Annotated in this window: 97 protein-coding genes and 2 tRNA genes (2 of these 99 cut by a window edge); 46 read left to right on the top strand and 53 right to left on the bottom strand. The window is 72.4% G+C overall.

Annotated elements, in window-relative coordinates:
- On the bottom strand, positions 1–38 hold the 5' portion of the coding sequence (locus ACLJPL_RS09400) for an STM4015 family protein (RefSeq protein WP_411080282.1). It extends 919 nt beyond the left edge of the window; the window shows 38 of its 957 coding nt (coding positions 1–38); the start codon lies at positions 36–38; its stop codon lies off the left edge, out of view.
- A 196-nt stretch (positions 39–234) separates the two neighbouring features.
- Here ACLJPL_RS09400 and ACLJPL_RS09395 point away from each other — a divergent pair, with 196 nt between their 5' ends.
- A complete protein-coding gene (locus ACLJPL_RS09395) occupies positions 235–561 on the top strand; it encodes a hypothetical protein (RefSeq protein ID WP_411080281.1) in 327 nt (108 codons plus the stop codon).
- 72 nt (positions 562–633) lie between these two features.
- Entirely contained in the window at positions 634–1,635 is a 1,002-nt protein-coding gene (locus ACLJPL_RS09390) for a DUF6745 domain-containing protein (RefSeq protein WP_411080280.1), read from the top strand.
- A gap of 85 nt (positions 1,636–1,720) precedes the next feature.
- Here the strand turns inward: ACLJPL_RS09390 and ACLJPL_RS09385 are convergent, their stop codons facing one another.
- A complete protein-coding gene (locus ACLJPL_RS09385) occupies positions 1,721–2,332 on the bottom strand; it encodes a TetR/AcrR family transcriptional regulator (protein WP_411080279.1) in 612 nt (203 codons plus the stop codon).
- Between the two features lie 373 nt (positions 2,333–2,705).
- On the opposite strand from ACLJPL_RS09385, the gene ACLJPL_RS09380 reads away from it, so the two are divergent.
- The 3 genes from ACLJPL_RS09380 (at position 2,706) to ACLJPL_RS09370 (ending at position 5,205) form a co-directional block, all read left to right on the top strand.
- Positions 2,706–3,146 carry a PPOX class F420-dependent oxidoreductase gene (locus ACLJPL_RS09380; protein ID WP_411080278.1) on the top strand — a complete coding sequence of 147 codons (441 nt, stop codon included), beginning with the start codon at positions 2,706–2,708 and terminating at the stop codon, positions 3,144–3,146.
- 239 nt (positions 3,147–3,385) lie between these two features.
- Positions 3,386–4,585 (top strand): MBL fold metallo-hydrolase, encoded by a 1,200-nt coding sequence (locus tag ACLJPL_RS09375; protein ID WP_411080277.1) that lies wholly within the window; start codon positions 3,386–3,388, stop codon positions 4,583–4,585.
- A gap of 170 nt (positions 4,586–4,755) precedes the next feature.
- A complete protein-coding gene (locus ACLJPL_RS09370; protein ID WP_411080276.1) occupies positions 4,756–5,205 on the top strand; it encodes a hypothetical protein in 450 nt (149 codons plus the stop codon).
- Positions 5,206–5,349: 144 nt separating this feature from the next.
- Here the strand turns inward: ACLJPL_RS09370 and ACLJPL_RS09365 are convergent, their stop codons facing one another.
- The 3 genes from ACLJPL_RS09365 to ACLJPL_RS09355 form a co-directional block, all read right to left on the bottom strand.
- Entirely contained in the window at positions 5,350–5,859 is a 510-nt protein-coding gene (locus ACLJPL_RS09365) for an MSMEG_6728 family protein (RefSeq protein WP_411080275.1), read from the bottom strand.
- Positions 5,860–6,222: 363 nt separating this feature from the next.
- Complete coding sequence (locus ACLJPL_RS09360) at positions 6,223–7,248, bottom strand: helix-turn-helix domain-containing protein (RefSeq protein WP_411080274.1); 1,026 nt, start codon at positions 7,246–7,248, stop codon at positions 6,223–6,225.
- A 220-nt stretch (positions 7,249–7,468) separates the two neighbouring features.
- Entirely contained in the window at positions 7,469–8,914 is a 1,446-nt protein-coding gene (locus ACLJPL_RS09355) for a glyceraldehyde-3-phosphate dehydrogenase (protein ID WP_411080273.1), read from the bottom strand.
- 483 nt (positions 8,915–9,397) lie between these two features.
- Between ACLJPL_RS09355 and ACLJPL_RS09350 the strand changes: the two genes are divergently transcribed.
- The 9 genes from ACLJPL_RS09350 (at position 9,398) to ACLJPL_RS09310 (ending at position 17,898) form a co-directional block, all read left to right on the top strand.
- Positions 9,398–11,452, top strand: a complete 2,055-nt coding sequence (locus ACLJPL_RS09350) for an ATP-binding protein (protein ID WP_411080272.1) — start codon at positions 9,398–9,400, stop codon at positions 11,450–11,452.
- A gap of 5 nt (positions 11,453–11,457) precedes the next feature.
- Entirely contained in the window at positions 11,458–11,892 is a 435-nt protein-coding gene (locus ACLJPL_RS09345) for a roadblock/LC7 domain-containing protein (RefSeq protein WP_411080271.1), read from the top strand.
- Between the two features lie 2 nt (positions 11,893–11,894).
- On the top strand, positions 11,895–12,266 hold the full coding sequence (locus tag ACLJPL_RS09340; protein WP_084752205.1) for a DUF742 domain-containing protein: 372 nt from the start codon (positions 11,895–11,897) through the stop codon (positions 12,264–12,266).
- The gene (locus tag ACLJPL_RS09335; RefSeq protein ID WP_411080270.1) at positions 12,244–12,867 is read left to right on the top strand and encodes a GTP-binding protein; all 624 of its coding nucleotides are present in this window, start codon (positions 12,244–12,246) and stop codon (positions 12,865–12,867) included. The genes ACLJPL_RS09340 and ACLJPL_RS09335 overlap by 23 nt, the downstream gene beginning before the upstream one ends.
- Positions 12,864–13,448 carry a GAF domain-containing protein gene (locus ACLJPL_RS09330; RefSeq protein ID WP_411080269.1) on the top strand — a complete coding sequence of 195 codons (585 nt, stop codon included), beginning with the start codon at positions 12,864–12,866 and terminating at the stop codon, positions 13,446–13,448. Before ACLJPL_RS09335 ends, ACLJPL_RS09330 begins: the two co-directional genes overlap by 4 nt.
- Positions 13,449–13,630: 182 nt before the next feature.
- Positions 13,631–14,584: an NAD-dependent epimerase/dehydratase family protein gene (locus ACLJPL_RS09325; protein ID WP_411080268.1), complete on the top strand. Its 954-nt coding sequence runs from the start codon at positions 13,631–13,633 to the stop codon at positions 14,582–14,584.
- A 100-nt stretch (positions 14,585–14,684) separates the two neighbouring features.
- Complete coding sequence (locus ACLJPL_RS09320; protein WP_411080267.1) at positions 14,685–15,074, top strand: MmcQ/YjbR family DNA-binding protein; 390 nt, start codon at positions 14,685–14,687, stop codon at positions 15,072–15,074.
- A gap of 164 nt (positions 15,075–15,238) precedes the next feature.
- Positions 15,239–15,312: transfer RNA gene (locus ACLJPL_RS09315), tRNA-Pro, on the top strand.
- A 525-nt stretch (positions 15,313–15,837) separates the two neighbouring features.
- A complete protein-coding gene (locus ACLJPL_RS09310; RefSeq protein ID WP_411080266.1) occupies positions 15,838–17,898 on the top strand; it encodes a phosphocholine-specific phospholipase C in 2,061 nt (686 codons plus the stop codon).
- Positions 17,899–17,997: 99 nt separating this feature from the next.
- Here the strand turns inward: ACLJPL_RS09310 and ACLJPL_RS09305 are convergent, their stop codons facing one another.
- The 3 genes from ACLJPL_RS09305 to ACLJPL_RS09295 form a co-directional block, all read right to left on the bottom strand.
- A complete protein-coding gene (locus ACLJPL_RS09305; RefSeq protein WP_411080531.1) occupies positions 17,998–18,936 on the bottom strand; it encodes a DUF2510 domain-containing protein in 939 nt (312 codons plus the stop codon).
- A 97-nt stretch (positions 18,937–19,033) separates the two neighbouring features.
- Positions 19,034–19,720, bottom strand: coding sequence for a response regulator (locus ACLJPL_RS09300; protein ID WP_411080265.1), 687 nt, complete (start codon positions 19,718–19,720; stop codon positions 19,034–19,036).
- A gap of 3 nt (positions 19,721–19,723) precedes the next feature.
- A complete protein-coding gene (locus ACLJPL_RS09295) occupies positions 19,724–20,677 on the bottom strand; it encodes a HAMP domain-containing sensor histidine kinase (RefSeq protein ID WP_411080264.1) in 954 nt (317 codons plus the stop codon).
- A gap of 370 nt (positions 20,678–21,047) precedes the next feature.
- Between ACLJPL_RS09295 and ACLJPL_RS09290 the strand changes: the two genes are divergently transcribed.
- Positions 21,048–21,335 (top strand): DUF3040 domain-containing protein, encoded by a 288-nt coding sequence (locus tag ACLJPL_RS09290; protein WP_411080263.1) that lies wholly within the window; start codon positions 21,048–21,050, stop codon positions 21,333–21,335.
- A 98-nt stretch (positions 21,336–21,433) separates the two neighbouring features.
- Here ACLJPL_RS09290 and ACLJPL_RS09285 read toward each other — a convergent pair whose 3' ends face one another.
- The 3 genes from ACLJPL_RS09285 to ACLJPL_RS09275 all read right to left on the bottom strand — a co-directional run bounded on the left by ACLJPL_RS09285 (position 21,434) and on the right by ACLJPL_RS09275 (position 24,756).
- Entirely contained in the window at positions 21,434–23,362 is a 1,929-nt protein-coding gene (locus tag ACLJPL_RS09285) for a DUF2264 domain-containing protein (RefSeq protein WP_411080262.1), read from the bottom strand.
- A 167-nt stretch (positions 23,363–23,529) separates the two neighbouring features.
- On the bottom strand, positions 23,530–24,102 hold the full coding sequence (locus ACLJPL_RS09280) for a hypothetical protein (RefSeq protein WP_411080261.1): 573 nt from the start codon (positions 24,100–24,102) through the stop codon (positions 23,530–23,532).
- Between the two features lie 174 nt (positions 24,103–24,276).
- Positions 24,277–24,756 (bottom strand): DUF309 domain-containing protein, encoded by a 480-nt coding sequence (locus tag ACLJPL_RS09275; protein ID WP_411080260.1) that lies wholly within the window; start codon positions 24,754–24,756, stop codon positions 24,277–24,279.
- 112 nt (positions 24,757–24,868) lie between these two features.
- Between ACLJPL_RS09275 and ACLJPL_RS09270 the strand changes: the two genes are divergently transcribed.
- Together ACLJPL_RS09270 and ACLJPL_RS09265 are read left to right on the top strand one after the other, a co-directional pair.
- The gene (locus ACLJPL_RS09270) at positions 24,869–27,523 is read left to right on the top strand and encodes an ATP-binding protein (RefSeq protein WP_411080259.1); all 2,655 of its coding nucleotides are present in this window, start codon (positions 24,869–24,871) and stop codon (positions 27,521–27,523) included.
- Between the two features lie 50 nt (positions 27,524–27,573).
- Positions 27,574–27,647, top strand: a tRNA-Pro gene (locus ACLJPL_RS09265).
- 80 nt (positions 27,648–27,727) lie between these two features.
- Here the strand turns inward: ACLJPL_RS09265 and ACLJPL_RS09260 are convergent.
- Positions 27,728–28,645: a LysR family transcriptional regulator gene (locus ACLJPL_RS09260; RefSeq protein ID WP_411080258.1), complete on the bottom strand. Its 918-nt coding sequence runs from the start codon at positions 28,643–28,645 to the stop codon at positions 27,728–27,730.
- Between the two features lie 70 nt (positions 28,646–28,715).
- Here ACLJPL_RS09260 and ACLJPL_RS09255 point away from each other — a divergent pair, with 70 nt between their 5' ends.
- Both ACLJPL_RS09255 and ACLJPL_RS09250 read left to right on the top strand, forming a co-directional pair.
- Positions 28,716–29,723 carry an NAD-dependent epimerase/dehydratase family protein gene (locus ACLJPL_RS09255; protein ID WP_411080257.1) on the top strand — a complete coding sequence of 336 codons (1,008 nt, stop codon included), beginning with the start codon at positions 28,716–28,718 and terminating at the stop codon, positions 29,721–29,723.
- A gap of 15 nt (positions 29,724–29,738) precedes the next feature.
- Entirely contained in the window at positions 29,739–30,623 is an 885-nt protein-coding gene (locus tag ACLJPL_RS09250; protein WP_411080256.1) for an aldo/keto reductase, read from the top strand.
- Between the two features lie 39 nt (positions 30,624–30,662).
- Here the strand turns inward: ACLJPL_RS09250 and ACLJPL_RS09245 are convergent, their stop codons facing one another.
- From ACLJPL_RS09245 to ACLJPL_RS09220, 6 genes are all read right to left on the bottom strand, one after another.
- Positions 30,663–31,367: a glycosyltransferase gene (locus ACLJPL_RS09245; RefSeq protein WP_411080255.1), complete on the bottom strand. Its 705-nt coding sequence runs from the start codon at positions 31,365–31,367 to the stop codon at positions 30,663–30,665.
- Positions 31,364–31,951, bottom strand: a complete 588-nt coding sequence (locus ACLJPL_RS09240; protein WP_411080530.1) for a class I SAM-dependent methyltransferase — start codon at positions 31,949–31,951, stop codon at positions 31,364–31,366. Before ACLJPL_RS09240 ends, ACLJPL_RS09245 begins: the two co-directional genes overlap by 4 nt.
- A 35-nt stretch (positions 31,952–31,986) precedes the next feature.
- On the bottom strand, positions 31,987–32,760 hold the full coding sequence (locus ACLJPL_RS09235; RefSeq protein WP_411080254.1) for a PIG-L deacetylase family protein: 774 nt from the start codon (positions 32,758–32,760) through the stop codon (positions 31,987–31,989).
- Entirely contained in the window at positions 32,757–33,908 is a 1,152-nt protein-coding gene (locus ACLJPL_RS09230; protein WP_411080253.1) for an acyl-CoA dehydrogenase, read from the bottom strand. Before ACLJPL_RS09230 ends, ACLJPL_RS09235 begins: the two co-directional genes overlap by 4 nt.
- Positions 33,909–34,107: 199 nt before the next feature.
- A complete protein-coding gene (locus ACLJPL_RS09225) occupies positions 34,108–34,428 on the bottom strand; it encodes an STAS domain-containing protein (RefSeq protein ID WP_411080252.1) in 321 nt (106 codons plus the stop codon).
- Positions 34,429–34,683: 255 nt separating this feature from the next.
- Positions 34,684–36,018, bottom strand: coding sequence for a PP2C family protein-serine/threonine phosphatase (locus ACLJPL_RS09220; RefSeq protein WP_411080251.1), 1,335 nt, complete (start codon positions 36,016–36,018; stop codon positions 34,684–34,686).
- A gap of 313 nt (positions 36,019–36,331) precedes the next feature.
- On the opposite strand from ACLJPL_RS09220, the gene ACLJPL_RS09215 reads away from it, so the two are divergent.
- Complete coding sequence (locus tag ACLJPL_RS09215) at positions 36,332–37,201, top strand: RNA polymerase sigma factor SigF (protein ID WP_411080250.1); 870 nt, start codon at positions 36,332–36,334, stop codon at positions 37,199–37,201.
- A 245-nt stretch (positions 37,202–37,446) separates the two neighbouring features.
- Here ACLJPL_RS09215 and ACLJPL_RS09210 read toward each other — a convergent pair whose 3' ends face one another.
- From ACLJPL_RS09210 to ACLJPL_RS09175, 8 genes are all read right to left on the bottom strand, one after another.
- Complete coding sequence (locus ACLJPL_RS09210) at positions 37,447–37,941, bottom strand: ATP-binding protein (RefSeq protein ID WP_411080249.1); 495 nt, start codon at positions 37,939–37,941, stop codon at positions 37,447–37,449.
- Positions 37,942–38,129: 188 nt separating this feature from the next.
- Positions 38,130–38,534 (bottom strand): SHOCT domain-containing protein, encoded by a 405-nt coding sequence (locus ACLJPL_RS09205; RefSeq protein WP_411080248.1) that lies wholly within the window; start codon positions 38,532–38,534, stop codon positions 38,130–38,132.
- 134 nt (positions 38,535–38,668) lie between these two features.
- Positions 38,669–39,163: an FBP domain-containing protein gene (locus tag ACLJPL_RS09200; protein WP_411080247.1), complete on the bottom strand. Its 495-nt coding sequence runs from the start codon at positions 39,161–39,163 to the stop codon at positions 38,669–38,671.
- A 120-nt stretch (positions 39,164–39,283) separates the two neighbouring features.
- Positions 39,284–39,796 (bottom strand): nucleotide triphosphate diphosphatase NUDT15, encoded by a 513-nt coding sequence (locus tag ACLJPL_RS09195; protein WP_411080246.1) that lies wholly within the window; start codon positions 39,794–39,796, stop codon positions 39,284–39,286.
- A 110-nt stretch (positions 39,797–39,906) separates the two neighbouring features.
- Positions 39,907–40,806, bottom strand: coding sequence for a hypothetical protein (locus ACLJPL_RS09190; protein WP_411080245.1), 900 nt, complete (start codon positions 40,804–40,806; stop codon positions 39,907–39,909).
- A complete protein-coding gene (locus tag ACLJPL_RS09185; protein ID WP_411080529.1) occupies positions 40,803–41,816 on the bottom strand; it encodes an SPFH domain-containing protein in 1,014 nt (337 codons plus the stop codon). The genes ACLJPL_RS09190 and ACLJPL_RS09185 overlap by 4 nt, the downstream gene beginning before the upstream one ends.
- A gap of 59 nt (positions 41,817–41,875) precedes the next feature.
- Positions 41,876–42,676, bottom strand: coding sequence for an SDR family oxidoreductase (locus tag ACLJPL_RS09180; protein ID WP_411080244.1), 801 nt, complete (start codon positions 42,674–42,676; stop codon positions 41,876–41,878).
- A 308-nt stretch (positions 42,677–42,984) separates the two neighbouring features.
- The gene (locus ACLJPL_RS09175; RefSeq protein WP_411080243.1) at positions 42,985–43,674 is read right to left on the bottom strand and encodes a TetR/AcrR family transcriptional regulator; all 690 of its coding nucleotides are present in this window, start codon (positions 43,672–43,674) and stop codon (positions 42,985–42,987) included.
- Positions 43,675–43,928: 254 nt separating this feature from the next.
- On the opposite strand from ACLJPL_RS09175, the gene ACLJPL_RS09170 reads away from it, so the two are divergent.
- Together ACLJPL_RS09170 and ACLJPL_RS09165 are read left to right on the top strand one after the other, a co-directional pair.
- Complete coding sequence (locus ACLJPL_RS09170; protein WP_411080242.1) at positions 43,929–44,774, top strand: phosphatase PAP2 family protein; 846 nt, start codon at positions 43,929–43,931, stop codon at positions 44,772–44,774.
- Positions 44,771–45,742 (top strand): hypothetical protein, encoded by a 972-nt coding sequence (locus ACLJPL_RS09165; protein WP_411080241.1) that lies wholly within the window; start codon positions 44,771–44,773, stop codon positions 45,740–45,742. Before ACLJPL_RS09170 ends, ACLJPL_RS09165 begins: the two co-directional genes overlap by 4 nt.
- A 114-nt stretch (positions 45,743–45,856) precedes the next feature.
- Here the strand turns inward: ACLJPL_RS09165 and ACLJPL_RS09160 are convergent, their stop codons facing one another.
- Both ACLJPL_RS09160 and ACLJPL_RS09155 read right to left on the bottom strand, forming a co-directional pair.
- On the bottom strand, positions 45,857–46,387 hold the full coding sequence (locus ACLJPL_RS09160; RefSeq protein ID WP_411080240.1) for a PadR family transcriptional regulator: 531 nt from the start codon (positions 46,385–46,387) through the stop codon (positions 45,857–45,859).
- 122 nt (positions 46,388–46,509) lie between these two features.
- Positions 46,510–48,525, bottom strand: a complete 2,016-nt coding sequence (locus ACLJPL_RS09155; RefSeq protein WP_411080239.1) for an FAD-dependent oxidoreductase — start codon at positions 48,523–48,525, stop codon at positions 46,510–46,512.
- Between the two features lie 214 nt (positions 48,526–48,739).
- Between ACLJPL_RS09155 and ACLJPL_RS09150 the strand changes: the two genes are divergently transcribed.
- Both ACLJPL_RS09150 and ACLJPL_RS09145 read left to right on the top strand, forming a co-directional pair.
- Positions 48,740–49,270: a DoxX family protein gene (locus ACLJPL_RS09150; RefSeq protein ID WP_411080238.1), complete on the top strand. Its 531-nt coding sequence runs from the start codon at positions 48,740–48,742 to the stop codon at positions 49,268–49,270.
- Positions 49,267–49,719, top strand: coding sequence for a hypothetical protein (locus ACLJPL_RS09145; RefSeq protein ID WP_411080237.1), 453 nt, complete (start codon positions 49,267–49,269; stop codon positions 49,717–49,719). Before ACLJPL_RS09150 ends, ACLJPL_RS09145 begins: the two co-directional genes overlap by 4 nt.
- Here ACLJPL_RS09145 and ACLJPL_RS09140 read toward each other — a convergent pair.
- The 3 genes from ACLJPL_RS09140 to ACLJPL_RS09130 form a co-directional block, all read right to left on the bottom strand.
- Positions 49,683–51,806, bottom strand: a complete 2,124-nt coding sequence (locus tag ACLJPL_RS09140; RefSeq protein WP_411080236.1) for an MMPL family transporter — start codon at positions 51,804–51,806, stop codon at positions 49,683–49,685. The two genes, ACLJPL_RS09145 and ACLJPL_RS09140, sit on opposite strands and share 37 nt — an antisense overlap.
- 212 nt (positions 51,807–52,018) lie before the next feature.
- On the bottom strand, positions 52,019–52,531 hold the full coding sequence (locus ACLJPL_RS09135) for a MarR family winged helix-turn-helix transcriptional regulator (protein ID WP_411080235.1): 513 nt from the start codon (positions 52,529–52,531) through the stop codon (positions 52,019–52,021).
- A gap of 141 nt (positions 52,532–52,672) precedes the next feature.
- On the bottom strand, positions 52,673–53,251 hold the full coding sequence (locus tag ACLJPL_RS09130; protein ID WP_411080234.1) for a fasciclin domain-containing protein: 579 nt from the start codon (positions 53,249–53,251) through the stop codon (positions 52,673–52,675).
- A gap of 456 nt (positions 53,252–53,707) precedes the next feature.
- On the opposite strand from ACLJPL_RS09130, the gene ACLJPL_RS09125 reads away from it, so the two are divergent.
- Both ACLJPL_RS09125 and ACLJPL_RS09120 read left to right on the top strand, forming a co-directional pair.
- Positions 53,708–53,965: a hypothetical protein gene (locus tag ACLJPL_RS09125; RefSeq protein WP_411080233.1), complete on the top strand. Its 258-nt coding sequence runs from the start codon at positions 53,708–53,710 to the stop codon at positions 53,963–53,965.
- 274 nt (positions 53,966–54,239) lie between these two features.
- Complete coding sequence (locus ACLJPL_RS09120) at positions 54,240–55,079, top strand: DUF1206 domain-containing protein (RefSeq protein WP_411080232.1); 840 nt, start codon at positions 54,240–54,242, stop codon at positions 55,077–55,079.
- A gap of 116 nt (positions 55,080–55,195) precedes the next feature.
- On the opposite strand, the gene ACLJPL_RS09115 is transcribed toward ACLJPL_RS09120, so the two are convergent.
- The gene (locus ACLJPL_RS09115) at positions 55,196–55,777 is read right to left on the bottom strand and encodes a DUF4383 domain-containing protein (protein ID WP_411080231.1); all 582 of its coding nucleotides are present in this window, start codon (positions 55,775–55,777) and stop codon (positions 55,196–55,198) included.
- A 154-nt stretch (positions 55,778–55,931) separates the two neighbouring features.
- On the bottom strand, positions 55,932–56,582 hold the full coding sequence (locus ACLJPL_RS09110; protein ID WP_411080230.1) for an RNA polymerase sigma factor: 651 nt from the start codon (positions 56,580–56,582) through the stop codon (positions 55,932–55,934).
- Between the two features lie 189 nt (positions 56,583–56,771).
- On the opposite strand from ACLJPL_RS09110, the gene ACLJPL_RS09105 reads away from it, so the two are divergent.
- Positions 56,772–57,878, top strand: a complete 1,107-nt coding sequence (locus tag ACLJPL_RS09105; protein ID WP_411080229.1) for a MerR family transcriptional regulator — start codon at positions 56,772–56,774, stop codon at positions 57,876–57,878.
- Between the two features lie 119 nt (positions 57,879–57,997).
- On the opposite strand, the gene ACLJPL_RS09100 is transcribed toward ACLJPL_RS09105, so the two are convergent.
- On the bottom strand, positions 57,998–59,206 hold the full coding sequence (locus ACLJPL_RS09100) for a cysteine desulfurase-like protein (RefSeq protein ID WP_411080228.1): 1,209 nt from the start codon (positions 59,204–59,206) through the stop codon (positions 57,998–58,000).
- A 685-nt stretch (positions 59,207–59,891) separates the two neighbouring features.
- Here ACLJPL_RS09100 and ACLJPL_RS09095 point away from each other — a divergent pair.
- From ACLJPL_RS09095 to ACLJPL_RS09070, 6 genes are all read left to right on the top strand, one after another.
- Entirely contained in the window at positions 59,892–60,947 is a 1,056-nt protein-coding gene (locus ACLJPL_RS09095; protein WP_411080227.1) for a sterol desaturase family protein, read from the top strand.
- 124 nt (positions 60,948–61,071) lie between these two features.
- The gene (locus ACLJPL_RS09090; protein WP_411080226.1) at positions 61,072–70,740 is read left to right on the top strand and encodes an amino acid adenylation domain-containing protein; all 9,669 of its coding nucleotides are present in this window, start codon (positions 61,072–61,074) and stop codon (positions 70,738–70,740) included.
- Entirely contained in the window at positions 70,730–72,430 is a 1,701-nt protein-coding gene (locus tag ACLJPL_RS09085; RefSeq protein WP_411080225.1) for a phytoene desaturase family protein, read from the top strand. Before ACLJPL_RS09090 ends, ACLJPL_RS09085 begins: the two co-directional genes overlap by 11 nt.
- Positions 72,427–74,199, top strand: coding sequence for a phytoene desaturase family protein (locus ACLJPL_RS09080; protein WP_411080224.1), 1,773 nt, complete (start codon positions 72,427–72,429; stop codon positions 74,197–74,199). Before ACLJPL_RS09085 ends, ACLJPL_RS09080 begins: the two co-directional genes overlap by 4 nt.
- A complete protein-coding gene (locus tag ACLJPL_RS09075; RefSeq protein ID WP_411080223.1) occupies positions 74,196–75,251 on the top strand; it encodes an MDR family NADP-dependent oxidoreductase in 1,056 nt (351 codons plus the stop codon). Before ACLJPL_RS09080 ends, ACLJPL_RS09075 begins: the two co-directional genes overlap by 4 nt.
- 52 nt (positions 75,252–75,303) lie before the next feature.
- Positions 75,304–76,485 carry a cytochrome P450 gene (locus tag ACLJPL_RS09070; RefSeq protein WP_411080222.1) on the top strand — a complete coding sequence of 394 codons (1,182 nt, stop codon included), beginning with the start codon at positions 75,304–75,306 and terminating at the stop codon, positions 76,483–76,485.
- A gap of 99 nt (positions 76,486–76,584) precedes the next feature.
- On the opposite strand, the gene ACLJPL_RS09065 is transcribed toward ACLJPL_RS09070, so the two are convergent.
- Positions 76,585–77,307, bottom strand: coding sequence for a hypothetical protein (locus tag ACLJPL_RS09065; RefSeq protein ID WP_411080221.1), 723 nt, complete (start codon positions 77,305–77,307; stop codon positions 76,585–76,587).
- Between the two features lie 374 nt (positions 77,308–77,681).
- Here ACLJPL_RS09065 and ACLJPL_RS09060 point away from each other — a divergent pair, with 374 nt between their 5' ends.
- A complete protein-coding gene (locus tag ACLJPL_RS09060; RefSeq protein WP_411080220.1) occupies positions 77,682–78,308 on the top strand; it encodes a TetR/AcrR family transcriptional regulator in 627 nt (208 codons plus the stop codon).
- Positions 78,309–78,376: 68 nt separating this feature from the next.
- Here ACLJPL_RS09060 and ACLJPL_RS09055 read toward each other — a convergent pair whose 3' ends face one another.
- Entirely contained in the window at positions 78,377–80,122 is a 1,746-nt protein-coding gene (locus tag ACLJPL_RS09055; protein WP_411080219.1) for an ABC transporter ATP-binding protein, read from the bottom strand.
- Positions 80,119–81,879, bottom strand: coding sequence for an ABC transporter ATP-binding protein (locus ACLJPL_RS09050; RefSeq protein WP_411080218.1), 1,761 nt, complete (start codon positions 81,877–81,879; stop codon positions 80,119–80,121). Before ACLJPL_RS09050 ends, ACLJPL_RS09055 begins: the two co-directional genes overlap by 4 nt.
- Positions 81,880–81,974: 95 nt before the next feature.
- Here ACLJPL_RS09050 and ACLJPL_RS09045 point away from each other — a divergent pair, with 95 nt between their 5' ends.
- Genes ACLJPL_RS09045 through ACLJPL_RS09035 form a run of 3 tightly spaced genes read left to right on the top strand, consistent with a single transcriptional unit; the run spans position 81,975 to position 84,963 of the window.
- Complete coding sequence (locus ACLJPL_RS09045; protein WP_411080217.1) at positions 81,975–83,030, top strand: ABC transporter substrate-binding protein; 1,056 nt, start codon at positions 81,975–81,977, stop codon at positions 83,028–83,030.
- A gap of 8 nt (positions 83,031–83,038) precedes the next feature.
- Entirely contained in the window at positions 83,039–84,142 is a 1,104-nt protein-coding gene (locus tag ACLJPL_RS09040) for a FecCD family ABC transporter permease (protein ID WP_411080216.1), read from the top strand.
- Entirely contained in the window at positions 84,139–84,963 is an 825-nt protein-coding gene (locus ACLJPL_RS09035) for an ABC transporter ATP-binding protein (RefSeq protein ID WP_411080215.1), read from the top strand. Before ACLJPL_RS09040 ends, ACLJPL_RS09035 begins: the two co-directional genes overlap by 4 nt.
- Positions 84,964–85,132: 169 nt before the next feature.
- Here the strand turns inward: ACLJPL_RS09035 and ACLJPL_RS09030 are convergent, their stop codons facing one another.
- Together ACLJPL_RS09030 and ACLJPL_RS09025 are read right to left on the bottom strand one after the other, a co-directional pair.
- Positions 85,133–86,923: a hypothetical protein gene (locus tag ACLJPL_RS09030; protein WP_411080214.1), complete on the bottom strand. Its 1,791-nt coding sequence runs from the start codon at positions 86,921–86,923 to the stop codon at positions 85,133–85,135.
- 214 nt (positions 86,924–87,137) lie between these two features.
- Complete coding sequence (locus ACLJPL_RS09025) at positions 87,138–87,371, bottom strand: hypothetical protein (RefSeq protein ID WP_411080213.1); 234 nt, start codon at positions 87,369–87,371, stop codon at positions 87,138–87,140.
- Between the two features lie 289 nt (positions 87,372–87,660).
- On the opposite strand from ACLJPL_RS09025, the gene ACLJPL_RS09020 reads away from it, so the two are divergent.
- The gene (locus ACLJPL_RS09020; RefSeq protein WP_411080212.1) at positions 87,661–88,470 is read left to right on the top strand and encodes a helix-turn-helix domain-containing protein; all 810 of its coding nucleotides are present in this window, start codon (positions 87,661–87,663) and stop codon (positions 88,468–88,470) included.
- On the opposite strand, the gene ACLJPL_RS09015 is transcribed toward ACLJPL_RS09020, so the two are convergent.
- Entirely contained in the window at positions 88,460–88,876 is a 417-nt protein-coding gene (locus ACLJPL_RS09015; protein ID WP_411080211.1) for a hypothetical protein, read from the bottom strand. The two genes, ACLJPL_RS09020 and ACLJPL_RS09015, sit on opposite strands and share 11 nt — an antisense overlap.
- Before the next feature lie 522 nt (positions 88,877–89,398).
- Here ACLJPL_RS09015 and panD point away from each other — a divergent pair.
- Positions 89,399–89,824, top strand: a complete 426-nt coding sequence (gene panD / locus ACLJPL_RS09010) for an aspartate 1-decarboxylase (protein ID WP_411080210.1) — start codon at positions 89,399–89,401, stop codon at positions 89,822–89,824.
- A gap of 41 nt (positions 89,825–89,865) precedes the next feature.
- Positions 89,866–90,219, top strand: coding sequence for a GNAT family N-acetyltransferase (locus ACLJPL_RS09005; protein ID WP_411080209.1), 354 nt, complete (start codon positions 89,866–89,868; stop codon positions 90,217–90,219).
- A gap of 412 nt (positions 90,220–90,631) precedes the next feature.
- On the opposite strand, the gene ACLJPL_RS09000 is transcribed toward ACLJPL_RS09005, so the two are convergent.
- The 5 genes from ACLJPL_RS09000 to ACLJPL_RS08980 form a co-directional block, all read right to left on the bottom strand.
- The gene (locus ACLJPL_RS09000) at positions 90,632–92,083 is read right to left on the bottom strand and encodes a diaminopimelate decarboxylase (RefSeq protein WP_411080208.1); all 1,452 of its coding nucleotides are present in this window, start codon (positions 92,081–92,083) and stop codon (positions 90,632–90,634) included.
- Positions 92,084–92,118: 35 nt separating this feature from the next.
- Positions 92,119–92,916, bottom strand: a complete 798-nt coding sequence (locus ACLJPL_RS08995; RefSeq protein ID WP_411080207.1) for a family 1 encapsulin nanocompartment shell protein — start codon at positions 92,914–92,916, stop codon at positions 92,119–92,121.
- Positions 92,916–93,986 (bottom strand): Dyp-type peroxidase, encoded by a 1,071-nt coding sequence (locus ACLJPL_RS08990; protein ID WP_411080206.1) that lies wholly within the window; start codon positions 93,984–93,986, stop codon positions 92,916–92,918. The genes ACLJPL_RS08995 and ACLJPL_RS08990 overlap by 1 nt, the downstream gene beginning before the upstream one ends.
- 146 nt (positions 93,987–94,132) lie before the next feature.
- Positions 94,133–95,575, bottom strand: a complete 1,443-nt coding sequence (gndA, locus tag ACLJPL_RS08985) for an NADP-dependent phosphogluconate dehydrogenase (RefSeq protein WP_411080205.1) — start codon at positions 95,573–95,575, stop codon at positions 94,133–94,135.
- A 125-nt stretch (positions 95,576–95,700) separates the two neighbouring features.
- Entirely contained in the window at positions 95,701–96,237 is a 537-nt protein-coding gene (locus ACLJPL_RS08980; protein ID WP_411080204.1) for a DUF5709 domain-containing protein, read from the bottom strand.
- A gap of 418 nt (positions 96,238–96,655) precedes the next feature.
- Between ACLJPL_RS08980 and ACLJPL_RS08975 the strand changes: the two genes are divergently transcribed.
- Both ACLJPL_RS08975 and ACLJPL_RS08970 read left to right on the top strand, forming a co-directional pair.
- On the top strand, positions 96,656–96,796 hold the full coding sequence (locus ACLJPL_RS08975) for a hypothetical protein (RefSeq protein WP_411080203.1): 141 nt from the start codon (positions 96,656–96,658) through the stop codon (positions 96,794–96,796).
- A 218-nt stretch (positions 96,797–97,014) separates the two neighbouring features.
- Entirely contained in the window at positions 97,015–98,490 is a 1,476-nt protein-coding gene (locus ACLJPL_RS08970) for a UDP-N-acetylmuramoyl-L-alanyl-D-glutamate--2,6-diaminopimelate ligase (protein WP_411080202.1), read from the top strand.
- 319 nt (positions 98,491–98,809) lie between these two features.
- Here ACLJPL_RS08970 and ACLJPL_RS08965 read toward each other — a convergent pair whose 3' ends face one another.
- Positions 98,810–99,259: a DUF6083 domain-containing protein gene (locus tag ACLJPL_RS08965; RefSeq protein WP_411080201.1), complete on the bottom strand. Its 450-nt coding sequence runs from the start codon at positions 99,257–99,259 to the stop codon at positions 98,810–98,812.
- Between the two features lie 193 nt (positions 99,260–99,452).
- The gene (locus ACLJPL_RS08960; protein WP_411080200.1) at positions 99,453–100,484 is read right to left on the bottom strand and encodes an SCO7460 family lipoprotein; all 1,032 of its coding nucleotides are present in this window, start codon (positions 100,482–100,484) and stop codon (positions 99,453–99,455) included.
- A gap of 274 nt (positions 100,485–100,758) precedes the next feature.
- On the opposite strand from ACLJPL_RS08960, the gene ACLJPL_RS08955 reads away from it, so the two are divergent.
- The 3 genes from ACLJPL_RS08955 to ACLJPL_RS08945 all read left to right on the top strand — a co-directional run bounded on the left by ACLJPL_RS08955 (position 100,759) and on the right by ACLJPL_RS08945 (position 105,306).
- Entirely contained in the window at positions 100,759–101,910 is a 1,152-nt protein-coding gene (locus tag ACLJPL_RS08955; protein WP_411080199.1) for a S1 family peptidase, read from the top strand.
- Between the two features lie 384 nt (positions 101,911–102,294).
- On the top strand, positions 102,295–103,413 hold the full coding sequence (locus tag ACLJPL_RS08950) for a DUF1996 domain-containing protein (RefSeq protein WP_411080198.1): 1,119 nt from the start codon (positions 102,295–102,297) through the stop codon (positions 103,411–103,413).
- 126 nt (positions 103,414–103,539) lie between these two features.
- The gene (locus ACLJPL_RS08945) at positions 103,540–105,306 is read left to right on the top strand and encodes a discoidin domain-containing protein (protein WP_411080197.1); all 1,767 of its coding nucleotides are present in this window, start codon (positions 103,540–103,542) and stop codon (positions 105,304–105,306) included.
- Between the two features lie 193 nt (positions 105,307–105,499).
- Here the strand turns inward: ACLJPL_RS08945 and ACLJPL_RS08940 are convergent, their stop codons facing one another.
- The 5 genes from ACLJPL_RS08940 to ACLJPL_RS08920 all read right to left on the bottom strand — a co-directional run bounded on the left by ACLJPL_RS08940 (position 105,500) and on the right by ACLJPL_RS08920 (position 111,125).
- Positions 105,500–106,234, bottom strand: coding sequence for a hypothetical protein (locus ACLJPL_RS08940; protein ID WP_411080196.1), 735 nt, complete (start codon positions 106,232–106,234; stop codon positions 105,500–105,502).
- A 217-nt stretch (positions 106,235–106,451) separates the two neighbouring features.
- The gene (locus tag ACLJPL_RS08935) at positions 106,452–107,810 is read right to left on the bottom strand and encodes a GH1 family beta-glucosidase (RefSeq protein ID WP_411080195.1); all 1,359 of its coding nucleotides are present in this window, start codon (positions 107,808–107,810) and stop codon (positions 106,452–106,454) included.
- A gap of 60 nt (positions 107,811–107,870) precedes the next feature.
- Entirely contained in the window at positions 107,871–108,797 is a 927-nt protein-coding gene (locus ACLJPL_RS08930) for a carbohydrate ABC transporter permease (protein ID WP_411080194.1), read from the bottom strand.
- Positions 108,790–109,803, bottom strand: a complete 1,014-nt coding sequence (locus tag ACLJPL_RS08925; protein WP_411080193.1) for a carbohydrate ABC transporter permease — start codon at positions 109,801–109,803, stop codon at positions 108,790–108,792. The genes ACLJPL_RS08930 and ACLJPL_RS08925 overlap by 8 nt, the downstream gene beginning before the upstream one ends.
- Before the next feature lie 11 nt (positions 109,804–109,814).
- Positions 109,815–111,125: an ABC transporter substrate-binding protein gene (locus ACLJPL_RS08920; protein WP_411080192.1), complete on the bottom strand. Its 1,311-nt coding sequence runs from the start codon at positions 111,123–111,125 to the stop codon at positions 109,815–109,817.
- 141 nt (positions 111,126–111,266) lie between these two features.
- Between ACLJPL_RS08920 and ACLJPL_RS08915 the strand changes: the two genes are divergently transcribed.
- Positions 111,267–112,604, top strand: a complete 1,338-nt coding sequence (locus ACLJPL_RS08915; protein WP_411080191.1) for an ROK family protein — start codon at positions 111,267–111,269, stop codon at positions 112,602–112,604.
- A 48-nt stretch (positions 112,605–112,652) separates the two neighbouring features.
- Here ACLJPL_RS08915 and ACLJPL_RS08910 read toward each other — a convergent pair whose 3' ends face one another.
- Positions 112,653–112,853 carry the end of a LacI family DNA-binding transcriptional regulator gene (locus tag ACLJPL_RS08910; RefSeq protein ID WP_411080190.1) on the bottom strand. The gene runs 951 nt beyond the window's last position, so only the last 201 of its 1,152 coding nucleotides appear in the window; its start codon lies beyond the right edge, outside the window; the stop codon is at positions 112,653–112,655.

Here is a 112,853-nt window from a genome sequence, read left to right as displayed (position 1 = left end):
AGGCCGCCGAACGCTTGCAGATGCTGCGCACCGTACATCGCACTGAGCTCCTGGTCCTGGGGACGGCTGATGTCCGCAAGGTTTATCAAGCCGCACTGACAACGCCGCGACCGGGACGGCCCGAAGCCCGCCGGGACCGTTCCGGGCGGGCGGCCGGGGCCCGTTGTCAGACCCTGCCCGTAGCGTTTTTCCCGTGGACGGCACAGCGAGTGCCGCGACCGAGGGGAGACGTCTGTGTACCGGCAGGGCGATGTACTGATCATGGCGCTGGAGGAGTCGGCGGTGCCCGCCCCCTTCCTGAAGGCCCCGGGCGAACTGCGCGACGGGCGGGGGCGGCTGGTGCTCGCGCTGGGGGAGGTCACCGGACACGCGCACGCCGTGCAGGGGCCGGGCCGGCTGATCCGGGAGGCGGGCCCCTTCGGCCCCGCGCTGCTCCATCTCCCCGAGGGCGGGCGGGTGGTCCACGAGGAGCACGCGACCATCGCGCTGCCGCAGGGCTGGTTCCGCGTGGTGCGCCAGCGGGAGTACGCGCCCGGCGCGATCCGCATCGTCGCGGACTGACCGCACGCCCACCCGCTTCACCAGCACGGACCACAGACTTCCAACCGAGCACGACAGGGGACGGGACAACCGATGCAGCACGTGAATTCCTGGCGGGACGTGGCCGCGGCGACCGGCGCGGCGGACCGGGCCGCCGCCGAGGAGGGCGTGCGGCGTGCCTACCGCACCGCCGATCTGGCCGAGCCGGAGCGGATCGTCTGGGCGTCGTCGCCCCGGGCGGCCGTGGACACCGTGGAGAAGCTGGCCGACGCCGGACGGTCGGTGCGCGAGGAGATCCGCACCCGGCCCTGGGCCGAGGAACGCCGCCGGATGTACGACGAGTTGGGGCCGGCCGGCTGGTCCGCCCTCTGGTCCGCCACCGGAGCGCAGCTGTGGGAGACCACGGCCGCGCTCGCCGAGCGGATACGGGCCGGTGTCGTCGCCGACCTCGCGCCGCGCCCCGAGGACGAGGGCGCCGTGCGGCTGGTGCTGCTCGACGCGGTGCTCGGCCAGCACGACGCCGCCTGGCTCGCCGCCTTCGACGGGCGCGGCGACCGGCTCACCGGCCTGGCCGAGGTCGCCCGGAACGCCGGCTGGTGGTGGCCGTACGAGAGGGCCGTGGTGATCTGCGAGCGGCCCGAGGTCCTGCACCGCGACGAGGCGGGCCGGCTCGACCACGGCGAGGGGCCCGCGCTCGCCTACCGGGACGGGTTCGCCCTGTACGCGTGGCGCGGCATGCCGGTGCCCGCCGCGTTCCTGGAGGAGCTGGCGGCCCTCACACCCCAGCGGATACGCACCGAGGAGAACGCGGAGCTGCGCCGCGTGATGCTGGAGTACTACGGCTACGACCGCTTCCTCACGGAGTCGGGGGCCGAGCCCGTCCACCGCGACGAGACGGGCGTCCTCTGGCGCATCGCACTCGACGGGGACGAGGACGTGGTGATGGTCGAGGTGGTCAACTCCACTCCTGAACCGGACGGCACGCACCGCACCTACTGGCTGCGCGTGCCGCCGACGACAGGGACGGCCAAGGACGGGGTCGCCTGGACCTTCGGCCTGGACGGCGGCGCCTACGCCCCGGTGCGCCAGACCTGAGGCGGGGCGGCGGCCGGGGGAGCGGGCGGCGGAAGAGGCCGGCGGCCACAGGGCCGGGCAGCCGAAAGAGCGGGCGGCCCGAGGGTCAGCCGGTGAGCGCGGTCCGGTCGACGCCCAGTTCGCGGGCGAGCGCCTCATCGGTCCAGCGCAGCATCGTCGTCCGGGAGAGCGGACCCCGGTACGACGTCATCTGCACGGCCAGACCGTCCAGCAGCGCGGTCAGCCGCCAGGCCGCCGACACCGGGTCCTCGCACCGGAACTCACCGGCGGCGGCGCCCTCCTCGATGACCTTGGTCAGCTCCGCCTTCCACCGCTGGTCGAGGTCGCCCGCGACCTCGCGCAGGGCCGGTTCCCGCAGCGAGGCGGCCCAGCCCTCGATCCACAGCCGCCATCCCTTGGCCTGCCCGGTCGGCGCATACCACCGTACGGCGGACCGCAGCCGCCGCAGGGCGCTGGTGCGACGGGCCAGCAGGTCGCGCAGGTGGGCGAGGTCGGCCTCGGCCGCGTACGCGAAGGCGGCCGCCACCAGCCTCTCCTTCGTCGAGAAGTGGTAGAGGACCAGCGCGTTGCTCACTCCCAGAGCGGACGCCACATCGGCGATCCGCACGGAGGAGGCCCCGCGGATCTCGATCTGCTCGACCGTCGCCCGCAGCAGCTCCTCACGCCGCTCCGCCACGTTCAACCGGACTCTTGCCACCCGACCACCCTAGGGCCTCTCGTTTGGATCAGGCCGGGCTCGCGTGCCCCGGCACGCACACCTGCCGCGTTGTCGTCAATCACCATGGCTCCGCCATGCCTCGATCCTCCGCCTTGCAGCGCACGCACCGGACCCCGCTCCCTGATCCGGCCTGATCCAAACGAAAGACCCCAGGGCCTGTCCGACCGTTCCCGTCTGCCGCGCGGCAGCCCCGCGGGCGACGACGGGAACGGTCGGACAGGCCCTGGTCAATGTGCCGGACGGCGACGAAGACCGCCGTCACCGGTACGACGTAACGGCGGCTCCGGGCGGTGACGCCCTGGGGTGACGGCCGGGCCGGAATCCTTCGGGGGGCAAGCGCGTTGGACCCTGCATGACGTCATTCGAACCAGCACAGCAAGCTCTGCTCCGCCTCATCGGCGAGCACGACGGGGGAGTGCTGGTCACTCTGAAGAGGGACGGGCGGCCCCAGCTGTCCAATGTCATCCACACCTACTACCCCGACGAGCAGGTGATCCGGGTAACCGTCAGCGAAGGCTTGGTCAAGACCCGTAACCTGCGGCGGGACCCCCGGGCCAGCTACCACGTCACCAGCGACGACCGCTGGGCCTGGACCGTGGTGGACGGCACCGCCGAGCTGACCCCGCCCGCCGCCGAACGGGACGACGCCACGGTGGAGGCCCTCATCACCCTCTACCGGGACGCCGCCGGCGAGCACCCCGACTGGGAGGACTACCGGCGGGTCATGGTCGAGGACCGCAGGGTGATGGTCACGTTGCATATCGAGCACGTCTACGGGCAGAAGCGGGGCTGACATACCACCGACAGGACTACGGCGGGGCCCCGACCGGGGGCCCCGCCCACCTTCGCCGCATCCGGCCGGGCCCGGCCTCGCCGTGTCCCGCCGCCTGCCGGGTCCCGGTCGCCGGGCCGGCGGTCGGCGGTTCGACGGGCCGGCGGTCGGCCGGACGGCTGCCCCGTTCACCTTCCTCTTCTCGCCCTGTCGGACAGTCCGACGATAATGAGACGACACCGACTCCCCCAGGAGATGTTGTGACCGGCGCCGACTACTTGCTTCCGCTCCGTACGAAGATGCGCTCGATGCGTTCCGCGTCCTTCGGGGCCGACCCGGCCGGAGCGCGGATGGAGCGCATCCTCAGCTCGCCGAACTTCGCCGAGGGCGTGTTCCAGAACGCCCTGGGCGCCCGCATCAGGCCGTCCGGTTCCACGCTGGATTTCGCCAGAACCTACTTCCAGAAGGAGCAACGGGTCCGCAGGGCGCCGGCGGGACCCGTTCCCGTGCACGCCACGACCCTCGCCGACCTGGCCGCACCGCCCGCCACGGGGCTGCGGCTGACCTGGATGGGGCATTCCAGCGTCCTGGCCGAGATCGACGGCCGCCGGGTCCTGTTCGACCCGGTCTGGGGCGAGCGGTGCTCCCCGTTCCCGTTCGCCGGCCCCAAGCGGCTGCACCCGGTGCCGGTGCCGCTGGCCGCGCTCGGCCCCGTCGACGTGGTGGTCATCTCCCACGACCACTACGACCACCTCGACCTGCCGACCATCCGCGCCCTGGCCGGCACGGACACCGTCTTCGCCGTGCCGCTGGGCGTCGGCGCCCATCTGGAGCGGTGGGGCGTTCCCGCCGACCGGATGCACGAGCTCGACTGGAACGAGAGCGTGGAGATCGCCGGGATCAGCTTCACCGCGACTCCGGCGCGCCACTTCTGCGGCCGCGGCCTGCGCAATCAGCAGCACACCCTGTGGGCGTCCTGGGTCGTCGCCGGACCGGACCACCGGATCTACCACAGCGGGGACACCGGCTACTTCCCCGGCTTCCGGGACATCGGCGCCGAGCACGGCCCCTTCGACGCCACGATGATCCAGATCGGCGCCTACTCCGAGTACTGGCCGGACATCCACATGACCCCCGCCGAGGGGATGCGCGCCCACCTGGACCTCCAGGGCAGCCGCCCGCACGGGGTGATGCTGCCGATCCACTGGGGCACCTTCAACCTGGCCCCGCACCCGTGGGCCGAGCCGGGGGAGTGGACGAAGTACGAGGGCGAGGAGGCCGGCCAAGCGGTGGCGTTCCCCCGTCCCGGCGAGCCCTTCGAGCCGGCGGGGGAGCCGCCGGCCGAGCCGTGGTGGCGTGCGGTGTCCCAGCCGATCGCGCACCCGTGGCGCCGTCCGCGGAAGGCCGAGAGCGTGGCCGGGACGAGCAGTGCCGATCTGGACCTTGCCGGTGAGCGGTGATGTCGGTCGGGGACGAGGCCGTGGCCCGGACGCGGACGGGCTTCTCCGAACGCGCCGTCGTCGGGCTCGCCGGCACTGCGAGCCCGACGACGATCCGCCCATCCCTGCCCGCGTCGGTCGGTTGAGGAATGTGGTTGCGGTGGACCGGGCGGATGCGGTGATACTCCGGCATGAGTAGAGACGCCGAGACCATCGTGCTCGCCCGCGGGTCGGACGAGGTGATGGAACCGCTGACCCGGGACGACCCGGAGCGCACGTGGCGAGGCCGCTTCGTCCCGATAGAGGGGCACTGGGGCTACGAGTTCGGGTGGGCCCTGGAGTTCGAGAAGACGCGTGCCCGCAGGGGCCTGCTCAGGCACCTGGAATCGCTGCCGTGGCCGTACCCGCACACGGTGCAGGTTCTGCTTCGCGACCAGGACGACGACTGCTTCGGGCTGTGGATGTTCCAGGAGGGCCGGCTGGTGGAAATCACCCTTCCCCGCACCGAGCGTTTCCACCAGCCGGCACCGCCCAATGAGGACTTCGAACCCGACCCGGGCATGCTGCTGCGCACCGACCGGAACACGACTCTGCCCGAGCAGACCCCGGAAGCACGCCGAGACACCCGCTCACCCTGGTAGACCGAGTTCGACAGCTCATCTTCGGAAGTTCTCGAGCCGGTTGATGGTCCGATCGACCTCGCCGCGGCGGCGGTGGATCGTCTGGTCAAAGCCTGTGGACCGGCCTCCTTGGCTGCCGCGGCATCGGCCTGGACGGCCCGCAGGCTAGCCGGAGCGGTCCGAGGGCGGCCAGACGTAGGGCAGGCCGTCGGGGTCGTCCGGGAACAGCGGGGCGTAGACGTCCGGGGCCTTGCTCCGCAGCGCCGACCGATGGCTGCGATGGAAGGCGGGGTCGCCCAGCCACGGGGGCACCTCATGGTCCGCCGTGAGCTGCTCCTGCGTGCGTACAGCCGGATCGGCCGTGTGCGCGCCCGGTTCCCGCGTGCGTACGCCCGGATCATCTCGGTGGGCTGCGAAGCCGGTCAGCAGGGATGCGGCGCACGTGTCCGCGCGCCCGGTCGCCGTCCACACCCGGCACATCTCGAGCCCGTAGCGCACCAGCGCCTCCTCGTAGCCGGTCCACATGCGTACGGCGGGGTGGTGCCGCCACCCGTAGCCGGGCACCGTGAGACCGCGCAGCACCTGGAGTGCCTCGACCCGTTGCTTGCCCAGTCGCCGGGCGTCGAGGGTTGCGGCTGACGCGGCGAAGTCGGGATACGGCAGGAACGTCTGCATGGTCGTGCCACCCAACGGTGTGACAGCAACGAGAGTGAGGGAGCGCTCCTCGACCGTCGCACAGGGTCGAGCCCGCCGGCGCGGGACGGGGACACACGCCGACGCCCCGCGACCTCAAATCTCGCACAGGACCCCGCCCCCCGCACCAGCGACATGACCGCCGGGGAGCTGGAGAAGCAGTTCGATACCGAGCAGTCGCGGCAGGTCGGGCAGAAGGACGGGGAGGGACGGGGGAGGGGAGTCCACCGGGTCAGCGGGCGGCGGCACGTTCACCGTGCTCCGCCCGCCGCCCCCAGCTCGGGGAGGCGGGCGACGCACCCTCCTGGAGCTCTTCGGCGGCCTCTCTCAGCCGCGCTTCGTCTCTCAGCCGCTCTTCGTCGGGGCGGGCTTGCGGGCCGGTTCGCGTTCGTCGGTGAGTGCGGGAGGCATGGGCGACGGTCCGCCCGCCGAGGTGCAGGTCTCCTTGCCCTTGATCACCCCGCAGGCGCGTGCGGCGGCCGGGTAGGGAGCTTCGACCATGGGCGAGTAGGTGTCGTTCTCATACGTCACCGAGCGCTCGTTGCGGACGCCCCGAGGCCCCTCCACCCGTGCCGTGTCGTCGACGTGGGCATCGGTGATCCGTGCCCAGGCGGCCCGGCACCGGGGGCTGTAGCGCAGTTCGATGTAACTGCGGCCCGACCAGGTCGCGGCGGCCGTCCAGGCCCCGATGTGGCAGCCCATCCGCTCCGAGTCCTTGTCCCGGCACTCGAATTCCAGACACCTCGGATCGCCGTGCGCGCTCTCCCGGTTCTGCCCCTCGGCGTCGTTCCCGCCGAATATCCAGCCGCCGATCAGTATTCCGGCGACCAGCGCCGTGCAGGCGGAGGCCGTCGACACCAGGGTCAGTCGCGCCCGGGACGAGCGGGCCGGCGGGCTCGCCCGCTCCGAGCCGCCGATCACCGTGTCCCTGCCGTTTTGACCAGTGGCCCCCAAGTCCCGTGCGATCGGCCTCTCTTGGGCGTCTCCGGAAGCGCGGCTGCCCGGCGCGGCTTCCTCCTCGCGCCCGGGGCCATCGGCTGACGCGGCGTCACCCGGCGGGCCGGGTGCGGCGGATGAAGCCTGGGGCGGGGGGTTGCGTACCTCGGTCTTCCGGTGGTGGTCCTGCTCCTGCTCACGCAGCACCAGGAGAGGGGCCGCGGGGACTCCGACAGCCGAGGCGAACTCGGTGAGGGCCGTCTGCGGCGGCAGCGCCTTGCCGTTGAGATACCGCTCCCAGGAAGACCGGCTGTAGGAGGTGCGTTTGGCCAGTCCGCTGAGGGTCAGGCCGCGGCGCGAACGCAGCAGCCGCAACTGCGCTGCCAGAGAACCGCGGTCGCCGTGCAATTCATCCATATCATGCCTGTCTGTCATGAAAGTGGGCTTCCTTGCGCTCAGAGGTGGTGCGGGACGGGCGCTCCTATTCTTTCCCGGAGTGCCTCCGGTCCTGCAACAGCCGCCGACGTGGTTCCCGGCACGTCCGGGAAGGCGGTGCGACGCAACGCGGGCCGGCGCCCCCGCAGTACGGGGACGCCGGCCCGCGAGGCCGTACGGAGGTCGGGCCGCTCCCCTCGTGGGGAGCGGTCCGGGTGGATCAGGCCGCAGGGGCCGGGTACGTCGGGTACTCCACGCCGGAGACGTGCTGGACGACCCGGATGACCTGGCAGGAGTAGCCGAACTCGTTGTCGTACCAGAGGTAGAGGATCGCGTTGTCGCCGTCGACCTTCGTGGCCCCCGCGTCGACGATCGAGGCGTGGCGCGAGCCGATGAAGTCGCTGGAGACCGCGTCGGGCGCGCTGATGAAGTCGATCTGGCGCTTGAGCGGCGAGGCCAGCGAGACGTTGCGGAGGTAGTCGAGGACCTCCTCGCGGTTGGTCTCGCGGGCGAGGCGCAGGCTCAGGATCGCGATCGAGACGTCCGGCACCGGGACGCGGATCGAGCTGCCGGTGATCGGCGCGTCCAGGTCGGGCAGCGCCTTGGCCACGGCGGAGGCGGCACCGGTCTCGGTGATGACCATGTTGAGCGCCGCCGAGCGGCCGCGACGGTCGGAGCTGTGGTAATTGTCCAGCAGGTTCTGGTCGTTGGTGTACGAGTGGACGGTCTCCACGTGGCCGCGCAGAACGCCGTACTCGTCCGCCATCGCCTTGAGCGGCGGGACGATCGCGTTGGTGGTGCAGGACGCGCAGGACAGGATCCGCTCGTCGTCCTTGATCGTGTCGTGGTTGACGCCGTGGACGATGTTGGGGACGTCGCCCTTGCCGGGCGCGGTCAGCACGACCTTGGCGATGCCCGGGCGCAGGTGCTTCGAGAGGCCCTCGCGGTCGCGCCACCGGCCGGTGTTGTCGATCAGGATGGCGTCCTTGATCCCGTGCTCGGTGTAGTCGACGGACGTCGGGTCGTCCGAGTAGATGACCTTGATCTCGTTGCCGTTGGCGATGATCTTGCTGTTCGCCTCGTCGACGGTGATCGTGCCCGAGAACTGGCCGTGGATCGAGTCGCGCCGCAGCAGTGAGGCGCGCTTGACGATGTCCTGGCCGGCGGCCTTGCGCACGACGATGGCGCGCAGCCGCAGTCCGTTGCCGGAGCCGGCCTTCTCGATGAGGAGGCGGGCGAGGAGGCGGCCGATGCGGCCGAAGCCGTAGAGGACGACATCGCGCGACTCGCGGCGTTCGATCTTGTTGGCGCCGGTGGCCCCGGCGACGGCCTCGGCGGTGAACTCCTCCACCGACAGTCCGCGGTCGTCGGCCCGGTGCGTCGCGGCCAGCATGCCTATGTCGATCTGCGAGGGGCCGAGATCGAGCGTCGTCAGAGCCCGCAGGAACGGCATCGTCTCGGTGACGGAGAGTTCCTCACCGGCGATCTGCCGGGCGAAGCGGTGGGTCTTGAGGATGCTGACCACCGACTTGTTCACCAGGGAGCGGCTGTGCAGCAGGACGTTCACGTCCTGCTCACGGTGCAGCTTCCCGATGATCGGGATCATCGACTCCGCGATCTCCTCGCGGTGCATCCAGTTGGTGAACGAGTCGTCATTGACAGTCACGTGTTTATCTTTCGAGCTAGGCGGCGCTCATATGGTAGCGGGCCCGGTGTGTTCATCATTCAGGTGGTGCCGTCCGGTGACCGGACGCGGGGCCGTGGACGGGGCCGGATGCGGGCCGGCGCGTGTACGGGGGTGGCGGCGCGGGCGTCGCGGAAGCGTCCCGGAGACGCCGTCCCGGGCCGGGCCGGAGCCGGCCCCCGCCCCTTCAGGACGCGTGCGGCTTGATCGGGCGGGATGCGCGCGGCTTAATCGGGCGCTCGTGCGAGAGGTCATACCAGAGCGGGACGGATGGCGGGCAAGTTCGGCAACTGCCCGTCGCGCACAGGTTCCTGGCGACTACCGTGTGTGCTCGGTGATCAACGGGGGCTCATACGCATCGGGCCTGTCCGGCCGATGACCCCACCCGACCGACCACCGTAGGTGCCACCGCATGAATGCCGACAGGAACGCCGATTCCTGGTGCCCCCTGTACCGAGGACGCTGATGTCTCAACTTCGCGCACCCGCCGCGCGACCGGACCGCCGCGAGGGCGGGCGGCACGGCCGCCCCGGCGCACGCGCCCACTCGGCCCCGGCCAGGCCGCGCGCCGCGCAGCCCGCCGCCGAGGCCCGCATACGCCCACAGATGCTGCGCACCGCGCTGCTCCCCACCATCGCCGCCCTGCTCAGCGGTGCGGCCGCCGTCATCTTCACCGTCCGCGACGGGGCCGTCGACCCGTCCCCGAGCCTGTGGGCCGCGCTCGGCGGATCGGCCGCCCTGGCCGTCGCCGCCGTCGCCGCCGCCTACCTGGGCGCGCACCGGGTGGCCGGCGGTGTGCTCGACCGCGCGCTGACGCTCCGGCGCGCCAGCGCGCAGGGGCAGGCCGAACTCCAGCGGGTGGTGGAGCAACTCCGCTCGGGGGAACCCGTCGCCGCTCGCCGCCCCACGCCGCCGCCCGCCGCGGACGGCGACGCCTTCGACCTGCTCGCCCAGGAGATGGGCCGCGCCCAGGACGCCGCCGTGAGCGCCGTCGTCAAGGCATCGCAGCTCTTCAGCTCCGCGGGCAACGAACAGAAGGTGGAGGTCTTCGTCAACCTCGCGCGACGGCTGCAATCCCTGGTCCACCGCGAGATCCAGATCCTCGACGAACTGGAGCACGAGGTCGAGGACCCCGACCTGCTCAAGGGCCTCTTCCACGTCGACCACCTGGCCACCCGGATCCGCCGCCACGCGGAGAACCTCGCCGTTCTCGGCGGGGCCGTCTCCCGGCGGCAGTGGAGCAACCCGGTCACCATGACGGAGGTGCTGCGCTCGGCCATCGCCGAGGTCGAGCAGTACCCCCGGGTCAAGCTGGTCCCGCCGATGGACGGCACCCTGCGCGGCCACGCCGTCGCCGACGTGATCCATCTGCTCGCCGAACTCGTCGAGAACGCCACGGTGTTCTCCGCCCCGCACACCCAGGTCCTGCTGCGCGTCCAGCGCGTCACCGCCGGCCTCGCCCTGGAGGTGGAGGACCGCGGCCTCGGGATGCCGGACCACGAGCAGAACCGCATGAACGCCCTGCTCTCCGACCCCGACCAGGTCAACGTCGCCCATCTGCTCCAGGACGGCCGGATCGGCCTCTTCGTCGTCTCGGCCCTGGCCCGCCGCCACGGCATCGCGGTCCGCCTCCAGAGCAACATCTACGGCGGCACGCAGGCGGTCCTCGTCCTGCCCGAGACCCTCCTCGGCACCGACCCCGGCACCGCCGCCGCGCCCGACGCCGCCCCCGTACCGCCGCCGGGAGCCGTGCACCGGCCGCCCGCCGAGGACGGGCCACCGGCCCCACCCGCCCCGCCGCACGTCCAGGCGGCCCAGCCGCCGGCCGTCGCCCCGGCCCGGACGCCCGCCGGTCACCCGCACGAGGTCCAGCCGCCGGGTCCGTACGGGCACGACGCGCCGGGGAGCCGCCCGGACGGCGTGCCGGGGCCCCGCGGCGAGGCCCCGCCCCTCCCGCTGCGCGCCGAGCGGGTCGACCGGCCCGCACCGCCCGCGTCCCCGTCCGAGCGCCCCGCACCGCCCGTGCCCGCCCCCGACCGCCCCGCACCCACGGCGTCCGCCCCCGAGCGCCCCGCACCGGCGGCCTTCGTCCCCGAGCGCGTCGACCGCCCGGCGCCGCCCGCCTCCCGCCCCGCACTGCCCAAGCGGGCCAACCAGGAACACCTCGTCCCGCAACTGCGCGAAGCGCCCGCCCCCCGGGTCGAGGACGCGCACGCCCTCCACGACCCGGGCCTCATGGCCGCCTTCCGGCGCGGCGTCGACCTCGCCGAGGCGCAGAACGCCCAGGAGGAGGACCCCGGCACCGGATACGGCGAGCCCGGCCGGGCGCACACCGCGCTCGACGCGCCCCTGGAGACCCTCGCCCCCCTCCCCGTACGAGGAGTCGCCGCACCGCCCGGAAGGGCCGCGCACGACGGCTTCCCGCCGACCGGCTACGAGCAGGGGGCCCGGCAGCCGGAGAGCTTCCTGCCGGGTCACGCCGTGCCCGAACCCCGTAAAGACACGACCTTCAAGGAGTAGTCACGATGACGACCGAAATGCCGTCCGGCCAGATCTCGGACCTGGACTGGCTGCTGAGCGGACTGGTCCAGCGCGTGCCCTACACGCGCAGCGCGGTTCTGCTCTCCGCAGACGGCCTGGTGAAGTCCGTGCACGGCATGGACCACGACAGCGCCGACCACATGGCGGCCCTGGCCGCCGGCCTGTACTCCCTGGGCCGCAGCGCCGGGGCCCGCTTCGGGGACAACGGCGACGTCCGGCAGGTGGTCGTCGAGCTCGACTCCACGCTCCTGTTCGTCTCCACCGCCGGATCCGGCACCTGTCTCGCTGTCCTGGCCGGACGCGAGGCGGACGCCGCGGTGCTCGGCTACGAGATGGCGATGCTGGTCAAGAGCGTCCGTCCCTATCTGATGACCCCGCTGCGGCAGCCGGCCGGGGCGCCGTTCACCCCGGGGCTGTGAGGATGCCGGCCCCGCAGGACGGGCCCCTGCTCGACGACGCGGCCGGCCGGCTGATCCGCCCGTACACCGTCAGCAACGGCCGCACCCGGCCGTCCACCGGATTCGATCTGCTGTCCCTGGTCATGGCCACGGGCATCGAACCCGACATCCACCTCGGCCCCGAGCACACCGTGGCCCTCGGGCTGTGCGACGGGCCCATGTCCGTCGCCGAGATCGCCGCACACCTCAAGCTGCCCGCGGTCGTCACCAAGGTCCTCCTCTCCGACCTGGTCGACTGCGGCGCGGTCACCGCGCACGCCCCCGCTTTCCATGACACGCCCACCGACCGATCCCTGCTGGAGGCAGTGCTCGATGGTTTACGACGACAGCTCTGACCGCACCGGAACCGCCGAGTTCTTCCCCGTGGCCCTCAAGGTCCTGGTCGCGGGCGGATTCGGCGTCGGCAAGACGACCTTCGTCGGTGCGGTCAGCGAAATCGCCCCCCTCAGCACCGAGGAACTGCTGACCCAGGTCAGCGTGGGGACCGACAACCTGGAGGGCGTCGAGTCCAAGACGGCCACCACCGTCGCCATGGACTTCGGCCGCATCACCCTCTCCGAACAGCACGTCCTGTATCTGTTCGGGACGCCGGGCCAGGAGCGGTTCTGGTTCATGTGGGACGAGCTGTCCCAGGGCGCGCTCGGGGCGGTGGTGCTCGCCGACACGCGGCGGCTGGCGGAGTGCTTCGCCGCCGTGGACTTCTTCGAGCGGCGCGGCATCGGATTCATCGTCGCGGTCAACGAGTTCGACGGCGCCTACCGCTACGAGCCCGACGAGGTGCGCTCCGCACTCGACCTCGGACCCGAGGTGCCCGTCGTCCTGTGCGACGCGCGGATCGCAAGCTCCGGCACGGGGGCGCTGGTCACCCTCGTACAGCACCTCATCAACGCCACTTCCGCGCCCGCCCCGCTCCAGACCTTCGGGGCTCACCAGTGACGTCCTTCGCCACCGGCCGGATGCTGCTGACCCCCGCCGACCGGGACGGCCCGGCGCGCGCGGAGCGGCTGCGGAGGCTGGATCTCGGTGAACGGCCCGACGCCTCGTTCGACAGCTTCGACGCCTTCGCCGACAAGGTCGCCGAAGTGACCGCATCGCCCTTCTCGATGGTCAACTTCATCGACGAGAACCGGCAGTTCTTCGCGGGACTGCACACCCCGGCGGGCAACCGCGGCGGCCAGGAGCTCGGGTCCGCCGCGGCGGCCGGCCACCGCGGCGCCCGCTACATGGCCCGCGACCACGGCTACTGCCCGCACGTCGTCGTACGGCGTAAGGCCCTCGTACTGGACGACGTCTGCGACTACCCGAGGTTCGCCGGCAACCCGGTGGTCGACGACATAGGCGTCCGCTCCTACCTCGGCGCACCGCTCATCGACCGTACGGGCATCGCGCTCGGGACCGTCTGCGCCGTCGACACCGTGCCGCGCCCCTGGGGCCGTGCGGGGCTAGACACCATCAAGTCCCTCGCCCAGGAACTCGTGCGCCAGATCGACCACCGGGAGGGTTACCGCCACCCGTGACCGCTTGCGGCTTCGGTGCTCGTCTTCTTCGCCGTCCGTCTTCGGTTAAGGGTTCTAACGCCATCTCTTGCTAGAGGTCATGGTGAGCGTTACAGTCTCTAACTAAAGCGAGTGCTCATAGCGATCCGCCCGTGGCCGCAACCCCGCCCCGGATCGCTCCGCACCTTCCGAAGGGACTCACCATGACCGCCGCCGCCCCCGCCCCGCACACCGTCCTCGGAGCCGGACCCGCCGGTACCGCACTGGCCGCGGAGCTGGTCCGCCGGGGCCACCCGGTCCGGCTCGTCGACCGGTCGGGCAGCGGCCCGGCGATCGAGGGGGTCGAGCGGTACGCCGCCGATGTCGCCACCCCTGAGGGGGCGCGCGCGGCCGTGGCCGGAGCCGCCGTCGTGTACCACTGCGTCAACGTCGGCTACCACCTCCAGGTGGAGGTCATGCCGAAGATCCAGGAGGCGGTCCTCGGCGCGGCCGAGCGGGAAGGCGCGCGGCTCGTCGTCCTGGACACCCTCTACCCGTACGGCGAGACGCACGGCGCGGTGATGACCGAGGACTCCCCGTGGAACGCGACCACCCGCAAGGGCCGCATGCGCGCCGAGCTGGACGCCCGCTATCTCGCCGCCCACCGTGAGGGCCGGCTGCCTGTCGTCCTCGGGCGCTCCGCGGACTTCGTCGGCCCCGGGGTCCTCAACTCCACGCTCGGGGGCGCGGTCTTCCCCGCCGCCCTCACCGGGCGGCCGGCGCCCGCCCTCGGGGACATCGACCTGCCGCACAGCTACACGTACATCGGGGACGTCGCCGCCGGACTCGCCACGCTGGGCGAGCGCCCGGAGGGCGACGGCCGGGTCTGGCACCTGCCCACCGCCCCCGCTCGCACCACGCGCCAGATACTCGCGCTCGTCGAGGAGCGCACCGGCCGCCCGCTGGAGCTGACCGTGATCGCGGAGCCCCGCCCCTTCGGCCCGTTCGACGCGGCCTTCATGGCCGAGTACGCCGAGATGTTCTACCAGCACACCGAGCCGCAGATCGTCGACTCCTCGGCCATCGAGCAGGCGTTCGGGCTCGCCCCCACCCCGCTGGAGGCCGCCATCGACGCCACGCTCGCCTGGTACGGGGAACTCCTCGCCACCCGCCGCTGAACGGATCTCCGGCCCCTGCCGGGGGGTGGATGTCAGTGCCGGGCGATACGGTCGAATTCCCGGCGACGGCCGCCGGGACTCACCGGAACGGAGAGCTGGGATGACCGCCCACGGCAACGCCGCCCTCACCGCCGCCGATGTCCGCTCGGCCGCGCTGTCCCTGCCCGACACCACCGAGAAGCTCGCCTGGGGGCAGCCCACCTTCCGGGTGGCGGGCAAGATATTCGCCTCGCTGGGGGACGACGACACGGCGATGGGGGTGAAGTGCCCCAAGGAGGACCGCGCGGAGCTGATCGCGACTGAGCCGGAGAAGTTCTTCCTGAAGCAGGGGCACGACGACAACTACGCCTGGATGCGGGTCCGGCTGGCGGCTCTGGAAGACGCCGGGGAGCTCGCCGCCATCCTCGCCGACGCCTGGCGGCAGGTCGCCCCGCGCCGGCTGCTGGCCGCCCACCCCGAGCTGGACCTGCCTGACGGGGGAGGCGGCTGAGCGGGGCGGACGCCACTGCGGCTGCGACGCCGAGCGTTCGACGTCGACCAAGGTCGAGGTTGAGGTCGAGGCCGAGCGGGGAAAGGGGTTCGTGACCACCTGCTCAAGTGCGGTATTGTTCTCATGCGCGTTCGGCCAGGGGAAACCCCAGGTCAGGCGGGCATCGGGACGTGGCGCAGCTTGGTAGCGCACTTGACTGGGGGTCAAGGGGTCGCAGGTTCAAATCCTGTCGTCCCGACTGGAGACAGTCGCAGATCAGGGCCGGTTTCGGAGCAATCCGAGACCGGCCCTTGATCATTTCCCGGGTGTCCGGCTCTCTGTCGGCGGTACTCGGTGGGTGTGGCCCCGTGGGCGGCGCGGAAGAGCCGGCCGCAAGGGGCCGGCGAGTCGAACCGCGGAGGTTCGCCACCGTGAGGACCGGGGTCGTGCCGTGGCCGGGAGCGGTCAGGAGGGTGCGGGCGCGCTCCGGCCGGTGGACGCGGACGGAGACGGGGCGCCTGTCGATCGCTGCCGGAAGCGGTGATCCGCCACTCCCCAACGATGCTGATCGGCAAGGGGTGTTGTCCACCATGCCCACGGCCGGTTCGAGCGGGTGCGACGCCTGCCGGGCGTGGTCGTCGGTGGCGGGTGCGGCGAGTGGGTCGGCGGTGCCACGGGCCGTACTCCGGGCATTAACCGGTCCGTCACGGCCCCTTCCGTTCTGTTCGGTTCTCTTGGAACATTCTGTTCGCTTCTGTTCCCCCACTCCAAGAGGCCCCCACGCATGACTGAGATCAATCGGCGCCGTTTCCTCCAGATCGCCGGCGCGACCGCGGGATTCACCGCCCTGTCGGGCAGCATCGACCGTGCTGCCGCGATTCCCGCCCACCGGGCCGCCGGGACGATCCAGGACGTCGAGCACATCGTCGTCCTGATGCAGGAGAATCGTTCCTTCGACCACTACTTCGGGGCGATGAAGGGAGTCCGCGGGTTCGGCGACCCCCGGCCCGTGACCCTGCCGAGCGGAAAGTCCGTCTGGCATCAGGAGGACGCGGCGGGCAAGGTCACGCTGCCGTTCCACCCGACCGCCGACGACCTGGGGATGCAGTTCCTCCAGGGCCTCAACCACGACTGGCCGGGCGGCCAACGGGCGTACAACGGGGGCCGTTACGACCGGTGGATACCGGCCAAGACCCCGACGACCATGGCCTATCTCACCCGCGAGGACATCCCCTTCCACTACGCGCTGGCAGACCGCTTCACCGTCTGCGACGCCTACCACTGCTCCTTCATCGGGGCCACCGACCCCAACCGGTACTACCTCTGGTCCGGTCACACCGGCAACGACGGCACGGGCGGCGGCCCGGTGCTCGGCAACGAGGAGCGGGGGTACGGCTGGACGACCTACCCCGAACGGCTGGAGGAGGCCGGGATCTCCTGGAAGGTCTACCAGGACATCGGGGACGGGCTGGACGCCGCCGGCCACTGGGGCTGGATCAACGACGCCTACCGGGGCAACTACGGCGACAACTCGCTCCTCTACTTCGACCGCTACCGCAACGCCCGGCCCGGCGACCCCCTGTACGACAAGGCGCGCACCGGCACCGACGTGTCGGCCGGAGGCGGGTACTTCGACGCGATCGCCGCCGACGTACAGGGCGGGAAGCTGCCGCAGATCTCCTGGGTCGCCGCCCCCGAAGCCTTCACCGAGCACTCCAACTTCCCCTCCAACTACGGCGCCTGGTACATCGCCGGGCTCCTCGACGCCCTCACCTCCGACCCCGAGGTGTGGAGCAGGACCGCCCTGTTCATCACCTACGACGAGAACGACGGCTTCTTCGACCACGTCGTCCCGCCCTACCCGCCGGCCTCGGCGAACCAGGGACTGTCCACGGCCGACACCACCACGGAGGTCTACCCGGGCGGCCCCTCGTACGGCCCCGGCGCCTACGGCCTCGGACCGCGCGTCCCGATGCTGGTCGTCTCGCCCTGGAGCACCGGCGGCCACGTCTGCTCCGAGGTCTTCGACCACACGTCCGTCCTGCGGTTCATGGAGCAGCGCTTCGGGGTGCACGAGCCCAACATCTCGCCCTGGCGGCGCGCGATCTGCGGCGACCTCACCTCCGCCTTCGACTTCGGCCGGTCCGCGCCCGCCCCCGACGACCTGCCGGACACCTCCGCGTACGAGCCCCCGGACCGCGAGCGCCACCCCGACTACCGGCCCACCCCGCCGGCCACCGGCGTCATGCCCGCGCAGGAACCGGGCAGCCGCCCCACCCGGCCGCTCCCGTACGAGCCGTACGTCGACGCCGCCGTCGACGCGGGCACCGGGAAGATCGCGCTGACCTTCAGCCCGGGGACGGCGGCCGGCGCGCAGTTCCACGTCACCTCAGCGAACCGCACCGACGCCCCGTGGACGTACACCGCCGGCGCGGGCCGGACACTGACCGACAGCTGGAACTCCGCCTACTCCGGCGGCCGCCACGACCTCACCGCGCACGGCCCGAACGGCTTCCTGCGTACGTTCCGGAGCCCGGGCTCCACCGCGGGCCCCGAGGCCACCGCGCGCCACAACGCCACCAGCGGCAACCTGGACCTGACGCTCACCAACCCGGGCCCGGCGGAAGCCGTGCTGAGGATCGCCAACGCCTACGGGGGAGCGGAACAGACCCTCACCGTACGGCCGGGGGCCACGGTGTCGCGCACGGTGGACCTGCGGGCGGGCAGGCGCTGGTACGACGTGTCCGTGACCCTCGACGGCGCGCCCGGCTTCCTGCGCCGGTTCGCGGGCCATGTGGAGACGGGGGCCCCGGGAGTCAGCGACCCGGCGATCGTGACCGGCTGAGCCCAGGGGGAGCAGGAGCAGGAGCAGCGGGAAGGGAGCCGGGAGGAGCCGCACGGGCCCTTGAATACGGCCCGCCCGGCTCCCCGGGGGCCGAACGGCTCAGGCGGCTCCGCCGTTGCCCGTGCCCGCGCCCGGTGCGGCCTTGATGCCCTTCACGATCGCGTCCAGGACGGACAGCTCCGGCGCGTTCTCGTTGATGTCGAAGCCGGAGCGGACCACGACGAGCATGTCCTTGGAGGCGGGGGAGGGGAACACCAGCGACTCCACATAACCGTCGTCGCCCTTCTCCGTCACCACCTTCCAGCGCACCGCGTAGCCCTGCCGGCCCGCCACGGTGACCGCACCGGACTTCACCTCCTCGTGCGAGGTGATCTTCCCGTAGGAGTCGCCGCCGTAGGAGTCCTCGGCGTTGACGGAGATGTCCTTCTTGGCCGCCTCCTCCGGTGTTCCGGCCGTGAGCTTCAGGGCCGCCGCCGGAGCGGTGAACACCCCTGCGCGGACACAGGTCTTGGCCGAGCCGCCGGGGCAGGGGTGCTCACCCGTCGTCAGACCGGCTCCGACCGCCGCCGACTTGCCCGTCCACCCCTTGGGCACCGGCAGGCTGATCCCGGCGGCCAGGTCGGTGGCATAACCCGGCTCCGTGGGCGGGAGCTTTCCGCCGGGACCCTGAGCGTCGCCGTCCTCCTCGCCGCCCCCGCTCCCGCCGGTCCCGTTCTCGCCGTCCTTGTCCCCGCTGTCCGGTGCGCCGGACCCGCCGGGGCCGGAAGGGCCGGAGGGGGTGGCGGACGGTGAGGCGGCCGCGATGCCCGGCCGGTCACCCCCGCCATCGCCCTCGCCCAGGAGGTACACCCCGCCGCCGATGGCCGCGAGCACCACGGCTCCGACGGTCACGCCGACGCCGATACGGATTCCGCGGCGCCGGGTCGCCGCAGGCGACGCGCGGACGTGGCCGGTCCACTGCGCTCCGTCCCACCAGCGTTCCTGAGCGGGGCCTTTACCTGAATGCCCGGGGTCTGGATGCCAGCCGGGCGGGGTCATCTGGGTCACGGGTGCACTGTATGCGGGCAGGCTGAGAATCACATGAACTGCCCGCCGTGTGGCCGTCCGCGCGGCGACAGCGCTCCGTGGGGGGGCGTCAGGGCTCGATCAGGCCCGCGCGGATCGCGTACCGGGTGAGCTCCAGGCGGTCGCGCAGCCCCAGCTTCTGGAGCAGGTTGGCGCGGTGCCGCTCCACGGTCTTGACGCTGATGACCAGCAGCTCGGCGATCTCCTTGGACGAGTGCCCCTCCGCGACCAGTTTGAGGATCTCCTCCTCGCGCTCGGTGATCGCCCGCGCCGGCAGGTCCTCGCCGTCCTTGGCCCGGTCGAGGAAGTTCCGGATGAGCGCGGTGACCGCGCCCGGGTAGAGGAAGGGCTCGTCGCGCATCGCCGCCCGGCAGGCTTCCACCAGGTCCCGGTCGGCGACCGACTTCAGGACGTACCCGGCCGCTCCCGCCTTCAACGCCTCGAAGAAGTACTGCTCGTTGTCGTACATCGTGAGCATCAGGATGCGCAGGTCCGGCAGGGCCCGGGACAGCTCGCGCGCCGCCTGGAGGCCGGTCAGCCGGGGCATCGCGATGTCCAGGATGGCCAGATCCGGCCGTTCGGCGCGGGCCATGTCGATCGCCTCGGCGCCATCGCCGGCCTCGGCCACGACCGTGAGGTCGGGTTCACCGTCGAGGATCAGCCTGACCCCCCGGCGTACGAGGGCGTGGTCGTCGGCCAGCAGGATCCGGGTCGGTGCGGCGGCGGGCCGGGCGGGGGACGGGGAGGAGGGGGGCATGGGTCACCGGCTTCCGTTCCGGACGGGCACATCGAGACGTACTTCGGTGCCGCCCCTCGGCCCCGGGCCGAGGAACAGCTCGGCGCCGATCAGCAGGGCGCGCTCACGCATCCCGCGCAGGCCCGCGCCCTCGGGGGTGTCCCCGAGGCCCCGGCCGTCGTCGCGGATGCGCAGCTCCACCCCGCAGGGGCTGCGGCGCAGCGAGAGTTCGAGCCGGGACGCGCGGGCGTGGCGGACCGTGTTGGTGAGCGCCTCCTGCGCGATCCGGTAGACGACCAGCTCGGCCTCCGCGTCCAGTTCGGGCAGGTCCTTGCCCATCTGCCGGCGGATCGTCAGCCCGTCCGGCGTCGGCGTCTCGGTGATGAGGGCCGTCAGCGCGCTGACCAGGCCCAGCTCCTCCAGCACCCCGGGGCGCAGCCGGCGGGCGATCCGGCGGATCTCGTCCAGCGAGCCGCGGGTGATCTCCTGGACCTGCCGCAGCTCGCCCCGCAGCGGCTCGGGGGCGTGGTCGGCGACCCGCTTGAGCTCCAGGAGGACCGCCGTGAGGGTCTGCCCGACCTCGTCGTGGAGCTCCTGGGCGACCCGGCGGCGCTCGGCCTCCTGCGCGGAGAGCGCGCGGGCGCTGCTGGTGGCGCGCTCGGCCTCCAGCCGGTCGAGCATCGTGTTGAACGTCTCGATCAGGGCGGCGATCTCACCGTGCCCGGCCACCTCGGGGCGCGGGCTCGGGCGCAGGAGGTCGGTCGTGGTCATGGCACGGGTGACCCGCTGGAGCGGGAAGAGGCCCAGCCGGAGCAGGGCCGCGTTGGCGGCGAGCATGAAGGCGATCCCGCCGGTCAGGATCATCGCCTCGGTCAGCAGGACGGGCGTGGAGATGGTGATCGGGCCGAGCAGCAGCAGGGCGCCCGCCGCGACGAGCACAGCGGCGTTGAGCAGGAAGATCCGCCAGAACAGGGACAAGGGAGCACGGCCTCCATCGGACGTGGGAGGGGGGTATGGGGCTGCGGGCGCGGGAGCGCGGGGTGTCAGGGGTGGGGGTGGACGCGGGGGAATGACGGTGAGCGTTGACTGCGGGCGGTGACAGCCTCCACTATCGTCGCTGCGCGCGCGAAACACGCCGTCGCGCGGACGCCCCGCCCACCGGCGCGGGCCCGCACGGCCCGCCCCGCGTCTGCATGGTGCACACCCCCGGATATGGGTGCTGCCCCCGATGGCCCTCCCGTGCGCCCCCGCCGATCCTGGACCCAGGGCCCGGGGGGCCCTGCCCGTGCCGCATCACGGGGCCGGCGCTGGTGAGACCGAGAGGTCTCCGTACCGGGAGGGAGACACCATGCCCACGTACGACGAGAAGCTGCGCGCCCTTGAGGAGCAGCTGCATCGCGACGACCCCGGTTTCGCGGCGGCGATGTCGGACGGCATGCCGCGCAGCCCCCGTGAGTACCGCCGCCGCAACGCCTGGCTGTGCATGGCCTTCGGGCTCACCGCCCTGGGCATGGGCATCGCCATCGGCCACGGCCTCCTGATCGCCACGGGTCTCGTGGTGGCCGGAGCCGCCGCCCACCTCTTCGACCCGCAGCGCGGCCGTCAGCACGGCAAGGACATCCCCACCACGCAGTGACCTCCTGACCCGCGGCGCCCGCACCGCCGCACCCCCGGCCCCTCCGCACGGGCCGACCGAGGCCCCGACTCCCTACCGGTCGGGGCCTTCGCGTGTCTTCAGGAGTGGTCCACCCCCACCGCGTCCCGGCCGAAGACGATCCGCGTCCTCGAACCGTCCTCCGCCCAGCCGACCTCCACCGTCACCGCCGTCGCGTCACCGTCTGGATCCCGCCGTACGTCAACGAGGTCCACGGCCGACTCCAGCGCCCCGGCCCCGGGGTCGGCGGTGAGCGAGGCGAGGGCCACCAGGACCACCGCCCCCGCCGCGTCGCCGGCCAGCCGGGGCAGCACCGCCCAGCGGGTGAACGCCGTGCCCTGCGGAGCCCGTACCTCCTCGCGGGCGTCCCAGCCGTGGAGCCCGTACAGCTGGGAGCGCACCGGGCCACCGGGCTCCGTCGCCCAGCCGGTCAGTTCGGCCCGCGCCCCGTCCGGCGCGCCCAGCACCCGGTGGGCCCGCAGTTCGTGGCGGCCCCGCGCCACGGTCACGCTCTCCACCCTCAGACCCGGGAAGGCGGAGGGCCCCGCCGGGAAGACGGGCACGTGCCAGGACCCGGCCCAGCCCCAGCCGTCGCCGTGTCCGGCCCCCAGCGGATGGATACGGCGACGGGTGCCGCGTACGCCGTCGACCGCCACCGAGAGATGGTTGTCCGCCGGGTTCGCCGCCGAGGTCGGTCCGGTCACCGTGGAGTAGGCGAGCCGCGCGTAGTGCGGGTCCGCCCCGGCCGCCGACTCGCCCTCGTGCGGCTGGACATGGTCGCTGCCGTGGTTGTGCAGCCGCACCACGCCGTCCGCCCGCGTCGACTGCACCAGGAACCCCGGCGCGGGCACGGAGAGCACCCGGTCGGGGCCCTCGCACGGGGCCGCCGCCTCCACCGACGTCCACAGCGGGTGTCCGGCGGGGGCCAGCAGCGCGACGAACGCCTTCGACGCCCAGTACGGGGACGCCGGACCCGAGTAGGACTGGAGCGTCGCCGGGTGCGGGCCGTGCCAGCCGAGGCTCAGCAGCCCGTCGTCGCCGCTCGCGCCCCGCTCCAGGAAGTAGCGCAGCGACCCGTTGACCAGCCGCCGCGAGACCCCGGGGGCGAGCGGGGTGTGCCCGGACACCGCTCCCAGGCCCACGGCCGCGCCGGCCGCGAAGCGGTAGGTGAGCGAGCGCCCGAAGTGCAGCGGGGCCCCGTCGCCGCCGAACATCAGCGAGAAGCTCTCCAGATGCTCGCGCAGCCGCGCCCCATGGAGCGCCAACGCGCTCTCGTCGCCCGCCAGATGGGCGTCCAGCGTCGGATACAGGTGCAGCGCCCAGCCGTTGTAGTGGTCGAAGGCGCGGCCGTCCCCGTCCGCGTACCAGCCGTCGCCCCGGTACCAGCCCGCCAGCAGCTCCAGCGCCCGCTCCCGGGCCCGGGCCGTCTCCGCGTCGCCGCGCCCCACCGACTCCAGGAACCCGGCGACCGTGTACGGGAAGAGGTACCAGTTGTTCGCCGCCGGAAGGCGCCGCAGAGCACCCCGCAGCCATTCCTCCGTCCGGTCCCGCACCGCCGGGTCCAACCGGTCCCAGAGCCAGGGCCGGGTGAGCCGCAGGCCGAGCGCGACGGACGCGGACTCGACCATGGGCTGCCCCCGCACATGGTGGTCCAGGATGACCGGCCACGACTCGGCGTCGTCCCGCCCCGGCGTGCGGGTCCCGGCGCCGAGCCCTCGCGCGTACCTTTCCAGCCAGTCGTGCGGGTCCTCCCCTCCGGCCCCGGCGACCCGGAAGGCCGCCGCCAGGAACGTCCGCGCGAACCCCTCGAGCCCATCGGAGCGCACCCCCGAGTGCGACGGGGGTCCGGGCAGGTCGAGCCGGGCCCCGCCGGGGGTGGCCCACCGCCAGGCGGCGTGCAGCAGCCCGTCCGCGGCGGCCTCCCAGTGCGCCCGGGTGTACCCGGTGTACGGGCTCGACGCCCGGTCCTCCGGGGGGAGTTCGAAAGAGAGGGCGGGGAAGGTCGTCATAGGGGGAGGCCAGGCCCTTCGTGATGGACACGGTCAGCGGCAGCGGAAAGCCTGATCGAGTGATCGCGAACGGTCAAGGGAGTGGCCGGTGATGAGCGAAGGCGATCAAACGATCGGTCGCGGTCGTCCCGCGAGCGCTCGGGTCACGCCCTCCGCCCGCCCGGGTCTCAGGGGAGCAGCAGCCAGTCCGCGCCGACAGCGGCCACCAGACCCAGCCCGAGCAGCCAACTGCCGAGGCGGGTACGGCCGTTCCTGCTGAGCTCGATCACCAGACCGCACAGGATGAGCGCGAGCCCGTACACGCCGACGACCAGCACCGACGACCGGCTCGCGATCCGCAGGGCGAGGACCACGCCCATCGCGACCATGCCCACGGAGGAGAGGACGACCCGCAGTCGACGCGCCTGACGGGGCGTCAATGTCCGCGCGCTCTTCGCGCGGTCCTCATCCTCCGGGCTGTCCGCGACCTTCGGTCCCTCAGCGGCCTCCGGGCCGTCAGCGCCCTCCGCGCCCTCCACGGCTTCCGCACCCCGCGCCGCGCGCTCTTCCCGCGCCCCCTGCTTCTCCTGCCTCTCCTGCTCGTCCGTTCCCGCGTCGGGCCCCGCTCCCGTCCCCGCTTCCGGCTCCGCTCCGGCGGCCTCGGCTATCGGGGCTTCGGAGCCCCCGGTGCGGCCGGACGGCTCACCCTCGTGCCGGTCCTGGTGCTGGTCCCGGGCTTGATCCTGGTCAGAAGTGCTCATGGAGCCGGATCGTAATAGCTGTGCGGCACGCCGGTTTGCCGACCCGGTCCTCCGCCACCGCTCCCGCCCGCCGGCCGACACTGACGGCCCGGGCAATCCACCGCCGGTCCCGCCCGCCCCCCCACCATCGCCCGGGCATTCCAGCACCGGCCCGCCCGCCCGACGCGCTGCCGGCTACCCCAGCAACCGGGGCGCCTCGGCCTCCGCGTCCACCTTGGATCCCGTCTCCACCCGCCCGGCCAACTCCCGGGCCCAGGCGGCGAGTCCGTCGAGCTCGATGCCGTGCGGCCGGCCCTCGCCGTACGGGGCGAGCGCCCCCGCGCCCCGGCGCAGCAGCCGTGCGCCGCCCGCCGTGTTGCCGCGTGCGGCATGGGTCAGCCCCACCGCCAGTTGCGCGAGCCCCCGCCACAGCTCCCGCTCCTCGGGCGGCCCCGACTTCCAGGCGTCCTCGAACACCTCGTGGGCGTGGAACGGCTTCCCGGCGTCCAGCAGCCGCTGCGCCTCCTGGAGCGTCTCGTCCGGGGTGCGGACCACGCCCTCCGGCTGCCGCTCGACGCCGGGCGTCCCGTACGGCAGCGGGCGGCCCAGCCCGTCCCGGGGGCGCGCATTGCGCGCCCGGCCTTCGGCGTCCCGGTCCCTGCGCGTCTCGTTCACCAGGTGATTGTGCCCCGTACCTGCGGGGAATGCGCGGAACCCTGTCGGTGGGCACCCGCGCACGACTAGGCTCGACCGTCGTCACCGCACTGCCGTTTGGGGAAGAGTGGGCATGAAGCCGTCCCGGCCGTTGTACGAGCGTGAACCGGAACTCGCCATCGCCGCGAAGGCGGTGGATGCGCTGTGCGGAGCCCAGGCGGTCGGTGGGCTCCTGGTCTTCAGCGGAGAGGCGGGGATCGGCAAGACCGCGCTGCTCACCGAGATCCGGGCGATGGCGGCCGACCGCTGCACCATCTGGTCCGCCCGGGGCGGCGAGACCGTGACCTCCGTACCGTTCCACGTCGTACGGCAGTTGCTGCAGCCCGCACTCGACCAGTTCCCGCCCGACGAGACCCGGGCCCTGTTCGGCGACTGGTACGAGACCACCGCGCCGGCGCTCGGACTCGCCGAGCCCAGCGGTCCGCAGCCCGACCCGCAGGGTGTCCGCGACGGCCTCGACTTCGTCGTCGCCCGGCTCGCCTCCCGTCTCAGCCACCGGCCGTTACTGCTGCTGGTCGACGACGCCCACTGGGCGGACGGCGAATCCCTCTCCTGGCTGGCCTCGTTCACCGCCCGCCTCGGCGAACTCCCGCTGCTCGTCGTCCAGGCGTACCGGCCGCAGGAAATGGCCGAACGCAACGCGAGTTACGTCGCGGACCGCGAGGCCGAACGCGGTGTCGACGCCGGGAGCGCTATCACCCGGGTCGCCCTGCGGGCGCTGACCCCGGACGCCACCGCCGAACTGGCCCGCGCGGCCCTGGGCGAACACGCCGACGACCCGTTCTGCCGCGAGGTGTGGGCCGTCACCGGCGGCAACCCGTACGAGGCCGTCGAGCTGGTCGCCAAGGTCCAGGACCAGGAGCTGGCCCCGGTCGAGGAGTCGGCCGGGGAGCTGCGCGGACTGGGCGCCTCGGCCCGGGGCAAGGGACTCGTCGACCGGCTGGAGCGGCTCGGCACCAACGCCAACCGGTTCGCCTGGGCCGCCGCCGTCCTCGGCACCGACATCTCCCAGGAACTGGCCGCCACCCTCGCCGGCATGAGTCCGGCGGAGGCCGCCGACTGCACGGCCCGGCTGCGCGACGCCCGTATCGTCAGCGGCTTCGATCCGCTGGAGTTCGTCCACCCGCTGATCGCCACCGCCGTCTACCGCTCCATCCCGCCGGCCACCCGCACCGCGATGCACGGACGCGCCGCCTGGGCCATCACCCGGGCCGGTTACGGTGCCGCCGCGGCCTCCCGGCACCTGCTGGAGGTCCACCCGGACGACGACCAGGAACTGGTCGCCCAGCTCCGCGAGGCCGCGGGCCAGCACCTGGCGGTCGGCGCGCCCGAAGCGGCCAGCCGCTGCCTGGAACGCGCCCTGGAGGAGCCGCCGCGCCCCAAGGACCGCGCGGTCCTGCTGTACGAACTCGGCTGCGCCACCCTGCTCAGCTCCCCGCCCACCACCGTGCAGCATCTGCGGGCGGCCCTGGACATGCCGGGACTGGACGACGGCCTGCGGGTCGACGCCACGTTCCGGCTCGCCGCCGCGCTCGCCCACAACAACCAGCTCAAGGACGCGGCGCTGTCGCTGGCCGCCGAGGCGGCCCGGACGGCGCCGGGACCCGGCCTGATGCGGTTGCAGGCCGCGCACTTCATGTGGGAGGGCATGCAGGCCACCGAGGACGACGGGCCCGCCCGCTCCCGCCGTCTCACCCGCAACGCCGACCACCTCAAGGGCCGCGACAACGCGGAGCGGGCGCTGCTCACCCTGCGGGCCTTCGACGCCATGCTGCGCGGCGAGAACGCCCAGCTCATCGTCGACCTGTGCGAACGCGCCCTGATCGACGGCAGCCCCGCCCGCGGCCTCGGCTGGACCGACTCCGAGTGGGGCTTCGAACTCCCCACGATGGTCGGCATCACCTACACCTTCACCGACCAGCTGGACCGGGCCGAGAGCCTCTTCGGCGAAGCGGTGCGGGCCTTCGAGATCTCCGGCTGGAGCGGGGCCCACCTGGCGTTCGCCCACACCCTGCTCGGCATGGTCCACCGCCGGCGCGGCCGTCTCGCGGAGGCCGAGGGCTTCCTGCGCGAAGGGCTCCGGCTCGCCGACCGCGTCGGCTCCGGTCTGCCCGTCCACTGGGACGCCGCGTGCCTGCTCATCGACACCCTGCTGGCCCGCGGCCGCACCGCAGAGGCCCGCGTGATCGCCGACCGCTACGACTTCGGCCCGCCCTACCCCAGCGCCATGGTGCTGCCGGACGGCCCGTGCGTCCGCGGCCGCCTGCTGCTGGCCGAAGGCCGTAAGGAGGAAGCGATCGCGGAACTCGAAGCGGCGGGCGCCGGCCTGGAGGCCCGCGAACGGTTCAACGGCATCTGGGCGCCCTGGGCCGGCGACCTGGCACGAGCCCTGGCCGACACCGACCCGGGCCGTGCGGCGCACCTCGCGGCCCGCGCCCGGGTGCACGCCGAGCGGTTCGGCACGGACACCGCCATCGGCGAAGCCCTGCGCTGCGTCTCCCTCTTCGCCCCGCCCGAGGAGGCACAGCAAGTGCTCGCCGACGCGGTGCGCCACCTGGAGAAGTCCTCCTCCGCCTACGAGCACGCGCTCGCCCGCGTCGACTACGGCATCGCGACCGGCTCCCACCGGGAACTGGCCCGGGCCCAGAAGCAGGCGATGGCCTGCGGAGCCGAGGGCCTGGCGGCCCGCGCCCAGCAGGCACGGACGTCGATCCGGTCCTCCGAGTGAGGTAATGTTTGTCCTGCGCGGCCGCCCTGGGCAACCAGGCGGAATCGCATCGGGACGTGGCGCAGCTTGGTAGCGCACTTGACTGGGGGTCAAGGGGTCGCAGGTTCAAATCCTGTCGTCCCGACTGGAGACAGTCGCAGATGAGGGCCGGTTTCGGAGACATCCGAAACCGGCCCTCGCTCTTTGCCGGAATCCTCGCCGGGATCAACGCCCCCGATGCGGCCGCTCCTGCCCCGCCTCCTCGCGAAGGGCCCGCACGAGAGCGGTGACATGGGGCCGGTCGCCGCGGCCGGTCGCGGCGACGCCGATGTGCCGGACGGGCCCCGGCGGCTGGATCGGGACGGTGCGCAGGCCGGGGATCTCCGGGGCGAGCGCGACCGAGGGGATCAGGGAGATCCCCACGCCCGCGGCGACGAGCGAGCGGGCGAAGAAGTAGTCGGTGGTGGTGCCGCGCACGTCCGGATCGAAACCGGCGCGCCCGGCGTAACGGCGTAGGTACGCCTCGGTCTTCAGGCAGCCGAGCACCCAGGGCTCGGCCGCCAGCTCGGCGAGGTCGAGCGCGTCGCGGCCGGCGAGCCGGTGCCCGTGCGGCAGGACGACGTACAGGGGGTCTTCCAGGAGCGGGGTCCACTCCAGGCCGGAGCTGTGGCCGGGGCCGAGGGGCAGCGGCCCGTCGAAGTGGTAGGCGAGCGCGAGATCCACGGCGCCCTGGCGGACCAGCGGGAGAGTGTCCTCGGGCTCGCCCTCCCGGACGTGGAGCACGGTGCGGGGATGGACGGCTGTGTGCCGGGCCAGGGCGCCGGGCAGCAGGAGCCTGCCGCCGCTGGTGAAGGTGGCGACGGTGAGCTGGACGCGGCCGGTGCTGAGCCGGTCGACCTGCTGCTTCGCGTGTTCGATTTCGGCGGTGACGGATTCGGCGGCGCCCACCATGATCCGGCCGGCCGGGGTGAGGGTGACGCCACGGGTGCTGCGGTCGACGACCTGCGCGCCGAGGCTGCGCTCCAGCAAGGCCACATGCTGGGAGACGGCCGAGGGGGTGAGGCGGAGGGCCGTGGCCGCCCGGTTGAAGCTGCCGTGCTCCGCCACCGCACGCAGGACGCGGAGCCGCTGCACATCAATCAACAGTTTTCCTTCATACGTATCCAGTAAGTCGGCACTTCTGCTGCTCACCGTAGGCGTCGAGGATGCGGGCATGCAAAGAATCTGCGTCATCGGCGGAAGCCGGTACTTCGGAAAGCTCCTGGTGAAGCGCCTGCACGCGGCGGGCCATCAGGTCACCGTGATCAACCGCGGTTCCACCCGGCCGCCCGCCGGGGTCGACCACCTCGTCGTCGACCGCGACGACGAGGCCGCCCTCACGGCCGCACTCGGTTCCCGCACCTTCGACGCGGTGGTCGATCAGGTCTGCTACACCCCCGTGCAGGCCGCGGTGGCCGCCCGCGCCTTCGCCGGCCGCACCCGGCGCTACGTCATGACGTCCACGATCGAGGTCTACGACCCGGCGACCGCCGCGCTCCCGACCGTGCCGGCGGGCACACCCGTACCGGAGGAGACCGTGGACCCGGCCACCTGGCTGGTGGCCCTGGACCTGCCCTGGCACGACGACGCGTACCTGGAGGCGCACTACGCCGAGGGCAAGCGCCAGGCGGAGGCCGTCCTCACCCGCGCGGGCGGCTTCGCGTTCGCCTCGGTGCGCAGCGCCCATGTGCTCGGCGGCGCGGACGAATTCACCGGCCGGCTCGCGCACTACACCGAGCGGATCGCCCGGGGCGAAGAGGTCACCGTGCACGCGAAGGCGCTGCCCACGGTCTTCATCCACCACGAGGAGCTGGCGGACCTGCTGCTGTGGGCGGCCACCGCCGGCTTCACCGGTCCGGTCAACGCCTGCTCCGACGACCCGCTCGACGTGCACGGCCTCGCCGCGCTCGTCGCCGTACAGGCCCGGCGGGAGCCCGTCCTGCGGACCGTGGAGGCGGGGGAGGCGGGTTCGCCGTTCTCCTTCGACCGCCACTACGCCATGAGCAACGCCCGCGCGAAGGAGTTGGGCTTCGCCTTCTCCCGCACCACCGAGTGGCTGCCCGCCGCGGTCGCCGAAGCCCTGACCCGCGAGCCGTCCTCCACGACTGATCCTTCCCTGGCCACTGAGCCGTCCTCCACCACCGAGCCTTCCCCGGCCACCGAGCCGTCCCGCACCGCCTGAGGAAGAGAGGCCGTCATGCAGCACCGCACCATCGCGGGCGCCACCGTCAGCGCCATCGGCCTGGGGGCCATGCCGCTGTCCATCGAGCACCGCCCGGACGAGGCGCGGGCCGTCGCCACCGTCCACGCCGCCCTCGACGCGGGCGTCACGCTCATCGACACCGCCGACAGCTACCACTGGCACGCCGGTGAGGCCGGCCACAACGAGCTGCTGATCGCCCGCGCCCTCGCCCGCTACGGCGGCGACACCTCCGGCGTCCTGGTGGCCACCAAGGGCGGCCGGGGCCGTCCCGGCGACGGCACCTGGACCGTCACCGCCACCCCCGACCACCTCAAGCGCGCCGCCGAGGCGTCCGCCGGGCGTCTGGGCGGCGACGCGATCGGCCTGTACCAGCTGCACAAGCCGGACCCGGCCGTGCCCTGGGCGGAGTCGGTCGGCGCGCTGCGCGAGCTGCTCGACGCCGGCACGATCCGCGCCGCCGGGATCTCCAACGTCACCGCCGGCCAGATCCGCGAGGCGTACGCGATCCTCGGCGACGGACTCGTCTCCGTACAGAACCGGTACTCGCCCGCGGTGCGCGACAGCGAGCCCGAGCTACGGCTCTGCGCACGGCTCGGCCTGGCCTTTCTGCCCTGGAGCCCCCTGGGCGGCATCTCGCGCAGCTCGCTCGACGGCCCCTCCGGCCCGACCTCGACGGGCACCGCCTTCCACCGTGTCGCGGAAGACCACGGCGTCAGTCCGCAGCGGATCGCCCTGGCCTGGCTGCTCGCCCGGTCCCCGGCGGTGATCCCGCTGCCGGGAGCCGGCCGCCCGGCCTCCATCACCGACTCGGCCCGGGCCGCGGACCTCACGCTCAGTGCGGCGGAGCTGACGCGGCTTGAGGAATTCCTGCCGGGCTGACGCGGCTTGAGGAACCGTACCGGGCTGAGGCCGTTCCGCTCAGGCGTCGGCCGGCCGGGGCATGGCCGAGAGATAGTCGCCGAAGCCGCCTCGGGCGCGGGCCTGGAGCCTGGGCGAGGTGAGGACCGGGCAGCGGGCGGTCCGCAGTACGCGGTGGCCCCGGCGTTCGAGTGCCTGGACCAGGGCGCGGTCCTCGCCGGTGGCGAGTGCGGGGAAGCCGCCGACGTCCCGGTAGGCGGCGGCGCTGACGCCCAGGTTGGCGCCGTGGACGTGGGGGTGGGCCCAGGGCGTCTCTCCCGGCGGCCGGGTGGCCTCGTACAGGATCCGGTGGCGGGTGGCCAGCGGCGAGGGCGGCAGCACGACGGTGCCGACGACGGCCTGCCAGCCTTCCCGGGCCCTGGCCAGATGGTGCGTCAGCCAGTCGGGCGGGACCACGCTGTCGGCGTCGGTCGTGGCGATCCAGGTGAGGGGCGTCGGCGCGGTGAGCAGCGCCAGGGCGTGGCTGACGCCGAGGGCCCGGGCCCGGCCGGGGTTGCGGCAGCCGGTGCTGACGACGAGCGCCCCGGCGTTCCGGGCGATGGCGGCCGTGCGGTCCCGGCAGTCGTCCGCCACCACCACGGTCAGGACCCGCGTCGCGGCGAGGCCGGGGTGGCGGGCCGCCCGGGCGACGGCGGCGAGTGCGGCCGGCAGCGACGACTCCTCGTCGTGGGCGGGGACGACCACGGCGACGGCCTCGGCGCTCACACCAGCCCTTCCCGTGCGGCGACCCCGGCGGGCCCGTGCCCGTCCGCCGCGGCCCGCTGGTGCACCTGGAGGACGAAGTCCTCCTCACGGTGGTCGGCGAGCAGGACGAGACCGGGCCGGGCGGCGACACGGCGTGCGACGCCCGCGCCGGTGGTCAGATGCTCGGCCACCGGATGGTTCCAGTGGACGGTGACCAGCGTGCCTCCCGGTTCCAGCGACGACACCGTACGCCGCAGCACCGCGTCGAGTGCCGTCTCGTCGAGGTAGTAGAGCAGTTCGGACAGCACGACCAGGTCGAAGGAGCCCTCGGGCCACTCCTCCGGCAGCAGCATGCGGCGCACCGAGACGTGCGGGAGGCCGGCGGTGCGCCGCCGTGCGGTCTCGACGGCCGAATCCACCCGGTCGCACGCCAGCACGGAGTCGCAGCGGCCGGCCAGCCGGCGGGTCAGTTCGCCGACCGAGCAGCCGGGCTCGAACGCCCGGCGGTAGCGGGGCAGCGGCAGAGCGGCGACGGTCAGGTCGTACTTGCGGCGCTCGTACCACCGCTCCGCCAGGCTCCACGGGTCCTCCGCGGTGCGGTACATGTCGTCGAAGTACGCGGCGGGCGTGCGGGGACGGCTCACGTGAAGACCACCTCCCAGCCGCGCAGATGGTGCGTCAGCTCTTCCGGAGGCAGTACGGCGGTGTCCTCCGGGGCGGAGCCCAGCGGCTGTATCTGCGTGACGAACCGGCTGAGGGCGGCGCGCTTGAGGGCCTGCGCGGCGGCGGGCAGGACGATCCGGGCGGCCCGGTCCCAGGGGACCCGGCTGTCGCCCGGCTCGGCCCAGTGCCACATCCAGACCGGGTACAGCGCGCAGGGCACGCCCGCCGCCCGCGACGCGGCCGACGCGGCCCGCCCGGCCGCCTCGTGATCGCTGTGCACGTCCTGGGTCCACGGCGCGAGACAGAGCGCGGCGCCGGGCAGCAGGGCGGCCAGTTCGCGGGCGAGCTTCTCCTCGTGGTCGCCCACTCCCGTGTCCGGCAGCCTCAGCCGTACGATCTCGGCCTCCGCCATCCCCAGCTCGGCCAGCGCCTCCTCCAGCTCCCGGGCCCGCAGCTCGGCGAGCTGCCCCGGGGTGAGCACGGCGGAGCCGGGGTGGGACCCCTCGCCATCGGTGACCGACACCACGGTCACGGTGAGACCGGCCGCGACCAGGCGGGCGATGGTCCCTCCCGCGCCCAGCACCTCGTCGTCGGGGTGGGCGGACACGACGACCACGCGCCCGGCTTCCGGGAGCCGGTACTCCGGGAGCCGGTCCCAGCCCCGCCACACGCGCCAGAGCGCCTCATCGGTGCCCGGAGCCTGGATGGCGTCGGCGTGGCCCTCGGGGCCGTCGCTCCGTACGGTGCTCATCGGCCGTCCCCGGAGCCACGGGCGACCATCTCGCCCAGGGCCGCCAGATCGCGTTCCGCATGGTGCTGGCGTACGTAGACGGTGAGGTCGGCGGCGGCCCGGGCGTGCCGCTCGTCGTGGCACAGCGGCCCCGCGCCGGTCGCACGGCCCACGTGGTCCAGCACCTCGGCGCACACCTGAGCCACCAGCGCCCGCGCCCGCAGCGCCCGCAGCGCCGCCGTCCCGGCCTTGTCGAGCGGATCGAGGTCGATCTCCTCGGCGGCACGGCGCAGCACCGCCCCGGCCGTGTACAGCCGCAGGTCCACCGCCCCGGCGTGGGCATCGGTGAACGGGTCGGCGCGCTGCTCCGCCCGGGTGAACAGCACCCGTGCCACCGCCTGCGCCCCGCCGTACCAGCAGGCGGCCACACCGACTCCGCCGTGGTGGAATCCGGGCCGGCGCAGGTATGCCTCCACACCGCCGACCTCGGTGGCGGGGACGTCGGTGAAGCGGACGTCGGGGCTGTCGCTGCCGGCCATGCCGATCGCCTGCCAGGTGCCGGCCACCGGCCGGCACCCCGGGCCGGGCGCACCGGACTCCGTGCCGCTCCCGGCACCGGGCACGCCCGTGCGGACGGCGAAGAGCCGCCGCCCGTCCCGCGCCGTGGCGGTGACCAGGGCGTGGGTGCACGTGTGCGCCCCGGAGCAGTACTTCTTGAGACCGTTGAGCACCCAGCCGTCCGGGCCGTACGTCGCGGTCAGCCCCGAGCCCGGCGGTTCGGCGGCCCACACGCCCCAGTACTGTCCGGGCGTCGCCGGATCGCCGTCCAGTTCGGCCAGGATGGCCACGGCGTCGAGGTGGCCTTCCGCCAGCCGGGCGGCGCACAGGTCTTCCGCCGCCACCGCGGACAGCGCCTCGAAGCGGGCGGCGGTGCGCCCGCCGCCCGGCAACGGCGCTTCGGCGACGCCCGCCGCCACGGCGTCGACGAAGCGGACGAACCGTTCCGCCGCGCGGCGGACGGCACCGGCCCTCGCACCGGCCTCCGCACTGGTCTCCGTACCGGTCTCGGTATCGGTTTCCGTGCCCTTCTCCGTGCTTTCACCGGCCGCCGGTACGTGACCGCCGCCGAAGGGTCCGGCGCTCGTCGGCGGAGAGATCGCGTCATGCATCGGCGGCACTCCTTGCTCCGTTGCTCGTGGGCCATGGATCGGCCGGGGGCGCCACCGCCCCTCGAAGGACCAGGGGCCGAAGGCGCCTTTCCACGATCACCTGTTCCACCGGCCCGCGCTTCTCGGTGCCCCTGGATCACGGCGCTACACCTGATCGCCGCGAGGGGCCGCGCGCCCGCGACGCCAGGCCGTCAGGCCGTCAGGCCGCGCGAGCGTCGTCGACGGTGGGGTAGATGCGAAGGAAGGTGTCGGCGCCGATGACGTGGAGCAGGCGTTCCACCGAGGTGGAGGGGGCGGCTATGCGCAGATCGGCGCGGTGGTGGGTCGCGATGATCAACCGGAGGAACATGGAATCGGCGAAGGTGATGCCGCCGGCGTCGAGGATCACACCGGGGTGCAGGGTGAGGGCCGCGTCGATCTCGGCTTCGAGGGGCGGGAGGGAATCCAGGTCGAACGCACCGTGGGGCGTGATCACGGGCAGGGGTGCTGAGCTGGACGTTCTGTGCTCGGAAGTCGGCATGAGCGTGATTATCACCCGGGGCGGCGGCACGCTGAAGACCGGGTCGGTGGCGCGTGAGCGCGTACCTCGGGAGGTCGGCGGGGAGTACCCCGGGCGGTCAGCCGCACGTATCCCGGACGGTCGGCGGCGTACCCCGACGTTCCGTGGCGTACCTCTGACGTTCCGTGGTGCGTACCCCCTGAACGGCCCGTGGCACGTACCCCTGAGCGGCCCGTGGCACGTACCCCTGACCGTCAGCCGCGCGACCTCTGACGGTCAGGACGGCGGGGGTACGCGCAGGGCGAGCAGGGCGACGTCGTCGCTGGCCCAGCCGTCGTGGTGGTCGGCGAGGGCTCCGCCGACGCCCTTCACCGTCGCTTCGGCGTCCAGTCCGTCCGTACGGGCCAGGGCGGCGGCGAGCTCGGCGTCCCCGAACACCGGCTGCTCCTGCCCTGAGGGCGTCCCGGGGCGGGGGCGCGCTTCGCAGGCGCCGTCGGTGTAGAGGAGCAGCAGATCGCCGGGGGCCAGCCGGAAGCGGACGTCGACGAGCCGGACCTGGTCCACGACCCCGAGAAGGGTCCCGGGCGTGCCGACCTGGTGCACGCGCCCATCGGCCCGGCGGACGAGGGCCGGCGGGTGCCCGGCGAGGCTGACGCGGCCCGCGAGACCGCCGGGGGTGAGGCGGAAGGCGGTGTAGACGGCCGTCAGGAACCGGGGCGCGCGCTGAGCGAGCATGGCGGTGTTCAGCTCGTCCAGGAGCGCGGCCGGTGACAGGATCTGCGAGGCGTTGGCCCGTACGGTGTAACGGGCCATGGCGGTGACCTTGGCCGCTTCGACGCCCTTGCCGCACACGTCTCCGAGCACGGCGGCGTAGGAGGACCCGCGGGTGGCGAAGAGGTCGTAGAAGTCGCCGCCGACCTCGACCCCGCTGCTGCCGCTGGCCGACGCCGGAAGGTAGGACGCGGCCACCTCCAGGCCGGGGATCGGGTGGAGGGACGGGGGGAGCAGGCCCTGCTGAAGGGAGTGGGCGAGATCGGCGGAGAGGCGGTGGGCCTGCCGGGCCGCCTCCAGCGACTGGCGCAGGTGGATTTCGGCGGACACCGAGCGGGCCAGGGTCTCCAGCGTCGTGAGGTCCTCGTGCGACCAGGTGCGAGGGGCGTCGTCGATGACGCAGAAACTCCCCAGCACCTCGCCGCCGGGCGCCAGCAGCGGGAAACCGGCCCAGGCGCCGATGTTCATCGGCCCGACCGAAGGGTGCTCGCGGGTCCGTGGGTCGGTGGCCGCGTCGTTCACGATGAACGGGTCGCCGGCCAGGCCGACCAGGAAGTAGCAGAAACTCTCGTGCACGGGGTTCTGGCGGCCGGCGACCTCGGTGACGTCCACGCCGACGCACGACTTCCAGAACGAACGGTGCTCATCGACCAGGGTCACGAACGCCCGGCCCGAGCCGGTGACCCGCGCCGCCAGCGAGGCGAGGTCCTCGAAGACCTCCTCCGGGCCGGTGTCCAGCAGCCCGGTCGCGGTCACCGCCGCCAGGCGCGCCGGGTCCGACAGGGCAGCCGGAAGCCCGTCCGCGCGCACACCCGCGCCGAAAGCCGGATCAACCGTCACAGGACTGCCTTCTTTCCCACGCCATCGGTTACCAGGAAACCACGCTCCTCCGCACCCCTGCCGTTCCCCGCCGCCACCGATCCCGCCCGGGCTGTCCGGCGGGCCGCCCGACCCCGCTGTCCTGTGCTCGACATCACGCGCGGACCGCGCAGGCGGAGGGTACGAGGAGAGCACGAGGAGGGTCCGGGGAGGTCTTGGGAGGAGCGGTGAAGTTCCTTCGGCCGAGGCAGGCGTGACCTGCGTCGGCCCGGGTACACGCAGCAGCACGCCTGCGGGGCTCCGCAGCAGCGTATGGGGCAGGGGAAGGATCGGCATGTCGATATCCACGGAAGCCACGACCACGGTCGCGAGTTCCACCACGGCGCCGGCGGGACTTCCGCAGATCGACGATCCCCGGAAGGTCGCTCCGAAGGACGCCCGGGCGCTGGGCGCGCTGTTCTTCGAGCAGTTGCAGATCCTCGAAGAGGGCACCCACGAGTACCAGTACGCGCGCAACACGCTGATCGAGATGAACCTCTCGCTGGTGCAGTTCGCCGCGAAGCGGTTCCGCAACCGCGGCAACGGCGAGATGGAGGACATCGTCCAGGTCGGCACCATCGGCCTCATCAAGGCGATCGACCGCTTCGAGCTGTCGCGCGAGGTCGAGTTCACCTCGTTCGCGATTCCCTACATCGTCGGTGAGATCAAGCGCTTCTTCCGCGACTCCACCTGGGCGGTCCATGTGCCGCGCCGCCTCCAGGAGCTGCGGGTCACCCTGGCCCGGGCCAAGGAGGACCTGGCGGGCAAGCTGGACCGGGACGCCACCGTCGCCGAACTGGCCGGGCATCTGGGGCTGAGCGAGGAAGAGGTCATCGAGGGCCTGGTCGCCTCCAACGGCTACAACACCGATTCCCTCGACGTGCCCCTCGGCGGCAACGGGCACAACAGCGCCGACACCACGACCTACGCCGACATCACGGGCGACTGCGATCCCGGCATGGAACGTGTCGAGAACCTCCACGCCCTGGCCCCGCTGATGGAGAACCTGGGGGCCCGGGACCGGGAGATCGTCCAGATGCGCTTCGGCCAGGAGATGACCCAGGCCCAGATCGGGGAGCACCTCGGCATCTCCCAGATGCACGTCTCCCGGCTCCTCACCCGCCTCCTCGCCAAGCTCCGCGAAGGCATGCTCACCCAGACCTGAGCCGATGACCGCGGAACGCGGGACGGGTTGCGGGGGAGGGGTGAGGGGAACGCGGGACGGACAGTGCCGTATGGCGGCCGAGCCTGCTTGATCTTCATACTTTCAGGGCCCTGCCGGGACGGACTCATCCGTCCCGGCAGGGCCCTGAAAGATGGCGATGGCCGGCGTCCACCCGAACCTGGGCGGCCCGCCCGCCCGGCCTCCCCTGCGTCCGGTCGGCCGGCGCACCCGGCAGGTCGCCCCTGTCACTGCCAGGACGCCTGTCCGGCCGGATCACCGTGCAGGTCGTCGAGCAGGGAAACCTGTACGCGGACGCGCTTGCCCACCGGCTCGCGACGCACCTCGAAGCTCTGGCAGACCATGAGGACGATCTCCAGACCGTGCTGGCCCATGCGCGTCGGGTCGGCCTGCGCGGCGGCGGGCAGCATGGAGCCCGAGTCCCACATGGTGATGCTCAGCAGGTCATCGTTCACTTCGAGGTCCAGCAGACACGGGCCGGGCGCGTACTTGCAGACGTTCGTGGCCAGCTCGCTCACCACCAGCTGTGCGACATCCAGCGCCCGGAGGGACACGCGCACACCGTGCACGGACTGCGCGTCCGCAAGGAACTCCCGGACGAACTCCCGGGCACGCGCGATCTCTCCCGAACCCATGTCGTAAGCGGCACTGGCCTGCACGGTGCCCGCGCCGGCCTCCTGCCCGTCCTGCTCGGCCTCGCCAAACGCCATCAGCTGCTCCATGACACATCCCCCAGATCAAGCTGCGCCGTGCAGCTGTCGCGTCTCCCGTCTACCCCCAGCAACACTTTTCAGACCTGCCGGTGCGAAAAGGCGAGGAGGGCGGGCGAGGAAGGCGACTGGGGGAGTGGGGCGAGGGGGTCAGGTGGGGAAGGCGGACGAGGGAGTCGGACGGGACTTCGGGCGAGACGTCAGGCGAGAAGTTTCGCCTTCGCCCTCTCGTACTCCTCAGCGTTGATGGCACCCCTGTCCTGGAGCTCGGCGAGCTTCGCCAGGTCGCTCACATGGCTGGTGCCGCCGGAGGAGCCCTCGCTGCCCGCGGCTTCCCGTACGTAACTGCGGAAGGCCGCTTCCGAGTCCTTGGCCAGCTTGGCGTCCCGCTCCTGCATGCTGCGGCCGCGGACGATGAGGTAGACCAGCACGCCCAGATAGGGCAGAAGGATGACAAGAACCAGCCATCCCGCCTTGGCCCAGCCGTTCAGCGAGTGGTCCCGGAAGAGGTCGGTCACCACCTTGAACAGCAGGAAGAACCACATGACCCAGAGGAACAGGTACAGCATGGTCAGGAAGAGGTTCAGGAGCGGGTAGTCGTCCATGGGCCAACTCCGTTCGCGCGGATGAGTCCCTCTTTCATACGCCGGGTCCGCTTCCTCCGCATCCGTAGCCGTCGAGCGCCCTGCCCCTGCCCCTCGCCCCCCTGCTCCTGGCATCGGGCTCTCGGCTCCCGTCGCTACTGGGCGAGCAGCTCGATGAAAGCCGTCAGCTTGGCGCGGGTCCGGTCCACCTGCTGTTCCTGGGTCAGCGATTCCTCGAACCGGCCGCCGGGCGCGGGGGTCTTCTTCCCGCGTACGTAGAGCGAGCAGTCCAGGTCGGTGCAGAGGTAGATCCCGACCGAGTTCCCGTCGCGGCCGGCCTGTCCCCGCTTGCGCGCGGTCATCAGGGAGACCCCGCTGCCCGGGTGCGTGGTCAGGCAGACCGAGCACATGCTGCGGTGCAGGAAACCCCGCTGATGGGAGGGGAAGCGCAGGGTGATCCCGACCAGCTCGCCGCCCAGCTCGGTGACGATGTAGCTCCGGTCCGGCGCGGAGAGGTCGCGCCAGCCAAGGAAGTCCAGGTCGTCCCACGGGCGCTCGTCCAGGTCGCGGGGGAGCGGCAGACGCTTCGCCTCGCCCTTCGAACAGTTGACGAACGACGTGCGGATGTCCTGCTCGGCCACGGCTTTCATTCCGGCGACGCTAAGAGTCCCTGGGTGTATCGGGCAAATGATTTAACCCGTTTCCTGCTCCTGCCCCTGCCCCCGTCCGTGCTCCTGTCCCAGCCCCCGCCCCTGCCCCTGCCCGGCCGGTCAGCGCGGGTTCCCGTGCGCGGCGGTGACCCGCAGGAGGTGGGCGGGCGGGTGGGTGAGGCCGAGGTCCGGCCGCCAGGCCGCCAGGATCTGCGCGGACGGGTCGAACAGCGGGGTCGGCAGCTCCTCAGGGGCGGTCCACCGCCAGGCGCTGATCAGGTGCGGCTCCGTGACTTCGGGGTCCCCCGAGCCCAGGCGTACGAGGGCGGCCATGCTGATCCGGTTGATTCCGCCGATCACGTCGTGGAGCATCGCGAAGACGTCCACCGCGCCCTCGTCCACGACGAGACCGGTCTCCTCGCGCAGCTCACGGGCGGCGGCCGCCGCGACCGACTCGTGCGTCGCGTCGACCTTGCCGCCGGGCAGCTCCCACGTACCGCTGTGGTGCCGCCCCAGGAGCACGCGCCCCTGCCCGTCCTCGACGATGACGCCGACTCCGAGTGCCGCCTGTGCGGTGGGCGGGCGCGTGTTGCGGGCGGGGCCGGTGAGGGAACCGGTGGTCTCGGTGGCCATGGTGCTGGATCTCCGCTCTCCGGGCATTCTCCGGACCCGGGGTGCTCGCCGGACCGGTGGTACGCAACACCGTAACGACATCGCGGGACGCCCGAGGGGCCGGTCCCCGCTCAGACGACCAGGTGGAGCGCGGTGGCCGAGATGCCCAGCCGTACGCTCTGACCCCAGGTCAACTCCAGGGCGTCCGACTCCATCCCGTCCCCGAAGACCACGATCCGGTCCGACTCCACGGTGAGCCGCAGCCCCTGGCCCCGGCCCAGTTCGCCGGAGACCAGTGACGTCCCGGTGGCGGGCGAGGGCCATGCCTCGCGGACGAACCAGAGGAGCCGGGGGTCGCACGGCGCGGGCAGCGGAGCGGTGCTGCCGCGCTCCAGCCACAGGGAGCGGAGCCAGCCGGTGGCCCCGGTGCCGGTGCCGACGAGGACCCCGGAGGACGCCTGGGCCTCGCCCGGGGACGCGGCGCCGTCCGGGCCCAGGCGGTAGCGGGCGGTCTGGTGGCCGGGCGGGCCGAGGTAGATCTCGTTCAGCGCGACCAGCCGCTGGGTGTCGTCGGCGACCGCCTCGACCATGGTCAACGCGTCGACGGTGGACCCGGCGACCGTGGCGGCGCGCAGCAGGGCGGCCGTGTCGGCGCAGCGGTGGCGGACCAGGACGCCGGGGTTGCGCCCCGGGTCGGTGTCGATGCCCACCACCGGCTGCCCGGACAGATACTTCGCGGCGTTGGCGACCAGCCCGTCCTGGCCGACCACGACCACCACGTCCTCCGGCGCGAACAGGAACCGATCCAGGTCCGCCCGCTCCACCCGGGAGCTGCGCCAGGTGAGCGGCACGGCGGCCGCCACGTCCCGCAGGGCCTGCTGGGTACGTTCGTGGCGTCGGGCCACCCCGTCGATCGAGCGGCCCCGGCTGGAGAGGAAGAACGCGGCCTGCCCGTGCGTTCCGTGCCGGGCGAGCAGCTCCTCGTACTCCGTCCTGCGGTGTACGAGCACCGCCCGGGGCGCGAGGCTCACGCTCCCGCCCCGCCTTCCGCGCGGCCGAGCTTGGCGAGGAGCCCGGTGAGCACGTCGGGGGAGAGGGTCAGGCTCTCGATGCGCGGCACGTTCTCCGCGAGCCGGGTCGCCGCCAGGGCGTGCAGCGTGGCCGGATCGACCTCGCCGTGCACCCGCAGCCAGCCGGCCTGGGCCTCGGCGCGCGCCGCTCCTGTCTCCCGCGCCGCCTCGGCGTCCGCGCGGGCCAGCCGCACCTTGCGGGATGCCTCGGCCTCCGTCCGTACGCCGTCCGACGCCGCCTTCTCCTCGGCCTCCCGGCGCGCGTTGGTGCCGCGCTGGTCGACCAACTGTTCCTCGCGCCGGGCCAGTTCGATCTGGCTGGCCAACTCGTTCTCGGCGATGGTGCGTTCGCGCTCGACGGCCACGGCACGCCGTTCGTAGGTGGCCCGGTCCGCCTCCTGCTGGATCTGCTCGCGGGCCGGGGTGCGCAGGGCGCGCTCCACCTCGGCCTCGGGGCGGATCGCGACGACGCGCACGGCCACCACGTCGATGCCGGTGGCGGGGAGCCTCGGCTCGGCGGCGAGACCGGTGGCGACCCGTTCACGTACCGAGGCGACTCCGTCCACCAGGGCGGCGGCCAGCGGGGTGCGGGCCAGCACGTCCAGCGTGTGCTGCTGCGCGGTCTCGGTGAGCAGGGTGGCGATCTGCTCCAGCGGCGCGCTGCGCCAGCTCCCGGTGTCCGGGTCCACGGAGAAGTCGAGCCGGTCGGCCGCCAGGGCCGGGTCGCTGACCCGGTAGGTGACGGTGGCCTGCACCGTGACGTCCTGGAAGTCGGCCGTACGGGCGTGGAACGCCATGGCCAGCTCCCGGTCGTCGACCGGCACCTCGGAGAGCGCCGCCGACAGCGACCGGTACCAGAAGCTGAGTCCCCGGCCGTCGTGGGTGAGCTTGCCGCGCTTGTGGTGGCGGATGTGGGCGGTGGGCGCGGAGCGCAGATGCCGCCAGCCGAAGCGCCTGGTGATGTCGGCCATGGGGACCCCCTCGATCGTCATATGGTCAGTGTGACGATAAGGGGTGGTGTTCTATATCGTCAAGGGGACGAGAAGGGGGGTGGGGCGATGGATCGGCGGGCCAGGTCCCTCGCCGGGATCTCGCCGCCGCCGTGCACGGCGAGGTCGGCGCCGTTGACGTACGAGGCGTGGGGCCCGGCGAGCCAGAGGCAGGCGCGGGCCACGTCCGCCGGAGCCGCCAGCCGACCCATCGGGACGACGCCGGCCACCGCGGTGCCGCCGTCCTCGCCGTACAGCCCGGTGGCGCTCGCGGTGCGGATGAGCCCTGCGGTGATGTGGTTCACCCGGACCATGGGCGCCCACTCCAGGGCCAGGGCCCGGGTGAGGCCGAGCAGGCCCGCCTTGGCGGCGGAATAGGCGGCGGTGCCCGGCTGCGGGTCATGGGCGGAGACGCTGCCGATGTTGATCACGCTGCCGCCCTCCGGCTGCTCCCGCATGACCAGGTTCGCGGCCTGGGCCACGTAGAAGGGGGCGAGGAGGTTGAGGGCCACGACCTTCTCCACGAAGCGCGGGGAGACGGTGGCCGCGTCGGCGTCGGGGGAGCCGCCCGCGTTGTTGACCAGGACGTCGAGCCGGCCGAACCGCTCGGTGGCCGCGGTCGCCAACCGGGCCGCCGCGTCCGGGTCCCGTACGTCCGTCGACCGGAAGGCGGCCTGCCGCCCGCCCGACGACGGCAGGGTGGCGGGCGCGGTCCGGCCGCACACCATGACCTCCGCGCCCGCCGCGAGAAAAGCCTCCGCGATGACCGCGCCGAGGCCCTTGGAGCCGCCGGTGACGATCACCGCCCGCCCCGTGAAGTCGATCGGGTTGCCCAGCTCCATGGTCGGCCTTTCGCCGGTGGCGGCTCGGGGGTGTTCGCGCGGTGCTGTCGCGCGGTGCTGTCGTATGGCGCTGTTGTGTGGCTCTGTCGTGCAGCTCTGTCGTGTGGCGCGGAATCTACCAATCGCTTGTTAGGTTCGAAAGGGGGCGGGAGGTGCGCCCCACACGCGGACGGGAGGCGCGCCCGACACACGGCCGGCCGGCGACCCCCGAAGAGGTCGCCGGCCGGCCGGGCGTTGCGCCGCCCCCGTCCCCACGGTGCGGCGCTGGTGGACCGTCCCCATCCGCTGGGACGGACGGTCCACGTCTGTCAGGACTCCGGCGCGCCCGCCGTGAGTCCGCGTCCGGGCCCGGTTCCGGGGCCGATACCGGGTCCGATTCCCAGCCCGGGGTCGATTCCGAGTCCGGGCAGGATCGCCTTCTCGACGAACCTGCTCAGATACGCCGCGTCCGCGTAACGCCCCTCCAGCAGCGGCCGGGCGCGCATCACGCCGAGCAACTGGGTCGCCACGTACTCCGCGCCCGGATGGTCCGCCGCGAGCTCGCCGCGCTCCTGGCCCCGCCGGACCATCGCGTCGATCGCCGCGATCTCCGGCACGATCAGCGCCTCGCGCAGGGCGCACAGCAGCTCCGGGCTCTGGAGCGCCGCATGGCTGAGCGCGTGCATCAGCGGGGTGTCGCGCCCCGAACCCTCGCCGATCGCCCGGGCCGCCTCGCGCAGGTCCCCGGCGAGCGTGCCGGTGTCGATGTGCGAGAGCCGCATCCGCCGCGTGCCGTGCAGCGCGGCGACCACCAGCTCCGGCTTGGACCCCCACTGGCGGTACAGCGTCGACTTGCCGCACCGGGTGCGGGCGGCGACGCCCTCCATGGTCAGCGACTCGTAACCGCTCTCCCGCAACAGGTCCAGCACCGCCGTGTAGAGCTCCTGCGCCCGTTCCGGTGTGATTTTCGACCGGCGGGAAGCGGGGGCTGACTCCTGTACGGAATCGGGCGACGGCATGGACTGTCCCTCCTGCGGCGTGGCGGTGCGGCGGCTGTGCGGTGAATGCGGCGATCGGCTGTGCGGTGATGCGGCGGTCGGCTGTGCGGTGATGCGGCGGTCGGCTGTGCGGCGGTGTGGCGAGGTTCTCGATACGCCAGTGTACCGATACGCGCGTGTACCGATACGCCGCCGTATCGGTACACTGGCGTATCGATTCGGCATGGAGTTCGCCATGCCGTCCTGACACCGCTTCGCATCCAAGGGGGCACCGGGTGACGTACGCCCGCACCGAGCCCACGGACCAGGAGCCGGACATACGTGCCCGACCGCCCCTCGTTCGCGAGTTCCTTCTCGTGGCCGGACTCTTCCTGGCCTACAAGTTCGGCCGCCGGGCGGCCAACGGCCATGTCGAGGAGGCGTTCCGCAACGCCGGGAACGTCTGGGACCTCGAACGCGCCCTGCACCTGCCGGGCGAGGACGCCGTCCAGGGCGTACTGCTGCACAGCCAGACACTGATCCACGCGGCGAACACCTACTACGCCACCGTGCACTTCCCCGCCACGGTCCTCTTCCTGGTCTGGCTCTACTGGCGTCGCCCGCGCCACTACCTCTGGTCGCGCCGCGTCCTCGCCGTGCTCACCGGGGCCGCCCTCGTGCTCCACCTGCTCTTCCCCCTCGCCCCGCCCCGGATGCTCCCGGCGGCCGGGCTGATCGACACCGGCCAGGTCTACGGGCCGACCGTGTACGGAGCGACGCCCGCGACCGACACGATGGCGAACCAGTTCGCCGCGATGCCCTCGCTGCACGTCGGCTGGGCCGTGATGGTGGCAGTCGGCCTCATCGTCGCCACCCGTTCCCGGTGGCGCTGGCTCTGGCTGCTGCACCCGGCGATCACGCTGCTCGTCGTCGTGGGCACCGCCAACCACTACTGGCTCGACGCGATCGTGGTCGTGGCGCTGCTGGCGGTGGCGCTCGCCGCGCTGCGGCTGCCGCTCCCGGCCAGGGCCCCGGCCGGGACCCCGTCACCGTTCCGCGTCCCAGCCGGCGCCGCACTCCCGGTGCACACCGCCACCGCGCTCCCGGCCCGCACCCCCGCCGACAGCGGAGCCGCCCGGTGAACGCCACCCTGATCGCCGTCGCGCTCTCCCTCGTCTCCGCCGCCGCCTACGCGGCCGCCGCCGTGGCCCAGTCCCGGCTGGCCGGGCGCATCGAGCCCTCCACCGGCATCCTGCGCCTGCTCGGCCGGGGCGCCTGGTGGTCGGCGGTCGGCCTCAACGCCGGGGGAGCGCTGCTCCACGTCGCCGCCCTCAACTACGGCCCGCTCACCCTGGTCCAGCCGCTCGGCGCGCTCACCCTCGTCGCCGCCGTCCCGCTCGGGGCGCGCGCCGCCGGACGCCGAGTCGGGCGCGTCGAGTGGCGCGGCACGGCCCTCACCCTGCTCGGCCTCGGCGCGCTGCTCCTCACCGCGGGCGGCTCCGCCCCGCACGACACCCTGACCCTGCCCGAGGCCCTGGGCGTCGGGGCCGCCACCATGGCGGTCGTCGCCGGGCTCAGCCGGCCCGGAGCCCGCCCGGGACTGCGGCACGCGGCGGCCTCCGGCATCACCTCGGGCGTCGCCTCCGCGCTCACCCAGACCCTCACCGTCGCCGTCACCGACCACTCCGGCGGCCCGCTGTTCAGCTGGCGGCTGCTGACGGTGGCGCTGCTCGTCTCCGCCTTCGCCATGGGCGGTCTGCTGCTCTCCCAGACCGCCTACCGGGGCGGCCTCGGCGCGCCGCTCGCCGTCGTCACCCTCGCCAACCCGGTCGCCGCCGCCGCGATCGGCCTGGCCCTCCTCGGCGAACGGCTCCAGGGCGGGCCGGTCAGCCTGGCCCTGGCGCTGGTCGGTGCGGCCGCCGCCGTACGCGGAGTGGTCCTGCTCAGCCGCGCCCAGGCGCAGGGCACGGGCGGGGGCGAAGCAGCCGCACCCCCTGTGCCGGTGGCGGATCCGGTCCCTTCCCGCGTCGTCATCGGCAGCCCCCGGCGCGTGGACGGTACGGCGCTGGGCGCGGAACCCCTCGCCGTACGGGCGGGCGGCGGGTCTTAGCCGTGACGTGAGTCGCGCCCCCTCGCCGTACGTGCGGGCGGTGCGCCTCACCCGTAACGCGAGTCGTGTGCGCCTCACCGGTGACGCGAGTCGTGCCGGGCCCGCCCGTGGCGGTCAGGCGTCCAGGTCGACGATGGCGCGGGTCAGCCAGCCGATCCAGAACGTCTCCAGATCGATCCCGCCCCGCAGCACCAGATGCCGCAACCGGTCCGCATCGGCCTCGGGCGCAGGGGCGAAGTCCCGCTCCTCGATCTCCCGGTACTCCGCCAACTGCCGCTCGTGCAGGGCCAGATGGCGGCGCAGCTCCGTCCCCATCCCGTTCACCCCGACGACCGCCGCCGCCCGCATCCGCAGCAGCAGCGGATCGCGGACCGGGCGCGGGTCCTCGGGCAGGGCCACCCAGGCGGCCAGCTCCTCGCGGCCGGCGGGCAGCACCTCGTACTCCTTCTTCTGCCCCCGGGCCGGCACCGCCGTGGGCAGCGCCCTGATCCGCCCCGCCTGCTCCAGTTTTCCCAGCTCGCGGTAGATCTGCTGGTGCGTCGACGGCCAGAAGTAACCGATGGACCGGTCGAACCTGCGGGTCAGCTCCAGGCCCGAGGACGGCTTCTCCAGCAGGGCGGTGAGAATCGCGTGCGGCAGTGACATGACGTGCATCCTAGGGACGAGGGTTCACCGTGCCGCAGGACGCGGACGCACAGCGCTGCGGGACGCGGACGCACAGCGCTGCGGGGAAAGCCGGGTGCACAGCGCTGCGGGGCGACGCGGACTCACAGCGCCGCGGCCAGCTCCGTGCCCTGGCGGATCGCCCGCTTCGCGTCCAGTTCGGCCGCCACGTCCGCGCCGCCGATCAGATGGACCGGGCCGCCCGCCGCGCGCAGCTCCTCGTACAGCTCCCGGCGCGGTTCCTGGCCCGCGCAGAGCACCACCGTGTCCACCGGCAGGACCCGCCGCTCGCCGTCGACGGTGAGGTGGAGGCCCGCGTCGTCGATCAGGTCGTAGGACGCGCCCGCGATCATCTCGACGCCCCGGTGGCGCAGTTCGGTGCGGTGGATCCAGCCGGTCGTCTTGCCGAGGCCCGCGCCGACCTTGGTGGTCTTGCGCTGGACGAGGTGGACGGTACGGGGGATCTTGGGGCGCTCGGGCGCGCGCAGGCCGCCGCGGTCCGCGTAGGAGGTGTCCACGCCCCACTGCCGGAAGAACGTCTCCGCGTCCAGGCTCGCCGCGTCGCCGCCGTCCGTCAGGAACTCCGCGACGTCGAAGCCGATGCCGCCCGCGCCCACGATCGCGACCCGGTCGCCGACCGGAACCCCATCGCGCAGCACGTCCAGGTAGCTCACGACGTTGGGGTGGTCCGTTCCCGGGATCGCGGGGGTACGCGGCTCGACGCCGGTGGCGAGCACGATCTCGTCATAGCCGTCCAGCACCGCGGCGTCCGCCCGGGTGGACAGGCGCAGCTCGACGTCCAGCTCGGCCAGTCGCGTACGGAAGTAGCGCAGCGTCTCGTTGAACTCCTCCTTGCCCGGCACCCGGCGCGCCACGTTGAGCTGGCCGCCGATCTCGTCCGCCGTGTCGAACAGGGTGACCGCGTGGCCCCGTTCGGCCGCCGTCACCGAGCACGCGAGCCCCGCCGGACCGGCGCCGACGACGGCGACGCGCTTACGGGTCCGGGTCGGGCTCAGGACCAGCTCGGTCTCGTGGCAGGCGCGCGGGTTGACCAGGCAGGAGGTGATCTGGAGGCTGAAGATGTGGTCCAGGCACGCCTGGTTGCACCCGATGCAGGTGTTGATGGCGTCCGCCCGGCCCGCCGCGGCCTTGGCGACGAACTCCGGGTCCGCGAGGAAGGGCCTGGCCATCGAGACCATGTCCGCCCGGCCCGAGGCGAGGACGTCCTCGGCGACCTCGGGGGTGTTGATGCGGTTGCTCGTCACCAGCGGTACGGAGACGGCCCCGCGCACCTTCTCGGTCACCCAGGTGAACGCGGCGCGCGGAACGGAGGTCGCGATGGTGGGGATGCGCGCCTCGTGCCAGCCGATGCCGGTGTTGATGATCGTCGCGCCCGCCGCCTCGATCTCCTTCGCCAGCGTCACGACCTCCTCCAGCGTCGAGCCGCCCGGCACCAGGTCCAGCATGGAGAGCCGGTAGATCAGGATGAAGTCGCTGCCGACCCGCTCGCGGACCCGGCGCACGATCTCGACGGGGAACCGGATGCGGTTCTCGTACGAGCCGCCCCAGCGGTCGGTGCGGTGGTTGGTCGCGGAGACGATGAACTCGTTGATGAGGTAGCCCTCGGAGCCCATGATCTCGACGCCGTCGTACCCCGCGAGCTGTGCCAGCTCGGCCGCCCGGACGAACTCCTCGATGGTCTCCTCGACCTGCTCGTCGGTGAGCGCGTTCGGGGTGAACCCGCTGATGGGGGCCTTGAGCGCGCTCGGAGCCACCAGGTCGGGGTGGTGCGCGTACCGCCCGAAGTGCAGGATCTGCATCGCGATCCTGCCGCCCGCCGCGTGCACCGCCGAGGTGATCTCCCGGTGCTGCTCCGCCTCTGCCTCGGTCGTCATCTTCGCCCCGCCGGGGAAGGAGCAGGCCCGCTCGCTGGGGGCGATGCCGCCGGTGACGATCAGGCCGACGCCGCCCCGGGCGCGCTCCGCGTAGAAGGCGGCCATCCGCTCGAAGCCTCGCTCGGCCTCCTCCAGACCGATGTGCATCGAGCCCATGAGCACCCGGTTGGGGAGGGTGGTGAACCCGAGGTCCAGCGGGCTCAGCAAGGTCGGGTACAGGCTCATCCGGGTCTCCTCGGCAGGGGGCGTCGCGTCAGTTGTAGACCACCGCCATCGTATTGTGCAACAAGTTGCACAATGATCTGCGTCGCACTGCGGTCCTTGCGGCTCCCGGCCCGCGCCCCGTACGGCGTACTCGGCCGGGCCCGCCCGGCACCGGCCGACGACAGTGGGATCCGTACGGAATGTCCGCGCATCGCCCCCACCCCCGGGAGTTCCCATGGTCTGCGTCAACCGGCGTGATCTCGGCCTGCTCGCCCTGCGCGTCGGCACCGGCGCGGTGCTCGCCGCCCACGGCAGCCAGAAACTGGCCGGCTGGTTCGGCGGCGGGGGCATCCAGGGGACCACGGCCGCGATGGAGGCCATGGGTTTCCACCCGCCCAAGCACAGCGCCGTCGCCGCCGGACTCGGTGAGGCGGGCGGCGGCGTGCTGCTCGCCCTCGGCCTCGCCACGCCGGCGGCGGGTGCGGCGGCCGCCGGAGCGATGGCGGGAGCCGTGGCCGTGCACGCCCCGGCGGGCTTCTTCGCCCAGGGCGGCGGCTACGAGTACCCGGCGTTCCTCGGCTTCACCGCCGCAGCCATCGGGCTGACCGGCCCCGGCCGCTACTCCGTGGACCACGCCACCTGCCATCTCTTCGACCGCCCGTGGATGGTCGCCCTCGCCTTCGCGGGCAGTGCGGCGGCCGCCGCCGCGGTGGTCGGCAAGCGCGCCAAGGGGCAGTCCGGCGAGAAGCGGGAGGCGGACCGATGAGCGAGGACCCGCGCCTGTACGACGGCACCTCCGGCCCGCCTCCGGTGCCCGACCCGGAGAGTGAGTGGGTCACCGGAGGCGTGCTGTTCGCCGGGGTGCTGATGCTCTGCCAGGGCGTCGTCGCGGCCCTCCAGGGCATCGCCGCCCTGGGCGACAGCGATGTCTACGGTTCCGTCGGCGAGTACCTCTACCGGTTCAGCCTCACCAGCTGGGGCTGGATCCACCTGATCCTCGGGCTCTGCGCGGCGATCACCGGCGCCGGGCTCCTCAAGGGCGCCGGGTGGGCTCGGGTGGCCGGTATCGTCCTCGCCTCCCTCACCCTCTTCGCGCAGTTCCTCTTCCTGCCGTACGCGCCGGTGTGGTCGGTGCTCATGATCGGGGTGGACATCTTCGTGATCTGGGCGCTGAGCGCCTACCGGCCCCCGGCCGCCGGTGCCGTTCCGCGCTGACCGTCCGTGCTCTCACGGCTCAGCGCACCCGGCCACCACGCCTTGGGCCCGATGTCCCTGACCAGCGCCGGAACGAGCAGCGAGCGGACGACCAGCGTGTCCAGCAGGACGCCGAACGCCACGATGAAGGCGATCTGGACGAGGAACGCCAGCGGGATCACGCCCAGCGCCGCGAACGTGGCCGCCAGCACCACACCGGCCGAGGTGATGACCCCGCCGGTCGCGGTCAGCCCGCGCAGGATGCCCTCCCGGGTGCCGTGGCGCAGCGACTCCTCCCGGACCCGGGACATCAGGAAGATGTTGTAGTCGACGCCCAGGGCCACCAGGAAGACGAACCCGTACAGCGGCACCGAGGAATCCGTACCGCTGAAGCCGAACACATGGGTGAAGACCAGTGAGGCGATGCCCAGGGTCGCCAGGAAGTTCAGCGCGACCGTGGTCACCAGCAGCACCGGCATCAGCAGCGACCGCAGCAGGAAGACCAGGATCACCAGGATGATCACCAGCACCACCGGCACGATCAGCATGCGGTCGTCCTCGGCCGTGCGCTGGGTGTCGTACTGCTGGGCCGTATAGCCGCCGACCAGGGCGTCCGACTCCGGCACCGCGTGGACCGCGTCCCGCAGGGCGGCCACCGTCTCCTTGGCGCGGTCGCTGTCGGCCGCGTCCTTGAGGGTCGCGTCGATCCGGACCTTGCCGTCGACGACCAGGGGTTCGCCGCCGGGCCGGCCGCCTTCGCTCACCGGAGCGACCGAGGCCACGCCGTCCGTACGGGTCGCGGCGGCGGTCACCTCGTCCAGCCGGTCGGCCGCCGCGATGATCACCGCCGGATTGCCGGAGCCGCCGGGGAAGTGCTCGCCCAGCGTCTTCTGCGCGGCCACGGACGGGGCGTCGTTGACGAAGATCTCGTCGAGCGGCACGCCCTTGGAGGTGAGCGTGGGGGCGAACGCGGCGCAGGCGATGAGGGCCGCCAGAGTGATCGCCCAGACCTTGCGGGGAGCCCGGTCGACCAGGGAGGCGACCTTGTTCCAGACACCGTGGCCGCCGGACGCGTCCTTGGCGGGCTTCGGCTTCGCCGGCCAGTACGCGGTGCGGCCCAGCAGCACCAGGACGGCGGGCAGGAAGGTGAGGGCGCTCAGGACCGAGCAGACGATGCCGATCGCGCCCACCGGGCCGAGCGCCCGGTTGTTGGTGAGGTCGCTCAGCAGCAGGGCGAGCAGCCCCAGCGCCACGGTCGCGGCGCTGGCCGTGATCGGGCCGAAGGACTCGCGCAGCGCGGCCCGCATCGCGGTGATCCGGTCGCCGTGCAGGGAGAGCTCCTCGCGGAACCGGGCGGTGAGCAGCAGCGCGTAGTCCGTCGCGGCCCCGATCACCAGGATCGACAGAATGCCCTGCACCTGGCCGTCCACCCGCACGATGTCGTGGTCGGCGAGTACATACACGATCGCGCAGGCCAGGGCGAGGGCGAACACAGCGCCGAGGATGATGACGAACGGCAACAGCACGCTGCGGTACACCAGCAGCAGGATGACGAGCACGGTGATCAGGGCCACCCCGAGCAGCAGCCCGTCGATGCCCGCGAAGGCGTCGGACAGATCGGCCTGGCTCGCGGCCGGGCCCGCGATCCGGACCGTCGTGTCCGGCACCTTCTCACCGGCCTGCCCGACCTTTTCCAGTACGGTCGGCAGCTCGTCCCCGAGGTCGGGGCTCAGTTGCACGATGCCCTGGAGGGCGAGGCCGTCCTCGGAGGGCAGGGCGGGGGACGCCTTCCCGACGACGCCTTCGGCGCCGGTGAGCGAGGCGAGAACGCCGGTGGCGGCCTCCCGCTGCTCCTCACTCACCCGCGTGCCCTCGTCGGCCGACGTCCAGACGAGGATGGCCGGGACGGTCTCGCTCTGCTGGAACGCCTTCTGCGCGTCGATGACTTGAGTGGATTCGGCGTTCTGGGGGAGGAAGGACGCCTGGTCGTTGGTGGCGACCTCGCCGAGCTTGCCCGCGTACGGACCGAGTCCGCCGCCGATGACCAGCCAGGCGATCAGCAGGACGACGGGGATCAGCCAGCGAACCGGCCGTGCAGGGGTGGACATGGCTCTCCCGGGGGTGCGAGAAGTACCTCAATGGTGAACAATCTCAATGATTGAAATACCTTAGCGGAGTGCTCGCGCCAGGTTGTCGGCAGGCCGGGAGCCGGGATGGTGGTGCGGGGGTATTCGGCGGGCCACCCGCTCATGGATGCACCCGGAGGCGCTGAAAACACAGCGACGCGCCCGACGAGCCTCGAAGGCGCGCCCGAGGACCCTCAGCGACGCGTCGGGGGGACCTCGGAGAGCTCCTCGTTCATGGCGGCGAGAAAGCGCAGAACGGTCGTGAGCTCCGCCTCGCTGAAGCGTTCCCTGGCGCGGGCGGTGGCCTCGGCGAGCGGCATGAAGTAGTCCCGGGCGGCCCTCCGCGCGCTCGCTTCGTAGTGCACGTGCACCACCCGGCGGTCGGCGCTCTCCCGGGACCGCCGGATGTGTCCGGCCCGCTCCAGACGGTCGAGGCAGGCGGTGACGGCGCCCGAGGTGAGGCCCAGGTGCTCGCGCAGGGCCCCCGGGGTCAGCGGGGCGGGGGCGTCCAGAATGGCCGCCAGCGCGGTCACATCCGTGGGGTGCAGCCGCTGGTTCGCCGCGAAGCCGTGGGTCATCCGGTTGATCTCGCCGTTCATCCGGCGGAGTTCGACCGCGAACGCCTGGAGGTCGGCGGCGGACGCGGGTTCCGGGGCCGCGCGACCCGGGGCGCCGCTCCGGGTCGGTCGGCTGTCAGCGCTGGTCACGTACTCAGCGTATAGAACCGGCGCGCAGGACCCTGCCCGGACCGGCGCCCGCCGCCGCTCCAGGCGACTGCCCGAACCGCGTGGCGGTCCGGGCAGGGGCCATGAGTGTCGGCCGCGGTCAGAGGGGCGGCCCGGAGGCGGTCAGGACGGCGGCATGAGCACCGTGTCGACCAGGTTGACCGTGGCGTTGGCCGTCGGCACATTGCCGCAGACGATCTTCGAGGAGTCGTTCACCGTGAAGTCCGTGCCGGACCCCTTCACGCTGAGCTCGCTGCCCTGCAGGGTCTTGTAGGAGCCGTCCTCAAGCTGCTTCGTCGTCAGCTTCTCGCCCACCACGTGATACGTCAGCACCTTGGTGAGCTCCTCCTTGTCGTTGAGGAGCGCGTCCAGGTCCGCCTTCGGGATCTTCTCGAAGGCGGCGTTCGTCGGCGCGAACACCGTGATGTTCTCGGCGTTGTTGAGCGTGTCCACCAGACCGGCCTTCTGCACCGCGCTGACCAGGGTGGAGAGTTCGGGGTTGTTGGACGCGGCGGTGGCGACCGGATCCTTCGCCATGCCTTCCAGGCTGCCCGCCCCCTCCTTGGGGACGGAGGAGCAGGCCGGGCCGAACGGTTCTGCCGGAGCCTGCGCCTGCGCCTGCGGCGCGAAGAACGCCAGAGAGGCGGGGAGGGCGAGAGCCGCGGCGGCCGCAGCGGTGCGCTGCAGGCGGGTGATGGTCATGATGTCTCCTCCGGCGAGTGGGGGTGGGCCGGATGTCCGGGGCCTCCCCGGTGCGGACGGCGACCTGACGGCCGAACCACGAGCGGTGCGGGCGGACCTACAGAGGCAGTCGGCCCGACACCCTATTCGTGTTCTCTCGTGCACGCTGTGATATTCACGTCGTGCTGGCCATGAGGTGCCCTATGGCCAGTAGCCCACAGGAGGCGTCCCGGGTCAAATGCTGATTATCGAGAAAGAATCCAGGACCGGTTCGAAGGGGAGCGGGAAAGTGGTCCGGAGGGATTTTCCGCCGACGCCTTCCGTTCTTCCGGGCCGGGGCGCCGGGTCCTTGGCGGCAGGGCCCCCGGCCGAGGCGCGGGCACGGTTTCGACGCAGAAACGACGCGGCAGGTGGGCCGGGCCGACACGCGGCACCGTGGGGAGTCACGGATCGCTCCCAGCGTCAGGAGATGAACCCATGATCGTCAAGAAGCTGCACGAAGCGGGCCTGAGCAGCGAACACGCCTACACGGCCGCCTTCGTCTCGATCGGGCTGTCCGTCGCCTCGTGGCTCGTCTCGGCCAAGGCGGAGACCCAGGGCGTCGACCGGGCCGACCGCTGGGGCATCTTCATCGGTGAATGGGCTCCCACGTTCTTCGGCCTCGGACTGGCCCTGAGCCATTACGAGAATCAGCCCTCCGGAGATTTCGCGGAGAGCTTCGATTCCCGGCCGTAAGGACTGGCGGAGAGCTTCGATTCCCGACCGTAGGGACTGCTGGACGGAAGTGCCGACCGCCGACGGCGGTCACTCGCCGATCACTGTCAAGGCGACTGTGAGGTAAACATTCCGCGTATTTATGGAAAAGGTGCGCGGACGTATTTCCCTGCCCGATGCGCGGGCGCTGAATTCATCGAAGCGTCCGCTGTGCCTGCCGGTCGCCGCCCCTCGGTCCGCCCCCCGCCCCCGTCCGGCAGGAATTGATCCGCCGGGCCGGGGCAACCGGCATGACATGAATACCCGTTCAGTAGCAGAGCAGGGACGCGGCCAGGCCAGGCGTGCCGCCAACAGCACCGCGATGGAAGCCGGAGCCCGTGCGGGGTTCGGCGCTCGCGGGGTCATCTACGTTCTCGTGGGCGCCCTCGCCCTTCAGATCGCGTTCTCCGGAGGCGGGAAGCAGGCGGACCGGGGCGGCGCGATCGCCGAGATAGCCGAGAAGCCGTTCGGAAAAGTCTTGTTGTGGCTGCTGGGCATCGCGCTGGTGGGCATGGCGCTCTGGCGGCTCTCCGAGGCTTTCTTCGGCCAGGTCGGCCCCGATGGCGACAAGCCCGCCAAGCGGGCCATGGCCGCAGGCCGGTTCCTCTTCTACAGCTCCGTCGCGTACTCCGTGCTGTCCTTCGCGGCAGGCGATTCGAGCAGCGGCGGCGGTTCGTCCGACCAGCAGTCCCAGGACGTCACCGCCAAGGTGCTGGGCTGGCCCGGAGGCCAGTGGCTCGTCGGCATCGGGGGTGTCGCGGTCGCCTGTGCGGGTATCTGGATCGCGGTCCGGGCGATCATGCGGAAGTACCACAAGCACCTCAAGATGGCGGAGATGTCGCAAAAGGTCCGCCGTGCGGTCGACTTCACCGGCGTGTTCGGCGGCACCGCGCGAGGCACCGTCTTCGCCACCGCCGGCGGGTTCGCCGTGGCCGCCGCCGTGAAGCACGAGCCCGGCAAGTCCAAGGGTATGGACGACACCCTGCGCTCCTTCACCGAGACCCCGGTCGGCCCGTGGCTCTTGGTGGTCATAGCCCTCGGCCTGGTCGCCTTCGGCGTGTTCTCCTGGTTCAACGCCCGCTACCGCAAGGTCTGAGCAGCGATCCGCGTCCCGGAACAGCTGCACATCCCTCCCACCCGTGAGGCCCTCCTGACCCGAAAGGTCGAGAGGGCCTCTTCTCATGGCTTGAGGGAGGGGCGCAATCCCGCGTTTCAGGACCCGGGCAGCCGTGTCCCCGTCTCCCGGGTGACCGTGCGCGGGCCCGCGCTCCCGGTCAGCCGGGGCGGCCCATCGGCGGCCCCGCCCCGGCGGGCCGCGTCGTCACGGGCGGCCTGCTCCGGGTGCCGGCTGCGCCAGTACGGGTTGTCGTGCGGCAGGCCGCCGGTGACCCGCCCGTACATCCCGAAGGTCAGGATGAGCAGCCCCATCACGAAGCTGAAGATCACGTTGGACATGCCGAAGTCCAGGACGTTCGCGCCCTTGTCCAGGATGAAGATGTGGACGAACCCGCTGAGCAGGAAGAGCGAGCCGATGGTCATGTTCACCATCGACGCGACATTGCCGCCGACCACCGCTCCGGCGATCAGCACCAGGCCGACGACGACGGAGACCAGGCTCAGGAGCCCGTTCGTCGACAGCCCGGCCACCTGCGTGCCGCTCGTGTCGAAGAAGCCCAGTTGGTTGGTGAAGCCGAGGATGCCGAAGACGAGGAGGATCGCTCCGCACAGCCCCGCTCCGATCCGGTACACGGTCGCGAGCCGGTGGTCCACGGGGAGTTCGTCACTCAGTTTCATTGCCGTCTCCTGTCGGTGCCTGATCCTTGAGGCCCCTACGGGCCCGGGTCCCCGCCCCTCGCCCCCCGCTCGCTTCTCCGGCCTCTCCCCTTCTCCGGCCCACCCCGGTCACATCGCTCCACACCGCGCGGCCTCGTCACCCCGCGCGGCCTCGTCACTCCGCGGAAGCCCAGCTCTCCGCAGACGTCGAGCTCTCCGCGGAAGCCGCGCTCTCCGCGACCGAGCGCCGGATGCGCAATATCGCGCGCCGGGCGTGACTCTTCACTGTGCCCAGCGGCAGCCCGGTCCGCTCGGCGATCTGGACGTGGGTGAGGTCGTCGAAGAACGCCAGGCAGAGAATGCGGCGCTGGACGAGGGGGAGCTTGCGCAGCTCCTGCGTCACCAGCACGCGGTCGAGCGCGGCCTCCGGCGGCTCGGCCGTCCCGGGGGCGGCGGACCCCTCGCGCGCCGCGTGGGCGGCGGCCAGCTCCACCCGCCGGGCACGGGCCGCGTGCGCGTCCGCGATCTTGCGGCGGGCGATGCCGACGAGCCAGCCCGGCAGCGGTCCCCGTACGGCGTGGTACCCCTGCCGGCCCCGCCACGCCGCCAGGAACGTCTGCTGCGCCACGTCCTCGGCCTCCCGGGCGTCGCCCAGGGACCGCGCCGCCAGCGAGTACACGAGCGTCCCCCACCGGCGGTAGACCAGGTCGAAACTGTCCTCGTCACCGCGCACGAACCCTGCGGCCAGCCGGTCCGTCTCGGCCTTCTCCTCGGTCGGTACGGGAATGGCGGCCACCGGGCCGACCGGGCTGACGAGCGCCGTCATCTCTGTCCGTCCTCTTCGCTGCGCCGCCGGTCCGCTGCCCCGAACGGCGGCGGCCGATGGAGTTCTCCGCGCAGCGCGACAGCGCCCGGCCCGATCGTCGGGCATGGCCGTCGCCCCGCTGATCACCAGGCAACCGGGCGGCGATGCGCCGGGCAACATGCGTCGTTTCTGCGTCGTATGGTGGGCTGTATGGACGACGCGGTCACCACGCTCACCGGAGGAGCCGCTGACACCGGCACCGGCGAAACCGCCGACACCGGCAGCGGAGCAGCCCCTGGCGCCGGCACGGAAGCAGCCGCTGTCATCGGTGAAACGGCTGCCACGGGGGAAACCGCGGCCGGCGGCCTGACCACCGGGGCGGTGGCCCGGCTGCTGGGGGTGGCGCCGACGACCCTGCGCTCCTGGGACCGTCGTTACGGCATCGGCCCGGCCTCACGCGAGGGCGGCAGGCACCGCCGGTGGACGGCGGCCGACATTCGGCTGCTGGAGTGCATGTGCGGCCTGACGAACGCGGGAATGCCCCCGGCCGAGGCCGCCCGTGCCGCCCTGACGACCGCCTCCCGGGAGAGACGCCCGCGCCCGCCGTCCCTGTCGGACGAGCAGGGGAGTCGCGGGAACCCGCCGCCGTACTCCACGGCCCCCGGAGCGCTCCCGCTCGGCCGGGCCCGCCGGGAGTGCCGCGGCCTGGCCAGGGCGGCCGTCCGGCTGGACGCGCACGCCATGGACGAGCTGCTGACCGCCGCGATCGAACGGCACGGGCTGGTCGCCGCCTGGGAGTCGGTCATCATGCCGACGCTGCACGCCGTGGGCCGTAAATGGGAGACCGCGGGGGAGCGGTACGTCGAGGTCGAGCACCTGCTGTCCTGGCACGTCTCCAGCGCGCTGCGCCGCGCCGCGTCGCAGCGTCGGGCCGAGCCCGGCTCCGGCGTCTCGCTCCTGGCCTGCACCCCGGGCGAGAGCCATACGCTGGCCCTGGAGGCGCTCGCCGCCGGACTGGCCCAACAGGGCCTGCCCGTCAGGATGTTCGGCGCGGCCCTCCCGGTGGAGGCGATGGAGGAGGCGGTGCGCCGGACCGGGCCCGCCGCCGTCGTGCTCTGGGCCCAGTCCCGGTCCACCGCGAGCCGTGCGCTGGTGGCGCGAGTGGAGTCCATCGAGTGGGGGGTACGGGGCGCCCGGCGGCGGCCCGTCGTCCTCGTCGCCGGACCGGGCTGGGCCGGGCCGCTGCCGCCCGGGGCCCGGCACCCGTCCGGACTGTGCGAGGCGTTGGACGCGCTCACCGTCATCACCCGCCGATGACCACGTGCTCGCCGTCATCACCCGCCGATGACCACCCGCAGCCGTCACCCGCCGCAGTCACTTGACGCTGATCGCCCCCCGTGCCTGTGCCGTCCGGCCCCCGCCCCGCCCCCGCGCCCTCAGCGCAGGAAGTCCGACAGCCCCTTCACCAGGCGCTCGACGTCGTCCGTGTCGTTGTACGGCGACAGCCCCACGCGCAGGCCGCCCTCGTCGCCCAGGCCCAGGTGGCGGGAGGCTTCGAGGGCGTAGAAGGAACCGGCCGGTGCGTGCACGCCGGAACGGGCGAGGAAACGGTACGCGTCCGAGGCGTCCCGGTTCTCGAAGCTGAGCAGCAGCGTGGGCGTCCGCTCGGCCGCCCGGGAGTGCACCGTGACCGCGCCCAGCTCGCCGAGCGCCTTCTCGGCGCCCTCCCGGAGGGCCGTCTCATGGGCGTCGATCGCCGCGAAGGCGGACCGCAGCCGGTCGCGCCGCCCGGTCGCCGTCGCGCCGTCGTCGCCGAGGCCCGCGATGAAGTCGACGGCGGCCCGGGTGGCCGCCAGCATCTCGTACGGGAGGGTGCCGAGTTCGAAGCGCTCCGGCACGGCGTCGCTGGACGGGACCAGCTTGTCCGGGTCGAGGGTCCGGAGCAGTTCCGGGCGGGCGCTGAGCACGCCGTGGTGGGGGCCGAAGAACTTGTACGGCGAGCAGACGAAGAAGTCGGCCCCGAGCCGCTCGACGTCCACGAACTCGTGCGCCGTCAGGTGCACCCCGTCGACGTACAGCAACGCCCCGGCCCGGTGGACCAGTTCGGCGATCGCGGCGACGTCGGGCCGCGTGCCGATCAGGTTGGACGCACCGGTCACGGCGACCAGCCGGGTCCGCTCGGTCAGCAGCGCGCCCACGGACTCGGCGGGCAGCTCCCCGGTGGCCGGGTCGAACTCCGCCCACCGCACCACCGCGCCGGCTCGCTCGGCAGCCTGTAGCCACGGGCGGATGTTGGCGTCGTGGTCCAGCCGGCTGACCACCACCTCATCCCCGGGAGCCCAGCCCTTCGCCAACGTACGGGAGATGTCGTACGTGAGCTGGGTCGAGCTGCGCCCGAAGACGATCCCGGACGGGTCCGCGCCCAGCAGGTCCGCCATGGCCGCCCTGAAGTCGCGGACGAGCGTCTCCGCGTGGATCTCCCCCGGCAGCGCGCCGCCCCGGATCGACAGGGGACGGCTCAGCGCCTCGGCGTAGGCGGCGATGACCGGCGCGGGGGTCTGCGTACCGCCGGGCCCGTCGAAGTGCGCCGTACCGGCCCGCAGGGCGGGAAACCGCGCGCGCAATGTGCTGACGTCGTACGTCATGGAGACTCCCTCGCTACGGGGCGGCCCCGGCCGGATCACGGCCCGGGCCGCCGACGGTCCGTCGCCGCGGCTCCGACCCGGAGCAGGTACGCGGTTCGGCGCCGATCATCGCAGGACGCCCCCGCCTGTGAGAAGGCTGTTCCGGCCGACCGGCACACGGCGCGTTCTGTGCGGTCGGCGCACGTTCTGTCACCGGCGCACCACGCACGGCCAAGGTGCTCCGTATCCGGACTCCGGCGCACTGCTTTCCTCCGACTGCGCGCCTCCGCGTACGGGAAAACTCCGCAGCGCGCAGGAGTGCGCCCGTCTTGGGGCGGCGGGATGATCCCACGAGGGAATTACTCGTACTAATTGAATCGACTTGATGTGCGACGTTCTTCTATTCCACCCGCACTCAGAAATCCCCCTCATCGGGCGCCGCGGGGCGAACGCCCGTGACAGGCCGCCGATTTCGATGACGAGGTGGTGGTTAAAGTCGTGGGAATCGGAAATGAATGAGCTGGGCCGATGGAGCTGGGGGGCATCGGTTCACGCCGTGGCCCGTTCGCCGGAACCGGGTGCCCGGAAGCTGTCGGTGCATGAGCGGATGCTCACGCCCCGGGGTGCCAACCACCCCCTGGGACGCTCTTGAACTGCACCGATGTGGTGTTCTCTCCTAGATCGCATCTCCTGTGGAGGGTCGCGGATGGACGAGTGCGAACGGTCCGCCGATGGCGAGATCGATTCGGTCGAATTTCCGGATGCTATTCCGTCCGGCTTTCCGGATGGCCGGAATGATGCGGATGTCCTGAAGGGTGCGGGCAGCGCTAAGGGCTCGGGTGCGGAAGAAGGCGCGTGCGCGCCCCGTCCGCATTCCCTGCTGCGTTCGATCGCCTATCCCCTTCTCCTGCTCGCCGTCGTCCTCGTGGGTGGGGCCTCCTTGCTCCTCGAGTGGGACCCGGCTCGGGTCAGCCCGCTTTTCCTGGTCGGGACCCTCGTGTATCTGGCCGTTCTCGAACGGCTGATTCCCCATGACCGGAACTGGCACCCCGGAAAGGACGAGTGGCGCTGGTACGGCGTCTACTTTCTGCTCACCATGGCCGGAAGTGGGCTGGCTCAACTTCTGGTCACGGCCGCTGTGGGGCGGATCGCGCCCGACGAGCCGTCCGGCCATCTGGGGGCCGAGATCCCCGGCGCACTCCTGGCCGGGTCACTCGTCGGCTATCTGGTCCACCGGCTGGGCCACACCAGCGCCCTGCTGTGGCGGCTGCACGGCGTGCACCACGTTCCGCCGAAGGTCAACGTCGCCAACAACGGGGTCAACCACGTGCTGGACATCGTCCTGGCGCAGAGCCTCGTCCAACTGACCCTGGCCCTCATCGGGTTCTCCCGGCCGGCCGTGCTGGTGGTGGGGCTGTTCGTCGTCGCCCAGGGCTATTTCATCCACGCCAACATCGATGTGCGCATCGGCCGGCTCAACCATCTGCTGGCCAGTCCGGAACAGCACCGCCTGCACCACAGCACCGACCTGTCCGAAGCCGGCCACTACGGCTCCGACCTGTCGTGCTGGGACCACCTCTTCGGCAGCTTCACCTGGCGTCCCGGCCGCGAACCCGCCGCCGTGGGCCTCCACGACCCCGCGACCTTCCCCGGCACCGGTGAGATCCTCGCCAGCCTCCTGCACCCCTGGCGCCGCCGACCGGGATCAGGCCCCGGACCGGGACCGGGACCAGACCCCGCGCCCGGCCTCGGGCCGGACTGACGCCCCCCCGAGCCCGCACCGCCCCTCGCCCTCGCCCTCGCACAACCCGCCTCACCCTGCCCCACCCCTACGCACCTCGCCGTAGCCCTCTTCCGCCGCGGCACGACGACTTGAGGAGTTCGACATGGCCGACGCGACCGACGCGAGCAGCAACGCGTTACGCCACAAGGTGGCGATCATCGGCATGGGCTGCCGCCTGCCGGGCGGCGCCTCGGACCACCGGACGTTCTGGCGCAACCTGGTGGAGGGCAAGGACTGCATCACCCCCACGCCGCCCGACCGGTACGACGTCGCCACGCTCGGCAGCCGCTTCCGGGACAAGCCCGGACGTCTGGTCGGCGGCCGCGGCGGATACATCGACGGCTTCGACGAGTTCGACCCCGCGTTCTTCGGCATCAGCCCCCGCGAGGCCGACCACATGGACCCCCAGCAGCGCAAGCTGCTGGAGGTGGCCTGGGAGGCCCTGGAGGACGGGGGCCAGCGCCCCGCCGACCTGGCCGGCGGCGATGTCGCCGTCTACGTCGGAGCGTTCACCCTCGACTACAAGATCCTCCAGTTCGCCGACCTGGGATTCACCTCGCTGGCCGCGCACACCGCGACCGGCACCATGATGACGATGGTGTCGAACCGGATCTCGTACTGCTTCGACTTCCGCGGCCCCAGCCTCTCCATCGACACCGCGTGCAGCTCCTCCCTGGTGGCCGTCCACCTCGCCTGCCAGGCCCTGAGCAGCGGCGAGAGCGATCTCGCGCTTGCCGGCGGAACCCTGCTGCACATGGCCCCGCAGTACACGATCGCCGAGACGAAGGGCGGCTTCCTGTCGCCCGGCGGCCGCTCCCGTACGTTCGACGCCTCGGCGGACGGCTATGTGCGGGCCGAGGGCGTCGGCCTGGTCGCGCTGAAGCGGCTGGAGGACGCCGTCCGCGACGGGGACCGGATCCACGCGGTGATCCTCGGCACCGGGGTCAACCAGGACGGCCACACCAACGGCATCACCGTGCCCAACCCCGACGCGCAGGTCTCCCTCATCCGGCGCGTCTGCGCCGAGGCCGGGATCACGCCCGGCTCCCTCCAGTACATGGAGGCGCACGGCACCTCCACCCCGGTCGGCGACCCGATCGAGGCGGGCGCCCTCGCCCGCGCCCTCGCGGTCGGACGCGAGCCCGGCGCACGCGCGTACGTCGGTTCGGTGAAGACCAACATCGGGCACACCGAGTCCGCCGCCGGGATCGCCGGACTGATCAAGACCGTCCTGTGCCTCAAGCACCGGCACATCCCGCCCCACATCAACCTGGAGTACCTCAACCCCGCGATCGACCCGGCCACTCTGCCGTACGAGATCCCCACCCGGCCGACCCCCTGGCCCGACCACGAGGGACCCGCCCGAGCCGGCGTGAACTCGTTCGGATTCGGCGGCACCAACGCCCATGTCGTCCTGGAGGAGGCCCCGCCGCCCGCTCCCGTCTCCCCGGCCGGCGAACGGAGTTGGAGCATCCTGCCGCTGAGCGCCCGGCGTCCGGACGCCCTCGCGCAACTGGCGGCGGGGATCCGCGGCGAGCTGGCGGAGGACGACGGCGGGGCCGTGGCTCTGCCCGACCTCGGCCACACCCTGGCGCACCGCCGCCAGCACCTCACCGACCGGCTCTCCGTCGTCTACTCCTCGCGCGCCTCCCTCGACGAGGCGCTCGCCGCCCATCAGCGGGGCGAGACCCACCCCCGGGTCGTCCAGGGCCGCGTCCGGGACGCCGACGCGCGTCGCCTGGTCTGGGTCTTCACCGGGATGGGGCCCCAGTGGTGGGGGATGGGACGCCAACTGCTCGACGAGGAGCCGGTGTTCCGTGACGCCGTCGTCCGGTGCGACCGCGCCCTGAGGGAGTTCACCGACTGGTCCCTGGTCGAGGAGATGACCGCCGACGAGTCCGCCTCGCACATGGACGAGACCTGGCTCGCCCAGCCCGCGAACTTCGCCGTCCAGATCGGTCTCGCGGCCCTGTGGCGGTCGTACGGGGTGCGCCCGGACGCGATCGTCGGGCACAGCACCGGGGAGATCGCCGCCTTCTACGAGGCGGGGGTCTACTCCCTGCGGGACGCGGCCAGGATCGTGGTGCACCGCAGCCGCCTCCAGCAGACCCTGGCAGGCACGGGCACGATGCTCGCGGTGAGTCTGTCGGAGGACGAGGCGGAGCGCCGGGTGCGCCCCTACCGGGACCGCGTCTCGGTCGCCGCCGTCAACAGCCCCACCTCGATCACGCTGGCCGGTGACGCGGAGGCGCTGGCCCTGCTGGCCGAGGAGTTGCGGGCCGAGCAGCTGTTCGCCAAGTTCCTCACCGTGCAAGTGCCGTACCACAGCGTCGGCATGGAGCGGATCAAGGACGAACTGCTCACGTCGCTGGCCCCTTTGGCGCCCCGCCCGGCGCAGGCGCCCCTCTACCTCACCGGCTCCGAAGGAGTCGCCCAGGGCGGTGAGCTGGACGCCGCCTACTGGTGGAAGAACGTCCGCGACCGGGTACGGTTCCGGGCCGCGGTCGACCGCCTCGCGGGCGACGGGCACCAGGTGTTCCTGGAGATCGGCCCGCACCCGGTGCTCGGACACGCCATCCGCGAGTGCCTGGAGGCCACCGGCGCGCCCGGGCTGTCGCTGCCCTCGATCCGCCGCCGGGAGGACGAGAGCGAGCGGTTCGCGCTCTCCCTCGCCTCGCTGCACAACCTGGGCGCTGACATCGACTGGGACGTTCTGCACCCCTCCGGCCGGCCGGTCACCCTGCCCCGCCACCCCTTCCGGCGCGACCGGCACTGGACGGAGCCCCGGGCCGTCGCCCAGGTCCGCCTGGGCCATGTCGACCATCCGCTCCTCGGCCGCCGCACCGACCGCACGGAACCGGCCTGGCAGGCCCGACTGGACACCGAGTCCCTGCCCTATCTGGCCGACCACCGCATCCAGGACACCGTGGTGTTCCCCGCCGCGGGCTACATCGAGATGGCGACCCAGGCCGTCCTGCGGCTCACCGGCGGCCGCACCGCCGTCCTCGCCGACATCGACCTGCGCAAGGCGCTCTTCCTGCCGGACGGCGAGGACCGGACCGTGGAGGTGTCGCTCTCCCTGGAGAACGCGGCCTTCACCGTCGCGTCCGCCGCGACCGGGGACGACGGGGAGCGGACCGTGCACGCGAGCGGAGTCGTCCGCACCGGGCAGCGCCGCAGGACCGGCCCGCCCCTCGACGCCGCCGCGATCCGCGCCCGTACGGTCCGCCGCCTCGACGGCCCCGACTGCTACGCCGCACTGGCCGCGCTCGGCTACCACTACGGGCCCGCCTTCCGGGCCCTCCAGGAGGTGTGGATCGGCCCCGGAGAGGTCCTCGCCCGGATCCGGCCGCCCGAGGCCATCGGCGCGGACGCCGCCGGCCACCACCTCCACCCGGTCCTGCTCGACGCCTGCTTCCAGGCGCTGCTGACCCCCCAGCTCCTCCAGGACCCGGAACCGGGGACCGGCATCAGACTGCCGCTCTCGCTGGACGAGGTCGCCCTCGCCCCCATCGGCGACCAGCCCCTCTGGGCGCACGCCACGCTGCGCCCCGCGGACGCGGACACGACGCTCGGGGACATCGCCCTGTACGGGGACGACGGCGCGCCGCTGGGCCGGATCGAGGGGTTCCGCGCCGCCGACGTGGAGAAGGCGGCGACCGCCGTCGCCCGGACCACGATCGACTCCTGGCTCGCGGAGACCGTCTGGACCGAGCGCCCGCCACTGGGGGAGGAGGACCCGCTCGCGACCACCGCCATAGCAGCCCGGGACCACGGCTGGCTGGTCCTCGCCGACGACCAGGGCATCGCCGACGCCTTCGCCACGCTCGCCGCCGCCCGGGGCGAACGCTGCCACCTGGTGCGCCGGGGCGAGGCGTACGCCGGGGCGAGCGCGGCGACGAGCGCGGCGGGGGAGGCCCGCGGCACGGCACGGGAAGCCCGCGGCGCTACGGAGGGAGCCCGCAGCGTGGCGGAGGAGGAGGCGACGGGCGCGACGGAGGGAGCCCAGAGCGCGGCGCGGGAGGCGACGAGCGCGACGGCGAATCCGCCCAGCGCGGCGGGAGCGACCGGAGGCGCGAAGGAACAGGCCGGAGGCGCGAAGGAACAGGCCGGAGCGGCGCAGGAACAGGCCGACGACGGAAGGGAGCAGGCCGGCGGCGCGACGGGCCGTGCCCGCGCCGCGTTCACCGTGCGCCCCGGATCCACCGCCGACCTGGAGCGCCTCTTCGCGGACCTGGACCGCGAGGGCGAGCCGTTCCGCGGGGCGGTCCTGCACCTGTGGAACCTCGACCGGCCCGCGCTCGACGCCTGCGACCGCCAGGCCGTACGCGACCACGCGGGCCCGGGCTCGTACTCCCTGATCGCCCTCGCCCGGACCCTGCTCGCCCGGGGCGAGCCCGGGCGGCTCCACATCGTCACCCGGGGCGCGCAGCCGGTCCTGCCCGGGGAGGCCGTCGAGCCCCTCGGGGCTCCCGCGTGGGGCGTCGGCCGCGTCCTGCGCCACCAGGAACTCAGCGACCACCCGGGCAAGTTGATCGACCTCGACCCCGAGCGGCGGCCGGGTCCGGAAGGGGCCCACGCCGAGGCGGAGACGCTGCTGCGCGAGGTGCTGACCGACGACGAGGAGGAGATCGCCCTGCGGGCCGGCGACCGCCTCACCAGCCGCCTCCGCCCCGCCGAGGGCCTGACCCGGCCCCTGCCGCTGCGACTGCGGGCGGACGGGAGCTATCTGGTGACCGGCGCCTTCGGCGCGCTCGGCCGGCTGCTGTGCCGCACGCTCGTCCGGCGAGGAGCCCGCAGGCTGATCCTGGTGGGGCGCACCCCGGTGCCCGCCCGCGAGAAGTGGGGCTCCACCGACCCCGCCACCGCCGAGGGCCGGGCGGTGGGCCTGCTCCGGGAGCTGGAGGCGCTCGGCGCGCAGGCCGTCCACGCCCCCCTCGACATCACCGACGAGGACGCCCTGACCGGCTGGCTCGACGCCTACCGGCGGGCCGGCAGCCCGCCGGTGCGCGGGGTGTTCCATCTCGCCGGACAGGTCCGCGACACCCTGGTCACCGACCTGGACCGGCCCGCCTTCGACGCCGTGCACGACCCCAAGACCATCGGCGCCTACCTCCTGCACCGGCACCTGCGGGACGAACCCCTCGACCACTTCGTGCTGTTCGCCTCGATCGCCTCCCTGCTCACCACCGCCGGGCAGACCAACTACGCCGCCGGGAACGCCTTCCTGGACGCGCTGGCCCACCACCGCCGGGCCCGGGGCCTGCCCGCGCTCAGCCTGGACTGGGGCCCGTGGGCCACCGGCATGATCGAGGAACTGGGCCTCGTCGACCATTACGCGCACAGCCGGGGCATGAGCTCCCTGGCCCCCGACGCCGGCATGGCCGTCCTGGAACGCGTCATCGGCCAGGAACACGCCCAACTGGTCGTCGCCACCGTCGTGAACTGGCCGACCTTCCTGGCCTGGTACCCGTCCCCGCCCCCGCTGGTCACCGACCTGGCGGCGGCCGCCGCCCCGCCCCCGGCGGCCGCGCAGGGCAACAGCTTCCTCGACGCCTTCCGCGCCGCCGACGAGGAGACCCGGCGCGCCCTGGTCACCGAACGCTTCGCCGCACTCGCCGCCGCCGTCCTGCGCACCGGCCCGGACCGCGTCGACCCCACCACGGGCCTCGGGGAGCTCGGGCTCGACTCCCTGCTCGCCATGGAGCTGCGCGCCCGCATCCACGCCGAACTGGGCGTCGCCCTGCCCGTGGTGGCCCTGCTCAGCGGCACCCCGGCCGGAGAACTGGCCGCACAGCTCCACGACGGCCTGACGGAACTGGCCTCGGCCGACGACCCCGACTCCACCACCCGGGCGGTGGCACTCCACGACGACCCCGCGTGTTATCCGCTGACGCAGAACCAGAAGGCGCTCTGGTTCCTCAAGCACCTCAACCCCGACGGCTACGCCTACAACATCGGCGGCGCGGTGGAAGTGAACGTCGCCCTCGAACCGGACCTCATGTTCGAGGCCGTCCGCCGCCTCATCGCCCGCCACCCGGCCCTGCGCACCAACTTCCTGCTGGAGGACGGGCAGGCCGTGCAACGGGTCTCCGAGGAGCCCGAGCCCGATCTCGCCCTCTTCGACGTCCAGGGCGAGGACTGGGACACCATCCACGCCACCATCGTCGCCGAGTACCGCAAGCCCTACGACCTCGCCCACGACCCGCTGGTCCGCTTCCGCCTCTTCAAGCGCGGCCACGACCGCTGGGTCATCATGAAGGCCGTCCACCACATCGTCTCCGACGCCATCTCCACGTTCACCTTCATCGAGGAACTCTTCCAGGTGTACGAGGCCCTGCGGCAGGGCCACGAACCCGCGCTGCCGCCGCTGGAAGCCCGCTACCTGGACTTCCTCAACCAGCAGAACGCGTTCCTCGCCGGGCGCGAGGCCGCCGGCATGCTCGACCACTGGCGCTCCCACCTCCCCGCCGAGGTCCCCCTCCTCGACCTCCCCGTCGACAAACCGCGCCCGGCCGTCCAGACCCACAACGGGGCCTCCGAGTTCTTCGTGCTCGACGCCGGACTCAGCGCCCGCGTCCACGCCCTGGCCCGCGCCCACAACGTCACACCGTTCATGGTGCTGCTGAGCGCCTACTACCTGCTGCTCCACCGCTACTCCGGCCAGGACCACATCGTCGTCGGCTCCCCGGTGACCGGCCGCACCCGGCAGGACTTCGCCCCGGTCTACGGCTACTTCGTCAACCCGCTCCCGCTCCACGCCGACCTCTCCGGCGACCCCACCGTCGCCGGACTGCTGGAACAGGTCCGCCGGACCGTCCTCGGCGGCCTGGACAACCAGGAGTACCCGTTCGTCCTCCTCGTCGACGAACTGGGGCTCCAGCACGACCCCAGCCGCTCGGCCGTCTTCCAGGCGATGTTCATCCTCCTCACCCACAAGGTCGCCACCGAGCAGTACGGCTACCGGCTGGAGTACATCGAACTCCCCGAGGAGGAAGGGCAGTTCGACATCACCCTCTCGGCGTACGAGGACGAGGCGGAGCACCGCTTCCACTGCGTCCTCAAGTACAACACCGACCTCTTCCTCCCGCAGACCGTGCGACGCATGGCCGCCCACTACACCCGTCTGCTCGACCACATGACCCGGGCCCCCGGTGAACGGCCCGCCTCACGGCTGGAGATGCTCGACGACCGGGAGCGGGAACAGCTGGTGGGGGAGTGGAGCCGCCCCGCCCTGCCGCCGGCCGCCGCGGACGAGGCCGAGCCGTTCACCCCGGTCCACGAACTGATCGGCCGGATCGCCGCCGCCCGCCCCGCCTCCATCGCCGTGACCCTGCCGCTCCCGGGCGGCGGCGGACGCAGGCTGACCTACGGGGAGCTGGAGCGACGAGCCGCCGAAGGGGCCGCCCGGCTCCGCGCCCTGGGCGTCGGGGACGGTTCGGTGGTCGTCGTCCGCCTGGACAAGTCGCCCGAGCTGATCGTCACCCTGCTCGCCGTCCTGAAGGCCGGCGGCGCCTACCTCCCGCTCCGCCCCGACCAGCCCGCCGACCGCGTCGCGCACCTCGTCCGGGCCACCGGAGCGGACCTGGTCATCGTCTCCGACGAGGCCGCACGGGAGGGGACCGCGGCACTGCCCGTCATCACGCTCACCCTCGACGCGCTGAACGCCACCGAGCCGCACCCGGACGGCCCGCGGGAGCACGCGGTCCCGGACTCACCGGCGTACGTCATCACCACCTCCGGGTCGACCGGTCGCCCCAAGGCCGTCCGCGTCAGCCACCGCAACCTCGCCTCCGCGTACGGCGCTTGGCGTCATGCGTACCGGCTGGATTCGGACGTGCGGGTGCACCTCCAGATGGCCGAGCCGTCGTTCGACGTGTTCACCGGCGACCTGGTCCGGGCACTGTGCTCGGGCGGCCATCTCGTCCTGGCCGACCGCGACCTCCTCTTCGACACCACGCGCCTCTACCGGACGATGCGTCAGGAGCGCGTCGACTGCGCCGAGTTCGTGCCGGCGGTCGTCCGGGGGCTGATGGACCACTGTGCACGGGAAGGGCTGCGGCTGGACTTCATGCGGCTGCTGGTCGTCGGCTCGGACGCCTGGAAGGTGGCGGAGTACGAGCGGCTGCGCGAGCTGTGCGGACCGGCGACCCGCCTCGTCAACTCCTACGGCCTCACCGAGGCGACCATCGACAGCGCCTTCTTCGAGGGCCCCGTCGACGACCTGGAACCCGGCCTGATGGTCCCGATCGGCCGGCCGCTGCCCAACAGCACCCTGCACGTCCTGGACGCCCACGGCGAACCCGTCCCGCCGGGAGTCCCCGGCGAGCTCTGGATCGGCGGCGAGGGCGTCGCCCTCGGCTACGCCCAGGACCCCGAGCAGACGGCCGACCGCTTCGTCACCCGTACGCTCAGCAGGCGACCGGACGCCCGCCCCGAACGGCTCTACCGGACCGGCGACATCGCCCGCTGGGACGCGCACGGCCGCGTCCACCTCCTCGGCCGCACGGACGGACAGGTCAAACTGCGCGGCCACCGCATCGAGATCGGCGAGATCGAGGCGCACCTCGCCCAGTGGCCCCCGCTCGCCCGCGCCGTCGTGACCGTCCGCACGGACACCGGGGGCGAGGAGGCGCTCTGCGCCTACTGCGTGCCGGCGCCCGGAGCCGTGCTCGACCGGCGGGCCCTGCGCCGCCACCTGGCCCGCTCGCTGCCGTCGTACATGATCCCGTCGTACGTCGTCGAGCTGCCCGCACTGCCGCTCACCGCCAACGGCAAGATCGACACGGCCGCGCTGCCCGCACCCCGGGCCGAGACCGGAGCACGGACCCACGAGGAGCCCGTGACGCTCTACGAGATCAGCGTGGCCGGGCACTGGAAGACCCTGCTGGGGCTCGAACAGGTGGGCCTGGAGGACGACTTCTTCGAGGTCGGCGGCTCCTCCATCAAGCTCATCGAGCTCCTCCACCACCTGCGCACCGAGTTCGGCGTCAGCGTCCCCGTCAGCCGCCTCTACCAGGTCACCACCCTGCACGGCATGGCCGCCACCGTGGCCGACGTCCTGCACAGCACGACCACCGACGAGCTGCCGTATCTGACCTTCAACGCCGGACAGTCCCCGCCCCTGTTCTGCTTCCCGCCCGCCGGCGGCCACGGACTCGTCTACCGGGGGCTCGCCGCCCAGCTCCCCGAGTACGCCGTCATCGGCTTCAACTACCTCCCCGGCGACGACAAGGTGGCCCGGTACGCCGACCTGATCGAGGCCGCCCGGCCCGAGGGCGCGTGCCTGCTCCTCGGCTACTCCCTCGGCGGCAACCTCGCCTTCGAGACGGCCAAGGAGCTGGAGCGGCGCGGCCGCCAGGTGGCCCATGTGGTCGTCCTCGACTCCCGCCGCATCCTGGAGAGTTACGAGCCGGGGGACGAGGGGATCCGCCACTTCGAGGCCGAACTCGCCGACCACCTGCGCAAACACACCGGGTCCGAGGCCGTCACCCGCGAGACGCTCGCCCACGCGGCGGAGTACCTCGCGTTCTGCGGGCGCACTCCCAACACCGGGACGGTCGCCGCGCCGGTCAGCGTGATCACCGACGAGGAGAAGGCATCCCTGTACGCCGCCGGGGAGCGCGGCACCTGGCACGGCAGCTCCACCGGCACCACCGTCGTGCTGCGCGGCTCCGGCGTCCACGCCGACATGCTCGACCCCAAGCACCTCGCCCGCAACGCCGGCCTGGTCCGCACCGCGCTGACGGGAGCCCCGGCCCATGGCGTATGACACGAAACCGCCCCCGGCCGCGGCCGACGACTGGAGCAGCCGCGAGCGCACCCCGGGCGCCCCGCCCCGCGTCATCGTCATCGGCGCGGGCGTGGCCGGCCTCTCCACCGGCTGCTACGCCCGGATGAGCGGAGCCAGGACCCGCATCTTCGAGAAGCACGTGCTGCCCGGAGGCTGCTGCACCGCCTGGTCGCGCGACGGCTACCTCTTCGACTACTGCATCGAGTGGCTGATCGGCACCGCGCCCGGCAACGACGCCCACCAGGTGTGGCGCGAGCTGGGCGCGCTCGACGGCAAGACCGTCACCAACTTCGACCTGTTCAACAAGGTCGAGGACGAGAGCGGCCGTTCGGTCACCTTCTACAACGACCCGGACCGCCTCGAAGCCCACCTGCTGGAGCTCTCACCCGCCGACGCGCCCCTGATCCGGGCGTTCACCCGTGATCTGAAGCGGTTCATCGCCATCGAGCTGTACCCGTTCCTGACCGCGCCGGCGCTGCGCACCGTACGGGAGAGGGCGGAGACCCTGCGCACGGTGCTGCCCGCCTTCCGGCTGTTCTGGCGCACCGCCGCCACCCCGATGCACGTCTTCGCCGACAAGTTCCAGGACCCGCTGCTGCGGCGGGCCTTCCGCAACATCTTCTTCCAGGACCCGGAGGGCTTCCCGCTCCTGCCCTACCTGTTCAACATGGCGGCGGCCTACCACGGCAACGCCGGTTTCCCGCAAGGCGGTTCGCTCGGCCTATCCCGCTCCGTCGAGGAGCGCTATCTGAGCCTGGGCGGAACCGTCGACTACCGGGCCCGCACCGAGCGGATCCTCATCGAGAACGACCGTGCCATCGGCATCGAACTGCGCGGCGGCAAAAGGTACTTCGCCGAGCACATCGTCTCCGCCTGCGACGGCCACACCACCGTCTACGGGCTGCTCGGCGGACGCTACACCGGCCCGAGGATCGACAAGCTCTACACCGACCTCCTCCACCGCCCCGGCACGCTCTTCCCGGCCGTCGTCTCCGCCTTCGTGGGCCTGCGCGGCGACCTCGACCCCGGCGAGGCCCACAGCACCACCCACCTCCTGCCCGCCGAGGACGGGGACCGCCTCCCCGGCGCGCTCCAGAACAGCCTGGTCGTCCAGGCGCGCTCCCGCTACTCGGACGGCTTCGCACCCCCGGGCCGCTCCGTCCTCCACTGCACCTACTTCAGCGACTACGCCTACTGGAAGGACCTGCGCACCAGGAACCGCAAGCAGTACCGGACGCGCAAGCAGGAGGTCGCCGACTTCGTCCGCGCCTTCCTGGAGCGCCGCACCCCGGGCATCGCCGACCGCATCGAACTCGTCGACGTGGCTTCGCCCGCCACCACCCACCGCTACACCGGCAACCACAACGGCTCCATCCTCGCCTGGAAGGCGTTCTCCGACGCCGACGACGTCGCCGCCCGCCTGGTCGGCCGGGACCGCATGCGGCTGCCGGGACTGAGCGGCTTCTCCATGGCCGGGCAGTGGGTCGGCATGGGCGGCCTGATCCGCGCCGCCTCCACCGGCCGCTTCGCCGCCCAGTACCTCTGCCGGGAACTGGGCCTGGAGTTCCGGGCCTGGGAGAGCACGGACGCCGAGCCCTGGCACACCGGGAAGCTGGGGCGCCTGCCCCAGCTCGACCGCTGGTCAGCACGGGAGGACACCAGTTCATGACCACGTCCACGACCGGCACGACCCGTCGCGGCACCGGGCGGCCCCGGGAATCGATGATCATCATCGGAGCCGGCCTCGGCGGCCTCTCCACCGGCTGCTACGCGCAGATGAACGGCTACCGCACCCGCGTCCTGGAGATGCACGAACTGCCCGGCGGCTGCTGCACCGCCTGGGAGCGCGGCGGCTTCACCCTGGACGCCTGCGTCAGCTGGCTCCTCGGCAGCGGGCCCGGCAACGAGATGCACCAGATCTGGCTGGAGCTCGGCGCGTTGCAGGGCAAGGAGATCCGCCACTTCGACGTGTTCAACATCGTGCGCGGACAGGACGGACGGGCCGTCCACTTCTACTCCGACCCGGACCGGCTGGAAGCCCACCTCATCGGGATCTCGCCCGCCGACGCCCGTACCGTACGCAAGTTCTGCGCTCAACTGCGCAGCTTCCGCAAGGCCCTCGCCGTCTATCCGTTCCTCAAACCGGTCGGTCTCATGGGCCGGTTGGAGCGCTGGCGGATGCTCGCCTCGTTCGTCCCGTACGTCAACGCCGTCCGCACCACGATCACCGTGCTGATGACCGAGTACTCGGCGAAGTTCAAGGACCCGCTGCTGCGGGAGGCGTTCAACTTCATCCTCTACGAGAAGCACCCCAACTTCCCCGTCCTCCCGTTCCACTTCCAGCTCGCCTCCCACGCCAACCTCTCCGCCGGCGTCCCCGAAGGCGGCTCGCTCGGCCTCGCCCGGTCGATCGAGGCCCGCTACCGGCGGCTCGGCGGGGAGGTCTCGTACAACACCAAGGTCGAGACGGTCATCGTCGAGGACGACCACGCGGTGGGCGTCCGCCTCAGCGACGGCCGCGAACTGCGCGCCGACATCGTGGTGTCGGCCTGCGACGGCTACACCACGACCATGAAGTTCCTGGACGGCGGATACCTGGGCGAGGACTACCGCAAGCTCTACACGCGGACCATCCACGAACCCGGCATGGTCTTCCCCGGCTACTTCACGCTCTTCCTCGGCCTCTCCCGCCCCTTCCCCGAAGGAGACCCCTGCACGACGTACCTCCTCGACGAGGCGACGGCCGACCGGCTCACCGGCATCCGCCACCCCAGCATCAACGTCCAGTTCCGCAGCCGCCATTACCCCGAGCTCTCCCCGGACGGGACCACCGTCGTCTACGCCACCTACTTCTGCGACATCGCCCCCTGGCGGGCCCTGGACGAAGGCCCCGAACAGGTCACCCGCACCCGCGGCGGCCACGAACTGCACACCCTGCCCGTACGCCACGGACGCGGCTACTACGCGGCCAAACGGCGAGCCCGCGAGACGCTCGTGGACTTCCTGGAGCAGCGCTTCCCCGGCCTGCGGGACGCGATCGTCGTACGCGACGTCTCCAGCCCGCTCACCCAGGTCCGCTACACCGGCAACTACGACGGTACGGTGCTGGGCTGGCAGCCGTTCGTCGAGAGCGGCGAGACCCTCGAAGAGCTCGTCAAGAAGCACGGACCGGGGCTGCCGGGCCTCGCGGACTTCTACCAGTCCGGCGTCTGGGCCACCACCGGCGGACTGATCCGGGCGGCCGCCGCCGGACGCCACGTCATGCAGTTCGTCTGCCGCGACGACGGCAAGCCCTTCACCGCGTCCGTCGACCGCACCGCGCCCCCGCCGACCCACCGCGTCATCCCCGTACCGCCGCGCCCCGCCGGGCCCACGCCGGCCGGACACCGGACCACCGCCGCACAGACGACGACAGGGAAGCCAGGGAAGAGCTCATGAAGATCGAGAAATGGGTGGTCCGCGAGCACGTCGAGGGCGTGCCCGACGTGGACCGGGTCTACGAGAAGGTCGTCGAGAACGTCGACGTCGCCCTGGCCCCCGACGAGATGCTCCTGCGCACCCTGTACGTCTCCGTCGACCCCTACCTCCAGGGCATCGCCCTCGACACCCCGATCGGGACCCATATGGGGGCCGACTCGATCATGGAGGTGGTGGCGGCCGGACCGCGCGCCGCCCACGGCGTCGGCGACCTCGTCCAGGGCTTCGGCGGCTGGCGGTCCCACGTCGTCTCCACCGGAGCGGCCGAGCTCTGGCAGACCGGGACCTTCCCCATGGTCTTCCCCGCCTACCGCAGGCTCGACCCCGAGTGGTACGACGACGCCCTGCCGCTCCCCACCGCGCTGAGCGTGATGGGCGGCCCCGGCATGACGGCCTGGGGCACCCTCGCCAAGTACATGACGATCAGCCCGGGGGACACCCTCGTCGTCAGCGGGGCCTCCGGCGCGGTCGGCGCACTCGTCGGCCAGCTCGCCGCGCTCGCCGGCGCCCGGGTGATCGGGACCACCTCCTCCCCGCACAAGGCGGGATACCTCACCGGCCTCGGCTTCGACACCGTCATCGTCTACCGGCACACCGACAGCGCCGACACCGTCCGCGAGGCGCTGACCCGGGCGGCCCCGGACGGCGTCGACCGCTACTTCGACAACCTCGGCGGCACGGTCACCGACGCGGTGTTCTCCATGCTCAACGTCGGCAGCCAGGTGGCGGTGTGCTGGCAGTGGGCGACCCAGGTCGGCAACGAGGACACCGGCCCCCGGCTCCTGCCCTACCTCATGTTCCCGCGCGCGACGGTCCGGGGGATCTTCTCCCTGGAGTGGTTCACGGAACAGAACTGGAAGGACCTCCACGCCGAGCTCGGCAGCCGGGTCCGGCGCGGCGAGATCGTCTGCGACCACACCCTCCACCACGGCTTCGACAACATCCCCGCCGCGTACGGAAGCCTCTACGGCGACCGGGCGGACAACCGCGGCAAGGTCCTCGTCGCGCTGTGAGGCCCGCCGCCCTTCCCCTCTTCCACGGATACGCCCCGCCCCGGGAGGCTCGATGACCACCACCGACCCGTCGCTGGCGCCCCTGCACCGCCTGCCCTTCGAGGAACCGGGCCCGCCCCGGCTCGGCGAGCTGCCGGGCGGAGCCCCCGCCTGGCTGGTCAGCCGGTACGCGGACGTCCGCCAGGTCCTGTCCGACCCCCGCTTCGGCCGGGCCCAGCTGTACGCGGCCGACGCCCCGCCCCTCTCCGACGTACCGGATCTGGTCAACAATCCCGACCTGATGTTCAACCAGGACGGCCCCGACCACCTGCGGCTGCGCCGGACCCTGCGCCGCGCGTTCACCCCGAGGGCGGTCGCCCGCTGGCAGCCCTGGATCGCCGCGATCGTGGAGGAGCTCCTGGACCGGCTGGAGGAACGGCCGCAACCGGTTGACGTGGTCGAGGAGTTCACCCTCCCGCTGCCCGTGGCGGTGATCAGCCGGCTGATGGGCCTGGACGCGTCCGCCCACGACCGGATGCGCCACTGGAGCGAGCACGCCTTCTCGGACGGCTCCCACGCCGGCGAGGAGGTGGAGTCCGTACTGAAGGAGTTCAGCGCGTTCGGGGCCGAGCTCCTCGCGCGGCGGCGGCAGACCCCCGGCGACGACCTGATCAGCAGCCTGGTCGCGGCCGCCGACGCGGAAGGCGGCCTCCCCGAGGCGCAGTTGGTGAGCCTGGTGTGCGGGCTCGTCGTCGGCGGCCACGACAGCACGATGACCATGCTCGGCAACGCGCTGCTCTACCTGCTGGGCGAACGCCCGGAGAGCTGGCCGCGCATCGCCGCCGACGAGGATGCCGCGCAGCGGGCGGCCGACCGGATCGTCCACCTCGTCCCGCTGGGCGACGACCGGGGTACGGCACGCCACGCCGCCACGGACGTCGAGGTGGGCGGGGTGACGATCCCGGCCGGCGCGGTCGTCCTCGCGGACTGCGGAGCCGCCAACCGGGACCCGGAGGTCTTCCCCCGTCGCACGCTCGAGGACCTGTTCGCCCCGCTGGAAGCCCCCACCCTCTCCTTCGGGGCCGGCGCCCACTACTGCCTGGGCGCCTGGCTGGCCAGGACCGAACTCCAGATCGCCCTGCACCGCCTGGCCGCCCGCTTCCCCGGCCTGCGCCTGGCGCAACCCGTGGACGCCGTCGTCTGGCGGAGCGGGACGACCTCCCGCAGCCCGCAGCGGCTGGCGGTGGCCTGGTGATTCCGCCAGGGCGTGTCCGGCGGACCAGGACCGGATAGGCCGTGCCAGGGCGTCCCGGACCCGGTCAGGAACCCCCGGGCACGCCCTGAGCCTCCGGCCTCAGCGGACCTGCTCGAAGCCGGGCCCGTAGGTGCCGGCCTTGACGCGCAGCGTCTCGTAGCCGCCGTCGCCCTGGTTGCCGTACTTGCTCCAGTACTGACAGGTCAGCCCGGAGTCGCCGTCGAGCTCGACGGCCTTGGCGACGGGGAACTCCTCGCAGGCGAGCTTGCTCGCGTCGGTGCGCCCGGACCCGCTGCCGTACTGCTCGAACAGCTGGTTGTAGACGACCTTCGCCACCACCAGGCTCTTGAGGGGCTTGGCGGTGTAGAAGGTCATGATGCCGCCCTCCTTGTACGAGTCGCTGATCTTGACCTCGTAGGGGATGACGGCGCCTTCGTAGGTGACGTTGCAGGTGCTGACGGCGCCGGCCTTCTGCGTCACGCCGTCCGGGCACTCCGCGCTGGTCTTCCCGGGCACCTTGACCCTGCTGAGGACCTGCTCCTGGAGCTTGTGCTCCACCTTCTTCGTGAAGGGAGCGCCGTCCGCCGGCTTGGGCAGCACCTTGAGCTGCCCGTCCGATGAGCTGTCCAGCACGTCCTTCTGCGGGCCGTCGACGGCCACGGGCAGCGGCTCGGCCTGCGGGGCGGCGGACGTCTCCCGCGTGGTTCCGGGCTTGGAGTCGGCGGCAGGTGCGCCGGTCGTGCCGGGGGAGTCCCCGGAGCCGCATCCGGCCGCGAGCATGCCGAGGGCGGCCAGTCCGATGAGCTTCTTCGTGTAGTGCATAAGCGCAGCCTAAAAGTCGCCACGGAGTGCTTCAGGGCTCCCGGAGCCGGGGGAGCGGCCGCAGCGGCGCTCGTAAAGTGGGGCATAGCGCAAAGAAACCTGCCGCTTCGCCTCGCTCCACCCGCCTCACCGGCATCTGACGGTGGCCCAGACGAGAAGGGGTCGTAGCGCGACTGTGACGCCCCCGCGGCTGTTTTCGGCCACAGAGGAGCCTGCTCGGGGAGCCCGCGGGGCGAGCCCGCCCGGGGAGCCCGTCCGCGGAGCCCGGCCGGGCAGTGCGGTTGCGGAGCGGGCCCCGGGGGCGTTGCTCGGGCCGGGCGGAGGGGGGCCGCCCACCAGCGCACGGCCCCCGCCGAACACGTAGAGTTCGTGCAATGACTGTGCGCCGATCCGCCCCTGGCCGCCCGCGAACCAAACCCGCCGAGGAGCGGCGCGCCGACCTCCTGGACGCGGCCGAGAAGGTGTTCGTCGAGCGGGGAGTCGACGCTGCCCGGATCGATGAGATCACGCAGCGCGCGGGTGTCGCGATCGGCACCTTCTATCTGCATTTCAGCTCCAAGCGCGATCTCATGCTCGCGGTACAGGCCCGCTTCATCGATCAACTGGTCGCGCGGCAGCAGGCGGCGGTGGAGAGCCTGCCCGCCGACGACTGGGTCGGACGCGTCGACGCCTGGCTGAGCGACGCCGTCCGCGTCTATGTCGAGCACGCCGAACTGCACGACGTGCTGTACGGCCACACGCCGATCAACGCCAGGACCGAGATCCAGGTCAGCCCCGAGAACGCGCACGTCGAGGCGTTCCGGCGACTCATCACCGAGCGTCCGAACCCGCCGGCGGACGCCCCGAACCCCGCCATGGCGGCGAATCTGATCTACAGCGCCTGGTACGGGGCCACCCACGCGCTGCTGCACCACGAGGCCGAGGACATCGACCGGCTCGCCGACGAGCTCATCGCCGACATCACCGACCTCGCCCACCGCTACCTGCGCATCGAGGTCTGAGCCGGCCGCCGACGACCCGTGTGCGCGGATCGCCGGCGGCGGAGCGGTCCAGCGACAGAAGTCGTCGGTCAGCCACTCACGGGGGCGATGCGCCAGTGCCGCGCCCGCTCGTACTGCGAGTTCAGGCGGGCGAACGCCCCGCCCGTGAGCAGCAGTTCCGCCCGTGTGCCGGATTCCGCCACCCGGCCGCCGTCGAGCGACACCACATGATCCGCGGTGGCCAGGGTGGCGGGGCGATGGGCGATCACGATCACCGTGCGGTCGGGGTCCGCGCCGAGATTGGCGATGGCCCGGGTGATGGCGGCTTCGTTCTCCGGGTCGAGAGCGGAGCCCGCCTCGTCGACGAGGACGATGCGCGCCCGCTTGAGCATCGCCCGGGCGATCGCGACCCGCTGGCGTTCGCCGCCCGACAACTGCGCGCCGCCCTCGCCCACCCGGGTCTGCCAGCCGGCGGGCAGACGCTCGATCACTTCGTCGAGCCGTGCCGCGGTGGCCGCCTCCCGCAACTCGTCCCATGTCGCCCTGGGGCGCGCCAGACGCAGGTTGTCCTCGATGGTGTCGTCGAACAGGTAGGTGTCCTGGAAGACGATGGCGATCTCGTCGAGCAGGGCGGCCGGGTCGAGTTCGCGCACATCGACGCCGCCGACGCGCAGCTCTCCCGCGTCGATGTCGAAGAACCGGGCGATGAGCCGGGTCACCGTCGTCTTCCCGGATCCGGACGGCCCGACCAGGGCGGTGGTGGTGCCCGGCCGGCAGCGCAGGGACACATCCTTCAGGGCGGGGGCGTCGCCGCCCGGGTAGGTGAAGGTGACGTTCGCGAACTCGACGTCGGCCTCGGCGATCCGGCGTACCGGCTCGGCCGGAACCGGCAGCGGGGGAGTGGACAGCAGTTCCTCGATGCGCGCGATCTGGTTCCGCAACGCGCGCAGCGCGCCGATCAGCTCGATCAGGTTGCCGAGCGGCTCCAGGAAACGGGCGGCCAGCACGAGCAGCACGATCGCCTCGGCGACCTCGACACGCCCGCTGAGCACGAGCTCGGCGGTCAGGGCGAGCACCGCGACGAATCCCGCCATGATCACACCGGTGTAGACGAAGAACGGCTGCCGCGCCCGGCGCATCCCCTCCCGGTAGGTCTCGCGGTGGTCGTCGAGCGCGGCGCGCATCCGGGGCGTGCCCCCGGCATGACCGGCGGCGCGCAGGACCGGCTGGGCCTGGCCGAGCTCGATTGCCCGGCCGGCGACCCCGGCCGCCGCCCGCTCCAGATCGGTCTCGGTGATCTCGGCGATCCGTGCGGCACGCCGCAGGGCCAGATAGGCGACCAGCGCGATCGCGCACAGCAGCAGCGCCATCCGCCAGTCGACCGTGAACGTCACGACGACGATCGTCGCGGGCAGCAGCGTCGAGGTGATCACGGGCCCGCCGATCGTCACGGCCAGGTGCGCGGCGTTGCCCACATCGGCGGTCACCCCCCGGGCGAGCCGCGCCTTGTGATCGGCGGTGAACCAGCCCAGCGTCAGCGTGCTCACATGGTGCATCAACCGGCGGCGCAGTTGCGCCGCGAGCGTGCCCGCCGCAGCGAAACCGACCGGGGTGGTGATGACGCTCAGCACCGCGTACAGCACCGCGCCGACCGCGCCGAGCACGAGCCATGACGTGGCCGCGCCGACGTCCGGTTCGGGTCGCACGACGGCGTCCAGGACCGGGATGAGCAGAGCGAGCAGCAGACCCTGGAGGACCGCCTGTCCGGCGGTGAGCAGCCACAGACGGGCCAGCAGCTTCGGATTCGGCCAGAGCCGGTACAAGCGGCGGATCACGCGAGCACTCCTTCCTGCGCGGCCCACATCCGGGCGTACAGCCCCTCGCGCGCCAGCAGTTCTTCGTGGCGGCCCTGTTCGACCAGCCGTCCGTTCTCCAGTACGAGGATCTGGGCGGCCCCCGCGATGGTGTGCAGCCGGTGGGCGATCACGATCACCGTCTTGCCCGCCGCCAGGTTGGCCAGTGCCTCCTGGACCGCCGACTCGCTGTCGGCGTCCAACGCGGCCGTCGCCTCGTCCAGGACGACGATCGGCGCCCCGGACAGGATCGCCCGCGCGATCGTCAGCCGCTGGCGTTCACCGCCGGACAGACTGCCGCCGCCCGCGTCGAGCAGCGTGTCGTACCCGTCGGGCATGCTCTCGATCACCTCGTGGATGTGCGCGGCGACCGCCGCCTCGCGGACCTCCGCGTCACCGGCGCCCGGCCGGCCGATGCGGATGTTCTCCGCGACGCTGTCACGCAGCAGGGTGACGTCCTGGAAGACCAGGGACATCGACGCCAACAGCTCGGTGGAGGGGATCGAGCGCACGTCCGCGCCGCCGATCCTGATCGCCCCCTCCGACACCTCGTAGAAGCGCGGCAGCAGGCCGGCGAGGGTCGTCTTGCCCGCGCCGGACGGACCGACGATCGCGGTCACCCGGCCCGGCGGACAGACGGCGCTGATCTCCTCGACCGCGTTGGTCACCCCGTCGTAGGAGAAGGAGACACGGTCGAACTCGACGCCGTGGCCATCGGGCGTGCGCGGGTTCTCGGGCTCGGGCAGCGGTGTCCGGGAGAGCAGCCGCTCGATGTTGGCCGCGCCCATCCGGCCCTTGCGCACTCCCTGGGCGGCGGTCACGGCGGGCAGGATGGAGTTGGGCAGCCCGATGGCGACGACCAGGAACGCCACCAGGTCCGCGACGCCGAGCGATCCGCGGTCGACGAGCACCAGCCCGGCGGCCGCCACGGCGGTGAGGACGGCCATCTCCGAGCCGAACAGCCGCGAAGCCGCCGAGCTGTAGCGCACCTCGGCGACCCAGACCGCGAACGCCTGGGTGTGTTCGTCCACGGCGTCGTCGAAGCGGCGCAGGACCCGGCCCCCGGTGCCGAACGTCTTGACGACCTGGATCCCGTCCGCGTACTCGACGCCGGCGGCGCTGATGCGCGCGTCGGCGGCGACCAGCCGGTTCATATGGGTCGTCATGGACCGCATCGAGACGCGGAAGAAGATCCCCATCAGGAGGAGCACGCCCAGCACGACGAACGCCATGCGGACGTCGACGAGGAGCAGATAGCCCGTCGCGACGACCATCACGGTGCTCGCCCCGACCAGTTGCCCCAGGGCGTGCGCGATGACTTCGTGCATCTCCTCGAGGTCACCCGTCATCGCGCGCTTGACCTTGCCCGAGCCCGTGGCGCGAAACCAGCCGAGCGGCAGCCTGCCGAGGTGCGTCACGATCCGCACGCGCACGTCGTGCAGGATCGCCGCGTCGGCGTAGTGGCCCACCCGGGAGGACTGCACGAGCAGGACCAGCCAGACGCCGGCGCCGGCCGCGCCGATGCCGACCCAGGTCCAGATGGCGGTGTGCGCGTCCGCGGGGTCGTCGAGCATGAGCCGCGCGATCTCGGCGACGGCGATGTAGGGCACGATGCCCGCCGCCGCGCTCAGGCACGACAGGGCCGCGCAGATGACGAGATGGGTCCGGATCGGAGCGAGCAGGCGCAGTAACGCACCGGGTCCCGCCAGCCCCGGAGTCTGCGGTGTCGATGGCTTCATTAGGGTAACCTAACATGGTGACTGAAGCTCATTCAATAATGTGTGAGCCGCCCGGCGACAGCCCTCGAGACCCGCACCGAAGGGAACGTCCCCTCATGCCCCAGCCGCACCCTGACCACCCGTCACCGAGCCGTGGACCACGCGCTGCCGCGTACCGGCCCCGGGCCGCCGCACTCTGCGCCGCCGTCGCGCTCCTCGCGGTCGGCGCGACCGGGTGCGCCGGCGCCGGCGCCGGCGCGCGCCAGGAGAGCGGAGCGGGCGGAGCCGCCTTCGAGTCCTGTGGCCGTACGGTCGCACTCGACCGGGTCCCGCAGCGCGTGGCGATCACCACGGACGCCATCGCCGACACCCTGTTCGCGTTGGGCGTGGGGGAGCGGATCGTCGCCAAGACGCGCGGCGAGTCCGCGCCCGCCCCCGAGTTGAGGGAGCGGCTCGCGGCTCTGCCCAGTCTCGGGACGCGCAATCCGAGCGTCGAGGCACTGGTCGCCGCCAAGCCCGATCTCCTGATCACCGATCAGGTCGAGAAGGTCTCCGGCAAGCTGGGAAGCCCGAGCGTCAACGAACTGAAGCGCCTGGGCATCGCCACCTATGTGGTCGGTGGCGGGTGCGCGGCGGACCTGCGCTCGGACACCTCCGGACTCGACGCGCTCGACGCCGACCTCCACCAGCTCGGCACGATCTTCGGTGTGGAGACCCGCGCACAGGCGCTGGCCGACGAGCTGCGCGGCACCCTCGACGACGTACGCCGGCGGACCGCCGAGGAGCCCAGGCCCAAGGTCGCCGAGATCTCGCAGGTCGCCGGCCGGCTCTATGTGACCTCGGGCGGCCTCGCGAACGACGTGCTGCAACGGGCGGGCGGGACCAACGTCTTCGCCGACCTGCCGGGTCAGTTCGCCCCGGTCAGCCCCGAACAGATCGTCGCACGCGACCCCGAGGCCATCGTCGTCGACGACTTCACGGCGACGAAGGCGGGCCGCGACGACGCGATCGCGTTCCTGAACCGGACGTTCCCCACCGTCGACGCGGTCGAGAAGCGGCGCGTCCTCGTCATCGACGCGGCCAGGACCGGGGCACGCGGCAGCACCAGGCCGGTGCAGGGCGTCACCGAGATAGCCCGCTTCCTGCACCCGAGCACCTTCCGCTCCCAGTGAGGTCCGCGATGCCCGGGCGAACACCCGCCACCGACGCCGCCCGCGCCGAAGGGCGCTCGCGAAGGGGCCTTCGGCCACCCCTGAGCCGCGGCGGCCGGCGTACCCCCCTCTCCGTCGTCGCGCCGCTGCTGCTCGCCGTCCTCCTCGTCACGGTCTGCGTGGCCGTGTCGGTGGGATCCGTCGGTGTGCGGCTGGAGACCGTCATCCAGGTCATCGCCGGCCGCCTGTCCGGCGGCGGGACGTCCGCCGGTGTGATGGACGACCAGATCGTGTGGAACCTGCGGCTGCCGCGTGTTCTGCTGGCCGCCGTCGTCGGCGCGGGGCTCGCCGTCGTCGGCGTCACCCTGCAAGCGACCGTCCGCAACCCGCTCGCGGACCCCTATGTGCTCGGCGTCTCCGCGGGCGCCGGGCTGATGGCCTCCGTCGCGATCACCCTCGGGTCGGTGGCGGTGGCCGGCCTGTCGACGTCGGCCGCGGCGTTCGTCGGAGCGCTCGTGGCGATGATCGCGGTCCTCGGACTGTCGCGCCGCGCCGGCCGTGTCATCCCGAGCCGCCTGATCCTCGCCGGGGTGACCCTCTCCTACCTGTTCAGCGGAGCCACCAGCTTCGTCATCTTCCGGAGCGGCAACGCGGACGCGGCGCATTCGGTGCTGTTCTGGCTGCTGGGCTCCCTGTCGGAGTCGTCGTGGTCGAACCTGGCGCTGCCGGCGGCGGCCGTGCTGATCGTCGGCGTCCATCTGATGCTGCGGACCCGGACGCTCAACGCACTCGCGGCGGGTGACGACGCGGCGCTCTCGCTCGGCGTCTTCGTGCACCGCGTCCGCGTCCGCCTCCTGGTCGTCGCCTCCCTCCTCACCGGCGTTCTCGTCGCCGTGTCCGGCGGGATCGGCTTCGTAGGGCTCATCGTCCCCCATCTCGTACGCCTGGTCGTGGGCCCGGACCACCGCCGTCTGCTCCCCATCGCCATGCTCGTCGGCGCGATCTACCTCGTCGTCGTCGATGTGCTCTGCCGTGTACTCGTCCGTCCCGAGGAACTCCCCATCGGGATCGTCACCGCCGTGCTCGGCGCGCCGGTCTTCCTGTGGCTGCTGCGACGCTCGGAGGCGTCATGAAACTCTCCCTGTCCGGCGTGAGCGTCCGGATCGGTTCCGCCCCCGTCGTCGCGGAGTGCGACCTCACCGTCGACGACGGCGAACGCGTCGGCCTCGTCGGCCCCAACGGCAGCGGCAAGACCTCACTGCTGCGTACGGTCTACCGAGCGCTCGATCCCTTCGCCGGCAGCGTCGCGCTGTCCGGCGACGACGTGACGACGCTCGGCCAGCGCGAGGTCGCCCGCCGTGCCGCGCTCGTCGCCCAGGACAGCGCTCCCGACTTCGACTTCACCGTGGAGGAAGTCGTGGCCATGGGGCGCGGACCCTGGCTCCGGGCCTTCGAGTCGACCACCGGCCCCGGGGACGCGCCGATCACCGCCGCGCTGGAGCGCGTCCGCCTGGCGGATCACCGCACCCGCAGGCTCTCCACCCTCTCCGGCGGAGAACGGCAACGGGCCCTGGTGGCCCGCGCGCTCGCCCAGGAGACCCCGCTGCTGCTCCTCGATGAACCGACCAACCATCTCGATGTGCACGCGGCGCTCGACCTTCTGGAACTCGTACGCGATCTGGGGCGTGCGACGCTGTGCGTGCTGCACGACCTCAATCTCGCGGCCGCCTACTGCGACCGGCTCTACGTCATGCACCGAGGGCGGATCGTCGCGGACGGCCCGCCCGCGGAGGTGCTCACCCCCGAACTCGTCCGAACCGTCTTCGAGGTCCACTGCACGCAGCTGACCCATCCGGCCACCGGCGGCCTGCTCCTCGCGTTCTCACCCCGGCCGGAGTCCGGCGAGGCGTCAGGAAGACCGGCGGTCGGTCGGCCTGAGTCCTGGCGAACCTGAGGAGCGCCGCCCGGGACGTGCGACTCGTCGCACGGCATGCGGTCTCCCCGGGCGGGCGGGCCGACCGCAGAGGACGAGACGGGGTCGAGCAGGCCGCCGCAGGGCCGTGGGCCGCCGTCGAGCCGGCGGTCATCGCGGTCATCCACCCGCAGGCGCACCCGTCGCGTCCCTACGGGCCCGGCGCCGGCCTCAGCTGCTCGGCAAGCCTGGTGAGGCCGTGGTCCAGGCGGCGGAAGTACGTCGCGCGGCTCAGGTGCAGGCGGTGCGCCACGCCCACGTGGTCGGACCGGCGGCGCACGTAATAGGCGTCCAGGATCCGGCCCGCCTGAGCGGTCGGCGGGTGGTCGGAGGCGATCAGGCTGCCGATCGCGTCGAGCAGCGTTCCGCGCAGCTCCTGCGCGGTCGGGCACGCGGCCCAGCCCAGCAGGGGGCTCCGGGACAGGCGGATGGGGTCGTGGAGGCACTCCAGAGCCTTGCGGACCTCCCCCACGCACCACCGCGCATCCCGCGCGACAGACCCGGCCAGGCCGGTGGCGGCGATGCGGCCGAGCCACGCCGCCAGGCCGTCCGAGCTGGTGAACGCCAGTTCGTGGACCTCCGCCGACTGCCCGCCGTCGGACGGCTCGTGATGTGCCGCGCCGACGAAGCCGAAGCCGAGCCTGCGCATCAGTTGTTGATAGTCCGGTGACGGAGTGGCCACCACCAGCCGCCGCTGCCCGACGCCGTCGAGCAGGATCCGGCGCAGCAGCGCGGAGTGCGCGTCCGGGTGCCCGTCCTCGCATGCCGCCATCCCGATGAACGCCCCGCCGGACCCGCCGGCCAGCCAGTCGGTGTGCTGGCGGGTCATCGGCTCGATCACGGCCACGGACCGGTCGGTGAGCAAGGGGGTGTAGCTCATGCCGACCGCCCGGTCGTCCGGGTCGCACACCACGCGGAATCCGTCAGGGGTGTTCCGGAGCCACCCATCGAGCAGCCGGTTGGTGCGGGCGACGCTGTGGCCACCGCGGCGCGCCCATCGACGGGCCAGCGCGGCGATCCGTTCGTGGTCGCCGGGGCGGGCCTGCCGGACGGACGGCGTGTTCGGAAGGGGCGGGAACAGGGTGCGCCGGATGACCGGGTCGTCGGTCAGGAACAGCGCATGCTCCGTCAGCGCGCGTCGGCGGGTGTCGTCGGCGGTCGCGCCCAACAAGCGGAGGTTGCGGGTGGCGGCCAGTGAGATCGCGGCACGGTGGGCGATCGGCCGGCGCCAGCGGTACCGGAGGTCCAGGAGAGTCCGGAACGGCTCGACCACCGCCGGACCGCACTCGGTCACCGTGATCAGCGCACCGTCGCAGAGCGCCGCGAACCAGTCCGGTCCCCCCGGAGGGACGACCAGTTCGGTGAGCAGTTCCTCGTCCCCCCGCCCCACGGCGGCCAGCGCGTCCAGTACGTCGGACAGGCGGCGGTCGACCGGGACGTCGGCCAGGATCTCGCGCAGCGCCCGGTCGGCCACGGCTCCCGGTACGTCCGGCGGGGCGGACGCCAGCAGCGCCCGGCTCAGCCCGCCCGCGACCAGGGGCGATCCGCCGGCCAGCGCGACCACCAGGTCGAGCCCGGCCGTGACGCCGAGTGCGATCGCCAGGTCGCGGATCTCCGGGTCCGTCCATCGCGGAACGAGCACGGTGGACGTGTCGGGCAGCGGGTTCCTGCTCGCCAGGACGACGTGCGCCCCTGTCCCGGCCCGGCGCAGTTCGTGCCGCAGGATTCCCCTGAATCCCGGTGTGTCAGCGTCGTCGACGTAGACGACAGGCCGCGCGGTGTCGGAGGTCTGACCCAGGGCGGCCCTCAGGTCTCCCCGCCGGGCGCTGACGACGGGCCGCCCGTCAGCGAGTCCGGTCAGAAGGGTGGTCTTCCCGGACCCGAGGGGTCCGACGAGGTCGACGACGGCAGCCTGGTCCGCCGTCGCGAGAAGCTCGAGCACTCGGTCGCGAACAGCCGCTTGCGAGGAGTTGGGTAACCCGGCCTCGGATGATGCTGTTGCCATGGTGCGATCCCCAGCCCTGGTCACCTTCACCGCGCCCACCGGGCTACCGGCCGCGGTCCGAGCTGACGATTATCTCGGGTGGGCGACCCTGGCAAAAGACGGCCCCGGGAGAGCAGGAGTCTCCCGGGGCCGTCTTTCGATCGCGGATGCGTCAGTCGCAAATGTAGACGTGCACCACAGTCCCGTCCGAGTACTGGATCCACCCGCCGTACCGGCAGCCGGCCGCCTGAGCCGTCTGGGCAGTGCTCCGGTCGGCGGCCAGTACGACCTTCCCCGACGAAGTATCGGCTGACGCGGGCGCCGCCGAGGCCGGGACCGCCGCCAGCAGCAACGCGCCCACGACCACCGCACCGCTGATCAGGCCGCTACGAATCGCTCGAACCATGATTTCCCCCTCAATACCCTGTACATCCAGACGGGTTGACGCCTGATGCACGTCGGAGTCGGACACCATCGACGTTACGACCCCGAACGCTCCCCGGAGTCTCACGAAGGTCTCAAGGCGACGGCCACGACCAGTCGCGGCGACGGTGGTCAGGGGCGAGGAACAGCTCGCCGTACGCTGCCTCCGCAAGGGTCTGCGGACCTGTCCGCACCCGGTCGGGGCTGCTCACGGGGACGATACGGTCCCCGGGACGCGATGCCCGGGCCGGTGCCTGCGATAGCGTCGGGCCATGACGACAGTGCCCACCCACACGGGAGTAGGGCCGCTGCTGCGCGGCTGCCGCGAGGAGCGGCGGCTGAGCCAGTTGGCGCTGGCGCTGCGGGCCGACTCCTCGGCCCGGCACATCTCGTTCATCGAGACGGGGCGGTCCCGGCCGAGCGAGGAGATGGTCCTCCGGCTCGCCGAGCACCTGGACGTCCCCGTACGGGAGCGCAACGCCCTGCTGCTGGCCGCCGGGTACGCCCCGAGGTACACGGAGTCGGCGCTCGACGACCCGCAGCTGGAGACGCTTCGGGAGGGCATCGGACAGCTGCTGCGCGGATACGACCCCTATCCGGCGCTCGTCGTGGACGGTTCCTACACCGTGGTGGCGGCGAACGAGGGCATCGGAGCGCTGCTCTCCGGTGTGGCGGGGCATCTGCTGACGCCGCCGCTGAACGCCATGCGGATCACGCTCCACCCGGAGGGCCTGGCGCCGCGGATCCGGAACCTGCGGGAGTGGCGGGGCCATCTGCTGGCCCAGATGGAGCGGCAGATCGCCCTGTCCCGCTCCCGGCCGATGCGCGAGCTGTACGAGGAGGTGTCGGCGTACCCGCTGCCGGAGGGCGCCTCGGACGCCGGCGACCGGGAGGATCCCGAGCCGTTCCCCTTCTTCGCGCTGCCGATGCGGATCGAGCACGACGGGCGGCTGCTGTCGTTCGTCTCCTCGATCTCGACGTTCAACACCCCCACGGACGTGACGGTCGCCGAGCTGGCCATCGAGACGCTGCTCCCGGCCGACCCGGCGACGGTCGCGTACCTGCGGTCGCTCAGCGGGTAGCGGCGCGCAGGGCAAACCACTGGAGCCCGGCGAAGCCGGCGACGAAGGCGGCCTGCACGGGGATCCACACGAGCCCGGCGGTGGTGGGGTCGAGGTGGACGACGAGCGCGCCGACGCTCAGCACGACCCAGAGGACGTTGACGTCGACGACGGCCTTGACACCGAGGACGGGCGGCTCCGGGCGGCTCGCCACCCAGGCGACCGCTGCGGCGTACCCGGTGAGGAGCAGGCCGAGTGCGAGGAGCAGCCGGGAACCGATGCCGAGCAGCTCACCGAGCGGCCCGGAGGCGGCGAGGTAGGCGAGCCCGTTGGCCCCGGTGACGACGGCGTCGAGAGCGAGGAATCGGCGCAGCGCGGACTGCGGCCGCGTGGTACGCGAGAGACCGACGAGCAGGGCCTGCGACATGACGGATCACCCTCCAAGGGGGGATGGTTGGGGCGGCGAAGGACCGGGACCCGACCGGATCGCGCCGCCCGGGTTCCGCCGGCCATCACGATGCCGCGGGGTGCGGCGGGGGTCGATTACGCGAGAGGTAATGGGGCCCCCGGGGCCTCGTCCCCGGGCCGGGGCTCCAAGCTCCGACGGACTCGTGCTGGTTGGCGGCGGGTCGCCGTGCCGCATCGAGCCCGTGAGGCCCTTCCCGGGTCCTTGGAGGCGGGCGACGGCTGCCGGCTCGTCGGGGTGACGGTGATCACAGCCGCCCACGGGGGATGGCTGCATAGGCTTGTGCGGTCGTCGTGGTGGGGCTCAGGGGGGCGAGTGCCCCCCGAGGCCACCTGGCGACGCGTCAGCGAGGCCGACAGGCAGTCGGCCGGGGGCCTGGCGGACCTGAGGAGCGCTGCCCGGACGTGCGACTCGTTGTAAGGTGGGAAAACAGCACTTGACCTGCGAAAACGCAGGCGGGGAGCCTACTGTGGGAGTGCATCGATGCTTCGCACCATGTTCAAGTCCAAGATTCACCGGGCCACCGTCACCCAGGCCGATCTGCACTACGTCGGTTCCGTGACGATCGACGCCGACCTGCTGGACGCCGCCGACCTGCTGCCCGGCGAGCTGGTCCATATCGTCGACATAGACAACGGCGCCCGCCTGGAGACGTACGTCATCGAGGGCGAGCGCGGCTCCGGAGTCATCGGGATCAACGGCGCGGCCGCACACCTCGTGCACCCCGGCGACCTGGTCATCCTGATCAGCTACGCGCAGGTCGACGACGCGGAGGCCCGAGCGCTCGTCCCGAAGGTCGTGCACGTCGACGCGGACAACCGGATCGTCGAGCTCGGCTCCGACGCCTCGGCGCCGGTGCCCGGAACCCGTACGGAGCGCAGCCCCCAGGCTGTCGTCGCGGGCGGGTGAGCCCGCCGTCCGCACCCACACCGATGAGGAGAGCGGGAGCCATGGCGCAGAACACCGCAGCGGAGATCAGGGACGACCGGGAACACGGCGAGCTCACGGCCTACGCGGACGGAGAGGCCGCCGGAACCATCGCGTACTTCGTCATGGAGCCCGCGCCCGGCGCGCTGGTGGCCGTGCACACGGTCGTGCGGCCCGAACACGAGGGCAAGGGCATCGCCGGAGCACTCGTACGGGAGTTCTACGCCATCGCGGCCCGGGAAGGCGTTCCCGTCGTGCCGCTGTGCCCGTACGCCGCCGCGTGGGCGCAGCGCCACCCCGACGAGGCGCCCGAGGCCCCGGACGCCCTCGTCCAGGAGGCGAAACGCCGGCTCAAGGACCATCCCGAGATGTTCTGAGCCCGGCGGAGCGGGTCGGACCGAGATCTTCCGACCCAGCGGAGCCGCCGGACACGTGTGGACTCGGCAGGCGCGGGCAGCCGCAGCGAGAGACGGTGGAGAAAGCTCCATCTGTCCGTTTCATGTCGTTGTGGAGGATCGAGATGACCCACCCGTACCCCGACCCCGTACCGCCCTCGCCGACGCCTCCGCCCGTGCCCGGTCCGCCCACCCCCGTGCCGAGCCCGCCGCCCGTGCCGCCGGGGCCCGCGCCGGTGCCCCCGGGCCCGGCTCCGGATCCGATTCCGCAGCCGCCGGCGCCCGGCCCGGATCCCACGCCGGAGCCGGAGCCTCAGCCCGCTGGGTGAACCCGGCCGGGTGAGCGACCGGTCCGCGCACGGCGCGGCGGTGATGCCGCTCCGGCCCGCCTCGGTCAGCCCGGGGCGGGCCCCGGCGTCTCCCCGCGCACGGCGGAACGAGGCGCGTCCCGGTCCTCCGGCTCGATCAGCGCGTCGGCGTGCCCGAGGCCGCTCTCCGCCGCGATCGCGTCCATCGACTGCGCGTCCCGCACCGTCGCGAACGTCACCCCGCCGTCCGGGGCGGCGGAGCGGAAGCCGTGAACGGCGGGCCGGGGCAGGCTGTTGTACGCCCACGGGGTGGAGAAGTAGTACGCCCCCGTGTCGTACAGCACGACGAAGTCGCCCTCCGCCAGCTCCGGCAACTCCCGCCCGTGCGCCACCACATCGCCCGCGAAGCAGCAGGGCCCCGCGATGTCCTGCGCCAGCACCGGCCCGCTCTTCGGGGTCCCGTCCGCACCGAACGCCCCGACCCGCAGCGGCCAGTCGTCGGGCATGAACACGGTACGGGTGGCGGTCTGCGCCCCCGCGTGGGTGAGGGCGATCCGGCGGCCGCCCGCGTCCTTCGTGTACTCCACCCGCGCTCCGATGAAGCCGTTCTTCGCGAGCAGCGACCGGCCGAACTCGGTGACCAGCGCGTAGCGCCCGGAGAACAGGCCGGGGGCGGCCGTCGTCAGGGCCTTCACATAGTCGGCGTAGCTGGGGTGCACGGTGTGGTCGGTGAAGTTGACCGGCAGCCCGCCCCCGATGTCGAGGCTGGTGACCTGCTGGACGCCGAGGCGTTCGTTGATCTCCTCGGCCAGCTCGTACGTCCGCGCCACTCCGGCCGCGATCAGCTCCAACGGGCAGCCCTGCGAGCCGACATGAGCGTGCAGCCGGGTGAGCCACGGGCGCGCCTCGAAGGCCCGTACGACCGCCTCGCGGGCGCCGGGATCGCGCAGCGCCACCCCGAACTTCGAGGTGTCCGTCGCCGTGCTCATCGGCCCGATCGCGCCACCGCCCACCTGCGGATTGACCCGCAGCCCGAGGACGGAGGGGGAGTCCCGGTTCCGCAGCGCGTCGATGCGGCGCAGTTCGTCGACGCTGTCGGCGTTGACGGCCACGCCCAGGGCGAGCGCGAGCCGGATCTCCTCACGGGTCTTGGCGGGGGAGTCCAGGACGATCGTCCCCGGTGCGAAACCGGCCTCCACGGCGAGCCGCAGCTCACCCGGGCTCGCCACCTCGCACCCCATGCCGCAGCGGGCGAGCAGCCGCAGCACCGGGACGAGGGAGGACGCCTTGGCCGCGAAGGTGTGCAGCACCCCGGGGCTGTGGGCGAACGCCTCCCGCAGTGCGGCGACCGACGCGCGCACCCCGTCCGTGTCGATGAACCCGGCGACCGGGCGGGACTCGCTCAGCAACCCCTGCTCGACGGCGGCTCGGACGGCCGCGTCGAACCGGTCCGCGGGCCGTCCGAGGGGTGCGGGAGGCGAGGCGGACGCGGAAGCTGTCTGTGTCGTACGGCCGGAGTCGGTGATGGCTGCCCCCACAGGTCTTCGGCGGATAACTCTGGAACGGCCGCCCCTCAGGCGATGAGCCCGACCACCGCCTCCGGCGTCAGCATCCGGAAGGTGAAGGACTGCTGGAAGTAGAGATGGACACGGGTGGCGTCGTGGTCGGCGTAACCGATGGACAGGTCCTGGCCCAGGCAGAGTTCGAAGTCGCCGCCCCGGGTGGAGAGCAGCAACCCGCCCTTGACCGCGGGCGCCCACAGGATCTCGTCGTCCACGATACGGCTCAGATGGGTCCTGACCGGATACCCGTGATCGGACGTCTCGGCGGCCTCGGTGAACGCGTCCGCGCCCAGCAGCAGCCGGTACGGTCCGTCGACCCCCGCCAGCCGCAGCCGCGTCACCGCCTGGCCGACCGCCACCGGATAGTCCCGCGCGTCGGCGGGCAGCGGCAGCGGGTCGTGCGACGAGCCGCTCCGCAGACCGGTGATCCCGGCCGCGGCGTAACCGTCGATGACCGCCATGTCCTCGGCGAACGCGCAGGTACGCGCCGCGTCCTTCACCGGCTGCCAGTCGCTGTCGGCGGAGCCGCGCTCCACGTCGTCCACGGCCTGCCGGGTCACGGTGAACGGCACCCGCCACTCGACGACCGGCAGCGACGTGCGCGCCCGGGCCATCACGTCCGGCGCGGGCGGGTCGATGTCGCGCAGATGGCCGTCACCGACCGCGGCCAGCGCCGGGCCCCGAGGATCGGATACGTCGACGACGCGGCGGCCCGCGACATGACGGCGGAACGTGCGCCGGGCCTCCTCCTCGATCTCGTCCCAGGCGGCGGGGGTGATCGGTGCGAGTTCGCGGTGCAGATTGTTCATCACGGGGCGCTTTCCTGGAGGCTGCCGATGCGCAGCGAACCATGGTCAGAACCGGCCGGCGCGGACGCCTGCCGGACCGGTGCGGACTCCTGCTCCGGCCGCTCCGTCGCGCGGAGGGGACCGGGCGGGGGCGGCGGGTCGTCGAGGAAGCCGGCGCGCGGTGCGAAGAAGAGCGAGCCGGTGACCGCCGTGGAGAAGTCGAGGATGCGGTCGTGCGTACCGGGCGGATCGCCGAGGAACATGTTGCGGAGCATGCGTTCGGTGACGTCGGGGTCGGCCGCGTACCCGATGAAGTACGTGCCGAACTCGCCCTGCCCGAAGTTCCCGAACGGCATGTTCGCCCGCAGGATGTCCCGTTCCGTGCCGTCCGGGTCGGTGATCGTGTTCAGCGCGAGATGGGAGTCGGCGGGCTTGTCCTCGTCGGGGAACTCCACGTCGTCGAACTTGGTCCGGCCGATGACGCGTTCCTGCTCCTCCACGCAGAGCGCGTTCCAGGAGGTCAGATCGTGCAGGTACTTCTGTACGACGACATAGCTGCCGCCCTCGAAGTCCGGGTCGTCCGCGCCGACGAGCGCCGCCGAGCGGGCGTCGTCGCCCACCGGATTCTCCGTACCGTCCACGAAGCCGAGCAGGTCCCGGTGGTCGAGATAGCGGAAGCCGTGCGTCTCGTCCACGATCCGCAGCGCCCCGCCGAGCCTGGTGAGCAACTGCGCGGCCCACGCGAAGCAGACGTCCATCCGCTCGGCCCGGACGTGCAGCAGCACATCGCCCGGGGTCGCGGGCGCGTGGTGGAGCGGGCCGCGCAACTCCGGGAACGGGTGGAGGTGCGCGGGCCGGGGCCCGCCGAACAGCCGGTCCCAGGCGGACGAGCCGAACGCCGTCACACAGGCGAGCCCCGCGTCCGGGTAGCGGAAGCCGAGAGACCGGGCGACGGCCGCCAGATCGGGCAGCACCTCCCGTACCGCTCCCTCGCCGCCCGGCTCGATCGTGCCGACCAGGATCAGCGCCGCGTTGGTCAGCGGAGCCACCACGGGCTGGACCGAGACGGGATCGGGAACGGCTTCGGACATGCGCGCACTCCAGACCTCGGGCGGATCGCGGGTACAGGGCTCGCAGCCCACTAAGCCACGCCCCGCCGACCCCCGCACCCGGGGTGGCCCGGGCGGGGGCCACGCGGCCCCGGTGCGGCCCGGGCGAGGCCCCCGGCGGGTGCTCCTCAGCCCGCCTCGACCTCGGACCGGTCCCCGCCCCACAGCGTGTGGAACGAACCCTCCCGGTCCGTACGCCGGTAGGTGTGCGCCCCGAAGAAGTCCCGCTGCCCCTGGGTGAGCGCCGCGGGCAGCCGGTCCGCGCGCAGCCCGTCGTAGTACGAGAGCGCCGCCGCGAAACCGGGCGTCGGCACCCCCTGCCGCGCCGCCTCGGCCACCACCGCCCGCCAGTCGTCCTGCGCCGCCCCGATCTCCCGCCCGAACTCCTCGTCGGCCAGCAGGCTCACCAGCTCGGGCCGGGAGTCGTAGGCGGCCCGGATGCGGTCCAGGAACGCCGCCCGGATGATGCAGCCCGCCCGCCAGATGGCCGCCACCGAACCGAGGTCGACGTCCCAGCCGTACGCCTCGCCGCCGGCCCGGATCTGGTGGAAGCCCTGCGTGTACGAGACGACCTTCGACGCGTACAGGGCCTGCTCCACCCGGTCCGCGAACGCCGCCGCTCCCGCCCCCTCCAGCGGCTTCGCCACCGGACCCGGCAGCTCCCGCGACGCCTCGCGCAGGTCCGCGTGGCCCGACAGCGACCGGGCGAAGACCGCCTCCGCGATCCCGGAGACCGGAACGCCCAGGTCCAGCGCGATCTGCACCGTCCAGCGCCCGGTGCCCTTCTGCTCCGCCCGGTCCTGCACGACGTCGACGAACGGCCTGCCGGTGGCCGCGTCCGTATGGGCGAGGACCTCGGCGGTGATCTCGATGAGATACGAGTCCAGCCGCCCGGTGTTCCAGCTCCGGAAGGTCTCCGCGATCCGCGCGGGGGAGTACCCGGCGACCCGGCGCAGCAGGTCGTACGCCTCGGCGATCAGCTGCATGTCCGCGTACTCGATGCCGTTGTGGACCATCTTCACGAAGTGCCCGGCACCGTCCGGACCGATGTGCGCGGTGCACGGGGACCCGTCCTTCGCCTTCGCGGCGATCCTCTCCAGCATCGGGCCCAGCGACTCGTAGGACTCGGCGGAGCCGCCCGGCATGATGCTCGGCCCGTGCAGCGCGCCTTCCTCGCCGCCGGAGATGCCCGCACCGACGAAGTGGACACCGCGCTCGCGCAGCTCCTTCTCCCGGCGGCGGGTGTCCTCGAAGTGGGCGTTGCCGCCGTCGATGATGACGTCGCCCTCGTCCAGCAGCGGCGCGAACTCCTGGATCACCGCGTCCGTGGGATCACCCGCCTTCACCATGATCACCAGACGCCGGGGCCGCTCCAGGGCGGCGACGAACTCCTCGGGGGTGCGTGCGGCGACGAACGCGCCCTCGCCGCCGAACTCCTCCACCAGGGCGTCGGTCCGGGACGTCGTGCGGTTGTGCACGGCGACGGTGAAGCCGTTGCGGGCGAAGTTCCGGGCCAGGTTGCGGCCCATCACCGCGAGCCCGGTGACGCCGATCTGGGCAGTGCCGCTCATCTGTGTGCTCCTGCGGTTCCGGGGGCCGTGCGGGGGCGGGGCGTTCGGTCAGGCCAGTGGTCCGTCGGGCGGTCGGCCGGGCGGTCCGATGGACGGTTCGTCGGGCGGTCGGTCGGGCGATCGGTTCACGGGGATGGCTGCTCCTGGGCGGTGAGAGGTCCGTCGGTGGGAGGACTCCCGGGGATCGAACCGTCGAGGAGGGACTCGTCGTCCCCGTCCTCGGGGATCACATGCATGGCCGCTTCCTCGGCCGACGCCGCGGCGCCGTCGATCCCCACATCGCTGGCGGTGAGCGTGGCCGGAACCCGTCCGTCCGCCTGCTGGGTCAGCCGCCCGGCGCGGGCGACGCCGACCTCGCCGTTCCAGAGCTCGCCGTCCCCGCCCGCCAGATCGCCCACCCCGTCGCCGGAGAAGCCGGGCGTCTCGGGCCGTTCCCTGGTCAGCCGGGCGTCCAGGGACTCGCCCGTGAGCCGTTCGGCGGCCGTGGTGCCGAGCCCGTCGACCGCCCATGGCCGGTCCGGCGGCGAATAGCCCTCGTCGAGGGGGTCGCCGGTGCCGGAGGGGTCCAGGAGGGTGTCCTCCGCGCCGAGCTGTTCCCCGGGATCGGAAGCCTCCGGCTCCTGAGGCTGGTAGACCTCGTCCCCCCAGTCGGTGTCGCTCATGGCGCGTCCTTTCCTCGGGGAGGACCACTGTCCCCTGTACGCAATTCCACTCCGGTCCTGCTTCGGCCGCAAAGGGAAGATCGGATTCCGGAGCTTCGCGGCAGGGCGCCGGACCCGGTTCGTACGCGTGCTGGACGGGTTCGTTCGTACGTGCGTCGAGCCGGTACGGATGTACGTGGAGCCGGCACGTAAGCGCGTGGAGCTGGTAAGTAGGCGCGTGGAGTCGGCACATAGGCGCGTCGAGCCGTTACGTACGGAGGTGTCCACGGGATCACCTGCCCCGTGTCCCCGACGCGCCCTGACCGCCCCGCCCGGCACTCGTGGCGGCCCCTCCCGGCCGAGGCTCCTACGGGCCCGGCTCCGTCCCGCCCCGTCCCGAGCGGGCCGGGGCACGCCGTGCCGCACGTACACTCGGCTCATGGGTCGTAGCGCCGAACTGGGGAAGTGCCCGCACCGGGCCGCCTCCGTGCTGCCCCCGGCCGCGCTCGTCGCCGCCGCACCGGAGCCCGCCGACGCGGCCCCCGGGGCGGGCCGTACCGCGCTGCACGGCCACGGCTAGCGATCTTCGCTCCCGCGCGCGCCCGGCCTGATGCTCAGGCCCGCCGCCACCGGCTCCCCGGCACCACGCACGACTGATCGCATCAAGCACGAGCACCAAGCACGACCGATCACGTTACGCATCACGCATCACGCATCACGCGGCACACGGCGCACCGCCCGTGCCGCTGCCCGGCGACGGCCGCAGAGACGGGCCGAGCCGCACTCGAAGGGACCACCGTGAAGCTGAGCGACCTACTGGCCGGGCAGGACCACCACGTACTGCAAGGAAGCCCCAAGCGCACCAGGATCACCGCCGGCACGACGTTCGACGCGGACCGGGTCACGCCCGGCTCCGTCTTCGTCGCGGTGCCCGACCACGCGGCCGGCGGGCCGGACGCCGTCGCACCGGCCGTCGCCCGCGGCGCGGCAGCCGTCGTCGTCGACGCGCAGGCGCCACCTCTCCCCGCGGCGGCGGGCGACGTCTGCGCGATCCGGGTGCCGGACGCCCGCAGGGCCGCGGCCGTCATCGCCTCGCGCTACTTCGGTGAGCCGGGGCGCGCGATGGACCTGATCGCCGTCACCGGGACCAACGGCAAGACCTCGGTCTCGTACATGGTCGAGTCGGTGCTCCGGCTCGCCGAGGGCGCGCGGGTCGGGGTGATCGGCACCGCCGGCAGCCGGATCGGGGACGAGCCGATCCCGATGCCGCCCTCGGCGCTCTCCACCCCCGAATCGCCCGACCTCCAGTACCTGCTGAGCCGTATGCGCGACAGCGCGGCCGGCAGCGTCGTCCTGGAGGCCACCTCGATGGGCCTGCTGACCCACCGTCTGGACCGGACCTTCATCGACGTGGGCGTCTTCACCAACCTGTCGCAGGACCACCTTGACGACCACGGCACCATGGAGCACTACCGGGACGCCAAACTCCGCCTCTTCCAGGGGCTGTGCCGGCGCGCCGTCGTCAACGCGGACGACCCGGTCGGCGCGGGCATCCGGGAGCTGATGCCCGACGCGGTGACCACGTACGCGCTGGACGGCCCGGCGGACTACCGGGCGACCGACCTGGTGGTGGACGCCGCCGGGACCCGGTTCACCCTGCACCACGACGGCCGGAAGTACCCGGCGGCGATCCCGTCCCCGGGCCGGTTCTCGGTCTCCAACGCCCTGGCGACGGTGGCCGCCTGCCATCTGCTCGGCCACGGCCTGGCCGGGCTCGTCGACGCGCTGGAGCGCATGCCGCAGATCCCCGGCCGCTTCGAGCGCCTCCACACCCCCGGGGGCGCCTCGGTGATCGTGGACTACGCCCACTCGCCGGACTCCCTCAACAAGGTCCTGACCACGATCCGGGGCTTCGCCAAGGGCCGGATCATCACGGTCTTCGGCTGCGGCGGCGACCGCGACACCACCAAGCGCGCCGAGATGGGCGCCATCGCCGGCGCCCATTCCGATCTGTGCGTCCTCACCTCGGACAATCCCCGTCACGAGGACCCCGAGGCGATCCTCGACCAGATCGCCCCGGGCATCGCGGGCACCGGAACGCCGTTCGAACGGTTCACGGACCGCCGCCCGGCCATCGCCTGCGCCCTCGCCTCGGCGGGACCGGCCGACATCGTGCTCATCGCGGGCAAGGGCAGCGAGCCCCACCAGATCATCGGGGACGAGCTGCTGCCGTTCAGCGACATGGCCACGGTGCGCGAACTGATCGGCCAGTAGACGGACCGGGCTCCCTTGCGCGGCATCGCCGTTCGGCGCCACGACGACCCGGCGCTCCACGGGCCGGTCGCGGGCGGGAGTCCGCTTCCGCCGGCCCACTGGAGGCGCTGGCCGCCGGAGTCGGCACGGAGGTGGAGCCGCTGGTCCGCCGCACGACGGAGGAGTGCTCGCTCCTGGACGCCGTGGGCAGCAGCGCGAAGGTGACCGCGGACCGGCAACTCGCCACGTATGCCTCGGACTTTGACCTGCTGCCCCAGCTCGTCCGGACAACCGTTCGTGCCGCGGGACCGGCTGGGCCGAACCGCGAGCCGTGCCGCCGTCATCCCGTGTCCGGGAGGTCCTCCTCGGGCAGCTCGAACAGGCGCTGCGCCCGCTGCCCGTTGTGGTGCCGCAGAGCGGTCACCCACGGCCAGTGGTCCTCGGGCCTGAGCAGGGGGCAGGCGATGCGGTGAGGGATGCGGCACACCGTGCCCGGCAGCGGCTCCGCGTCCCACAGGTTGACGGCCGTCCCGTCCGGGGTGATGATCCACCGCCGTCGTGGCGGGACCGTGTGGGCGGGGACGAGGACGCGGGCTTCGAGGAGTACCCAGTGACCGGTGTACGGAGTGGGGTACCGGTCCTGCGGAAGATCGCAGTACGGGCAGTCGGGCGGCGCGGGGGGACGTGGCGCGGTCGCGCCCTCCAAGAGGGCGTGGAAGGCGTGGGAGAGGCGGTCGGGGTCGTCGTCGGGCCGGTCGGGGCAGGTCGAGGTGTTCTCTGCGTCCCCCATGAGTGCAAGGGTCGGTAATGGGCGTCGGACGCGACAGGGTGCGATCCGGCCGTTCCGGGCGGGGCAGGCGCGCCCGGTGCGCCGCCAGATGGCACATGGGGCGCGGACAGTGCCGCCCGCCCCACGGGAGACGGCCGACATACGACGCGGCGGCGGGGCCACGGCCCGTCAGCGGTCGGGGTGTCGACTTCGGTCAGTACGGCGGCAGTCGCAACGCCCCCGTGCCGTCGCGCACGTCGTGCACGATGCGGATCTTCCCCACCGGGTTGCCCCGCTCGTCCGTGGTCACCAGAACCGCGTCGTCGCTGTTGACGCACCGGCCCCGCGCGTCCGGCTCCGGGCAGAAGAGCCGGTAGCCGGTCTGCCGGTCGACGCGGCCCGGCTCCAGACGCCACACCCACTGGTACGTGCTCACGACCACGTTCGGGTAGGTGGCGCGCAGTTGCTCCCCCACCGCCTTCTGGACCGTCCTGCCGAACTCCTGGCTCTGCCGGAACGGGCGGACGGCCCGGGCCCTGCCCTGCGTCTCGACCCGGCCGGCGTGGATGTCGTAACTGGCCGAGTGATAGCGGTGCCTGGTGAGCGAGGCGAGCAGATCGCCGCGGGTCAGGCGCATCACGGTGGGCCAGGAAGCCTGGCCGCGGCTGCGCTTCGCGGCGACGGCGGGGGAGACCACGTTCACGTACGCGGCCTTCGCCTTCGCCAACGGACTGTCGGCCCCGCTCGCGGAGACCCACCGCTGGACGCAGCCCCCGATGTCGGCGAGCACCTTCTCCACGGTGGCGTTGGTCATCTCGGCCACCACAGAGGGCGCCGTGCCCGTGGGGCCGAGGGCGATGACCGGGTAGCCGCACGCGTCGAAGGCGTCCCGCAGCGTACGGAACGCGGCCGCGTCCGCCAGTCCGCGCGCCACCGCCTCCGTCAGCACCCCGGCGCAGTCCTTGCGGTCGCACATGCCGTCGTCCGCCTTGATGCGCAACCGGACGACGGCGTCGCGGTCGTCGGCCACCGCGAAGGTGACTTCGGAGCCGCCCGATCCGGGAGCGAGCGTGCGCGCCTCGACCGACTGGAGCCGCCCGGGGAAGTGCTTGTCGGCCAGCTCCTCCGCCGCCCGCCGGTCCTCCTTGGTGGTGATGATCCCGCAGCCGCCGAGGAGCGCGACCAGCGAACCCGCCAGCGCGCAGGTGGCCGCGGTTCTCCACCGCCTGTGGCGTGATCCGGCCATGATCGCTCCCCCGGGTCGTCGTGTCCTGTGTTCCTGTGACAGTAGGACCAGTGGCCGTGAGCCGGATGAGTACGCCTACTCAAACCGGGTGCCGGGCCGCACCGCGCATTTCCTCCGGACCGCCTCGCGTCATTGGCATGGACCTGACTTTCGAACTCCGCTACAGTCCGGGACGACGCATCTGAGAGCGCTCTCAAAGCACCAGCCGGATGTGCTCCCGGACGCCTCCCGTTCCACCCCCACGTAGCTGGAACAACAAGGAAGGGTCACTCCCTTGAGACACGCAACCGTGCTGCGGACCGGTCTGTCCGCACTCCTGATCCTCGGCGCCTGGACCGCCGCCGGCCCGTCGACCGCCTCGGCGGCCCCCGCCCCCAACGAGTCCGCCGAACTCCCCGCCTCGGCGGCCCTGCTCTCCGCCATGGAGCGCGACCTCGGCCTGTCGGAGAGCCAGGCCCGCACGCGGCTGGCCGAGGAGAAGGCGGCGACGGCCCTGGAGCCGAAGGCCCGGCGCGCCGCGGGATCCGCCTTCGGCGGCTCGTGGTTCGACCCGGCGACCGGCAAGCTGACCGTGGCCGTCACGGACGCCGGCAAGGCCGCCGCCGTGGAGGCCGCAGGCGCCCGGACGCGGCTCGTCAAGCATTCGGCGGCGCGGCTCGACGCTGCCAAGAAGCGCATCGACGCCCTGACCGCCCCGGCAGGCGTGAGCAGTTGGCACGTCGATCCGGCGGCCGGCAGCGTCATCGTCAACGTCGTCGCGTCCGCACAGGGTGACAACGATGTCCGCGCCTTTGTCGCCAAGGCCCGCAAGGCCGGGCCCGTCACGGTCGAGCGGACCGCCGAGGCCCCGCAGACCTTCGCCGCCGGCACGGTCGGCGGCGACCCGTACTACACCGGCAACGTCCGCTGCTCGATCGGCTTCTCGGTGCACGGCGGCTTCGTCACCGCCGGGCACTGCGGGGGCGTCGGCCAGCAGGTCCGGGGCTGGGACAACTCGTACATCGGCAACTTCCAGGGCTCGTCCTTCCCCGGCGACGACTACGCCTGGGTGAACGTCGGCAGCGGCTGGTGGACCGTCCCCGTCGTCCTCGGCTGGGGCACCGTCCCCGACCAGCTGGTCCGTGGCTCGAACGAGGCTCCGATCGGGGCGTCGATCTGCCGCTCCGGCTCCACGACCCGCTGGCACTGCGGCCGCGTCCTCGCCAAGAACGAGACCGTCAACTACAGCCAGGGCGCGGTGCACCAGATGACCAAGACGAGCGTCTGCGCCCAGGGCGGCGACTCCGGCGGCTCGTTCATCAGCGGTGACCAGGCCCAGGGCGTCACCTCGGGTGGCTGGGGCAACTGCAGCAGCGGCGGTGAGACCTGGTACCAGCCGGTCAACGAGATCCTCAACCGCTACGGATTGAGGCTGCACACCGCGTGAGCCGGGGGAGTCGCCCACCCGCCGGGGTGGGCGACTCCCTCCGACGTACGGAAGCGGCCCCGCCCGGGCGAATCCCAAGGGCGGGGCCGCTTCCGTACGTCGGCTTCCTTCCGCCCCTCCCCGGGTGGCGCGGTCCCGCCGAGGCAACCGCCCGTAACCCCAACGCCCTTCGCGTGGCGCATCGTTCACAAGCTATTGACACCCTCTCAGCGTCGGCGTAACACTGGCAGCGCCTCGGAGAGCGCTCTCCCGTCTCGGTTCCCCACCCGTCACCGGCTGGGGGAGTGCGGGCGGCGGTGCTCCCTCCTGGCTGCACCGTCCAGCTCAACTCTCCCCCCACCGTGCACCCGACGTGCATGGATGCAGAGCGGCATGGAGGTCCGCATGGCGACAAGATTCAGCAGAACGACCCTGGTGTCCGCGTTGATCGTGGCGACCGCCCTGGCCCTGGTGGCCCTGGGGCTGACCGCGATCACGAACGCCGGGGCCACCGCGACCGGCGCCGCCCCCCGGTCCGCGGCCGATCCGCCCCCCGCGGCGTCCCATGTCATGCGGGGGCACACGATGGCGGCGGCCGAGCCCGTGGCCTTCGGGGACGACCCGGACGGCGACGGCTACATTCCGGCGAACCCGCCGGTCACCGGCGTGGAACCGTCCCAGGAGATACCGCCGCACCGCTACTTCCACGAGTTCCAGGCGAACTGTTCGGTCACCCACACCGCTCCGGACGACCCGATCGTCTACCCGGGCCGGGCCGGCGCGTCGCACGATCACACGTTCATGGGGAACGACACCACGAACGCGAGCAGCACCACCGCCTCCCTGAGCGCGGGCGGGACGGCTTGCGTGGCCCCGGGCGACCTGTCGGCGTACTGGATGCCGACGCTCTTCAACGGGAACGAGGCGATCCGCCCCATCGGGCCGCAGACCATCTACTACAAGGCGGGAGTCACGGACTACCGCACGGTCCGCCCCTTCCCCAAGGGGCTGCGGTTCGTCGTCGGCAGCCCGACCCAGACCGCCGCCGAGTTCCGCGACCACCCCGGCATGGTCGAGGGGTACGAGTGCGGTGAGAGCTACCACAACTACGACTTCCCGGCCGTCTGCCCCACCAGTCCGGACACCCAGCTCAACCTTCGTATGCAGGCCCCCAGTTGCTGGGACGGGAAGCACCTGGACACCCCTGATCACAAGTCCCACATGGCCTATCCGATCGTGATGGGGGCCAATCAGGACGTCTGCCCGGCGAGCCACCCGGTCGCCCTGCCGATGATCGAGTTCAAGATGGCGTGGCCGGTCAACGGGGACATGTCGCAGGTGAGGCTGGCCAGCGGAACCGGCTACTCCTTCCACTACGACTTCTTCAACGCCTGGGACGACGCCACGCTCAAGGCCCTGGTCGACCACTGCGTCGTCGGCGGTCTCCAGTGCAACGCCCGGGGCTACGACGAGAACAATCCCGGCCGGGGCGCCGCCCTGGACGAGAACTACGAGCTGCCCTGACCGAGTCGACTGCCCGACCGGTCCTTGAGCGCTCTCTCCCGTGGGCGCACCCCGCCTACGGGAGAGAGCGCTCTCCTGCACTCTTCCTCCTTCTCCAGCCCCTTCCCCACTGAGGAGCCCTTCCCCATGAACCTCCCCCCTCCCCGGCGGCCGTCCCAGGCCCTCCGTCGCACCACCGCACGTCTCGCCGCCGCCGCACTCCTGGCCGGCGCCCTGGCCGCCCTCCCGGCGCCCGCCGCCCACGCGGCGGGCAGCGTCGTGAAGGTGACCGGCTCGCAGGGCGACTGGCAGTTGACCGTGGACGGCTCGCCGTACACCGTGAAGGGCCTGACCTGGGGCCCGTCCGTCGCGGACGCCGGGCAGTACATGCCCGACGTGAAGTCGATGGGCGTCAACACGATCCGTACGTGGGGCACGGACGCCACCACGAAGCCCCTTCTGGACAGCGCGGCGGCGAACGGCATCAAGGTGATCGCCGGGTTCTGGCTACAGCCCGGCGGCGGCCCCGGCAGCGGCGGATGCGTGAACTACCTGACGGACACCGCCTACAAGAACGACATGCTCGCCGAGTTCCCCCGGTGGGTGGAGACGTACAAGGACCATGAGGGCGTCCTCATGTGGAACGTCGGCAACGAGTCGGTGCTCGGCCTTCAGAACTGCTACAGCGGCGAGGCCCTGGAGCGGCAGCGCGACGCGTACACCACGTTCGTCAACGACATCGCCAAGAAGATCCACGAAGTCGACCCCGACCACCCGGTCACCTCGTCCGACGCCTGGACCGGGGCCTGGCCGTACTACAAGAAGAACGCGCCCGACCTCGACCTGTACGCCATCAACTCCTACGACGCCGTCTGCGACATCCGCTCCACCTGGGAGAGCGGCGGCTACGACAAGCCCTACATCGTGACCGAGGGCGGGCCCGCCGGCGAGTGGGAGGTGCCGGACGACGTCAACGGCGTACCGGAGGAACCTGCCGACGCGGCGAAGGCGGCGGGATACAAGAGCGCTTGGGACTGCGTCCAGGGGCACCCCGGAGTCTCGCTCGGGGCGACGCTCTTCCACTACGGCACCGAGTACGACTTCGGGGGCGTGTGGTTCAACCTGCTGCCCGCGGGCCAGAAGAGGCTGTCGTACTACGCGGTGAAGGAGGCGTACGGCGCCGACACCTCGGGTGACAACACCCCGCCCGTCATCAGCGGGTTCGGCGTCGACGACGCCACCGCCGTGCCGGCCGGCCGGACGTTCCGGGTGAACGCCTCGGTCACCGACCCGGACGGCGACGCGCTCAGCCACCAGGTGCTGTTCAGCTCCAAGTACATCGACGACAGCGGCCACTTGACGGACGCCGCCTTCACCGACCGGGGCGACGGGACCTTCGACGTGACCGCACCGGACAAGCTCGGCGTCTGGAAGGTCTACCTGAAGTCGACGGACGGGCGCGGCAACGTCGGCATCGAGACCGCGTCCTTCAAGGTCGTGCCGCCGCAGGTCGAAGGCGTCAACCTGGCCCTCGGCAGGACCGCCACGGCCTCGTCCTTCCAGCCGGACAGCGTCGGCTGCCCCTGCCCGGCGTCCAACGCCGTCGACGGGTCCTTCGCCACGCGCTGGGCCAGTGACTGGACCGACCAGGAGTGGATCCAGGTCGATCTGGGCGCCAGCACCTCCTTCGACCACGTGCAGCTGGCCTGGGAGGGCGCCTACGCCAAGGGCTACACCGTCCAGACCTCCCCGAACGGCCAGGACTGGACCACCGTCCACACCGAGCGGGCGGGCAACGGCGGCATCGACGACATCGAGGTGGCCGGAAGCGGCCGCTACGTTCGCGTGAACACCTCCGAGCGCGGCACCGGGTGGGGCAACTCGCTCTACGAGTTCGGCGTCTACCGCCGCTGACCCCGCCGGCCGGCGAGACCTGCCGCACCGTTCTCTCCCCGCTGCCGGTGCGGCGGGACAGTCCGCGGCGGCCACGGACATCCGTGGCCGCCGCGGACTTCCTTCGACGGGGTACGCGGTCGGCCCGGCCCGGTCCGCCGGGCGTCGGGGGCGTGTACCGCCCGCCGCGAGCTGACCGGGTCCGCGGCTTTCGTCATTCCAGGGTGACGAGGTAGCCGGGCTCGCCTCCGTCGATGGTCTCGATGGCCGTGCCGGAGGTGAACCAGGCCGTGCTGGGCTCGTCCCCGACAGGGATCTGGAAGACGCCGTGGGTCGGGCCCTTGCTGCCCGGGTTGACGCCGAAGGTGGCCACCGTGTTCGTCTTGTGGTTCCAGTACTGGGCGTAGTCGAGGGCGTAACCGTCGTCGGTCTGCGTCTGGGTGTAGCGGGTGTCGCCGACGTTCAGGCTGACGGTGCTGCTCGTGTCCCAGACGTCCTGCTTCTTGCCGATGTTCTCGACGTCGATGGTCATGACGCAGAACTGCTTGCCCGGCTCCGGAGCCGGGGCGGACGCGGAGGCGCCGACCGAGTCGGCGGCCTCCGCCATCACCGCGGGGTCAAGGGGCTTTCCGCAGGTCACATCGGTGACCGTGAACCGCCATCGGCTCGGGTCGCCCGTGGTGTTCGAGGCGATCACGGTCACGTCGAAAGCCTCGCCCTGGGCCGGGGAGCCGAGGATCTCGGCCCCGGGAGGCGCCCCCTCCGTCGCGTCGGAGGACGGTTCTGCGGCTGCGGGGGTGACGTCGTCCACCGAGGAGGTCGGGGACGTCGGGGAGGTCGGGGACGTCGGGGACGTCGAGACCGGCGGGGCGCCGGCGGAACAGCCGACGGCCGCGAAAAGACCGGCGGCGACGAGTACGCCGCAGGAGAAGCTGCGCGAGCGGTACATACGTCCATGGTGCCCGCCGACCCGGCCCACCGCCTGTCAAGCGGCGTCCCGGCCCACGGCACGCGCTGTCGGGCCCCTGCGCCGGCCACTTCCTGTGTACGGGCGGCCGCCCGCCGCCCACTTCCTGTACGGGCCGCCGCCCGGGCCCGCGAACGCCTCCGGCCGCGGCGAGGAGCTCGCCGCGGCCGGAGGCGGACCGGGTGACCGGGTGACCGGTTCAGGCGGGCAGTCCTGCCCGCCGCCCCGCGTGCTCGCGGATCAGCTCCGCGTACCGGCGGCCGCTGCTCTTGACCGTACGGCGCTGGGTCGCGTAGTCCACGTGCACCAGGCCGAACCGCTTGTCGTAGCCGTACGCCCACTCGAAGTTGTCCAGCAGCGACCAGGCGAAGTACCCGGCCAGCGGGGCCCCCTTGGCGACCGCGCGGGCGCAGGCGGCGAGGTGCTCCTCCAGGTACCGGACGCGCTCCGGGTCGTGCACCGAGCCGTCCGCCGCGACGGTGTCCTGGTAGGCCGAGCCGTTCTCGGTGACGTAGACGCGCTCGACGCCGTACTCCTCGGTCAGCCGCAGCAGCAACTGCTCCAGGCCGTCCGCGTGCACCTCCCAGTCCATGTACGTGTGGCGCGCGTCGGACACCGGCACCTGCGTGAAGTGCGGCGCGGGCCCGGAGGGGTCGGCGGTGACGATCTGGCGGAAGTAGTAATTGAGCCCCACCCAGTCCAGCGGGGCGGCGATCGTCTCCAGGTCGCCCGGCCGCACCGGGAGCTCGACTCCGTACAGCTCGACCATGTCCTGCGGGTAGCCGCGTCCCAGGACCGGGTCCAGCCACCAGCGGTTGATGTGCCCGTCCGCGCGGCGGGCGGCGGCGAGGTCGGCCTCGCTCGCGCTCGCCGGTTCGATCGGGCTGAGGTTGTTCACGATGCCGACCCGGGCGTCGGAGGAGGCGGCCCGGATCGCCTGCACGGCCAGGCCGTGGCCCAGGTGCAGGTGGTACGAGGCGTGTACGGCGGCCGTGAGGTCGGTGAGGCCGGGGGCCATCCGGCCCTCCAGGTGCCCGATCCACGCCGAGCAGAGCGGCTCGTTGAGCGTCGCCCAGTCCTTGACCCGGTCGCCGACGCGCTCGACGACGTGGGAGGCGTACGCGGCGAAGTGCTCGGAGGTCTCCCGCACGGTCCAGCCGCCCCGGTCCTGGAGCACCTGCGGCAGGTCCCAGTGGTAGAGCGTGGCGAACGGGGTGACGCCGGCCTCCAGGAGCCCGTCCACCAGCCGGTCGTAGAAGTCCAGGCCCGCCTTGTTGACCGGACCGTCGCCGCCCGGCACGACGCGCGGCCAGGCGATGGAGAACCGGTAGGCGTCCGCCCCGACCTGCTTGACCAGGCCGATGTCCTCGGGGACCCGGTGGTAGTGGTCGCAGGCGATGTCACCGGTGTCGCCGTTGTCCACCTTCCCCGGGGTGTGCGAGAACGTGTCCCAGATGGAGGGGGAGCGGCCGTCCTCGGCGACGGCCCCCTCGATCTGGTACGCGGCGGTGGCGACGCCCCAGGTGAAGTCGGCCGGGAGGGCGTTGAGATCGGTCACGTGCTGCCTTTCTGCGGAGTTCACTTGACGGCTCCCGAGTTCACTTGACTGCTCCCGGGGTCACTTGACGGCTCCCGCGGTGAGTCCGGCGACCAGGTAGCGCTGGAGGAGCAGGAAGCCGGCGACGATCGGGACGCTCACGACGAGCGAGGCGGCCATGACCTGGTTCCAGTACACGTCGTTCTGCGTGGCGTACCCCTGGAGGCCCACGGAGAGGGTGCGGGTGGCGTCGTTGGTCATGACGGAGGCGAAGAGGACTTCTCCCCAGGCCGTCATGAACGAGTAGACGGAGACGGCGACGATGCCCGGCACGGCGGCCGGCACGACGACCCGGATGAGGGCGCCGACCGGTCCGCAGCCGTCCACGAGGGCGGCCTCGTCCAGGTCCTTCGGGATGGAGTCGAAGTACCCGATCAGCATCCAGATGGAGAACGGCAGCGAGAACGTCAGATAGGTGAGGATCAGGCCGCCGCGCGAGCCGTACAGGGCCACGCCGGTCGAGCTGCCGATGTTGACGAAGATGAGGAACAGCGGGAGAAGGAAGAGGATGCCCGGGAACATCTGCGTGGAGAGCACCGTGACGGTGAAGACCCGCTTGCCCCGGAACTTGTAGCGGCTCACCGCGTAGGCGGAGAACACCGCGATCGTCACCGACAGCACCGTCGCCGAGCCCGCCACGATCAGCGAGTTGACGAAGTACTTGGCGAGCGGAACGGTCTCCCAGATGTCGAAGTAGGGCCGGATCGTCAGGGTGGACGGGATCCACTGGAACTTCCCCGACACGTCCTGGAGCGGCTTCAGCGAGCTGCTGACCATCACATAGACCGGCAGCAGGACGAAGCCGGTCAGGAGCGTGAGGACGATGCGCCGGGTCCAGAGGAAGGACTGCGGCGCGGCCATCGGGGAACGGGGGCGCGAGCCCCTGGTGCGGGCCGGAGCGGCGGCGCGCGACGGGCCGGCGTCCGTGGTCCGCGTGAGGCTAGACATCGGCGCCCTTCCTTCCGCGCGAGGTGAGGATCAGATAGATCGCCGTCACGAACAGCAGGAAGAGCAGCAGCAGGACGGACATCGCCGAGCCGGTGCCGAAGTTCCAGGTGACGAACGAGGACTGGTAGATGTGGATCGAGATGAGATCCGCGTTCTCCGGCGCTGACTTCCCGAACAGCACATACGGCGTGTTGAAGTCGTTGAACGTCCAGAGGAAGAGCACGAGGATCAACACCTGGTTGACCGGGCGCAGCGAGGGGAGGGTGATCCGGCGGATCTGCTGCCAGATGCCGGCGCCGTCGATCGAGGCGGCTTCGTACAGTTCACGCGGGATGTTCTGGAGGCCCGCCATCAGCATGAGGAAGGCGAACGGCCAGCCCTTCCACACCGAGACGATGATCAGCGTGTAGAGGCTGTTGTCGCCGATCAGCCAGAAGGAGGGCTCGTCGGTGATCCCGAGCTGGTCGTGCAGCACATGGTTGATCAGGCCGTTGTCCCGCTGGAACATGAACGCCCAGGTGATGACGGCGGCGTAGACCGGCAGGGCGTACGGCACGAGGAAGATCGCCCGCAGGATCCCACGGCCCCGGAAGCTCTCCTGGAGCAGGATCGCCGCCGCCGTACCGAACAGCCAGGCGAAACCGACCGAGAAGAACGTGAAGACGCAGGTCACGAAGAACGAGTGGAGCAGGGCCTCGCCGATCGGCGCGTCGAAGTCGACGGCGATCCGGTAGTTGTCGAGGCCGCTCCAGGGCGCCGCCCCCCAGTTGTTGATGAAGAACTGGGTGAGCTGACGGAAGCTCATCACGATCCCGATGATCATCGGGATGATGTGGATGAGGAGTTCCAGCAGGACGGCGGGCAGCAGCAGGAGGTAGGGCAGTCCGCCTTGGCGGATCCGGTCGGGGATGCGCGGCAGTCTCCTGCGCGCATCCCCGGTGCCCCGGCTCGTACCCCTGGAGGTCGACTTGTCGACCCCGGGGTCCGTGGTGACGGTGGCGGTCATGGATCAGGGCCTCACTGCTGCATCGTCTGCTGGGCCTTTTCGAGGCGCGCCTTGACGGATTCGGTGGTCACGGGGCGTCCGGCGGCGGCGTCCGCCCACAGCTCCTTGACCGCGGTGCCCACCGCCGTCTCGAACTGCGACTCGTTCGGCACCTGGGGGAGCGGGGCGGCACTGGTGGCGAGGGTGTCGCGCAGGACCTTCAGGTCGGGAGCGTCGAACGCCGCGTCGGCCTGGGCCGCCTTGACCGGCGGGATCGCCCCGTAGGTCTTGTTGAGGTGCTTCTGCTCCTCGTCGCTGGTCATGAACTTCACGAACTTCTTCGCGCCGTCGATGTTCTTGCTGTTCTTGAACACCGCGATGTTGATTCCGGCGACCATGGAGTTGACCTGCTTGCCCGTGCCCGGAGCGCCGGAGGGAACCGGCACCGGGGCCGCGCCCCAGTCCTCGGGCTTCATGCCCTGGGCGGCGAAGGTGGAGGCGGCCGCCTGCCACAGCACCATCGCGGTCCTGCCCTTGGCGAAGTCGGTGAGCGACTGGTTCTGGGCGTACTCCGCGTTGCCCGGAGCGATGATCTTGTCCTTGGCCATGAGGTCGACGTACTGCTTCACGGCGGCGACCGCGCCGTCCGAGGTGAAGGTCGCCTTGCCGCTCTCGTCGAAGAAGTCGGCGTCGTGCTGCTGGCCCAGGACGAAGACCTGGTGGATGTTGTTGGAGAGGTTGCCGCCCTCGGCGCCCAGACCCCACTTGTCGCCCTTGGATATCTTCTTGCCGGTCGCGACGAGCTCGTCCCAGGTCGCCGGAGGCTTCTCGACGCCCGCCTCGGCGAACATCTTCTTGTTGTAGTAGAGGGCGTACGCCAGCGAGTACAGCGGCACGGCGGCGGGCGGCTCGCCCTCCTTGCCGGCGGAGGCGACCGCCGAGTCGACGAAGCGGTCGCGGCCGCCGATCGCCTCGAAGTTCTTCTCGTCCCACGGCAGGAGCGCGCCGGTCGCCTGGAGCGACGCCGACCAGGTGTTGCCGATGTTCAGCACGTCCGGGCCCTGACCGGACGCGGTGGCGGCGAGGATCCGGTTCAGCAGGTCGGCCCACGGCACGACCTCCAGCTTCACCTTGATCCCGGTCTCCTTCTCGAACTTCTTCAGCTCGGGAGTGAGGATCTTCTTGTCGGCCTCGATGCTGGGGCCCTGGTTGGAGGCCCAGTACGTGAGGGTCTTCGGGGACTCGTTGCTCCCCGTGCCGCCCGACCCGCCGCCGCATCCGGTGGCGGCGACGGTGATGGCGATCGCGAGGGTGATGGCGCTTGCGGCTCTGACGTGGCGCATGTGAGGTGGCCCCTTTCCGGGGATGGCTGCGTTCGGGAACCGAACGGCCTCCATGACTTAATTTATGCCGTGATTTAAGAGGTGAGAGAAGGTCGCGTCAAGGTCTGTGACCGGGTATGTTCCTGGACGGGAAGGAGCAACATGGCCGAGCGCAACAGACGGACCGTGCGTGACCTGCGGCGGGGCAATCGGGCGAGGGTATTGCAACGGTTGTATTTCGACGGCCCGTTGAGCCGCCAGGAGCTCGGCCCCGCCACCGGGCTGAGTTCGGGTTCCATCAGCAACGTTGTTGCGGAACTCGCCGCCGAGGGGCTCCTCGAGGAGGCGGGCATCGTCGACTCGGACGGCGGCCGCCCCCGTACGCTGCTGCGCGTCGCCCCGGACGGCGGGCTGCTGGTCGGCATCGACATAGGCGAGACCCGGGTGCGCGTCGAGCTCTTCGACCTCTCCCTGACCGAACTGGCCCGCACCGAACGGCTGCTCGCCCAGCACGGGTACGACGTCGAGCGCATCGTCGCCCACGTCCGCCTCGGCGTCGCCGACGTCCTGCGCGACGCGGGCGCGGACCCGCGCCGGCTGCTCGGCATCGGCATCGGAGTCCCCGGCATCATCGAGCGGGAGGGACCGCGGGGCCCCGACGGGAGGCGCACCGCCGTCGTGCACGGCCAGACCATCGGCTGGAGCGCGGTGCCCTTCGAGCAACTGCTGCGCGAGGCCGTCGACGTACCGCCCGAGGTGCCCCTCTTCATCGACAACGGGGCCAAGACCCTCGGCCGGGCCGAGATGTGGTTCGGCGGCGGACGGGGCGCGGGCGCCGCCGCCATCGCGCTCATCGGCTCGGGGGTGGGCGCCTGCGTCGACCACGGCGACATCCTCGCCGAGGACCGCACCAGCCTCGCCCTCGAATGGGGCCACACCACCGTCCAGTTGCGGGGCCGCCGGTGCCGCTGCGGCTCCATCGGCTGCCTGGAGGCGTACGCCGGGGCGGAGGCCCTGCGCGAGCGCTGGCGGGAGGCGGGCGGCCCGCTCCCCGAGGACGCCGACGACGAGACCGCCCTCGCCGCACTCCTCGCCGCCGCCTACCCCCCGCCCGGCGGGCCCGCCCCGGACCGGACCGCGCTCCTGCTCCTCGACGAGACCGCCGAATGCCTCGGCGCGGCCCTCGCGGACCTGATCAACCTCTTCCTGCCCGAACGCATCCTGCTCGGCGGCTGGGCGGGCCTGCTGATCGGCCCGCACCTGCTCCCCGAGATCCGCCGGTACGCCAACGAGTACGCGCTGCGCCACGCGGCGGCCCGCACCACCATCGAGATGGGCCGGCTCGGCCCGGACGCGGTCACCGTGGGCGCGGCCACCCTCCCGCTCGCCGACTTCCTGACCCGCGGCGGCAGCCGCCCGGCCCTCGGATCCCAGCCGGACGCCCCCTCCCGTACGGCGGCGGAGACGGTACGCAAAAGGCGTCGCACACCAGCGAGTTGAGGGCTCGCACCGGCACGCGGTCCACGATCCTCCGCCCGGCCGAAGCTCCTACGCCGACCCTCGCACCACCAGCTCCGGTTCGAAGATCACCGAGGTGGCGGGCGACTTCGGACGGGCCATCCGGTCCAGGAGCAGCCGGGCCATCTCGGCGGCCATCTCCTCCACCGGCTGGCGGACCGTGGTCAGCGGCGGCCGGCACGCCAGGGCCGCGCTGCTGTCGTCGAAGCCGACCACCGCCACGTCGTCGGG

Origin of the sequence: Streptomyces sp. cmx-18-6 (genome assembly GCF_046548915.1) — a bacterium.
In the GTDB taxonomy this organism is placed as follows: Bacteria; Actinomycetota; Actinomycetes; order Streptomycetales; family Streptomycetaceae; genus Streptomyces.
The sequence above is the reverse complement of the archived record's forward strand: the minus strand, read 5'-3'. Positions and strand labels throughout refer to the sequence as shown.

Bases quoted from the DNA above. Each gene is read 5' to 3' on its own strand.
- ACLJPL_RS09390 (WP_411080280.1), top strand. From the start codon at position 634: ATGCAGCACGTGAATTCCTGGCGGGACGTGGCCGCGGCGACCGGCGCG.
- ACLJPL_RS09380 (WP_411080278.1), top strand. From the start codon at position 2,706: ATGACGTCATTCGAACCAGCACAGCAAGCTCTGCTCCGCCTCATCGGC.
- ACLJPL_RS09370 (WP_411080276.1), top strand. From the start codon at position 4,756: ATGAGTAGAGACGCCGAGACCATCGTGCTCGCCCGCGGGTCGGACGAG.
- ACLJPL_RS09365 (WP_411080275.1), bottom strand. From the start codon at position 5,859: ATGCAGACGTTCCTGCCGTATCCCGACTTCGCCGCGTCAGCCGCAACC.
- ACLJPL_RS09360 (WP_411080274.1), bottom strand. From the start codon at position 7,248: ATGACAGACAGGCATGATATGGATGAATTGCACGGCGACCGCGGTTCT.
- ACLJPL_RS09350 (WP_411080272.1), top strand. From the start codon at position 9,398: ATGTCTCAACTTCGCGCACCCGCCGCGCGACCGGACCGCCGCGAGGGC.
- ACLJPL_RS09345 (WP_411080271.1), top strand. From the start codon at position 11,458: ATGACGACCGAAATGCCGTCCGGCCAGATCTCGGACCTGGACTGGCTG.
- ACLJPL_RS09340 (WP_084752205.1), top strand. From the start codon at position 11,895: ATGCCGGCCCCGCAGGACGGGCCCCTGCTCGACGACGCGGCCGGCCGG.
- ACLJPL_RS09335 (WP_411080270.1), top strand. From the start codon at position 12,244: ATGGTTTACGACGACAGCTCTGACCGCACCGGAACCGCCGAGTTCTTC.
- ACLJPL_RS09325 (WP_411080268.1), top strand. From the start codon at position 13,631: ATGACCGCCGCCGCCCCCGCCCCGCACACCGTCCTCGGAGCCGGACCC.
- ACLJPL_RS09320 (WP_411080267.1), top strand. From the start codon at position 14,685: ATGACCGCCCACGGCAACGCCGCCCTCACCGCCGCCGATGTCCGCTCG.
- ACLJPL_RS09310 (WP_411080266.1), top strand. From the start codon at position 15,838: ATGACTGAGATCAATCGGCGCCGTTTCCTCCAGATCGCCGGCGCGACC.
- ACLJPL_RS09305 (WP_411080531.1), bottom strand. From the start codon at position 18,936: ATGACCCCGCCCGGCTGGCATCCAGACCCCGGGCATTCAGGTAAAGGC.
- ACLJPL_RS09300 (WP_411080265.1), bottom strand. From the start codon at position 19,720: ATGCCCCCCTCCTCCCCGTCCCCCGCCCGGCCCGCCGCCGCACCGACC.
- ACLJPL_RS09290 (WP_411080263.1), top strand. From the start codon at position 21,048: ATGCCCACGTACGACGAGAAGCTGCGCGCCCTTGAGGAGCAGCTGCAT.
- ACLJPL_RS09285 (WP_411080262.1), bottom strand. From the start codon at position 23,362: ATGACGACCTTCCCCGCCCTCTCTTTCGAACTCCCCCCGGAGGACCGG.
- ACLJPL_RS09280 (WP_411080261.1), bottom strand. From the start codon at position 24,102: ATGAGCACTTCTGACCAGGATCAAGCCCGGGACCAGCACCAGGACCGG.
- ACLJPL_RS09270 (WP_411080259.1), top strand. From the start codon at position 24,869: ATGAAGCCGTCCCGGCCGTTGTACGAGCGTGAACCGGAACTCGCCATC.
- ACLJPL_RS09255 (WP_411080257.1), top strand. From the start codon at position 28,716: ATGCAAAGAATCTGCGTCATCGGCGGAAGCCGGTACTTCGGAAAGCTC.
- ACLJPL_RS09250 (WP_411080256.1), top strand. From the start codon at position 29,739: ATGCAGCACCGCACCATCGCGGGCGCCACCGTCAGCGCCATCGGCCTG.
- ACLJPL_RS09240 (WP_411080530.1), bottom strand. From the start codon at position 31,951: ATGTACCGCACCGCGGAGGACCCGTGGAGCCTGGCGGAGCGGTGGTAC.
- ACLJPL_RS09235 (WP_411080254.1), bottom strand. From the start codon at position 32,760: ATGAGCACCGTACGGAGCGACGGCCCCGAGGGCCACGCCGACGCCATC.
- ACLJPL_RS09230 (WP_411080253.1), bottom strand. From the start codon at position 33,908: ATGCATGACGCGATCTCTCCGCCGACGAGCGCCGGACCCTTCGGCGGC.
- ACLJPL_RS09225 (WP_411080252.1), bottom strand. From the start codon at position 34,428: ATGCCGACTTCCGAGCACAGAACGTCCAGCTCAGCACCCCTGCCCGTG.
- ACLJPL_RS09215 (WP_411080250.1), top strand. From the start codon at position 36,332: ATGTCGATATCCACGGAAGCCACGACCACGGTCGCGAGTTCCACCACG.
- ACLJPL_RS09210 (WP_411080249.1), bottom strand. From the start codon at position 37,941: ATGGAGCAGCTGATGGCGTTTGGCGAGGCCGAGCAGGACGGGCAGGAG.
- ACLJPL_RS09205 (WP_411080248.1), bottom strand. From the start codon at position 38,534: ATGGACGACTACCCGCTCCTGAACCTCTTCCTGACCATGCTGTACCTG.
- ACLJPL_RS09200 (WP_411080247.1), bottom strand. From the start codon at position 39,163: ATGAAAGCCGTGGCCGAGCAGGACATCCGCACGTCGTTCGTCAACTGT.
- ACLJPL_RS09195 (WP_411080246.1), bottom strand. From the start codon at position 39,796: ATGGCCACCGAGACCACCGGTTCCCTCACCGGCCCCGCCCGCAACACG.
- ACLJPL_RS09185 (WP_411080529.1), bottom strand. From the start codon at position 41,816: ATGGCCGACATCACCAGGCGCTTCGGCTGGCGGCATCTGCGCTCCGCG.
- ACLJPL_RS09180 (WP_411080244.1), bottom strand. From the start codon at position 42,676: ATGGAGCTGGGCAACCCGATCGACTTCACGGGGCGGGCGGTGATCGTC.
- ACLJPL_RS09175 (WP_411080243.1), bottom strand. From the start codon at position 43,674: ATGCCGTCGCCCGATTCCGTACAGGAGTCAGCCCCCGCTTCCCGCCGG.
- ACLJPL_RS09160 (WP_411080240.1), bottom strand. From the start codon at position 46,387: ATGTCACTGCCGCACGCGATTCTCACCGCCCTGCTGGAGAAGCCGTCC.
- ACLJPL_RS09155 (WP_411080239.1), bottom strand. From the start codon at position 48,525: ATGAGCCTGTACCCGACCTTGCTGAGCCCGCTGGACCTCGGGTTCACC.
- ACLJPL_RS09150 (WP_411080238.1), top strand. From the start codon at position 48,740: ATGGTCTGCGTCAACCGGCGTGATCTCGGCCTGCTCGCCCTGCGCGTC.
- ACLJPL_RS09145 (WP_411080237.1), top strand. From the start codon at position 49,267: ATGAGCGAGGACCCGCGCCTGTACGACGGCACCTCCGGCCCGCCTCCG.
- ACLJPL_RS09140 (WP_411080236.1), bottom strand. From the start codon at position 51,806: ATGTCCACCCCTGCACGGCCGGTTCGCTGGCTGATCCCCGTCGTCCTG.
- ACLJPL_RS09130 (WP_411080234.1), bottom strand. From the start codon at position 53,251: ATGACCATCACCCGCCTGCAGCGCACCGCTGCGGCCGCCGCGGCTCTC.
- ACLJPL_RS09125 (WP_411080233.1), top strand. From the start codon at position 53,708: ATGATCGTCAAGAAGCTGCACGAAGCGGGCCTGAGCAGCGAACACGCC.
- ACLJPL_RS09120 (WP_411080232.1), top strand. From the start codon at position 54,240: ATGAATACCCGTTCAGTAGCAGAGCAGGGACGCGGCCAGGCCAGGCGT.
- ACLJPL_RS09115 (WP_411080231.1), bottom strand. From the start codon at position 55,777: ATGAAACTGAGTGACGAACTCCCCGTGGACCACCGGCTCGCGACCGTG.
- ACLJPL_RS09110 (WP_411080230.1), bottom strand. From the start codon at position 56,582: ATGACGGCGCTCGTCAGCCCGGTCGGCCCGGTGGCCGCCATTCCCGTA.
- ACLJPL_RS09105 (WP_411080229.1), top strand. From the start codon at position 56,772: ATGGACGACGCGGTCACCACGCTCACCGGAGGAGCCGCTGACACCGGC.
- ACLJPL_RS09100 (WP_411080228.1), bottom strand. From the start codon at position 59,206: ATGACGTACGACGTCAGCACATTGCGCGCGCGGTTTCCCGCCCTGCGG.
- ACLJPL_RS09095 (WP_411080227.1), top strand. From the start codon at position 59,892: ATGGACGAGTGCGAACGGTCCGCCGATGGCGAGATCGATTCGGTCGAA.
- ACLJPL_RS09090 (WP_411080226.1), top strand. From the start codon at position 61,072: ATGGCCGACGCGACCGACGCGAGCAGCAACGCGTTACGCCACAAGGTG.
- ACLJPL_RS09085 (WP_411080225.1), top strand. From the start codon at position 70,730: ATGGCGTATGACACGAAACCGCCCCCGGCCGCGGCCGACGACTGGAGC.
- ACLJPL_RS09080 (WP_411080224.1), top strand. From the start codon at position 72,427: ATGACCACGTCCACGACCGGCACGACCCGTCGCGGCACCGGGCGGCCC.
- ACLJPL_RS09075 (WP_411080223.1), top strand. From the start codon at position 74,196: ATGAAGATCGAGAAATGGGTGGTCCGCGAGCACGTCGAGGGCGTGCCC.
- ACLJPL_RS09070 (WP_411080222.1), top strand. From the start codon at position 75,304: ATGACCACCACCGACCCGTCGCTGGCGCCCCTGCACCGCCTGCCCTTC.
- ACLJPL_RS09065 (WP_411080221.1), bottom strand. From the start codon at position 77,307: ATGCACTACACGAAGAAGCTCATCGGACTGGCCGCCCTCGGCATGCTC.
- ACLJPL_RS09060 (WP_411080220.1), top strand. From the start codon at position 77,682: ATGACTGTGCGCCGATCCGCCCCTGGCCGCCCGCGAACCAAACCCGCC.
- ACLJPL_RS09050 (WP_411080218.1), bottom strand. From the start codon at position 81,879: ATGAAGCCATCGACACCGCAGACTCCGGGGCTGGCGGGACCCGGTGCG.
- ACLJPL_RS09045 (WP_411080217.1), top strand. From the start codon at position 81,975: ATGCCCCAGCCGCACCCTGACCACCCGTCACCGAGCCGTGGACCACGC.
- ACLJPL_RS09040 (WP_411080216.1), top strand. From the start codon at position 83,039: ATGCCCGGGCGAACACCCGCCACCGACGCCGCCCGCGCCGAAGGGCGC.
- ACLJPL_RS09035 (WP_411080215.1), top strand. From the start codon at position 84,139: ATGAAACTCTCCCTGTCCGGCGTGAGCGTCCGGATCGGTTCCGCCCCC.
- ACLJPL_RS09025 (WP_411080213.1), bottom strand. From the start codon at position 87,371: ATGGTTCGAGCGATTCGTAGCGGCCTGATCAGCGGTGCGGTGGTCGTG.
- ACLJPL_RS09020 (WP_411080212.1), top strand. From the start codon at position 87,661: ATGACGACAGTGCCCACCCACACGGGAGTAGGGCCGCTGCTGCGCGGC.
- ACLJPL_RS09015 (WP_411080211.1), bottom strand. From the start codon at position 88,876: ATGTCGCAGGCCCTGCTCGTCGGTCTCTCGCGTACCACGCGGCCGCAG.
- panD (WP_411080210.1), top strand. From the start codon at position 89,399: ATGCTTCGCACCATGTTCAAGTCCAAGATTCACCGGGCCACCGTCACC.
- ACLJPL_RS09005 (WP_411080209.1), top strand. From the start codon at position 89,866: ATGGCGCAGAACACCGCAGCGGAGATCAGGGACGACCGGGAACACGGC.
- ACLJPL_RS08995 (WP_411080207.1), bottom strand. From the start codon at position 92,916: ATGAACAATCTGCACCGCGAACTCGCACCGATCACCCCCGCCGCCTGG.
- ACLJPL_RS08990 (WP_411080206.1), bottom strand. From the start codon at position 93,986: ATGTCCGAAGCCGTTCCCGATCCCGTCTCGGTCCAGCCCGTGGTGGCT.
- gndA (WP_411080205.1), bottom strand. From the start codon at position 95,575: ATGAGCGGCACTGCCCAGATCGGCGTCACCGGGCTCGCGGTGATGGGC.
- ACLJPL_RS08980 (WP_411080204.1), bottom strand. From the start codon at position 96,237: ATGAGCGACACCGACTGGGGGGACGAGGTCTACCAGCCTCAGGAGCCG.
- ACLJPL_RS08975 (WP_411080203.1), top strand. From the start codon at position 96,656: ATGGGTCGTAGCGCCGAACTGGGGAAGTGCCCGCACCGGGCCGCCTCC.
- ACLJPL_RS08965 (WP_411080201.1), bottom strand. From the start codon at position 99,259: ATGGGGGACGCAGAGAACACCTCGACCTGCCCCGACCGGCCCGACGAC.
- ACLJPL_RS08960 (WP_411080200.1), bottom strand. From the start codon at position 100,484: ATGGCCGGATCACGCCACAGGCGGTGGAGAACCGCGGCCACCTGCGCG.
- ACLJPL_RS08950 (WP_411080198.1), top strand. From the start codon at position 102,295: ATGGCGACAAGATTCAGCAGAACGACCCTGGTGTCCGCGTTGATCGTG.
- ACLJPL_RS08945 (WP_411080197.1), top strand. From the start codon at position 103,540: ATGAACCTCCCCCCTCCCCGGCGGCCGTCCCAGGCCCTCCGTCGCACC.
- ACLJPL_RS08940 (WP_411080196.1), bottom strand. From the start codon at position 106,234: ATGTACCGCTCGCGCAGCTTCTCCTGCGGCGTACTCGTCGCCGCCGGT.
- ACLJPL_RS08930 (WP_411080194.1), bottom strand. From the start codon at position 108,797: ATGTCTAGCCTCACGCGGACCACGGACGCCGGCCCGTCGCGCGCCGCC.
- ACLJPL_RS08925 (WP_411080193.1), bottom strand. From the start codon at position 109,803: ATGACCGCCACCGTCACCACGGACCCCGGGGTCGACAAGTCGACCTCC.
- ACLJPL_RS08920 (WP_411080192.1), bottom strand. From the start codon at position 111,125: ATGCGCCACGTCAGAGCCGCAAGCGCCATCACCCTCGCGATCGCCATC.
- ACLJPL_RS08915 (WP_411080191.1), top strand. From the start codon at position 111,267: ATGGCCGAGCGCAACAGACGGACCGTGCGTGACCTGCGGCGGGGCAAT.